The organism is Acinetobacter sp. B51(2017), from assembly GCF_003711395.1.
In the GTDB taxonomy this organism is placed as follows: domain Bacteria; phylum Pseudomonadota; class Gammaproteobacteria; order Pseudomonadales; family Moraxellaceae; genus Acinetobacter.
The window spans coordinates 1-95,631 of record NZ_PJRJ01000010.1 but is presented as its reverse complement, the minus strand read 5'-3'; the positions used below and the strand labels follow the sequence as shown (position 1 = coordinate 95,631).

The 95,631-nt window shown below is 40.1% G+C and carries 90 protein-coding genes, 4 tRNA genes and 2 pseudogenes; 62 read left to right on the top strand and 34 right to left on the bottom strand.

The features are described from left to right. Nucleotides 1-99: pseudogene (locus CYK47_RS15885) on the top strand (IS982 family transposase); the annotation flags it as partial. A gap of 216 nt (nucleotides 100-315) precedes the next feature. Here CYK47_RS15885 and CYK47_RS06905 read toward each other — a convergent pair. The 3 genes from CYK47_RS06905 to CYK47_RS06895 all read right to left on the bottom strand — a co-directional run bounded on the left by CYK47_RS06905 (nucleotide 316) and on the right by CYK47_RS06895 (nucleotide 3,081). Continuing rightward, entirely contained in the window at nucleotides 316-810 is a 495-nt protein-coding gene (locus CYK47_RS06905) for a plasmid replication DNA-binding protein (protein ID WP_122900172.1), read from the bottom strand. 78 nt (nucleotides 811-888) lie between these two features. After that, a complete protein-coding gene (gene repM, locus CYK47_RS06900) occupies nucleotides 889-1,806 on the bottom strand; it encodes a replication initiation protein RepM (RefSeq protein WP_122900170.1) in 918 nt (305 codons plus the stop codon). Between the two features lie 588 nt (nucleotides 1,807-2,394). Further along, nucleotides 2,395-3,081, bottom strand: a complete 687-nt coding sequence (locus CYK47_RS06895) for a hypothetical protein (protein WP_122900168.1) — start codon at nucleotides 3,079-3,081, stop codon at nucleotides 2,395-2,397. A 108-nt stretch (nucleotides 3,082-3,189) separates the two neighbouring features. Here CYK47_RS06895 and CYK47_RS06890 point away from each other — a divergent pair, with 108 nt between their 5' ends. From CYK47_RS06890 to CYK47_RS06870, 5 genes are all read left to right on the top strand, one after another. Next, the gene (locus CYK47_RS06890) at nucleotides 3,190-4,626 is read left to right on the top strand and encodes a MobA/MobL family protein (protein WP_252150257.1); all 1,437 of its coding nucleotides are present in this window, start codon (nucleotides 3,190-3,192) and stop codon (nucleotides 4,624-4,626) included. A gap of 426 nt (nucleotides 4,627-5,052) precedes the next feature. Next, nucleotides 5,053-5,295: a hypothetical protein gene (locus tag CYK47_RS06885; protein WP_122900166.1), complete on the top strand. Its 243-nt coding sequence runs from the start codon at nucleotides 5,053-5,055 to the stop codon at nucleotides 5,293-5,295. 17 nt (nucleotides 5,296-5,312) lie between these two features. Beyond that, nucleotides 5,313-5,921 (top strand): hypothetical protein, encoded by a 609-nt coding sequence (locus CYK47_RS06880; RefSeq protein ID WP_122900164.1) that lies wholly within the window; start codon nucleotides 5,313-5,315, stop codon nucleotides 5,919-5,921. A gap of 7 nt (nucleotides 5,922-5,928) precedes the next feature. Then, complete coding sequence (locus CYK47_RS06875) at nucleotides 5,929-6,531, top strand: hypothetical protein (RefSeq protein ID WP_122900161.1); 603 nt, start codon at nucleotides 5,929-5,931, stop codon at nucleotides 6,529-6,531. Between the two features lie 513 nt (nucleotides 6,532-7,044). Further along, nucleotides 7,045-7,527, top strand: coding sequence for a hypothetical protein (locus tag CYK47_RS06870; RefSeq protein WP_122900160.1), 483 nt, complete (start codon nucleotides 7,045-7,047; stop codon nucleotides 7,525-7,527). A 72-nt stretch (nucleotides 7,528-7,599) separates the two neighbouring features. Here the strand turns inward: CYK47_RS06870 and CYK47_RS06865 are convergent, their stop codons facing one another. Together CYK47_RS06865 and CYK47_RS06860 are read right to left on the bottom strand one after the other, a co-directional pair. Then, the gene (locus tag CYK47_RS06865) at nucleotides 7,600-7,914 is read right to left on the bottom strand and encodes a BrnA antitoxin family protein (RefSeq protein WP_004728120.1); all 315 of its coding nucleotides are present in this window, start codon (nucleotides 7,912-7,914) and stop codon (nucleotides 7,600-7,602) included. Further along, nucleotides 7,901-8,188 (bottom strand): BrnT family toxin, encoded by a 288-nt coding sequence (locus CYK47_RS06860; protein WP_000438825.1) that lies wholly within the window; start codon nucleotides 8,186-8,188, stop codon nucleotides 7,901-7,903. Before CYK47_RS06860 ends, CYK47_RS06865 begins: the two co-directional genes overlap by 14 nt. A gap of 290 nt (nucleotides 8,189-8,478) precedes the next feature. Here CYK47_RS06860 and CYK47_RS06855 point away from each other — a divergent pair, with 290 nt between their 5' ends. The 3 genes from CYK47_RS06855 (at nucleotide 8,479) to CYK47_RS06845 (ending at nucleotide 10,783) form a co-directional block, all read left to right on the top strand. Beyond that, entirely contained in the window at nucleotides 8,479-8,976 is a 498-nt protein-coding gene (locus CYK47_RS06855) for a hypothetical protein (RefSeq protein ID WP_058972188.1), read from the top strand. Beyond that, nucleotides 8,948-9,787: a zinc chelation protein SecC gene (locus CYK47_RS06850; RefSeq protein WP_122900158.1), complete on the top strand. Its 840-nt coding sequence runs from the start codon at nucleotides 8,948-8,950 to the stop codon at nucleotides 9,785-9,787. The genes CYK47_RS06855 and CYK47_RS06850 overlap by 29 nt, the downstream gene beginning before the upstream one ends. 138 nt (nucleotides 9,788-9,925) lie before the next feature. After that, nucleotides 9,926-10,783 carry an IS982 family transposase gene (locus tag CYK47_RS06845; RefSeq protein WP_122900156.1) on the top strand — a complete coding sequence of 286 codons (858 nt, stop codon included), beginning with the start codon at nucleotides 9,926-9,928 and terminating at the stop codon, nucleotides 10,781-10,783. A gap of 217 nt (nucleotides 10,784-11,000) precedes the next feature. Here CYK47_RS06845 and CYK47_RS06840 read toward each other — a convergent pair whose 3' ends face one another. The 4 genes from CYK47_RS06840 to hisB form a co-directional block, all read right to left on the bottom strand. Continuing rightward, complete coding sequence (locus tag CYK47_RS06840; RefSeq protein WP_122900154.1) at nucleotides 11,001-11,759, bottom strand: hypothetical protein; 759 nt, start codon at nucleotides 11,757-11,759, stop codon at nucleotides 11,001-11,003. A 357-nt stretch (nucleotides 11,760-12,116) separates the two neighbouring features. Then, nucleotides 12,117-12,593, bottom strand: coding sequence for a DUF805 domain-containing protein (locus CYK47_RS06835; RefSeq protein WP_122900153.1), 477 nt, complete (start codon nucleotides 12,591-12,593; stop codon nucleotides 12,117-12,119). Nucleotides 12,594-12,717: 124 nt separating this feature from the next. Beyond that, nucleotides 12,718-13,335: an imidazole glycerol phosphate synthase subunit HisH gene (gene hisH, locus CYK47_RS06830; RefSeq protein WP_122900152.1), complete on the bottom strand. Its 618-nt coding sequence runs from the start codon at nucleotides 13,333-13,335 to the stop codon at nucleotides 12,718-12,720. Then, nucleotides 13,335-13,928, bottom strand: a complete 594-nt coding sequence (gene hisB, locus CYK47_RS06825; RefSeq protein ID WP_122900149.1) for an imidazoleglycerol-phosphate dehydratase HisB — start codon at nucleotides 13,926-13,928, stop codon at nucleotides 13,335-13,337. The genes hisH and hisB overlap by 1 nt, the downstream gene beginning before the upstream one ends. Nucleotides 13,929-13,998: 70 nt before the next feature. On the opposite strand from hisB, the gene CYK47_RS06820 reads away from it, so the two are divergent. The 4 genes from CYK47_RS06820 (at nucleotide 13,999) to CYK47_RS06805 (ending at nucleotide 15,600) form a co-directional block, all read left to right on the top strand. Further along, nucleotides 13,999-14,376 (top strand): GNAT family N-acetyltransferase, encoded by a 378-nt coding sequence (locus CYK47_RS06820; RefSeq protein ID WP_122900148.1) that lies wholly within the window; start codon nucleotides 13,999-14,001, stop codon nucleotides 14,374-14,376. A gap of 102 nt (nucleotides 14,377-14,478) precedes the next feature. Beyond that, nucleotides 14,479-14,554 (top strand) — tRNA-Phe (locus CYK47_RS06815). Between the two features lie 131 nt (nucleotides 14,555-14,685). Beyond that, nucleotides 14,686-14,761: transfer RNA gene (locus tag CYK47_RS06810), tRNA-Phe, on the top strand. A 98-nt stretch (nucleotides 14,762-14,859) separates the two neighbouring features. Next, nucleotides 14,860-15,600 (top strand): class I SAM-dependent methyltransferase, encoded by a 741-nt coding sequence (locus CYK47_RS06805; RefSeq protein WP_122900146.1) that lies wholly within the window; start codon nucleotides 14,860-14,862, stop codon nucleotides 15,598-15,600. Between the two features lie 37 nt (nucleotides 15,601-15,637). On the opposite strand, the gene scpC is transcribed toward CYK47_RS06805, so the two are convergent. The 3 genes from scpC to ompR all read right to left on the bottom strand — a co-directional run bounded on the left by scpC (nucleotide 15,638) and on the right by ompR (nucleotide 19,637). Further along, nucleotides 15,638-17,143: a succinyl-CoA:acetate CoA-transferase ScpC gene (gene scpC / locus CYK47_RS06800; RefSeq protein ID WP_122900144.1), complete on the bottom strand. Its 1,506-nt coding sequence runs from the start codon at nucleotides 17,141-17,143 to the stop codon at nucleotides 15,638-15,640. A gap of 205 nt (nucleotides 17,144-17,348) precedes the next feature. Next, nucleotides 17,349-18,809, bottom strand: a complete 1,461-nt coding sequence (locus CYK47_RS06795; protein WP_122900142.1) for an ATP-binding protein — start codon at nucleotides 18,807-18,809, stop codon at nucleotides 17,349-17,351. A gap of 66 nt (nucleotides 18,810-18,875) precedes the next feature. Continuing rightward, on the bottom strand, nucleotides 18,876-19,637 hold the full coding sequence (gene ompR, locus CYK47_RS06790; RefSeq protein WP_122900140.1) for an osmolarity response regulator transcription factor OmpR: 762 nt from the start codon (nucleotides 19,635-19,637) through the stop codon (nucleotides 18,876-18,878). 321 nt (nucleotides 19,638-19,958) lie between these two features. On the opposite strand from ompR, the gene CYK47_RS06785 reads away from it, so the two are divergent. Both CYK47_RS06785 and CYK47_RS06780 read left to right on the top strand, forming a co-directional pair. After that, nucleotides 19,959-22,307, top strand: a complete 2,349-nt coding sequence (locus CYK47_RS06785) for a Tex family protein (RefSeq protein ID WP_122900138.1) — start codon at nucleotides 19,959-19,961, stop codon at nucleotides 22,305-22,307. 274 nt (nucleotides 22,308-22,581) lie between these two features. Continuing rightward, complete coding sequence (locus CYK47_RS06780; protein WP_122900177.1) at nucleotides 22,582-24,759, top strand: SulP family inorganic anion transporter; 2,178 nt, start codon at nucleotides 22,582-22,584, stop codon at nucleotides 24,757-24,759. A gap of 26 nt (nucleotides 24,760-24,785) precedes the next feature. Here CYK47_RS06780 and CYK47_RS06775 read toward each other — a convergent pair whose 3' ends face one another. Both CYK47_RS06775 and CYK47_RS06770 read right to left on the bottom strand, forming a co-directional pair. Next, nucleotides 24,786-25,088: a hypothetical protein gene (locus CYK47_RS06775; RefSeq protein WP_122900136.1), complete on the bottom strand. Its 303-nt coding sequence runs from the start codon at nucleotides 25,086-25,088 to the stop codon at nucleotides 24,786-24,788. A gap of 304 nt (nucleotides 25,089-25,392) precedes the next feature. After that, on the bottom strand, nucleotides 25,393-26,280 hold the full coding sequence (locus tag CYK47_RS06770) for an SDR family NAD(P)-dependent oxidoreductase (RefSeq protein ID WP_122900134.1): 888 nt from the start codon (nucleotides 26,278-26,280) through the stop codon (nucleotides 25,393-25,395). A gap of 219 nt (nucleotides 26,281-26,499) precedes the next feature. On the opposite strand from CYK47_RS06770, the gene CYK47_RS06765 reads away from it, so the two are divergent. Continuing rightward, entirely contained in the window at nucleotides 26,500-27,357 is an 858-nt protein-coding gene (locus tag CYK47_RS06765) for an IS982 family transposase (protein ID WP_122900132.1), read from the top strand. A gap of 178 nt (nucleotides 27,358-27,535) precedes the next feature. Here CYK47_RS06765 and CYK47_RS06760 read toward each other — a convergent pair whose 3' ends face one another. Beyond that, nucleotides 27,536-28,813 carry an O-acetylhomoserine aminocarboxypropyltransferase/cysteine synthase family protein gene (locus CYK47_RS06760; RefSeq protein WP_122900130.1) on the bottom strand — a complete coding sequence of 426 codons (1,278 nt, stop codon included), beginning with the start codon at nucleotides 28,811-28,813 and terminating at the stop codon, nucleotides 27,536-27,538. 315 nt (nucleotides 28,814-29,128) lie between these two features. On the opposite strand from CYK47_RS06760, the gene ettA reads away from it, so the two are divergent. Next, nucleotides 29,129-30,790 (top strand): energy-dependent translational throttle protein EttA, encoded by a 1,662-nt coding sequence (ettA, locus tag CYK47_RS06755; protein WP_122900128.1) that lies wholly within the window; start codon nucleotides 29,129-29,131, stop codon nucleotides 30,788-30,790. Nucleotides 30,791-30,989: 199 nt separating this feature from the next. Then, the gene (locus CYK47_RS06750) at nucleotides 30,990-31,919 is read left to right on the top strand and encodes a cation diffusion facilitator family transporter (protein WP_122900126.1); all 930 of its coding nucleotides are present in this window, start codon (nucleotides 30,990-30,992) and stop codon (nucleotides 31,917-31,919) included. Nucleotides 31,920-31,925: 6 nt separating this feature from the next. Here the strand turns inward: CYK47_RS06750 and CYK47_RS06745 are convergent, their stop codons facing one another. From CYK47_RS06745 to CYK47_RS06725, 5 genes are all read right to left on the bottom strand, one after another. Beyond that, a complete protein-coding gene (locus tag CYK47_RS06745; RefSeq protein ID WP_122900124.1) occupies nucleotides 31,926-32,267 on the bottom strand; it encodes a zinc-ribbon domain-containing protein in 342 nt (113 codons plus the stop codon). 124 nt (nucleotides 32,268-32,391) lie between these two features. Continuing rightward, nucleotides 32,392-32,467: transfer RNA gene (locus CYK47_RS06740), tRNA-Glu, on the bottom strand. Between the two features lie 25 nt (nucleotides 32,468-32,492). Beyond that, nucleotides 32,493-32,568, bottom strand: a tRNA-Ala gene (locus CYK47_RS06735). A gap of 57 nt (nucleotides 32,569-32,625) precedes the next feature. Next, complete coding sequence (gene gltX, locus CYK47_RS06730; RefSeq protein WP_122900122.1) at nucleotides 32,626-34,134, bottom strand: glutamate--tRNA ligase; 1,509 nt, start codon at nucleotides 34,132-34,134, stop codon at nucleotides 32,626-32,628. 126 nt (nucleotides 34,135-34,260) lie between these two features. Further along, a complete protein-coding gene (locus tag CYK47_RS06725) occupies nucleotides 34,261-34,533 on the bottom strand; it encodes a hypothetical protein (protein ID WP_122900120.1) in 273 nt (90 codons plus the stop codon). Between the two features lie 484 nt (nucleotides 34,534-35,017). On the opposite strand from CYK47_RS06725, the gene CYK47_RS06720 reads away from it, so the two are divergent. The 8 genes from CYK47_RS06720 to CYK47_RS06685 all read left to right on the top strand — a co-directional run bounded on the left by CYK47_RS06720 (nucleotide 35,018) and on the right by CYK47_RS06685 (nucleotide 44,180). Continuing rightward, nucleotides 35,018-36,034 (top strand): sulfate ABC transporter substrate-binding protein, encoded by a 1,017-nt coding sequence (locus CYK47_RS06720; RefSeq protein WP_122900118.1) that lies wholly within the window; start codon nucleotides 35,018-35,020, stop codon nucleotides 36,032-36,034. A gap of 154 nt (nucleotides 36,035-36,188) precedes the next feature. Then, on the top strand, nucleotides 36,189-37,112 hold the full coding sequence (gene rsmH, locus CYK47_RS06715) for a 16S rRNA (cytosine(1402)-N(4))-methyltransferase RsmH (RefSeq protein ID WP_122900116.1): 924 nt from the start codon (nucleotides 36,189-36,191) through the stop codon (nucleotides 37,110-37,112). Continuing rightward, nucleotides 37,112-37,450, top strand: a complete 339-nt coding sequence (gene ftsL, locus CYK47_RS06710; RefSeq protein ID WP_122900114.1) for a cell division protein FtsL — start codon at nucleotides 37,112-37,114, stop codon at nucleotides 37,448-37,450. The genes rsmH and ftsL overlap by 1 nt, the downstream gene beginning before the upstream one ends. Before the next feature lie 2 nt (nucleotides 37,451-37,452). Then, on the top strand, nucleotides 37,453-39,279 hold the full coding sequence (gene ftsI, locus CYK47_RS06705; protein ID WP_122900112.1) for a penicillin-binding protein PBP3: 1,827 nt from the start codon (nucleotides 37,453-37,455) through the stop codon (nucleotides 39,277-39,279). Between the two features lie 7 nt (nucleotides 39,280-39,286). Then, a complete protein-coding gene (locus CYK47_RS06700) occupies nucleotides 39,287-40,780 on the top strand; it encodes a UDP-N-acetylmuramoyl-L-alanyl-D-glutamate--2,6-diaminopimelate ligase (protein ID WP_122900110.1) in 1,494 nt (497 codons plus the stop codon). Between the two features lie 9 nt (nucleotides 40,781-40,789). Then, nucleotides 40,790-42,199, top strand: a complete 1,410-nt coding sequence (locus tag CYK47_RS06695) for a UDP-N-acetylmuramoyl-tripeptide--D-alanyl-D-alanine ligase (RefSeq protein ID WP_122900108.1) — start codon at nucleotides 40,790-40,792, stop codon at nucleotides 42,197-42,199. Next, nucleotides 42,200-43,318, top strand: a complete 1,119-nt coding sequence (gene mraY, locus CYK47_RS06690) for a phospho-N-acetylmuramoyl-pentapeptide-transferase (protein ID WP_122900107.1) — start codon at nucleotides 42,200-42,202, stop codon at nucleotides 43,316-43,318. Nucleotides 43,319-43,376: 58 nt separating this feature from the next. Next, a complete protein-coding gene (locus tag CYK47_RS06685) occupies nucleotides 43,377-44,180 on the top strand; it encodes a putative RNA methyltransferase (protein ID WP_122900104.1) in 804 nt (267 codons plus the stop codon). 28 nt (nucleotides 44,181-44,208) lie between these two features. Here CYK47_RS06685 and ponA read toward each other — a convergent pair whose 3' ends face one another. Beyond that, a complete protein-coding gene (gene ponA, locus CYK47_RS06680; protein WP_122900102.1) occupies nucleotides 44,209-46,776 on the bottom strand; it encodes a penicillin-binding protein PBP1a in 2,568 nt (855 codons plus the stop codon). Nucleotides 46,777-46,940: 164 nt separating this feature from the next. On the opposite strand from ponA, the gene CYK47_RS06675 reads away from it, so the two are divergent. The 15 genes from CYK47_RS06675 to CYK47_RS06605 all read left to right on the top strand — a co-directional run bounded on the left by CYK47_RS06675 (nucleotide 46,941) and on the right by CYK47_RS06605 (nucleotide 65,890). Next, nucleotides 46,941-47,999: a pilus assembly protein PilM gene (locus CYK47_RS06675; RefSeq protein ID WP_122900100.1), complete on the top strand. Its 1,059-nt coding sequence runs from the start codon at nucleotides 46,941-46,943 to the stop codon at nucleotides 47,997-47,999. Further along, complete coding sequence (locus tag CYK47_RS06670) at nucleotides 47,999-48,649, top strand: PilN domain-containing protein (protein WP_122900098.1); 651 nt, start codon at nucleotides 47,999-48,001, stop codon at nucleotides 48,647-48,649. The genes CYK47_RS06675 and CYK47_RS06670 overlap by 1 nt, the downstream gene beginning before the upstream one ends. Further along, entirely contained in the window at nucleotides 48,649-49,365 is a 717-nt protein-coding gene (locus CYK47_RS06665; protein ID WP_122900096.1) for a type IV pilus inner membrane component PilO, read from the top strand. The genes CYK47_RS06670 and CYK47_RS06665 overlap by 1 nt, the downstream gene beginning before the upstream one ends. Continuing rightward, on the top strand, nucleotides 49,365-49,895 hold the full coding sequence (locus CYK47_RS06660; RefSeq protein ID WP_122900095.1) for a pilus assembly protein PilP: 531 nt from the start codon (nucleotides 49,365-49,367) through the stop codon (nucleotides 49,893-49,895). The genes CYK47_RS06665 and CYK47_RS06660 overlap by 1 nt, the downstream gene beginning before the upstream one ends. Before the next feature lie 9 nt (nucleotides 49,896-49,904). After that, a complete protein-coding gene (locus CYK47_RS06655) occupies nucleotides 49,905-52,097 on the top strand; it encodes a type IV pilus secretin PilQ (RefSeq protein ID WP_122900093.1) in 2,193 nt (730 codons plus the stop codon). Between the two features lie 37 nt (nucleotides 52,098-52,134). Continuing rightward, nucleotides 52,135-52,686 carry a shikimate kinase AroK gene (aroK, locus tag CYK47_RS06650; RefSeq protein WP_122900091.1) on the top strand — a complete coding sequence of 184 codons (552 nt, stop codon included), beginning with the start codon at nucleotides 52,135-52,137 and terminating at the stop codon, nucleotides 52,684-52,686. A gap of 13 nt (nucleotides 52,687-52,699) precedes the next feature. Further along, on the top strand, nucleotides 52,700-53,779 hold the full coding sequence (aroB, locus tag CYK47_RS06645) for a 3-dehydroquinate synthase (protein ID WP_122900089.1): 1,080 nt from the start codon (nucleotides 52,700-52,702) through the stop codon (nucleotides 53,777-53,779). A gap of 8 nt (nucleotides 53,780-53,787) precedes the next feature. Further along, nucleotides 53,788-54,702 carry a hypothetical protein gene (locus tag CYK47_RS06640; protein ID WP_122900087.1) on the top strand — a complete coding sequence of 305 codons (915 nt, stop codon included), beginning with the start codon at nucleotides 53,788-53,790 and terminating at the stop codon, nucleotides 54,700-54,702. A 392-nt stretch (nucleotides 54,703-55,094) separates the two neighbouring features. Continuing rightward, nucleotides 55,095-59,567, top strand: coding sequence for a glutamate synthase large subunit (gene gltB / locus CYK47_RS06635; RefSeq protein WP_122900176.1), 4,473 nt, complete (start codon nucleotides 55,095-55,097; stop codon nucleotides 59,565-59,567). Nucleotides 59,568-59,638: 71 nt separating this feature from the next. Beyond that, entirely contained in the window at nucleotides 59,639-61,060 is a 1,422-nt protein-coding gene (locus CYK47_RS06630) for a glutamate synthase small subunit GltD family protein (protein ID WP_122900085.1), read from the top strand. 209 nt (nucleotides 61,061-61,269) lie between these two features. Then, nucleotides 61,270-61,860 (top strand): LemA family protein, encoded by a 591-nt coding sequence (locus CYK47_RS06625; protein ID WP_122900083.1) that lies wholly within the window; start codon nucleotides 61,270-61,272, stop codon nucleotides 61,858-61,860. Between the two features lie 25 nt (nucleotides 61,861-61,885). Further along, nucleotides 61,886-62,887, top strand: a complete 1,002-nt coding sequence (locus CYK47_RS06620; protein ID WP_122900081.1) for a TPM domain-containing protein — start codon at nucleotides 61,886-61,888, stop codon at nucleotides 62,885-62,887. Beyond that, nucleotides 62,881-63,441 (top strand): TPM domain-containing protein, encoded by a 561-nt coding sequence (locus tag CYK47_RS06615; RefSeq protein ID WP_122900079.1) that lies wholly within the window; start codon nucleotides 62,881-62,883, stop codon nucleotides 63,439-63,441. Before CYK47_RS06620 ends, CYK47_RS06615 begins: the two co-directional genes overlap by 7 nt. A 210-nt stretch (nucleotides 63,442-63,651) precedes the next feature. After that, nucleotides 63,652-64,125: a pilin gene (locus CYK47_RS06610; RefSeq protein WP_122900077.1), complete on the top strand. Its 474-nt coding sequence runs from the start codon at nucleotides 63,652-63,654 to the stop codon at nucleotides 64,123-64,125. 112 nt (nucleotides 64,126-64,237) lie between these two features. Then, nucleotides 64,238-65,890, top strand: a complete 1,653-nt coding sequence (locus tag CYK47_RS06605; RefSeq protein WP_122900075.1) for a PglL family O-oligosaccharyltransferase — start codon at nucleotides 64,238-64,240, stop codon at nucleotides 65,888-65,890. Nucleotides 65,891-65,926: 36 nt separating this feature from the next. Here the strand turns inward: CYK47_RS06605 and bfr are convergent, their stop codons facing one another. The 6 genes from bfr to gmk all read right to left on the bottom strand — a co-directional run bounded on the left by bfr (nucleotide 65,927) and on the right by gmk (nucleotide 70,724). Then, nucleotides 65,927-66,391, bottom strand: coding sequence for a heteropolymeric bacterioferritin subunit Bfr (gene bfr / locus CYK47_RS06600; RefSeq protein WP_122900073.1), 465 nt, complete (start codon nucleotides 66,389-66,391; stop codon nucleotides 65,927-65,929). A gap of 211 nt (nucleotides 66,392-66,602) precedes the next feature. Continuing rightward, nucleotides 66,603-66,797, bottom strand: a complete 195-nt coding sequence (locus tag CYK47_RS06595; protein WP_122900071.1) for a bacterioferritin-associated ferredoxin — start codon at nucleotides 66,795-66,797, stop codon at nucleotides 66,603-66,605. 153 nt (nucleotides 66,798-66,950) lie between these two features. Further along, a complete protein-coding gene (gene ridA / locus CYK47_RS06590; RefSeq protein WP_122900069.1) occupies nucleotides 66,951-67,334 on the bottom strand; it encodes a deaminase RidA in 384 nt (127 codons plus the stop codon). A gap of 77 nt (nucleotides 67,335-67,411) precedes the next feature. Next, nucleotides 67,412-69,520 carry a RelA/SpoT family protein gene (locus CYK47_RS06585; protein WP_122900067.1) on the bottom strand — a complete coding sequence of 703 codons (2,109 nt, stop codon included), beginning with the start codon at nucleotides 69,518-69,520 and terminating at the stop codon, nucleotides 67,412-67,414. Nucleotides 69,521-69,742: 222 nt separating this feature from the next. Further along, entirely contained in the window at nucleotides 69,743-70,024 is a 282-nt protein-coding gene (gene rpoZ, locus CYK47_RS06580; RefSeq protein WP_067762989.1) for a DNA-directed RNA polymerase subunit omega, read from the bottom strand. 76 nt (nucleotides 70,025-70,100) lie between these two features. Continuing rightward, complete coding sequence (gene gmk, locus CYK47_RS06575; protein ID WP_122900064.1) at nucleotides 70,101-70,724, bottom strand: guanylate kinase; 624 nt, start codon at nucleotides 70,722-70,724, stop codon at nucleotides 70,101-70,103. 134 nt (nucleotides 70,725-70,858) lie between these two features. Here gmk and ispH point away from each other — a divergent pair, with 134 nt between their 5' ends. The 12 genes from ispH to rplS all read left to right on the top strand — a co-directional run bounded on the left by ispH (nucleotide 70,859) and on the right by rplS (nucleotide 82,353). After that, on the top strand, nucleotides 70,859-71,809 hold the full coding sequence (gene ispH, locus CYK47_RS06570; protein ID WP_122900063.1) for a 4-hydroxy-3-methylbut-2-enyl diphosphate reductase: 951 nt from the start codon (nucleotides 70,859-70,861) through the stop codon (nucleotides 71,807-71,809). A gap of 368 nt (nucleotides 71,810-72,177) precedes the next feature. Next, nucleotides 72,178-72,624 carry a prepilin-type N-terminal cleavage/methylation domain-containing protein gene (locus CYK47_RS06565; protein ID WP_122900061.1) on the top strand — a complete coding sequence of 149 codons (447 nt, stop codon included), beginning with the start codon at nucleotides 72,178-72,180 and terminating at the stop codon, nucleotides 72,622-72,624. Next, nucleotides 72,621-73,148 (top strand): type IV pilus modification protein PilV, encoded by a 528-nt coding sequence (pilV, locus tag CYK47_RS06560; protein WP_164709162.1) that lies wholly within the window; start codon nucleotides 72,621-72,623, stop codon nucleotides 73,146-73,148. Before CYK47_RS06565 ends, pilV begins: the two co-directional genes overlap by 4 nt. Beyond that, nucleotides 73,148-74,251: a PilW family protein gene (locus CYK47_RS06555; RefSeq protein ID WP_122900057.1), complete on the top strand. Its 1,104-nt coding sequence runs from the start codon at nucleotides 73,148-73,150 to the stop codon at nucleotides 74,249-74,251. Before pilV ends, CYK47_RS06555 begins: the two co-directional genes overlap by 1 nt. Beyond that, a complete protein-coding gene (locus CYK47_RS06550) occupies nucleotides 74,248-75,024 on the top strand; it encodes a pilus assembly PilX family protein (RefSeq protein WP_122900055.1) in 777 nt (258 codons plus the stop codon). The genes CYK47_RS06555 and CYK47_RS06550 overlap by 4 nt, the downstream gene beginning before the upstream one ends. Before the next feature lie 19 nt (nucleotides 75,025-75,043). Further along, nucleotides 75,044-79,108 carry a pilus assembly protein gene (locus tag CYK47_RS06545; protein ID WP_164709161.1) on the top strand — a complete coding sequence of 1,355 codons (4,065 nt, stop codon included), beginning with the start codon at nucleotides 75,044-75,046 and terminating at the stop codon, nucleotides 79,106-79,108. 8 nt (nucleotides 79,109-79,116) lie between these two features. Next, the gene (locus tag CYK47_RS06540) at nucleotides 79,117-79,656 is read left to right on the top strand and encodes a type IV pilin protein (RefSeq protein WP_122900050.1); all 540 of its coding nucleotides are present in this window, start codon (nucleotides 79,117-79,119) and stop codon (nucleotides 79,654-79,656) included. Then, nucleotides 79,650-80,099, top strand: a complete 450-nt coding sequence (locus CYK47_RS06535) for a type IV pilin protein (protein ID WP_122900048.1) — start codon at nucleotides 79,650-79,652, stop codon at nucleotides 80,097-80,099. The genes CYK47_RS06540 and CYK47_RS06535 overlap by 7 nt, the downstream gene beginning before the upstream one ends. Nucleotides 80,100-80,247: 148 nt before the next feature. Further along, the gene (rpsP, locus tag CYK47_RS06530; protein WP_122900046.1) at nucleotides 80,248-80,505 is read left to right on the top strand and encodes a 30S ribosomal protein S16; all 258 of its coding nucleotides are present in this window, start codon (nucleotides 80,248-80,250) and stop codon (nucleotides 80,503-80,505) included. A 17-nt stretch (nucleotides 80,506-80,522) separates the two neighbouring features. Further along, nucleotides 80,523-81,071 carry a ribosome maturation factor RimM gene (gene rimM, locus CYK47_RS06525; RefSeq protein ID WP_122900174.1) on the top strand — a complete coding sequence of 183 codons (549 nt, stop codon included), beginning with the start codon at nucleotides 80,523-80,525 and terminating at the stop codon, nucleotides 81,069-81,071. A gap of 27 nt (nucleotides 81,072-81,098) precedes the next feature. Beyond that, on the top strand, nucleotides 81,099-81,839 hold the full coding sequence (gene trmD / locus CYK47_RS06520) for a tRNA (guanosine(37)-N1)-methyltransferase TrmD (RefSeq protein ID WP_122900044.1): 741 nt from the start codon (nucleotides 81,099-81,101) through the stop codon (nucleotides 81,837-81,839). Nucleotides 81,840-81,981: 142 nt separating this feature from the next. Further along, a complete protein-coding gene (gene rplS / locus CYK47_RS06515) occupies nucleotides 81,982-82,353 on the top strand; it encodes a 50S ribosomal protein L19 (protein WP_122900042.1) in 372 nt (123 codons plus the stop codon). 54 nt (nucleotides 82,354-82,407) lie between these two features. Here rplS and CYK47_RS06510 read toward each other — a convergent pair whose 3' ends face one another. Both CYK47_RS06510 and CYK47_RS06505 read right to left on the bottom strand, forming a co-directional pair. Further along, entirely contained in the window at nucleotides 82,408-83,376 is a 969-nt protein-coding gene (locus CYK47_RS06510; protein WP_502697051.1) for a lipase family alpha/beta hydrolase, read from the bottom strand. 46 nt (nucleotides 83,377-83,422) lie between these two features. Next, a pseudogene (locus tag CYK47_RS06505) lies at nucleotides 83,423-83,860 on the bottom strand (lipase secretion chaperone); the annotation flags it as partial. 36 nt (nucleotides 83,861-83,896) lie between these two features. Here CYK47_RS06505 and CYK47_RS06500 point away from each other — a divergent pair. Then, nucleotides 83,897-84,202, top strand: coding sequence for an IS630 transposase-related protein (locus tag CYK47_RS06500; protein ID WP_122900035.1), 306 nt, complete (start codon nucleotides 83,897-83,899; stop codon nucleotides 84,200-84,202). 47 nt (nucleotides 84,203-84,249) lie between these two features. Beyond that, a complete protein-coding gene (locus CYK47_RS06495) occupies nucleotides 84,250-84,735 on the top strand; it encodes a transposase (protein ID WP_252150258.1) in 486 nt (161 codons plus the stop codon). Here the strand turns inward: CYK47_RS06495 and CYK47_RS06490 are convergent. Further along, nucleotides 84,701-85,309, bottom strand: a complete 609-nt coding sequence (locus CYK47_RS06490) for a lipase secretion chaperone (protein WP_122900031.1) — start codon at nucleotides 85,307-85,309, stop codon at nucleotides 84,701-84,703. The genes CYK47_RS06495 and CYK47_RS06490 overlap by 35 nt on opposite strands. Nucleotides 85,310-85,419: 110 nt before the next feature. Here CYK47_RS06490 and truB point away from each other — a divergent pair, with 110 nt between their 5' ends. The 3 genes from truB (at nucleotide 85,420) to CYK47_RS06475 (ending at nucleotide 87,657) form a co-directional block, all read left to right on the top strand. Beyond that, nucleotides 85,420-86,328: a tRNA pseudouridine(55) synthase TruB gene (truB, locus tag CYK47_RS06485; protein WP_122900029.1), complete on the top strand. Its 909-nt coding sequence runs from the start codon at nucleotides 85,420-85,422 to the stop codon at nucleotides 86,326-86,328. A gap of 8 nt (nucleotides 86,329-86,336) precedes the next feature. Next, nucleotides 86,337-87,104 carry a sulfite exporter TauE/SafE family protein gene (locus CYK47_RS06480; RefSeq protein WP_122900028.1) on the top strand — a complete coding sequence of 256 codons (768 nt, stop codon included), beginning with the start codon at nucleotides 86,337-86,339 and terminating at the stop codon, nucleotides 87,102-87,104. 94 nt (nucleotides 87,105-87,198) lie between these two features. Beyond that, the gene (locus CYK47_RS06475) at nucleotides 87,199-87,657 is read left to right on the top strand and encodes a hemerythrin domain-containing protein (RefSeq protein ID WP_122900026.1); all 459 of its coding nucleotides are present in this window, start codon (nucleotides 87,199-87,201) and stop codon (nucleotides 87,655-87,657) included. A gap of 30 nt (nucleotides 87,658-87,687) precedes the next feature. Here the strand turns inward: CYK47_RS06475 and CYK47_RS06470 are convergent, their stop codons facing one another. Continuing rightward, a complete protein-coding gene (locus CYK47_RS06470; protein ID WP_122900024.1) occupies nucleotides 87,688-88,545 on the bottom strand; it encodes an EamA family transporter in 858 nt (285 codons plus the stop codon). Between the two features lie 165 nt (nucleotides 88,546-88,710). Here CYK47_RS06470 and CYK47_RS06465 point away from each other — a divergent pair, with 165 nt between their 5' ends. Then, nucleotides 88,711-90,480 (top strand): hypothetical protein, encoded by a 1,770-nt coding sequence (locus CYK47_RS06465; RefSeq protein ID WP_122900022.1) that lies wholly within the window; start codon nucleotides 88,711-88,713, stop codon nucleotides 90,478-90,480. Nucleotides 90,481-90,495: 15 nt separating this feature from the next. On the opposite strand, the gene CYK47_RS06460 is transcribed toward CYK47_RS06465, so the two are convergent. Beyond that, a complete protein-coding gene (locus tag CYK47_RS06460; protein ID WP_122900020.1) occupies nucleotides 90,496-91,398 on the bottom strand; it encodes an EamA family transporter in 903 nt (300 codons plus the stop codon). A 54-nt stretch (nucleotides 91,399-91,452) separates the two neighbouring features. Then, nucleotides 91,453-92,685 carry a phosphoglycerate dehydrogenase gene (gene serA / locus CYK47_RS06455; protein WP_122900018.1) on the bottom strand — a complete coding sequence of 411 codons (1,233 nt, stop codon included), beginning with the start codon at nucleotides 92,683-92,685 and terminating at the stop codon, nucleotides 91,453-91,455. A gap of 339 nt (nucleotides 92,686-93,024) precedes the next feature. Here serA and CYK47_RS06450 point away from each other — a divergent pair, with 339 nt between their 5' ends. The 3 genes from CYK47_RS06450 (at nucleotide 93,025) to CYK47_RS06440 (ending at nucleotide 95,502) form a co-directional block, all read left to right on the top strand. Then, nucleotides 93,025-94,434, top strand: a complete 1,410-nt coding sequence (locus tag CYK47_RS06450) for a D-2-hydroxyglutarate dehydrogenase (protein ID WP_122900016.1) — start codon at nucleotides 93,025-93,027, stop codon at nucleotides 94,432-94,434. Between the two features lie 123 nt (nucleotides 94,435-94,557). Continuing rightward, a complete protein-coding gene (locus CYK47_RS06445) occupies nucleotides 94,558-94,938 on the top strand; it encodes a hypothetical protein (protein WP_122900014.1) in 381 nt (126 codons plus the stop codon). A 75-nt stretch (nucleotides 94,939-95,013) separates the two neighbouring features. After that, nucleotides 95,014-95,502 (top strand): hypothetical protein, encoded by a 489-nt coding sequence (locus CYK47_RS06440; protein ID WP_122900011.1) that lies wholly within the window; start codon nucleotides 95,014-95,016, stop codon nucleotides 95,500-95,502. On the opposite strand, the gene CYK47_RS06435 is transcribed toward CYK47_RS06440, so the two are convergent. Beyond that, on the bottom strand, nucleotides 95,459-95,631 hold a 173-nt coding region (locus CYK47_RS06435; RefSeq protein WP_164709160.1), incomplete at its 5' end, for a transposase family protein. The two genes, CYK47_RS06440 and CYK47_RS06435, sit on opposite strands and share 44 nt — an antisense overlap.

The following is a 95,631-nucleotide window of genomic DNA, read 5'->3' as shown; positions in this document are numbered from 1 at the left end:
CGCCATCGTTCTCTTTCAGGTTATTTCGCTGGAATTTACGCATCCTTATGTGCTTATCAAATCTGTCATCAAAATAAGCCTCAATTTATAACGATGTAAAATCAGGCTTATCCATGATTCGGGTTAAAATTAACATAATACAGGTTATACGAAATCGGTTTTATTAGTTTATATAATTCAATAGCTTAACCAAAAATCAAAAGCCCAATTCTCAGTAGTTGGGCTTTTTACGTGAATGAGACCGTTCCACGATTATTTAATAAGCAATGTTCCACACTTTTGTTCATCAAAATTAAACAATCTTGCTCGAATATACTAGTTAAAAAAACGACTCAAAAAGCTCTTCTTCACAGGTTGCTCTGGAGCGACTATCTCCTTTGGTAATTTTTCTTGAGTAGTCAATCCGTCATATTTTACTTTTACATAGTCCTCATCCCTTGGATTTGCCTCAGTCCTTTCCAAAGGATTAGCTTGATCCTTAGTAACTTTTGGAGCTTCTAAAAGACGTTGCATAGCTTCAATTTGATTTTGATAAAAAGCTTCTCTCTCTTTGGAATCATCAAGCTGATTTTTTAGGATATCTATCTGCTGTCTAAGTAGTAAAACTTCTGCCGAAATTTGATTGTCTACTTTTACAGATTCTTTTACATCTCGTCTTTTTACAGGTTCACCAAAAATGCGTATAGCTTCTGCTAGATCAATCTTATTTTCAGAATTTTTGCTTAAAATTCCTTTATTTATATTATTGTAAATGGTCTGTCTATTTATTTTATATAGCTTGGATAGCTCAAGAACTGTGAGGCTTTTCATCTTGTCAAAATATGCCTAAACTTGTAAAAATCAATTGTCTATTAGACAGCCTAATAGACAATCAATCAATATAGAAACTTATACGCTCTCAAAGCCAACTTGATTTAGATATGGCAAAAATTCTTCAATCTTTTTACTGTCTTTTAGCATTTCAGCTATACGTATAGCAAATTGTTGATAGCTTTCTGTACCTTCTGAATAATGTCCTAATTCAGGTAATTCAGATAGCTTGCTAGCGAAATAATGTCGTTGCTTATCAGTCATAGTCTTAATGATAGTTAATTTCTTAGCATTACTAGATTTTTTGGTTTTATAAGAGAAAGAAAAACCTGAAATTGAACGACCTTCCTTATGCTGTTCCACTTTAACAATGATATCCGTATGTTCATTAATTTGTTTAATGGCGGATTCTAGTACTCGTCTTTTAAACGTATCTATTCGAGGGTAATCATCTGATCCTAAACCTAACTTAGATCGAAAGTCAGATATCTCGAATATGGGAGTTTTTCCAACTTCTCGCCAAGAAATGAGTAGTTCATACAACCTAATCGCATACTTTCCACTTAGCTGAGAAACTTGTTTAAGTTGATAACTAGTGAACTGCTTTTCTAATCTAGTAATCAACGGAATAACATCAACTGTAAAAGTAACCTCTAAAATCGCAGCTTCGTCGATATATGCAATATTCTGTACCCATCTTGATATCACTTTTTTCTGCTTTCCTGTTTTGGAATCAATCGTGTAATAAGTAAATTGTCTGCCAAACAGATTAGTTACAGCTGTTTTTAGTGCTTTATAAGCTGCATGCTTGTTTACATTAAAACGTTCCATATATTCACTAGCATGAATACGCAATCTAGTATTCGCATCGATCTCAGATTGAGTTTTACGTGCCTGTACTATGGCTAAAAGCATGAGTCTTTGCTCAATTGTATCTAGGTTATAGCTGGCATTAATTAAGGCATTATCTTTTACTATTAAGTCATTAGAATACATTTATTACACCAAAATTTTATTTGGTGTAATTACACCATCATTCTTAAATGGTGTAAATAGGTGACTTTTTGGTGTGGTATAGGTGACTTTTTGGTGTGGTATAGGTGACTTTTTGGTGTGGTATAGGTGACTTTTTGGTGTGGTATTAGGTCTGAAACCCTTGCCATATAAGGCTTTTGGCGGACGTAAAAGTATTAAAATATATTAAAAATAATTAAAAAGAGCTTCGCTCCATTTTTTGTTAAAAAAAGAGAAGATTTTTTGTTTTCAGAGTAGCTAAATTTCAGGTCTAAAATCTGTTTGTTTACGACGTTCTTTTGATTTCAATATTCTGAATACATGGTTAATCCCTATGTTGAACAGCCCTTAAAATGCATTCTAAGCCCGTTTAAGCCGTGTTTATCTCAAAAACTATCCTATCTATGTGTTCATTAAAAAAACGTGCTCTAAGCGCTTTATATGGCCTTTTTTGTTCATACAGCTCTGAATGAACATACAGCCTATTTAATTTGCATAGTTTTGGGTAACTAAACGTGTGCTTATCAACTTCAAATGCTGAAATTCAGCTAGGCAATCGGCATACTCTAGTCATTTTTCAATGTATGGGTTTCTTGGATCTTCAAGTATTTCTTTTAAAGCGATCGCTAATTGTTTTTCATCATTATTAACACTTCGGCCAAGGCTATTGAGATAACGTGTTACATCGAAATTATGTCCTCTTAGAGAAATTGCTAAACCTATAACATGAGTTAACTTCTCTAGATCATTCTTTCTAGGGTGCAGACTTGTGACTTCCATCAGCTTACGGAATGAAGCACCTAAGAAGTAATTTTCACGATCACGCTGTTTTCTGGCTTGGATCTGTGGGCTTAGCAATTTCTGATCCATGCGTTGCTTGTCATTGCGCAGCTTATTCTCAGCTTTCTTCTGATCTACGTTTTTTAAGTAGGCTTTCAAGCCATCTAACATCAAGAAGTAAGCATCAATATCCTGACGTGCCGCCAAATCTAAAATCTCACGTTCAAAACGGCTATGTGATGATTGTGCTTTGATCAATGCTAAAGCGGCCATTTGCTTTTGATGTGCGTTCATTTCATAACGACATTTCTTCACCAAGGTCAGATCATCTTCTGACAAATCTGCCATGCTTTTTTTCTTGGCGATCATGTCCAAATAACGTTGTTGAACTTTACGTTTAAAGGGCAATTGACGGGTATATTGTGTTAATGAGTTGATATCTTCGGCAACCAATACCAATGCTTTACGACCGGCCATAGACCCTCTTTTTTTCGAATTTTGAAGAATTGCTACTTATGTTAGTACAGTAAACCATTTTGCGTTATTACAGTAGATTAAACAATTTATTCTGTATTGCAGAATAAATTGTTTATCTCGTTTCCCTGTCTTTTTTTGAAAACGTATCACGCTTGTGATAGTTTTGCAAAAAAGACAGTTCTCCTCGCCCTGCGGGGCAAAAGCGCCCACAATTTGGAAAAAATGGCCATGTACTATTTGAACGTTCGGCACAATACCAAAAAAGACAACAGCTCAAAAAACACCTTCCACTATCTGACCCGAACGGCACATTTTGCTGCACACAAAGATCAAGAAGAATTGGAATTGTGTCTGTCAGGAAACCTACCGGATTGGGCCGACAATGCACCGGAAAAATTTTGGGCGGCAGCCGATCGTTTTGAGATTGAACGAGGCCGAACCTCGGCCGTGATCACTGTGGCGTTACCGAAAGAATTATCTCGCTCTCAGCGAGCTGAATTGGTACACAGCTTGATCCAGGGCTTTACGGCTGAACATCAATTCCCCTATACCGCAGCCGTGCATCAGCATCCAAGTGCCTTAACCGGAGAAGAACAGCCGCATTTACATCTGATGTATTCAGAACGCAGCCTGAGTGACGGCATTGCCCGACCCAAAGAACAATTCTTTAAACAGTACCGTCCTAAGCATCCAGCGGCAGGCGGTGCGCCTAAAATGACCGCGAATGCGCTTGGCCAAGGCAAACATCAGATCCGTGTGTTTAGACAACAGGCCGAGGAGCTGATTAATGAGGCACTAAAACGTTATGCACCGACCAAAACCATCTGCATTGACGATATCAGCTTTGAGGTTGAAAACAGGGTGAGCTGCCTGTCCTATGCAGACTACAACGCCAAGTATGGCACTCAGCTCAAAGAGGTGCCGCAAATCCCACGTTGGAAGTTGCACAACCCTGTGGATGGGGAAATGATCTTAGCAGTACAGCAGCAAATTGCGGAGATCAAACGCATCCGTGAAGACAACAAAAGAGAACTGTATAAACAGGCCTATGAACTGGCAAAACAGCAACAGCTGGCCTGCTCTGCATTGGAGGCCGTGCAAGCGCTCAGCGTGTATGAAGTGGTCAATGAGCGAGAAACGCTGTATGAGCGGCATATTTTAGAATTGGATCGTAAAGCAAGAGAGGTCAAACGCTTGGCTGCGCATCAGGATCATGTCGAGGCCAAACATTACTTGTATATCATGGAGCGAAAACAAGAGCTGCTCATGCAGATGCTGCAGTTAGATCCTAGAAAAAACCTCCTGACGCTGGCCAAGACCATGATCCAAAATGATATCAAGTTGATCGCAGACCTTGAACACCATTGGGAGGTGAATGCATTTGAGCTCAAATGCGTTAAAAACTCGCAGCAATTGAAGCTAAATCGTATTCAAGAAAAATTAGACGTGATCGCATACCGAGAAGCGCAACAAGCTGCGCCTCAGCGAGAGCCCGAAGTGTCTAGCGAACGACGCCAGGATTGGGAGCCACCGGGTTTATTTTAAGCATGAAAAAAGGCCCAACATCCTGTTGGGCCTTTTTTCGTATGGGTTGTGCAAGGTATAACTCCTGTCGTACCTCTCTTCCATGTTGTAGAACTTATCATTTTTGTTTTTTGTTCCGGAACTTCCTGTTCCTTATGTACTCAGAATAGGGAAAGATCGTTTGATCTCATAGAGGCAATAGGCCCCAATGATTGTACGCTGAGGCTTACAGATCCAATTTCATATAAGAGATTTTATGTTAAACAGATATATTCATAATCAAAAATATTGGAAAAAATCTAATGATTATGACTATAAAATATAGGATATACGAATTAAGAAGTCGTGAATTGACATATAAATATCATATTGATATTTATCATAAAAAAAAATTCACTGTTTTTAGTATATGATATAAAATACATTTTTTTATAAATTTGATTTTTTATGCCTAAAGTTAATGAAGCAAAGTCTGAAAAAAAGATATATGAGAAACTGGTGCCTTTATCTTCCGTAGATGCTATACGTGTTGGTCTGAATGACAAAAAGAAGATTGCTATTCTAGAATTTGGTTATTCAAAAAGTTCTAATGTGATTGCTATAGATGTAAGAAAAGAGTTAACAGTTGAAATGGTTGAGAATTTAATTAATAACTTACAATCTTGTTTAGATGATCTTAAAGAACTTTAATATTTTTAGGTGATTTTATGTCATTAAAATATAAAACTTATATTTCTGAAAATATAGATAATTACAGTAGTAATTTTAAAGAAATAAGTAACTTTAATGAATATCATTATGATAATTTTAAAATAGAAGAAATTAAAAGAAGTATAAATGTTTCATTTGTTTTGAATAGCATAAAAAACTATAAAAGTTATAATCATTTCATATTTAATTTTTTTCAAGAAAGTGGTTATGAATCTAACTTATCTGAAGAAATATTAGATAAAAGTTTAGAAAAAAACTCACTTATTAATTTTATAAGATATTTTAATGAGTTGGAATATTTTTTAAGGAAAAGAGATTTTTATGTTGATTTAACTGAACTTGGATTTCTTAATATTAGGTTTATGTCTAGGAATAGAAACTCTGGTTATTTAGAGTTAGTATTTAATAAAAATGGCAAAGTTGATTTTGTTTCACTGGATAAAGAATATGATCCATTAGAGAAAAAAACTTATGTCATGCGAGGTTATATTGAGACATCCGATAGGTTGCAAAAGTCCTATAAAATCAATAGACTAATGTCTATTTTAAGACATCTAGATGTTGAAAACAAAGCTACTGATTGGAACTACTACATAGATAACTGAGTGTATTATGTCTCACAAAATAGAAATTATTAAAAAAACCGATAGTTTTATACAGGAAATAGATAAATTTTCTGACTATAATGATATTAGTTTTGATTTCGACGATAGCTTTGATGATATTGATCCTTTATATCAAATAGAATTTCTTTTTAGAATGGTAGGTTCTGGTAACTATAAAACTTACTATATTTTAAAACCTTATGAGATAGAAAGTAAAAAAATTAGTTTATTTAACTTAAATCAGGATTTCTTAAATAAGAATAACCATTTATGCACGAATGATTGTTTTTTACAATTCATGTTTTTCATAGTAATGAAAGATGTTGAACTGGATTTTGATTACTTAAAGAAACGAAAAATTGCTAATTTAATTACACGTAAAATTACCCAGTTAGCCAATACAGATGATGTTTTTAGAGAAAAAGTTGAATATATCCGTATTAGTATTTTAGAAGAACAGAATTATATAGAGCATGCAGATCATTGGGATTTAAAATATGCAAATGAAAAGTATTGTAAAGATGATTATATTCAACAACTACTTTTTAATTGTACTGTAGTTCATGACGTTAGTGCAGATTTTGAGTATTCAAATATGTTAGTAACTTGAATGATTTTATAAAATTAACCTAATCTGGATTATTCTAAATAATTCAGAAAATAAAAAAGCCCAACATCGTGTTGGGCTTTTTCGTATTGGGTGTTTAGGTATAACTCCTGTCGTACCTCACGTCCTAGTGTTGCACTTAGCATTATTGTTTTATGTGTTGGAACATCCTGTTCTCAATGTCCCCATCATATGAAAAATCGCAGGGATACCATAGACGCAATGCTCCCTAATTCATGTCAGCCTGAGCTTACAACGTTGCTCAAAACTTACCCCAAACTTTATCCGCAGAAATTGCGGACAATTTCAGGAATGGAAGTATTGAATTATCAGGAAAAAACTAAAACTTGAATATTTTTTGATCTGATTTGTTTTGGGAATGATGATGGCTCAGAGAATAGAGAATTAAAGAGACACAACTTGTCGTTTACTTTTTAATCTATTGCTAAATCTAGTGAAAAAAGCAGTAATGTACTCTAATTATTGTTTTTTATTAATTTTAAGAGTTATATCATTATGTCACGACCTGAAATACCGAATTTAATCACTTGGCCCCGAAACTTAAGTACGGCTCAAGGTGGCGGCCTGTCTACTATGCAGGGCGGTGGTATGTCCACAATGCAATATGGTGGTAGATCCACGATGCAATATGGTGGCATGTCCACAATGCAATATGGTGGCATGTCCACGATGCAATATGGTGGCATGTCCACGATGCAATATGGTGGATTGTCCACGATGCAATATGGTGGATTGTCCACGATGCAATATGGTGGATTGTCCACGATGCAGTTTGGTGGTCTATCCACCATGCAAGGTGGTGGATTGTCCAGAATGCAAGGTGGTGGCATGTCTACGTCATCTATAGATGTATATCGCAGTAATATTCCACCTTGGCCTGTATTCTTATTAGAACTTGAAAAAAGAGGTTATCGAGGTCAAGCGGAATTAATTCGTCGCAATATTCCATCGTTTTTATACCCAGAAAACTTCTTTTGATTATTAACAAATTCTAAAATTAACATAATACACGTTATGCGAAGTCAAAAATGGGAGCTTAAGCTCCCATTTTTATTGATGATTTTTTAATTCTTTCAGCATAGCATCCCGTAAAATTTCATTCATTCGTGTTTGATAACCTTTGCCTTGTGCTTTGAACCAAGCAAGTACATCAGCATCTAACCGAATTGAAGTTTGTTGCTTCACTGGGCGGTAAAATTGATTTTGGCGTACAGCACTGCTCCAATCGGTAATTTCAGGAATATCTGATAGATCTAGCTGATCATCCGGAACCGTGCCTTTAGCAAGCAAGCGTTGAATTTCAGCATCTTGCTTCTCACCAAATTTCTCATTCAGCTCTTTGCGTGAGTATCTAACCATGCTCATATTTGTTTCGCTCCGCTTTAGTCACTTGCCTTGCACTAATGATTCGTATGATTTCACAGTCATCTTCATCAAAAATGGTGTGAGCCACCAATAACATTAGTACACCTTTAACTCGTCCAATGGTTTGCCAACGTTCTTCACCATCGGTATGTCTGTCTTGGATTGAGATCCGTAATGGATCTTCAAAAACAAGGCTTGCAGTTTCGAAAGAGATATCATGCTTTTTCTGATTCTTTCGATTCTTAGCCTCATCCCATTCAAAATACTGTTCCATAAAAAACATTCAAATTTGTATATACAATAATGTATCACAAAATTGTATCACTCAACCCAATTAGTGTAATTTTTAGTCAAAATTATTGGCAAAACACTCCAAAACCGCTCATAAAAAAGCCGACTTGTTTCCAAGTCGGCTTTTGAACATCATCGAGCAAATAATTTATATCATAAGTTTTTGATTTTTATATGTTTCAATTTGTGCATTTCGTATAACCTCTATTATGTTAAATAGGATTACATGAAAGTTATCTGTATGATGAAATCTGACTTTTTGGAGGAAAATAAATGATTGTAGAAGAACCACTTAAAATAGAAAAAACAGATTTAGATTTTTCATTTTTTAAAGATGAAAAGCCTTTGATTTTAGATAGGGATGTTAGTGTTCTGATTCTTCCTAGTTTTACTCAGAATGATGCATTTCATAATGGGACAATTGATATTTTTTCCTATCTACAAAAGGAAATAGGAGAAAATAATGTTGAACTATTTGCATCGGATGATGAATATAAAGAGTTAGCGTTACACTCAAAAGCTTATTGGTTAGGTGTTTTTTTAGTAGCACAAGTGGCTGTACCAACATTCACAAATGTTATGAGTGATTATATTTCAAATGAATTGCAAGCTAAGAATGGCGATGAAATAGATTTCAACGTAATTATCGAAAAGAAAAATGATAGTAATATCAAAGTAACCTATCGTGGTGATGCTGAACATATTAATAGTGTTCTAGATAAAGTTAATGAATTGAGTAGAGATAAAGAAATTGATAAATCTACTAAATAACATAGATACTTTATTGCTAAGCAATTCTACAGATGAAAATCACTATAAAGCTGCTTTAGAAGAAATCAGTAAACTGCTAGAAATCAGTCAGAAACAAAGAAATGAAGATGTATCTAATTTGTTATGGAAATTGAAAACCATACTTGAGATTAAAGATGGATATATCAAAACTTTCTTTCTATTGAGAGATAAAAAGCATTATGACGCTTGGGTTTTATTAGAAAGAGTAGAAATAGACATATCTTTTCTAGAAAAGAATGTTGATGAAGATTTTATAAAAAAGTACAAGCTGTATTTTTATAAAGAAATTATTGAGAGTTGGCAATCTTTGTTCCCATATAAAATTTTCTTTAGTATGGGTTTTACAGTAAAGCGATATATATGCTCAATATGTGCTCATGTTATCCGGCCAAGGAGTAGATGTATTCATGAGAAAGGCAAAGTATACAATGGTGAATTGTGCTTTCATATAGGGGATGAAATTGATGATATTAAAGAAATTTCTATAGTAAAAAACCCTATGCAAAAATCATGTATAGCATTGATAGATTATGATTATAGTATTGTTGATTTTGTATCAGAAAGGTTAGAGTCACCTTTTGATTATTGGAAACCATTTAAGACAAAAAAGTTAACTGACAGAGCTGAATTCAATGAGGTTGATGAAAATGATCTTTGCCCATGTCAAGAAAATAGGAAGGTATTCAAAGAATGTTGTTTCAATAAAGAAAAAATTGAATTCCCACATATAGAGATAGCATTTAGAAAACCACCACCTTCTAATTTGGCGACGAACTTGATCAAAATATAAGGGAAAATATGAAGAGCATATTTACTTTCTTTAGTTTTCCTAAAATTAACCCGAATCATGGATAAGAAATTCAGTTGAAAAAAAAGATGACTGAGTTGATAAGTGAGTTACGACACAAACCATTCAACCAGCCATCCTATGTTCGAGTTTACAACTTTATTCTGCACGATTGATGATTTTTTTCAAAAAAATGAAGTGGTCTATTGGCAGTATCTAAAACAAGAAAATCCGAAGATCAGAAAGCGATCAGGTGTTCTATGCTTATCTGAAATCATCTTTATTGCTGTTTGGTACAAGAACTCTCAACTTCATCATTTCAAAGCCTTTTATGGAATGATAAAGCGCTTTTATTCCAAGCTTTTTAAAGCATTACCATCCTATCAACGGATCATTTATTTAATCAACCAACATCAACTCGCACTTCAAGCATTACATATTTCTTTAGCTTCCAATGCTCAAACAACGTGTGCTTGGGTTGACTCTACAACTCTACCTGTATGTAAAAATCAGCGTATTGAGCGCCATAAATCTTTAAAACAAATTGCCACACGAGGTAGAAGCTCAATGGGTTGGTTCTATGGATGCAAATTGCATGTATTGGTGGATGCTCAGGGTCAATTTATTCAGACCCAACTCTCGAATGGCCATACTTCAGATATAAAGCTTCTGCCGAAGCTCGCTCAAGGCTACATGGGTAAGATCTTCGGTGATCGTGGCTACATCAGTGAAACTGTAAAAGATAAACTAGGTGCACAAGATATTGAATTAATTACCTATCATCGCAAGAACATGCGAAGAGTGGAATTATCACCAGAGGATGAAATCATGCTGAGACAACGCAATAAAATAGAGACGATCTTTAGCTTATTGAAGCAACAATACAACCTAGTAAGCAGTCGCCATCGTTCTCTTTCAGGTTATTTCGCTGGAATTTACGCATCCTTATGTGCTTATCAAATCTGTCATCAAAATAAGCCTCAATTTATAACGATGTAAAATCAGGCTTATCCATGATTCGGGTTAATTAATAACTTTAATTCAAATTTTTTTAAAATTTCACTTTATTGGATAAATAGCATACTTGTTTTAAAAATCAACTATTAATTGAAATAATAGCAAAGACTTACTGTTGATTTAAAAATGTAAATAATTTTGACATAAAAAAAGCCTAGAAAAATCTAGGCTTTTTTTGCATTTAATTGAAAGTGAACAATTAAACGAAAGGAAGATTGATGTCTAAATCAAGCGTGTTTAGAGCCTGACCTAAACCATTCACAAGACCAACAGCGCCAGCACCTACTTGTTGAACAACATCACCAAGCTCATTTACAACAGGAACTTGAACATCTAAAGTTGGTGCTGCAGATTCAAGAACACCGTCTACAATATCTGCAACGTCCTTGAGTACGCCACCCACTGTGTCTAATGGGTTGGTTAATACATCTTTAACTAGTTCTAAAGGCTCGATGTCAGCAACATAGTTACCCAAACCATCAACATCGCCCACAACTTGATCTAAAGTTTCTTCAACGCCTTCAAGAATTGGACCAAGTACAGGAGCATCTTGAAGTTTATGTAACACAGGGTCGATTACGTCAGTCGCTAATGTATCCACTGTGTCTGCAACATCATTGACTACTGCGCCAACTGTATCTGTTACGCCATTAAGGAGTGTATCTACACCGTTTACAACTGAACCAGTTGATAGTGCATCAGCAGTTGAATGTAGTGTGTCGCTTAAGTTAGTGGTTAGGTTACCTACTAAATGATCCACAGTTGCAATCGTATCACCAATGATAGGTGCTTTTGCCAAACCATCCAGCACTGGATCTAATAATTGGCCTACTGCTTCAACAACACCATCCACTACTTTTGCAACTACTTCTACGATTTTACCTAAAAATTTAGAAAAACCTTGAGAAATTGCTGTGAATACACCGTTTAAACCTTTTAAACCACCAAAAAGAGCCATGTTCTAATCTCCAAAGTACAATGAGTAAACTGAGCAACTATATAGATGAGCCTCATCCCAAATAATCGACAAAAAACTCGGTCATATAGCCGCTCAATTTTGGATAAAAATAAGTTATGACAGTCTGTATTGTTTGATCTGCCATAGGCAAAAAATATCTAAATGCATTACTTTTTACAAAATATTAATTTTAAACAGCAAGTTAAATAGAATATTTTTTACTACTTATAGCATAAAAAAACTAAAGTTGAGTAAAACTGTCAGAATTTTTTATGTATTTGTTAATATTTCTAATGGATATTTTTAGCACTAAAAAACAAAGCGAAAATAATGTCGATAAATGCTAAGAAAATAGATTTATTTGGTAAATAAAATGAAAATTATTATAAATAACACCAGTATTAAAATACTCAAATAAGTGAGATATTTTTCCCAAATTAATGTGTGACGTACATCACCATAGACATTTTTTTGGTTAATACCAGGTTTAAAAAGTAAGTAAAATGCCAATAACCAATTGGCAAAAGGTATCATGCATAATATGGCCCAATATGGGTTTAGCTCACAGTCATGTAAACGGCGTACTGTAAACACAATATGAAAATAAACTGCCCCGATTTGGGCAATCAGTAACAGCAGCAGCGCAATTATACTGCTGGCATCGATGATGAATATTGCTTGATCAAATAAATGCGGTGCAATTAGCCATGCTGTACCCAGTAGCATCAATAAACCCAAGGCAAGTAACATGTGCCAAGCAAAATAAGAGATACGACCAAAGCGTCCATGCATAGATAGACCTTCGTAGGCAGGATCTTGAGAAGACAAATACATGAGGCTGTCCTTTTTTCTTGTTATGTGCTTACCATAATTTAAAAATATCGCCTGTCCTAGCTTGCTTTTGTAAATAAAAAAAGCCCAACCGAAGTTGAGCTTTTGTATACCATACAGTTAAAACTTAGATGTTCCAATCCACAAAGTTTTTGAGCAACTGTAAGCCAGCAGTGTGGCTTTTTTCTGGATGGAATTGAGTTGCAAATAGGTTGTCTTGATGCAGCGCGGTACAAAAATCGATGCCATAGTTGCAAGTGGCAGCCACAATGCTTTGATCTTGTGGTTCTACATAAAAACTATGCACAAAGTAGAAACGCGCATCTTGTTCAATGTTATTCCACATTGGATGGCTCGGGTCGGCTTGATGTACTTGATTCCAGCCCATATGCGGTACTTTTAAGCCATCTATATCTGGGAAGCGTTTCACTTGTCCTTTGAAAATACTCAATGCATCGGCACCGCCATTTTCTTCAGAATGTTGCATTAAGGCTTGCATTCCCACGCAAATGGCGAGTACAGGTTTGTTAAAGACGGCATTACGTACCACTTCATCAATCCCTGCGTCATGCATACCTTGCATGCAGTCACGCATTGCGCCAACACCTGGGAATACAATTTTATCTGCTTGCGCGATGAGTTTAGAATCATTGGTGACATCTACTGTTGCACCAACGTGTTCTAAGGCTTTAGCAGCAGAGTGTAAATTCCCCATGCCATAGTCAAGAAGGGCAATACGCGTCATTACAACGTTCCTTTAGTTGAAGCGACTGTATTGGCCGCGCGTGGATCAACTTCACATGCCATACGTAGCGCACGCGCAAAGGCTTTAAAGACACTTTCAATTTGATGGTGGCTGTTTTTACCACGTAAGTTGTCAATATGTAAGGTCATTAATGAATGATTTACAAAGCCTTGGAAAAATTCAGAGAATAGATCGACATCAAAGCTACCAATACGGGCACGCGTAAATGGAATGTCCATAAATAAACCTGGACGACCAGAGAGGTCTACGACAACACGGCTTAATGACTCATCGAGTGGCGCATAGAAATGACCGTAGCGTTTTAAGCCTTTTTTATCACCTAAGGCTTGGGCAAAGGCTTGACCTAAAGTAATACCACAATCTTCTACAGTATGATGGTCATCAATCTCTAAATCGCCATCACAATGAATGTCGATATCAAACAGACCATGACGCTTGATTTGGTCGATCATATGATCTAAAAAAGGAACACCGGTATTGAGGGTGCCTTGACCTGTACCATCAAGATTCACACGAACACGGATTTTAGTTTCGTTAGTGTTTCTTACCACTTCACTGATACGCTCTGTCATAGACACATTCCTCAAAACGTTAAAAATTTAAGCGAAACGCAAATACTAGATTGCTTAGGAGGGTTTAGCAATGCCTATTACCGTACATGCCTACACGTCTTTAGAAAATAATGACTTTCGGAGTCAACTTGAACGCTTATACGACTTAAGTCCTGAGTTTTCTAATGGTCAGGATGCCTTAAACCAACTTGAGCAGAGTCTTGCGTTGGATACTTTACTGTATACCGCAGAGTTTAACAGCAAATTAATTGGCGCAATTTGGTGTCGTGAGCAAGATACGCAATGTATTTTAGAATATGTGGTGGTGCATCCTGCCAATCGTGGTCGTGGAGTGGCTGAGCGTTTAGTCAGTGAAGTGTGTCGCATGCAAGAACAGAAAGGAATTCAGACTTTTAAACCCGGTTGTGGCGCGATTCATCGCTGTTTAATGACACTTGATAAGCTTTAAAAGCATTATTTTGTGGATTTTGCTGTAAAAATAAACACTTGAATTAAAAATCAAGACTTAGGGCTTGACGCTTAGAGCTGAAAACGCTTTAATACGTGCATCGGCGTGATAGCTCAGTAGGTAGAGCAACGGATTGAAAATCCGTGTGTCCCCAGTTCGATCCTGGGTCTCGCCACCATATTCAAAAAAGCCTCAAACAAAAGTTTGAGGCTTTTTTTATACTTAAATTTTTTTATTAAATGAATATTTAATAAATTTTAAAGAAATGTGTTGACTAATATTCTAAGATAGGGCTTAATACACCGCATCGGCGTGATAGCTCAGTAGGTAGAGCAACGGATTGAAAATCCGTGTGTCCCCAGTTCGATCCTGGGTCTCGCCACCATATTCAAAAAAGCCTCAAACAAAAGTTTGAGGCTTTTTTTTATACTTAAATTTTTTTGCGTATAATGATTAAAAATAAAAAAAATGAGCGATAGCCAAATGAAAGATTTATTTTCAGAATACAGTGACTGTTATCAAAAAGCGCGTCCGACTTATTCAGAAGAAATTATTGGGCAAATTTTATTATCTGTACCAAAGCGAGAAATGGCTTGGGATGTTGGTGCAGGCTCAGGTCAATTTACACAATTATTAGCACCGCATTTTAATCATGTCTTGGCCACCGATATTAGTGAAAATCAGCTGCACCATGCACCTACGCTTGCCAATGTGCGCTATGAGATCAAAAAAGCCGAGCAAAGCGATTTAATGGCGCATGTGGTGGATTTAGTCACGGTAGCGCAAGCGGTACATTGGTTTGATTTTGAACGCTTTTATAAGGAAGTAAAACGCGTGCTTAAACCAGAAGGGGTATTAGCCATTATTGGTTATGGTTTGATTGAAGTTCATGATACCAAACTCAATGCCAGCATTCAGCATTTGTACCAGCAGGTTTTAAGGGATTATTGGGACACTGAACGACATTATATCGATGAGGGCTATCAAACGATTCCCTTTCCATTTCAGGAAATACCAACACCTGAGCTTGAGCTTAATTATGTATGGACAGCGCAACAGCTGTTTGAATATTTAAGCACTTGGTCAGCGGTACAGCATTATGAACGACAAACGGGGCATTCAGCACTCACTGAAATTGCTGATGATTTAAAGCAATACTGCGGGATGTCAATTAGCGTGACTTTTCCTGTGTTATTACGCTTAGGGCGGCTCGCACAAGTATAAAAAAACGCCCAGATGGGCGTTTTTTTAGAGCATTGGCTTAAGCTTCTTCAGTCACAAGCATTGAGCCTGTTTCTTCGAAGTTTGAGTGCCAAGAAAGCGCTTCAGTTAAGATGTGCGGCGTTTGACCACCTTTAGCACATGCACGATCGAAGTAATCGTTTAGTGCATCTTGGTACATTGGGTGTACACAGTTATCAATAATCGCACGCGCACGTTCGCGTGGCGCTAAACCGCGCAGATCAGCTAAACCTTGTTCTGTCACCAATACGTCAACGTCATGGCAAGCATGGTCGATGTGTGAGGCAAATGGAACAACAGATGAGATTGCACCACCTTTGGCGATTGACTTAGTCACGAAAATTGCAATGTGTGCGTTACGCGCGAAGTCACCTGAACCACCAATACCGTTCATCATCTTAGTACCGCATACGTGAGTTGAGTTCACGTTACCGTAGATATCAAACTCAAGTGCAGTATTGATACCAATAATACCTAAACGACGTACGATTTCAGGGTGGTTTGAAATTTCTTGTGGACGAAGCACAAGTTTGTCCTTGTATGCTTCGATGTTATTAAATACTTTCTCACCAAATTTTTCAGATAAAGTGATTGAAGAACCAGAAGCGAACTTCATTTTGCCTGCATCAATTAATTCGAAAGTACAGTCTTGTAGTACTTCTGAGTACATCACAAGATCTTCAAAGTTAGATTCTTTTAGACCAGTAAGTACCGCATTGGCAATTGAACCAATACCTGCTTGTAATGGACCTAAGTTAGATGGCAGACGCTTTGCTGCAACTTCACGTTCAAAGAATGCGATTAAGTGATCAGCAATGCTTTGAGTTTCGTCATCAGGCTCAGTTACTGTAGATGGAGAGTCATGTAATTCGCTGTTAATCACAATACCCACGATTTTCGCTGGGTCAACTTGGATCGCAGCCGTACCAATACGCTCATCAGATACAGTTAATGGAATCGAACTACGGTTAGGACGCATCTCTGGGATATAGATGTCGTGTAAACCTTCAAATGCTGGGCTTAAGTTGGTGTTGATTTCAACAATCACTTGATCCGCAAATTGTACGAAACTTGCAGAGTTACCTACAGACGTTGTTGGAATGATGCCGCCATCTTCAGTAATCGCTACAGCTTCAATGACAGCGATTTCGTTTTTCTTTAGCTGACCGTTGCGCATTTGCTCAACAGTTTCAGATAAATGTTGGTCGATAAACATCACTTCGCCTTTGTTGATGGCTTTACGTAATGTGTTATCCACTTGGAACGGAAGACGACGTGCCAGCGCACCGACTTCCGTTAATTTTTTGTCAAGGTCGTTACCTAAACTTGCACCCGTAATTAGTGTAATTTTTAATGGGTTAGTTTTGGCACGTTCTACTAAAGCTAAAGGTACAGCTTTTGCTTCGCCTGCGCGAGTAAAGCCACTCATACCTACAGTCATACCATCTTTGATGAATTCAGCAGCTTGAGCAGCGCTGATGACTTTGTCATGAAGTGAAGCTAAACGAATGCGATCTAAAGACATGGTTTACTCTCGTTAAATTTTAAAGCTGACACGGATTGTACCGATCAGAAAAGCCATTGTGCATAGCTGTTAGGCTAAGGTCTAATTTTTTCAAAAAATGTGGGTATAAATTAATATTATAATATATAAACACATGATTTTAAATAAATTAAACTCAGCGGTTTATTATTTAAACAAAGTTGTTTGCTTAAATATTGAACAATAGTTAAAAGCGATCACTCAAACTTTGTTTGAGTTTTTCCAGTGTACTATGTGCTTCAATTTCAGGGATTTGCTTGCTGTGTAAGGGCAAAGAAATAATGGCTTCTAAGCCGCCTTCGGGGCGATTATGAATCAGTAGTTCACCTTGATGAATATCGACAATACGTTTCACAATTGCCAGCCCTAGACCACTGCCTTGCACCGTTCGTGCAGCATTACCCCGCACAAAAGGTTGCATCAGATCATCAATTTGATCTTCAGGAATCCCTTCGCCGTGATCAGCAACACAAATCAAAATGCGTTCATCTATCATTTGTGCAGAAATTTCAATCGGTTCTGCACCATAGCGTTTAGCATTGTTAATTAAATTACCAATTAAACGCTTTAATGATAAACTGCGTGCCTGAATGATAGGTAATTCATGGGGGCTAAAATGAATATTTAAAGGTTTAAATTGTACGACCAGCTCTTGTAATAAGCTATTGATGTCGGTGTCTTGCGGTTCTTCATCGGAACCATCACGCATATAAGAAATAAATTGATTTAAAATCGCATCCATATCTTCGACATCGTAAATCAGACCTTCTTTTAAAAAGTCTTCATCAGGCATCATTTCTGCGCTTAATCGAATGCGTGTCAGCGGTGTGCGTAAATCATGGGAAATCCCCGCCAACATGATACGCCGATCACGCTCAGTCTGATCTAGACTATAAATCATACGGTTAAATGCTTGATTAACTTCGCGAATTTCTTGTGGACCGTGGTTGGTTTCTAAATAGGGTGCAGTGCCATTTTTGGTGTAGCTATTGGCGGCATTTTGCAAACGACGTAGTGGACGATTCAGCTGACGCACTAAAGTTAAAATAATAATGGCAGCAATTAATGGCGTACCTAACAACCAAGCAATGACCAATTCGGGGCTATAATTGGCATAGGTTTTTAGTGGTTCACGCGCCCAATTACCTTGCATTTCAGGGGTTTGAATCCAAATGCGTGGGCTAGGCTTAAACTGAAAATATACCGTGACATTTTCAATGCCCATTTCTTTGGCTAATTTTTTTTCAATTTGATTGGTAAAAAATTCCGCAATGACTTTTTCTCGTACATTGGGAAACTCATCGGGGTCGGTAATATATTCTAGACCCACACGATCTTTGAGCCAAACTTGTGGATTTACCATTTCGCCTTGATGATAAATACGTAGATCAGGGTCGTTTAAAATATCCAGTTCGACGGCTAAGTAGCGTGCATGTTGTTGAATTTCTGGCAGATACAGCGTGCGCCAAAAAAACCACAATGACATAAAAAGGCTAAATAACACGACAAAGAGCACCAAAACAGTGGTGCGCATGGCGGCAGAACGTGGCTTGATTTTATCCAAAAAACGTTCGGTTGGTGTACGTTTTTTTTCTGAATACGCTGCGTAATCTTTAAATTCTTGTGGGTCTAGAGGATCGAGTTTCACCGCTGCTCTCAAATTAAAGCCAAAAAAATAGGGTTTACTGCAACAGTAAACCCAACTTGAATATTATTATTCAGCGCCATCTGGAACAAAAACGTAACCTACACCCCAAACAGTTTGAATATAACGCGCACGGGCAGGGTTTTCTTCAATTAAACGGCGTAAACGTGACACTTGCACGTCAATCGAACGCTCCATCGCACCCCATTCACGACCACGCGCTAAATTCATCAGTTTATCGCGGGTTAAAGGTTCACGCGGATGTTGTACCAGTGCTTTAAGCACGGCAAATTCACCTGTGGTTAAAGTGACGACTTGACCTTCACGGGTTAAGGTGCGAGTAGATAAATCAAGTGACCATGGGCCAAAACTCACCACTTCCATATGTTGGCTTGGTGCGCCAGGCACTTCACGGACTTGACGACGTAATACCGCACGAATACGTGCCAACAACTCATTTGGATTAAATGGTTTAGGTAAGTAGTCATCTGCACCTGCTTCTAAACCTGCAATACGGTCTGAATCGCTCCCGCGTGCAGTGAGCATAATAATTGGTGTATCAATATTAGATTGACGTAGACGACGGCAAATACTTAAGCCATCTTCAACCGGTAACATAAAATCCAGCACGATGAGCGAGAACAGTTCACGCTGTAATAAACGATCCATTTGCGTGGCGTCATGTGCAGTTTTAACTACAAAACCTTTATCTTCTAAAAAGCGTTGTAGCAAAGTACGTAAACGCACATCATCATCTACAACGAGGATGCGTTCGACGCGGTCGGTTTCTTGTACAGCATCTAAATTTTCAGCGGGTACAACTAAACTCATAATGTGCTCCTTATTCTTTATTGTCATCGTCATGTCGGATTTCAGTATACGATATTCAAATGGCTTTACTATGCTCTAAAGCAACAAATATACGAGCTAAAATCAAGACATAGATACCAAACATATACAGGTAAAATGCTGCATAAAAAGGCAAGAATCTTATTCTTTGTCACGCTTTTGCTGTTATTTTGTGCGCTTAAGTAAAACTATACCAAATTGGCAAGAACAACCAAGCATAAATTTACGAAAACAAATGTGGATTTTATAGTCTTGGTCTTTATAATCATGGCATTTAGTACTTATCCTTGTGGGATCAACACGATGACTGACTTAGTTCAGCAGTTGGCAAAAGAAATTGCCGTACGTCCAAATCAAGTCGAAGCTGCCATTAAGCTGATTGACGAAGGGGCCAGCGTTCCATTTATTGCGCGTTACCGTAAAGAAGTAACTCAAGGCTTAGACGATACGCAGTTACGCCAACTCGATACGCGTTTATCGTATTTACGTGATTTGTTCGAGCGCCGCGAAAAAGTAATCGAATCACTCAAAGAACAAAATAAACTATCTGATGATTTATTAGCGCGTGTGAATGCGGCAGAAACTAAAAATGCATTAGAAGAAATTTACGCACCTTACCGTCCAAAACGTACCAGCAAATCGTTTAAAGCCAAAGAAGCAGGTTTGGGTGACATCGCAGCAAAAATTTTAAGCGAAGAAGTTGAGCCAAGCATTGCATTAACAGGCTTTAGCCATGAAAACTACGCGGATTTAGACAGCCAGCTTGATGGCATTCAGCACATCATTATTGATGAATGGGCCCAAAACATTGCCTTAACTGCTGAACTAAAAGCCATGTTTGCCAAAACTGCGCTACTTAAAAGCCAAGTTGTGTCGGACGAGAAAAAAGAAGTGGGTAAGAAATTCCGCGATTACTTCGATTTCTCTGAAAACCTAAATAAAGTGCCATCGCACCGTTTACTCGCGATGTTACGTGGTCGTCAAGAAAACGTATTGGGTCTAAAAGTAGATGGTGAAGATGCTGCGCCAATCGCACGTATTGAAACTGAATACAACTTAGATGCAGTTGCACCAACTGCACGCCAAGAGTTTTTAAAGCAAACTGCTAAACTATTTTGGTTAGGCAAAGTTCGTCCAAGTATCGAACATTCTTTACTGACTGAAAAGCGTTTAGCTGCTGAATCTGAGGCGATGAATGTATTTGCTGAAAACTTACGTCATCTGCTACTTTCTGCACCAGCAGGTGCACGCACGACTTTAGGTGTCGATCCTGGTATCCGTACTGGTGTAAAACTTGCGGTTGTGAATGCTTCAGGTGATGTAGTTGCCCATAGCACTGTGTATCCATTTGCACCAAAAGAAGATAAAGCTGGTGCGATTGCAGAACTTGCGCGTTTATGCCGTGAATTCAATGTTGATTTAATCGCGATTGGTAACGGTACAGCAAGCCGTGAAACAGAAAGCGTTGTGGCTGAAATGATGGCTGCCAACAGCGATCTGAATTTAACTCGCGTTACAGTGTCTGAAGCAGGTGCGTCGGTGTATTCGGCCTCTGAATTAGCAGCACAAGAATTACCAGATTTAGATGTATCGATTCGTGGTGCAGTGTCAATTGCGCGTCGTTTACAAGATCCATTGGCTGAATTGGTAAAAATTGAGCCTAAATCGATTGGTGTTGGTCAATATCAACATGACGTTAACCAAACTGGTTTAGCTAAAACCCTTGATGCTATAGTTGAAGACTGTGTGAACGCTGTGGGTGTAGATGTAAACACTGCATCTTCAGCAATTTTGGGTTATATCGCAGGTTTAAATAAAGCCATTGCTCAGCAAATCGTGGAATACCGTAAAGAACACGGTCGTTTTGAAGCGCGTACTGCACTTAAAAATGTACCGCGTTTAGGCGAGCGTACTTTTGAACAAGCGGCAGGTTTCTTACGTATTCAAGACGGTAGCGAACCACTGGACGCTTCTGCGGTACACCCTGAAAGCTATGCTTTAGTGGCTAAAATTGTGGCGGCCAAAGGTACAACCGTAAAAGACATCATTGGCAATGCTGAAATTATTCGCCAAGTGAATGCAGAAGAGTTTGTCGACGAAAAAGTGGGTCTACCGACGATTCAAGATGTGTTAAGCGAACTTGAAAAACCGGGTCGTGATCCACGTCCTGAATTCCGTACTGCTAAGTTCCGTGATGATATTACTGATGTTAAACAACTGACCGAAGGCCTAACTTTAGAAGGTGTGATTACCAACGTCACTAACTTTGGTGCCTTTGTAGATGTTGGCGTACATCAAGATGGTTTAGTACATATTTCTGAACTTGCTAATGAATTTGTCGCTGATCCACATAAAGTGGTGAAACCAGGTCAAATCGTACAAGTACGTGTACTTAATGTTGATGCTGAACGTAACCGTGTGAATTTATCCATGCGTCCAGAAGGTTCACAGCCAGTAAAAGCACCACGTCCACGTCGTGAGCCAACTGAGCAACGTGCTGAACGTAAGCCACAAGCGAAACGCCCACAGCAACAACGTCCGCAAGGCGAACGTCCACAAGCGAAAAAACCACAAAACCAAAAACCACAAGAGCAAAAAATTGGTGGTTTAGGTGCACTCCTTTTACAAGCAGGGATTAAAGGTTCGAAATAATCTTTTAAGCACTCTAAAAACCTCCCTTCGGGGAGGTTTTTTTATGGTTGAATGAAACTTAAGATTGCAAAATTGCCCAACATAACAAAGTTAGCTGAAGCTAATCTGAAGTGTTGTAAAAAAGCATAAAAATCACACAATTTGACAGCATAAATAGTCTATAAAAATTGAGTAAAAATCAAGCATATTGGCTGCGGGTTTTTTTTGAGGGTAAAAGCCCAGCACGCTTTGAGTCGATGTGTTTTTGAGACTCGATATTTATTATAAATGGTTAATTATTATGTTGAATTTAGCAGAAAAAAGTAAGTTTCATCTTAAAGATTTACTGTCTGGTACAGTGGTTTTTTTAGTGGCACTACCACTTTGTCTAGGCATTGCTTTAGCCTCTGGCGCACCAATTATGGCCGGTATTATCGCGGGTATTGTCGGTGGGATTGTGGTGGGTATGCTTAGTGGCTCACATATTAGTGTTGCAGGGCCAGCTGCAGGCTTAACTGCAGTCATCTTAATGCAGTTAGAACAATTGGGCGGCAATTATGCCGCTTTTTTATTGTCGGTCATTTTTGCGGGTGTACTGCAATTGTTGTTTGGCGTATTTAAGTTAGGTTTCTTTGCTAATTTTGTGCCTAATAACGTGATTTTGGGTTTATTGGCAGCCATTGGTGTCATTCTTATTTTAAGTCAAATTCCGTATTTGTTTGGAATTACTGATTTTAGTTGGGGCAGCATCCATGAAATTTCTATGGCACAGGTTGATACCATAGCTGCCGCAATTGGTATTTTAAGTGTTTTGGTGATGTTGGCTTGGGATGCTAGTCCTTTGAAAAAGCTACTCTTACCTTCAGCACTCATCGCGGTTTTACTGGCGGCAATTTTAAATTTTGTCTTAAGTACCTTAGGGCTGAGTATTCAAAGCCAAAATTTAATTCAGTTACCTAATATTTTAGCCAATCCAAGTGCAGTATTTATTTTTCCAGATTGGAGCTATTTAGCAGAGCCGCTAATTTACACGGGCGCGATTACCTTAGCAGTTGTTGCATCACTAGAAACCCTGCTGAATTTAGAAGCTGCCGATAAACTCGATCCCTATAAACGCTCATCACCACCGAACCGTGAATTGTGGGCGCAGGGCGTAGGTAACATGGCATCTGGCTTGATTGGTGGTATGCCGTTAACTTCGGTGATTGTACGCAGTTCGGTAAATGCCAATGCCGGTTCACGCAGTAAATGTTCAAGCATTACCCATGGTATTTTATTATTATTGGCAGTGGTATTTTTTGTACCGCTAATGAATATGATTCCGTTGTCTGCACTGGCAGCGATCTTGATCATTACTGGTTTTAAACTGACCCATCCTAGACTGTTTAAGCAAATGCTAGCAAAAGGTTGGAAACAGTTTTTACCGTTTATTATTACCTTATTGGCAATTTTATTCACCGATTTATTGATGGGGATTTTGATTGGTCTGGCGGTGAGTGCCGGCTTTATTTTATATGGCAACCTACATAAAGGTGTGCGTATCTATAAAGAAAAGCATTTACATGGTGTGGTAACGCGAATTGAACTGCCTTCACAAGTGACATTTTTAAACCGCTCTAGCTTAATTACTGCATTGTCGCATGTGCATAAACATGAACAATTGATTATTGATGCCACGCATTGTCATAGTATTGATCCTGATATTTACGATGTAATTCAGGACTATCAAAATGAAACCGCTGTACAACGTAAAATTGATTTAAAACTGATTGGCTTTAAACAACATTATCCAGAGATTGATGATGCTGTACTCGATATTGATATTGCCACTGCCGATGTACAGCGCAACCTAAGCCCACAGCAGGTGTTGACGATTTTACAAGAGGGCAATCAACGCTTTGTAGCCAATGAGCGTTTACAACGAGATATTTACCGTCAAATTCGCGTCACTGCTGATGAAGGTCAACATCCGATTGCCGCCGTACTAGGCTGTATGGATTCACGCGCCCCCACTGAGATGATTTTTGATGTAGGTATTGGTGATCTATTTAGTTTACGCATTGCAGGCAATGTAGCAGGGCAGAAGGTGTTAGGTTCACTGGAATTTGCTTGCCAAGCTAAGGGTGCTAAAGTCATTGTAGTATTAGGGCATACCGATTGTGGTGCAGTAAGCAGTGCCTGCCAACTACGTTTAAGCAATCAAAAAATTGAAGATGTTGCGGGGATGCCACATATTCAATATGTATTAGGACCGTTAATGGAATCAGTCAATAGCGTGCATAGTTTAATGCAGCCACGCGATTTAAGCCCTGCTTTTATTGACCAAGTAACGCGTATGAATGTGCTGTATAACATTGGCTATATTCTGGAGCATAGCGCTGTATTAAAACAATTATATGAGCAAGGGCAGATTGCCATTGTAGGCGCAATTTATGATGTAAAAACTGGAAGAGTTCAGTTTTTACATGAGTAAAAAAAAGAGCGCTTAAGCGCTCTTTTTTATAGCATAGGCACGACCCAACCACAGATAATCAGCATAATGCCAAAGTGGCCGACTTTACGGGTCACTTTAACCACACGTTGTACCTTAGGTAGTTGTGGTGCAGTTTTTTCTGTGGGGTGTTTGACCAGCTTTAAAAAATAAGTAGAAGCTGCTAAATCTAAACAAATTAAAATTGCCCCCATATCGGCAACAATTTCCATCAGTTGATAATTTTGTAAATAGATACTGCGAATAATGCCATACCCCAAAAACAGAGCAAATGCCAAAAAAGCATAAACCAAAATAATGTGCCACTTCATAGTTAAAATTCAATCATTTATAGGTAGGAGTTAATCCAATTTATATGCCTAAATACACATAAAAATTGGCTGAAAATCGTCAACATCAAGCAGGAAATACCCAGTCATCCGATATATAAGTTCAATCAATCGCTAAGAAAAATAAGGCTTTTAAGTTGAATTGGCAAGATATGAGTCACAATAGTAGTGCGGCAAGCAGGGCATTTTAAAATTTAAATTCGCGCTCCGTAGTGAAAATTTCTTAATAAAAGCGTCTTATGCAGGGTAAAAAAAATGCCAGTCTAGGACTGGCATTTTGGCAAACTTACCAATGTTCGCCTGGGAAAATGCGTGCATACGCTTTTTGTACCCAATTAAGCTTTTGTGGTTTACCCACCGAAGCGCTAGAACTTGGGAACAGGTTAAAACCAATCGACATTAATTTATTATTTACATCTGGCGCAATGGCATAGGTCATAGACGCTAAATGACCTAAACAGGTTGCCACTTTCTTTGGACGTTTTAAAATGGCATTCGCCACTAAATCGGCTGCTTGTTCAGGTGATAAAGTTGGTACGTAATTATAAATCTTGGTTGGAGCAATCATTGGTGTGCGCACCAATGGCATATAAATGGAGGTAATGGCAATATTGTGTGAATGTACTTCGGCAGATAAGCAGCGACTAAAGGCATCAAGTGCAGCCTTAGAAGCAACATAAGCCGAAAAGCGCGTCGCATTGGCCAATACACCAATCGAGCTAATGTTAATAATATGCCCTTCATGACGCATCATCATTTTTGGCAGTAAATTCATAATTAAACGTACTGAGCCAAAATAATTGAGTTGCATAGTGCGCTCAAAATCATGAAAACGATCAAAGGATTCATGTACAGCGCGACGAATTGAACGTCCAGCGTTGTTGATTAAAATATCAATATGTTCAACGTCGGCTAGAATTTGTGCTGAAACTGCATCAATTTCTTCTAAATTATTTAAATCACATGCATAGGCAGACGCCATGCCACCACGTGCTTCAATGTCTGCTTTGACTGCATCTAACGTTTCTTTGGTACGTGCAAGCAGTAGAACATGTGCTCCTGCATCCGCCAATTTATGTGCTGTGGTTAAACCAATTCCACTTGAGGCACCTGTAATTAGAATAATTTTGCCTTGGATGCTTTTTTTCAACTGTTTCTGTAGTCTAGCTTTCACTTGGGTTATCCCTGATTTGAAATATGTGGTTTAAAATTGTTTTTATATTTTTCACACAGTTTGCTTAAAAACTATGCAAGATCCAGTAGAGATATCATAGCGAATAATTTAAGAAAATTCACTGTTTTAACCCGAATCATGGATAAGAAATTCAGTTGAAAGAAAAGATGACTGAGTTGATAAGAGAGTTACCACACACTTTTATTAATCAGCCATCTTATGTTCGAGTTTACAACTTTATTCTGCACAATTGATGATTTTTTTCAAAAAAATGAAGCGGTCTATTGGCAGTATCTAAAACAAGAAAACCCTAAAGTCAGACAGCGATCAGGTGTTCTATGCTTATCTGAAATTATCTTTATCGCAGTTTGGTATAAAAACTCTCAACTTCATCATTTCAAAGCCTTTTATGGGATGATAAAGCGCTTTTACTCCAAGCTTTTTAAAGCATTACCATCCTATCAACGGATCGTTTATTTGATCAACCAACATCAACTCGCACTTCAAGCATTACATATTTCTTTAGCTTCCAATGCTCAAACAACGTGTGCTTGGGTTGACTCTACAACTCTACCTGTATGTAAAAATCAGCGTATTCAGCGCCATAAATCTTTAAAACAAATTGCCACACGAGGTAGAAGCTCAATGGGTTGGTTCTATGGATGCAAATTGCATGTATTGGTGGATGCTCAGGGTCAATTTATTCACACCCAACTTTCGAATGGCCATACTTCAGATATCAAGCTTCTGCCAAGGCTCGCTCAAGGTTACATTGGTAAGATCTTTGGCGATCGCGGCTATATTAGTGAGATTCTAAGAGATAAGCTAGGAGCGCAAGGTGTTGAATTAATTACGTATCATCGCAAGAACATGCGAAGAGTGCAGCTATCATCAAAGGATGAAATCATGCTGAGACAACGCAATAAAATAGAGACGATCTTTAGCTTATTGAAGCAACAATACAACCTAGTAAGCAGTCGCCATCGTTCCATTTCAGGTTATTTCGCAGGGATTTATGCATCACTCTGTGCTTATCAAATCTGTCATCAAAATAAGCCTCAATTTATAAAGATGTAAAATCAGGCTTATTCATGATTCGGGTTGTTTTAAGTTATTGAAAACAATAAATAAACTAGAGTAATTGCTCTAATTTTCACTTGTTTTATCACAGCAGAAAAAAGTATACCAGCCTTAAATATTGAACTTCTACATCAAAAAAGCCATCTTTACAGATGGCTTTTCTTGCATTAGTAGCTTAAACCGCAGCTAAGGCTTGTTCTAAATCAGCAATCAAATCATCGATATGCTCAATACCAATCGATAGACGAACCATATCTTCACTCACGCCTGCAGATTGAAGCTCTTCAGGGCTGAGTTGGCGATGTGTTGTCGTTGCAGGGTGGCAAGCTAAGCTTTTTGCATCGCCAATATTAACTAAACGTGTAAATAATTGCAGCGCATCAATAAAACGTGTGCCGCCTTCACGACCATCTTGTACACCAAAAGATAAAATTGCAGATGGTTTACCTTTGACATATTTTTGTGCCAAAGCATGCTGAGGGTGGTTCGGTAAACCAGCATAATTGACCCATTTTACTTTCGGGTGTTGCTCAAGGTATTCTGCCACTTTTAATGCATTTTCAGTATGACGTTCCATACGGAGGCTTAAGGTCTCTAAACCTTGCAAAATTAAAAACACATTTTGTGGACTGATCGCCGCACCGGTATTACGTAGAGGAACAACACGAGCACGCGCGATATACGCTGCAGTACCTAATGCTTCGACATAATTGACCCCGTGATAGCTTGGGTCTGGTGTATTCAATACAGGGAAGCGTTCTGGGTATTTGCCCCAAGGGAATTTACCGCTATCGACAATCATGCCACCAATAGATGTCCCGTGACCGCCAATATATTTAGTCAATGAATGCACCACAATATCTGCACCAAAATCGAAAGATTTTTGTAATACAGGTGTTGCCACCGTATTGTCTACGATGACTGGTACACCGTATTCATGGGCAATTTTCGAAATTTCTTCAAGGTCGATGATATTGCCTAGAGGATTACCAATCGATTCTACAAACACTAATTTGGTTTTTTCATCAATCAGATCACGTAAGCTTTCAGGCTTTTGATAATCAAAGAAACGAACTTCAATGCCTTGTTTGGGTAGCGTGTGGGCAAATAAATTATAAGTACCGCCATATAAGGTCGATACTGATGCAATATTATCACCCGCTTCAGCAATGGTTTGAATCGCGTAGGTAATGGCAGCCATACCTGAGGCTAAAGCCAATGCACCGATCCCGCCTTCAAGTGCGGCAACACGTTGTTCTAGCACCGCTGTGGTTGGGTTCATAATACGGGTGTAAATATTACCTTGAACTTTAAGGTCAAAAAGATCTGCACCGTGCTGGGTGTTATCAAATGAATAAGATGTAGTTTGATAGATGGGAACTGCGACAGCTTTGGTAGTGGGTTCTGGGCTATAACCTGCATGAATTGCTAAAGTTTCTGCTTTATATTGCATAATCAGTGATCTTCTTAGAGGTGGAAATTTCTAAAAAGATTAGCATAAAACGATATGACGAAAACTACACTAATATTCAAATGTATATCGACTTGGTTTATATATTGTCTGAAATCTATGACCTGCAGATATTCATAAAGCATTGTTTAAAAAATAAACGTGATTAAACTTGTAACAAGGCATTGAACTTCGTTGGAATGGCTTATGTTTTCTAGACTTTCTGCGTATAATGAGCGATTATTTTTTCTGCTCATTTGAGTATGGGGATTGAGTGCTTTATGTCCCCGATTTGGTTTTACTATTGAGGAGTCCTGCGTGGCCCAATATATTTACACGATGAACCGTGTGTCGAAAATGGTTCCGCCGAAACGCGAAATCTTAAAAGACATCTCTTTATCATTCTTCCCAGGTGCCAAAATTGGTGTGCTTGGTTTAAACGGTGCAGGTAAATCAACCTTGCTTCGTATTATGGCTGGCGTAGATAAAGATTTCTCTGGTGAAGCTCGTGCACAACCAGGCATTAAAATCGGTTATCTAGAGCAAGAACCACCTTTGGACGAAAGCAAAGATGTTCGTGGTAACGTAGAAGATGGTTTACGTGAACCGCTTGATGCTTTAGCGCGCCTTGACGAAGTATTTGCTGAATATGCAGCTGAAGATGCTGACTTTGATGCACTTGCTAAAGAACAAGAGAAGCTAGAAGCGATTATCCATGCTTGGGATGCACATAATATTGTCAACCAAATGGATCAAGCGGCTGCTGCGTTAAACCTTCCAGCTTGGGATGCAGATGTATCTAAGTTATCTGGTGGTGAGCGTCGTCGTGTTGCACTATGCCGTCTATTATTGTCTAAGCCAGATATGTTGCTTCTAGACGAACCAACGAACCATTTAGATGCTTCATCTGTATCTTGGTTAGAACGTTTCTTAAAAGACTTCCCAGGTACCATCGTTGCGATTACGCACGACCGTTACTTCTTAGATAACGTGGCTGAATGGATTCTTGAACTTGACCGTGGCATGGGTATTCCATACCAAGGTAACTACTCTTCTTGGTTAGAGCAGAAAAATGCCCGCCTAGAGCAAGAGAACAAGCAAGAAGAATCTTTTGCTAAAGCATTGAAAAAAGAACTTGAATGGGTTCGTTCAAATGCTAAAGGTCAGCAAAAGAAAAACAAAGCACGTATGGAGCGCTTTGAAGAGCTTAACTCGCGTGAATTCCAACAACGTAACGAAACTTCTGAAATCTACATTCCACCTGGTCCACGTCTAGGTAACAAGGTAGTAGAAGTAGAAGGCATCAGCAAATCGTTTGGTGATCGTACTCTTTATAAAGATTTATCATTCGTTGTACCACCAGCTGCGATTGTGGGTATTGTTGGTGAGAACGGTGCGGGTAAGACCACACTATTCCGTATGATGACTGGCGAACAACAACCAGATACTGGTACGGTAACGCTTGGTGAGTCAGTGAAAGTGGCTTACGTAGGTCAGATTCGTGACACCTTAGATAACAACAAAACCGTTTGGGAAGAAGTTTCTGGCGGTTTAGATATCTTACGTATTGGCGATTACGAAATTGCATCTCGTGCGTACATTGGCCGCTTTAACTTTAAAGGCCAAGATCAGCAAAAACGTGTCGGTCAATTGTCAGGTGGTGAACGTAACCGTTTACAACTTGCCAAGATCCTGCAAATGGGCGCTAACGTAATCTTACTCGATGAACCGTCAAACGACTTAGACATCGAAACTTTACGTGCACTTGAAGATGCAATTTTAGTCTTCCCTGGTACTGTAATGGTGATCTCGCATGACCGTTGGTTCCTCGACCGTATTGCAACGCACATCTTGTCATTTGAAGGTGAAACGCCTGAATTCTTCACAGGTAACTATGCAGAATTTGAAGCATATCGCCAAAAACGTGATGGTGATGATCTTGTGACTAAGCGTCAAAAATATCGCAAAATTGGTAATTAATTTTTAGTTGTTCCAGTTTTAAAATAAAAAAACCAGCCTTTGGGCTGGTTTTTTTATTGCTGAGATCATGCGATTAAAATAGTGTATGAGTTATGCAATTGAGCCCTTTTTCTTTTTCTAATGTAATTTTATTACGTTGCATGTGCTTGTTATGCTGCATATCACAATAAGAATTCTTTAATAAATCAGAAGGTGATGAATGGCTGAACATCATGGACATGATCATTCTCATGCGCTAGTGACAGAAGATAATGCAAAAAAACTCAGTTTTGCGCTATTACTGACCAGCAGTTTTCTAGTTGTTGAAATTATTGCTGGTTTTATCACGCAAAGTTTGGCACTTTTGTCAGATGCTGCACATATGTTTACCGATGCAGCAGCGCTCGCCATTGCCTTATTGGCGATCAAAATTGGCAAATTACCAGCCGATAATAAACGCACCTTTGGCTATCAGCGCTTTGAAATTTTAGCAGCATTATTTAATGCTTTAATGTTATTTGCGGTTGCCATTTATATTGTGTATGAGGCTTATCAGCGTTTTAGTCAACCTGCTGAAATTCAAAGTCTAGCTATGCTCAGTGTGGCAATACTGGGACTGATCATTAACTTAATTTCGATGCGGATTTTATTTGCAAGCTCAAAAGAAAGCTTAAATGTAAAAGGGGCGTATTTAGAAGTATTGAGTGATGCGCTTGGTTCGGTTGGAGTGATTATTGCGGCAATTGTAATTTATTTTACCGGTTGGATGTGGGTAGATACCGTGATTGCCGTGTTAATTGGTTTTTGGGTGTTACCACGTACTTGGCTGTTACTCAAACAAAGTATTCATATTCTATTGGAAGGTGTGCCAGAAGAAATTGATATCGAAAGCTTACGCCGTGATTTGTTGGCACTCAATGGGGTGGAGGAGATTCATCAACTCAAAGTATGGGCAATTAGTTCTAAGAATATTCATTTAGCGGTGCATTTATATGCGCCACATGCAGATCAACAAGTATTGTATCAAGAGGCGCTGCATTTACTGCAACACACTTATGCTATTAATCAAAGTACCTTACAAATTGAGCAATTCAATTGTAATGTGACACATGATCATGCAGCACATGATCATGCTAAACATTCGCATTAAGCTGGCTTAGATTTGCCACTCATGGTTGCACTGACGGCATTTCCATTTCTTTTGTGATTGCATAAAGGCTTGCATAGAGAGTTTAAAGTCAGGTAAGTCTTTATAGAACATAAAGCCGGCAATTAAACACAGTACAAACACCGCAACAGTAATCGCTTGTAAAGTTGAACCTGCACCGTCACCAAAAATCCACATCGCAATGCTAATGATCACAAGCAGTAGTAACACAAACACAGATGGAATTAAAAATACTAAGCTTTTTGGCACAACAGGGCGTGGTGCAGGTGCACCGACTTGGGCAACAGGCATGATTTTTGGGCTTTGGCATTGTGGGCAACGGTATTGCATTGCAACTCCATAATTTTAATCTATAGCGTATTTTAACAGGAAAGCCAAAATAACAGGCAATAAAAAAGCCCAAGTCTTAATGCTTGAGCTTTTTTATAAGATAACGTTTCCGCCATCTTGAATATGGCGTCCCTACGGGGATTCGAACCCCGGTTACCGCCGTGAAAGGGCGATGTCCTAGGCCTCTAGACGATAGGGACAAGTGAGGCAACACAGGTAAGAACTTGGTGGAGTCAAGGAGGATCGAACTCCTGACCTCTACAATGCCATTGTAGCGCTCTACCAACTGAGCTATGACCCCAGTCTGTGTGTGGGCTATATTAGGGATATTGAGCCCACACGTCAACAGTTATTTTAATTAAGCTTCATCAACTGCTTCATTTTTAGGCAATTGCAGGCTTTGATTGAGTTTTTCCCACGCTTTTAGCTCTTTTTTGCTTGGACCACCGACAATTTCTAAAGCATGACGTAAACGAGCGAAGGTTAAATCAGGGCCAATTGTCACCATGGTTTGCATCACAGGGGTAGATGCAGTCGAACCTGCAATGGCAATAAAGAACGCAGGCATAAAGTCACGTAGTTTAATTTCCATTTGTGCGGCTAAATCCATCAAGATTTGGCTCACGGTATCATTGTTCCATGTAAAGCTACTTTCTAAGCGCCAAATCGCAAACTGTAAGCTTTGACGCACTTGTTCTTCAGTCAATTTTTTGCTGACAAATTGCTCTTTAGTTAAGCTTGGGAAATGGTTGAAATAATGCGCCGACCAATTTACCGCTTCAGACAATAAGTTAATACGTGGTTGAATCGCTGCTGCAATGTCTTCTAAGGTTTGACGATCCGCTTTCCAAGCCAATAAAGTATCCAGCAATTGAGCTGGTGTTAAACCTTTAATCCACTGACCGTTTAACCAATTGAGTTTTTCCACATCAAAGATCGGGCCACCTAAAGACACACGTTGGATGTCAAAGTTTTCGATCATTTCAGCCAATGTGAATTTCTCACGCTCGTCAGGCATAGACCAACCCATACGACCTAAGTAGTTGAGTAAGGCTTCTGGTAGTACACCAATGTCTTTGTAATAGTTAATTGATGTTGGGTTTTTACGTTTAGAAAGTTTTGATTTATCTGGGTTGCGCAACAATGGCATATGGCACAGTACAGGCATTTCCCAACCAAAGTATTGGTATAACAATTGATGTTTAGGCGCAGATGGTAACCATTCTTCGCCACGGAATACGTGGGTGATTTCCATTAAATGGTCATCGACTACGTTAGCTAAATGGTAAGTTGGTAAGCCATCAGTTTTAAGTAACACTTGCATGTCGACTTGTGCCCATGGAATTTCGACTTCCCCACGCAGCAAATCGTTAATTTTGCAGGTACCTTCAGCGGGTACTTTCATACGAATGACATGTGGTTCGCCCGCTGCTAAACGACGTTGTACTTCTTCTTCTGCTAATAATAAGCCACGACCATCATAACGCGGTGTTTCGCCACGCGCTTGTTGTTCGATACGCATTTGATCTAACTCTTCCGCTGTTGCGAAACAATAGAATGCATGACCTTTTTCAACCAATTCTAAAGCATATTGCTTATAAATATGCATACGTTCAGATTGACGATAAGGTGCGTGTGGACCGCCGACATCTGGACCTTCAGACCAGTTTAGACCTAACCAACGCAATGAATCTAAAATCATTTTTTCAGATTCAGGTGTTGAGCGTAATTGGTCGGTATCTTCAATACGTAAAATGAATTCCCCACCGTGCTGTTTAGCATAGCAGAGGTTAAACAATGCGATATAAGCAGTACCTACATGGGGAAAACCAGTAGGAGATGGGGCAATACGAGTACGAACGGTCATAACACTCTTTTTCTTTAGAAAAGTAACTAATGGCTATTATAACGAAAAAGCCCAATTACATTGATGTTAATTGGGCTCAAATCAATAAAACGCTTAGAAAGGGATAAAGCGCTTTAGATTATTTTTTCAAGAATTTGAACTAAATAATGACTGCACAAAACGCGAGAAGCTCTGATTTTGAGCTGCTAAAATACTTTGACTTGGTTTGGTTTTAATAGTGGTCATCAGTTTTAAGCTGGTCGCATTTAAATCGGGATTCTCTTGTTTTTGAGTTAATGCTTTTTCAATTAACGAGCTTTTTTCAGCCGATTTCGCTTTAGTTGCGTTATTGACTACACCTGCGGCATGCGCTTGACCCAACAGCCCAGTTAGTAAAAGTACAGGAATAAGTTTTAACATAAACGTCCCCTTTCATGACATAAAGTTTTAGATAAAATTTAAGCTTGAATATTTAAGCATTGAAGTCGTGGCAAATGTACAGCACAACCACAATATTTACTAAAAAAGAACAAGCTTGCTATAAAAATAATTTTTAACAAACAACTATGAAGATAAGGTGAAGATAAGTAACAACTGCTGTTTAGTTAAGCAATTTTTACAAAAATATGCAAGTTAAGGTGCTTGTAAGTATTCTAGTGCTTAAAATGTACGATGCTGTAGCAGGAGATGATTATATTCACTCATACAACTTAATATATGTTTTATGCATATGTTAATCATAAAAAGCTATATACACACTTTCAGCCTAATTTTTTAATAAAAAACATATTTTTAGCTGCAAAAAACACAGCTTAAACGTGGTTTGGATTACATGACTAGAATTGAAGTTTATAAATATATTTCATATATTTAGCATCAATATAGATAATGGATTAACTTTGCCATGAAAATGCAATTGAAGACTTTAATGAGTACAGTATTGTTGCTCGGTGGTATGGCATTTGGCACAGCTGCACAAGCTGCAGACCGTCAGTTTTTAAACGTATCTTATGATGCAACCCGCGAATTTTACGACGAGTTTAATAAATCGTTTGGACAATATTGGAAAAGCAAAACTGGTTTATCAGTAGATTTTAAACAATCCCATGGTGGTTCTGGTAAGCAAGCGCGTTCAGTGGTCGATGGTTTAAAAGGCGATGTGGTAACTTTAGCCTTAGCCAATGATATTGAAGAAATTGTAAAATCAGGTCAAATTCAAAAAAACTGGCAAAAAGAGTTTCCACATAACTCAGCACCTTATACCTCTGCCATTGTATTTATGGTGCGTAAAGGTAATCCAAAAGGCATTAAAGATTGGTCAGACTTAACTAAGTCGGGTGTGCAAATTATTACCCCAAATCCAAAAACTGGTGGTTTACCGCGTTGGGTATATTTATCTGCTTGGGGTTATGCTTTAAAACAACCAGGTGGTAATGAAGCACAAGCCAAAGAGTTTGTTGGTAAAATGTACCATAACGTTAAAGTCATGGATTCAGCAGCGCGCGCTTCAATGACGACCTTTGCTGAACGTGGTATTGGTGATGTGTTGTTGACTTGGGAAAACGAAGCTTTAGTGACCCAAAAAGCGTTGGGCAAAGGCAAGTTTGATATTGTTTATCCATCGATGACGATTTTAACTGAACCTTCTGTGGCGATTGTGGATCGTACTGTTGAGAAAAATGGTAACAAATGGTTAGCACAAGGTTATATCAACTACTTGTATTCACCACTCGGTCAAGACATGGCGGCACGTCATTATTACCGTCCGCGTAATCCAGAAATTTTAGCCAAATATTCGCATCAATTCCCTAAATTAAAGACCTTTACCATTGATGAGGTTTTTGGTGGTTGGGCCAAAGCACAGCAAACTCACTTTGCTAATGGTGCGATCTTCGATCAAATTTATAACACTAAACGTTAATACTTTGATGATAAAAAGCTCCCAATTGGGGGCTTTTTTTAGCTAAAACGGTTTTCTCTATGAAAAATAAAAATTCCCTACAAAAAGTCGTTTGGCACTTGATGAAAAGCAAGTGATAATGTGCAGTTACAATTTTACTTACTTTAAGAGTGCTATGTCCCATATTTCTGTATTACTTCACGAAACCGTTGATGCTTTAGTTGCAGAGCGCAATACAGGGATTTATGTAGATGGCACCTTTGGACGAGGCGGACATACACGCTTATTACTGTCCAAATTAGATGCCAATGCCAAAGTCTATGGTTTTGATAAAGATCCGCAAGCCTTAGAAGTGGCATATCAATTACAACAAGAAGATCCACGTTTTGAGATTATTCACGCTAGCTTTGCAGATTTAAAACAAGAACTTGCAGCGCGTGGTATTTATGAAGTTGATGGCGTGATGGCGGACTTAGGCGTATCTTCACCGCAGCTTGATCAAGCAGAACGTGGTTTTAGCTTTATGCATAGTGGACCATTGGATATGCGTATGGATAACTCCAAAGGTCCAACCGCAGCGGAATGGTTGGTTGAAATTGAAGAAGAAAAATTAGCCAATATTATTTTCCAATATGGCGAAGAGCGTTATAGTCGTCGTATTGCTAAAGCCATTAAAGCTGCAGGTTATATTGCAACTACAGGTGAATTGGCTGAAATTGTAAAAGTTGCCCATCCAAAATGGGAAAAAAATAAACATGCCGCAACACGTACTTTCCAAGCCATTCGTATTGCCATTAACAAAGAATTAGAAGACGTGGAAGTTTTTTTACCTCAAGCCGTGGATGTATTAAAAGCACAGGGTCGTTTGGCTGTAATTAGTTTCCATTCTTTAGAAGACCGTTTAATTAAACAGTTCATTCAAAAAGAATCGACTTTAGCAGAAGACCATAGCTGGGGCATGCCACAACAGCGCCAAGATACGCGTCGTTTAAAGAAAATTGAACGTGTTAAAGCTAGCGAAGCTGAAGTAAAAGCCAATCCACGTTCGCGTAGTGCATGGTTGCGTGTTGCAGAACGTTTAGCTGCTAAAGGCGAATAATGAAAACTGAAGAACAAATTGCCGATCAACCTCAATCAAAATTAGTTTTAAAGCGTAATCTAAGCTATGCGCTGTTGATCGCTTTGGTCTTTATCAGTGCCATGATGGTGGTATTTCAAGTGTTTGAATACCGTCATGATTATCGTCAACTGAGTAGCTTGAATCGTGAAAAAGAAGCGCTCAATGCAGAATGGGGGCGTTTGCTGATTGAGCAACAAACCTTTGGTGCGACCGCGCAAATTGGCACGCGTGCAGTCACCCAATTACGTATGTATTCACCTCCGGCAGCACAAACTGTCGTGATTTCTTTACCGATGAACTCTGAACAGAAACAATAAGTATGGCCGATTCGCAGAAAAAACCTACGCGGAAAAAAAAGCAGTCTATTACTGAAAAAAATACTTTAAGTGTAGATATGTGGCGCTTCTACTTAATGTGGGGCGTGGTGCTAGCTGTGTTTCTAGTGTTGGTAGGACGCGCCTTCTTTGTGCAGATCATCGATAAAGAATTCTTACAAAATAAAGCCAATGCCAATATGGTACGCACCGAAAAAATTAAGCCCATGCGTGGGGTAATTAGCGACCGTCATGGTGTGCCATTGGCGATTAGTACGCCCATTATGAATGTGGTGATCGATCCACAAGATTATTTTGAAAATAAAAAACTCTATGACGAGACCAAAGCCAAACTTGCTGTTGATCCAACCAACAATAAGTTAAAACGTCAATTGCCTGACAAAAACTTAAATTTGGATGAACTTGCTGATGCGGTAGGCATGGATCGAGCCGAGTTACGCAAAAAAGTCTATGCACGTCCAAACTCACGTTATGTCGTGCTCAAAAAAGAAGTGCCACCACCACAAGCGGAAATGATTGTTGGGCGTAATTTTCAAGGGGTTTATACCGAAAAAAATTACAAACGCTACTATCCGCAGCCGCAGCCAAGTGCGCAAATTATTGGTTTAACCAATAGCGAAGGCACGGGGATTGAAGGTTTAGAAATGCAGCTCAATAGCCGTTTATCAGGTGTGGCTGGTGAGCAGCGTATTTTGCGTGACAAAAAAGGCAATCGGGTGAAAGATCCAGACGTGCTGCGTGAAGTGGAGCACGGTGAAAACATTACCCTAAGTATTGATTCGCGCTTGCAATATATTATGTATCGTGAATTAACCGCAGCGGGGATTGCCAATAATGCCCGTTCTGCCACAGCGATTGCGGTAGATGTGAAAACGGGTGAAATTTTGGCGATGGCAAGTTGGCCGTCGTATAACCCTAATGATAAAAAAGGCTTAGAAAACAAAGATGCCATGCGTAACCGTGGCGCGGTAGACTCATTTGAACCGGGTTCGACCATGAAGCCACTGACTGTCGCCATGGCGCTAGAAAGTGGTAAATATAACGTTAATAGCGTAGTGAATACCTCACCGGGTAGCATGCGTGTGGGTAACCATACCATTCGTGATACGCATAACTATGGTGTTTTAACCTTAGGTGGCATCATTCAAAAATCATCTAACGTTGGTGTGGCGAAATTGGCGCTATCTTTACCTTATGAAACCTTACCGACCTTCTATAAGCGTTTAGGCTTTGGTAGCCGTTCTGCGGTGAAATTCCCTGGTGAAAGTGCGGGTTTAATCTTGCCACCAAGCAAATGGAATGTGTCGGAAGTGGCGACCATGTCTTATGGCTATGGTTTAAATGCGACTGTGCTGCAAATGGCAGATGCTTATGCGATGCTTGCCAATAAAGGTAAAAAAATGCCATTAAGTTTGTACAAACTTGAAGGTTTACCACAAGGTGAGCAAATGATTGATGCCAAAATTGCCGATCAAGTATTATTGATGATGGAAACTGCAACCCAACCAGGTGGTACAGCAACCCGCGCCACGATTCCGGGTTATCGTGTTGCAGGGAAAACAGGGACAGCACATAAATTACGTGCCGACCGTAAAGGCTATTCAACCAGTGAATATCGTGCTTTATTTGCAGGGGTTGCACCCGTAAGTGATCCACGTTTAGCCATGGTGGTTGTGGTAGAAAATCCAAAAGGTAGTTACTACGGTGGAACGGTTTCAGCACCGGTCTTCGCGCGTGTCATGCAAGAATCTTTACGTTTACTCAACGTACCTTTAGATAAACCCTTAGAGAGCCAAAAGCCCAATAAATAGGTGAGCAATGTCAATTACATTTCAACAGCTTTATCCGACCGAACAAAGCGCAACTTGGATGACACAATCCTTTCAGGGCTTTCAACTAGATAGTCGTCAAGTACAGCCAGGGCAAATTTTTATTGCCCTGACTAGTTTTTCACAACCTGAAAAAACCCTGCAATTTGCGCAAAGTGCCCTACAAAATGGTGCTTTAGCTGTTATTTCTGAGACAGATTTAGGCTTAGAAAATAGCCTTGTGATTGCAAACGTACGTCATTTAATGGGTAAGTGGCAAAAACAATATTTACAAGCAACGCAGCCTGTCACAGCGGCACGTATTTTGGCAGTCACTGGTACCAATGGTAAAACCACTATTTCGCGTTTAGTAGCCGAGCTTTTAATGTTGCAAGGCAAACAATGTGCGGTGATGGGCACTACAGGTAATGGGATTTTACCCCACCTAGAAGCATCTTCGCATACCACTTTAGATGCCCTACATCTGCAAACTGCTTTGCATCAATATGCGCAGCAAGGTGCTAAATTTGCTGCGATTGAAGCCAGTTCACATGGTTTAGAACAAGGTCGTTTAAATGGCTGTGATATTGAAATTGCCGCTTATAGTAATTTAAGCCGTGATCATTTGGATTATCACGGTACTTTAGAAGCTTATGCAGAAGCGAAAGCCGCGTTATTTGCTTTTGAAAGCTTAAAAGTCGCCATTATCAATATTGATGATGAACACGCGCCAATCATGTTACAAGCGGCAAAAAATAATCCGTCACAACCTAAAATCCTGACTTATTCAACCACCCAAGTGGCGGATTACCAAGTTCAAGATATTGAATACAGCTTAAGTGGCGCGAGCTTCAAACTATTCACTGCACAAGGCGAATTTTTTGTACAAAGCCCATTACTCGGTCACTTTAACGTCGAGAATTTAGTTGCGGTTTTGGTGTCTGCCGAGCAAGCTGGTTTTGCATTAACTGATTTAATTGCAACAGCGCCACAGCTCAAAGGTGCACCAGGGCGTATGCAAGTGATTCGTGATGACGAGCGCTTATTTGTCGTTGATTATGCGCATACTCCAGATGCCCTCATTCAAGTGTTACAAACCTTAAAACGTCATGTATCGCAAGATTTATGGGCGGTATTTGGCTGTGGTGGCGACCGTGATCGTGGTAAACGTCCGCTAATGACCCAAGCGGCATTACAAGGTGCGGATGTCGCCTTGCTCACCTCAGATAACCCGCGTACTGAAGATCCTGCTCAAATTTTTGCCGACATGAAAGCTGGGATTGACTTTAGCAGCCATCGTGTCCATGAAATTCATGACCGTCGTGAGGCGATTAAATTTGCAGTACAACATGCTAAAGCTGGCGATATTGTGGTGATTGCTGGTAAAGGCCATGAAAATTATCAAGAAATTAATGGCGTGCGTCATTGGTTTGACGACGTTGTTGAAGTACAAGCTGCGCTGAATATGCCTCATCAGGTCAATCGTGGCTATCCAGCACAATAGGAAAATAACATGCATACCTCAACCACCAGTACCGTGCCTTTAGAGCCGTGGACAGCCGAGCAACTTGCCGCAGCCACCCAAGGGCATTGGCATAATCACCAAGTGCCTCAAGGCGAGATTAAACGTATTTTAACCGACTCACGCCATGCCGAGGCAGGGGATGCCTTTTTAGCTTTAAAAGGTGAGCGTTTTGATGCGCATGACTTTGTTGCACAAGTGGCGGAAAAAGGCTGTCAAATTGCCATTGTCAGTCATCCTGTAGAGGTTGATATTTGCCAATTGGTGGTGAGTGATACGCGTTTGGCCTTAGGTGCTTTGGGTGCTTATCGTCGTCAGCATAATCCGCAACTTAAAGTGATTGCTTTAACGGGAAGTAGTGGTAAAACCACCACCAAAGAAATGCTCGGTAGTATTTTATCGCGTCTTGCGCCAACGCTGATTACTCGCGGTAATCTAAATAATGATTTAGGCGTACCGATGATGTTGCTTGAGCTACGCCCTGAGCATCAATATGCAGTGATGGAATTGGGCGCTAATCATCAAGGCGAAATTGATTACACCTCAAATTTAGTGCAGCCACATGTGGCAGGCATCTTAAATATTGGGACTGCACATTTAGGTGAATTTGGTGGTCGTGATGGTATTTGTCGCGCAAAATCAGAAATTTATGCGCACATTGCCAAAGACGGTACAGCTATTTTCCCAAGTGATGATGACTTTACTGCGCAAATTAAAACTGCCATACAGAATGAAAAAATCTTAAGTTTTGGTCAAGGTGGCGATATTTTTGCCACTGACATTGAATTGCAGCCACAAGAAACCACATTTACCTTAAACACCCCCCAAGCTACCAGCCGAGTGCAGTTACCTTTCGCGGGTGAGCACAACGTACAAAATGCTTTAGCAGCGGTGGCTTTTGCTTTGGCTTTAGACATTGATTTACAAGATATCGTGCAAGGTTTAGAGCAAGCCCAAGGTGCCAAAGGGCGTCTTAACTTTATTCCACATAAAAATTATTTATTTATTGATGATACTTACAACGCTAACCCAAGCTCAATGCGTGCTGCTGCTGAAGTGCTCGCCAAGCAAGAGGGCATTCGCGTGATGGTGATTGGTGACATTGGTGAATTAGGCGCAGCCGCTGCGATTGAGCACTATAAACTGGGTCGTGATTTAGTCTCAGTCAAAGGCTTAAATTTTGTCGTGGCAGTGGGTGAATTTGCCCCTGCAGCACAAGAAGGGGCGCGCAGCACCCAATATGGTAAAAAAATGCAGGCCTTCTTAACTCAAGAACAAGCCTTACCTCTTTTAATTAGTCTAGTCGAAACACATCAAACGCAATCCATGAGTTTCCTGTTTAAAGGTTCTCGTTATACCCATATGGAAACGTTGATGGCGCAATTGATGGAGAAACTGTAAATGCTACTCTGGTTGTTCGAACACTTAGCGAGTTATCATGACTCGTTTGGTGTAGTACGTTATCTAACGCTACGTGCACTATTAAGTGTCCTCACTGCACTTGGGATTGGCCTTGCGCTCGGCCCTTATATGATCCGTAAGTTACAAGCCTTAAAATATGGTCAGGCAGTGAGTAGCTATGCACCTGAAGGGCATGCCAAAAAAATGGGCACCCCAACCATGGGTGGTTTACTGATCTTATTGTCTATTGGTATTTCAACCTTACTTTGGGCAGATTTAAGCAACCCTTATGTTTGGATTGTACTGGCGGTAATGGTGATCTTTGGTGCTGTGGGCTGGGCGGATGACTGGATTAAAATCCGTTATAAAGACAATGCTGGCTTACCTGCGCGTAAGAAATTCTTTTGGACTTCTGTCGGTTCAATAGGTGCAGGTATTGCATTGTATTACATCGCAACGCTACAACCGACTGCGGCGCAAACAGCGTCTATGTTGGATGTTTTGATTCCATTCTTTAAAGAAATTTCGATTCCATTGTCGATTATCCCACTGGGTATTGGTTTTATTATCTTTACTTATTTGGTGATTAACGGTGCATCTAATGCAGTCAACCTAACTGATGGCTTAGATGGTTTGGCGATTATGCCAATTGTCTTGGTGGCAGCAGGTTTAGGCGTATTTGCTTATCTGGCTGGTGATGTACGTTTTGCCACGTATTTACATATTCCTTATGTGAAATATTCATCTGAATTGGTGGTGATTTGTGCGGCAATGATTGGTGCGGGCCTCGCTTTTCTTTGGTACAACGCGCATCCTGCGCAAGTATTTATGGGGGATGTGGGTGCATTATCTTTAGGTGCGATGCTAGGTACCATTGCAGTCATGGTACGTCAAGAAATCGTCTTTGCGATTATGGGCGGTGTATTTGTAGTAGAAGCCATTTCGGTATTCTTACAAATTGGTTCATTACGTATGCGTAATAAACGTGTGTTCTTAATGGCACCATTGCATCATCACTATGAGAAAAAAGGCTGGCGTGAAACGCAAGTGGTGATTCGTTTCTGGATTATCACAATTATGCTAGTAGTTTTAGGTCTAATGACTTTAAAATTGCGTTAAGCAAATCGTAAAAAAGAAAGTCGGCATTTGCCGGCTTTTTTTGTTTTTGGAGAAAATGATGAACCTACTCATGTGCCCTGTATGTCGGGAAAAACTGAGTCTTACAGAAAAAACATGGCACTGTGTAAATCGTCATAGTTATGACTTGGCTAAACAGGGCTATGTCAATTTACATGTGGTGCAGCATAAACATAGTAAGAATCCAGGTGATACGCCTGAGTCGGTACAAGCACGTCGTGCTTTTTTAAGTGCAGGGCATTACGCTGCGTTACAGCAAGCAGTGGTGCAAAAAATTGCTGAATTACGCATCGAAAATTTACTTGATATTGGTTGTGGTGAAGGTTATTACACCAATGCTATGCAAGCCGAAGTGTTACAGTGCGTGGGTGTTGATATTGCTAAAAATGCAGTACAAGTGGCCGCCAAACTCAATAAAGAGGTCACTTGGGTGGTGGGCACAGGCGCAACTTTACCTGTTTTAGATGCCTCAATTGACGTATGTACCAGTTTATTTAGCCCGATTCCTAAGCAAGAGATTTTACGTGTCTTAAAAGATCAGGGGTATTTAATGGTAGTGACTCCTGCCGCACAGCATTTATATGCCATGCGTGAAGCTTTATTTGAAGAAGTTAAAGCACATGATTCAGCTAAGTTTGTCGAGCAGTTACAAGATGCTTTTGAATTGGTTGAAGACATTGTGATTAATGCACCTATGCAGCTCAAACAAAGTGACTTAAAAAATCTAATTGCGATGACCCCGTATGCCTATAAGGCTAAACCCGAGCGTCGTCAGGCTTTAGAAGCCAATGAAAGTCTTGAATTAAATGCTCAGTTCCAAATTTATTTATTTAAGAAGAAATAACAAAAGCCCGCAATTGCGGGCTTTTTTATTATTCAACTTCGCGAATTAATTTTTCTAAACTATCGCTTGGCGCTTCACGTTTTGGCGCACTCTGCATGGGTGGTGGTGCTTTATGCACAGGTTGCAATGCAGTTTCACCCGGTAAATCTGCAAAGTCGTTTTCGACGCTGCGTTTAGGTGTGACTGGTGGTGGACGATAAATAGGCCGTGCCAGTGGTGGGGCTGCACGGTTGGCTTTTTGATCTTCGACCTGTGTAGGCTCAGTTGAATTACGTGCTTCTGGTGCGTTGGCTTTACTGTCTAAGCTTACCCATGCTGAAGGCGTGTCTTTTAAAGACTTGGCCATAAAGTCACTCCAAATAGGTAAAGCTGCAACGCCACCATACTCACGACGACCTAAGCTGGTAGGTTGGTCAAAACCAACCCAAGTAATCGTCACTAATTTACCATTAAAGCCTGCAAACCATGCATCTTTGGCATCATTGGTGGTACCTGTTTTACCTCCTAGGTCATTACGACCAATTTTTAACGCAGCACGACCTGTACCATGATGAATCACATCACGCAAAATATTCGCCATGTCATAGGCTGAGCTGGATTTTAAAATTCGCTGTGCTTGACGATATTCAGTGGTATCTGTTTTGGCAGCAGGTGCTGTGGCAGTGCTCGCCTCTGATGCAGCAGCTTCTGAAGCTGCTTTGGCTTCTGATGCAGCCTCTAAGAATGCAGCATCGTCGGCTGACAGTTGTTTGACATCAGTTTCAGGAGCTTGCGGTTTTTGGTGAATACATTGGATACAAGCGTATTCAGGATTAGCTTTATAAATCACTTTGCCATAGGCATCTTCAATACGTTCAATAAAATAAGGTTGAACACGGTAGCCGCCATTGGCAAAGGTGGCATAACCCGTTGCCATTTGTACAGGCAATACTTGGGGGGTTCCTAGGGCAATGGTGTAGTTACGCGGAATTTGATCTTCTTGTAAACCAAAGTCCATAAATAACTGGCGCGCCCGCTCAACCCCAACACTTTGTAATAAACGTACCGATACCGTATTGCGTGATAAATACAAAGCACGGCGCAGTGGAATCATGCCTAAGTAGCGCCCATCAGAGTTTTTAGGACTCCACTTACCAATGGTAATTGGTGCATCATTGACTATGCTATGCGGCGTCATACCGCGTTCTAAAGCCAAAGCGTAAACAAAAGGCTTGATGGTAGAACCTGGTTGCCGCCAACCTTGGATGGCACGGTTAAACTTAGAGTGATAAAAGTTATATCCGCCCACCACAGCCTCTAAAGCGCCACTATTCGGATTTAAAGCAATGAGTTGACCCTGAACTTTGGGGATTTGTACTAAAGCCCAAGTGGTTTTTTCGGCATTGGGGCGTAAACGCACAATATCTTTGACTTTAACAATTTGCGAAGCCCGACTCGGCGCAGCACCTACACTATTGGCATTACGATAGGGACGCGCCCATGACATACCTGACCAAGGCACAGTCACAGTTGAACCATCTTGCATCAAGGCGTCAAACGAGCTGCTGCCGACCTTAACCACTTGCGCAGGGTAAGTATTGGCATAAGCCATAAAGTCTTTTAACGGTTTATCGTGTGCTTCAGCACCGCGCCAGCCATGACGACGGTCATAATCTTCTAAGCCATCACGTACTGCTTGTTCGGCATACGCCTGACGTTCACTATTAATAGTCGTATAGACTTTATAACCTGAATCAATGGCTTGCTCGCCAAATTTTTCTACCAATTCGCTACGCACCATTTCCCCTACATAGGGAAATCGGTTGCTAATACTACGATCAGGGCTATCTAAATTTAAGGGTTCAGCAATGGCAGTTTGATATTGCGTTTGGTTAATATAGCCCAGCTGCAACATACGTCCCAGAATCCAGTTACGACGCTCTAAAGCACGTTCAGGATTGGCGATTGGGTTGTATTTAGAAGGAGCTTTGGGTAAACCTGCAATCATTGCCATTTGTGCGACAGATAGCTCATTTAAACTCTTGTTATAATAAATACGTGCAGCCGCCGCGATACCATACGCATTTTTACCCAAGAAAATTTTATTGACGTATAAAGTCATAATTTCTTCTTTAGATAAAGTTTGTTCAATTTTGCGTGCCAAAAACACTTCGGTTAGCTTACGTTTTAAGGTACGCTCTGGACTTAAATAGTAGTTTTTAGCCACCTGCATGGTGATGGTTGAACCGCCTGTTTGCACATCTGAGCCTGTCACACTTTCTGTAACTGCACGACCTAAGCCTTTAAAGCTAATACCGCTATGGTCAAAGAAAGATGAGTCTTCGGCTGCTAAAAAAGCATGGACAAAGGTCTGTGGAATTTGGTTATAAGCAACCGGCACCGAAAGTTTGCCACCATATTCGGCAATCAATTGGTTATCTGAGCTATAAACTTGTAAAGGCTTAAGCAAAGGCGCTTTTTTCAGCGTCGACATATCCGGTAAGGATGGGGCGATATAGAGGTACATGCCATAAAAACCCATCGGTATTGAGACTAAAATTATAATTATGCTCAAAAAAAATGGATGTACACGGCCTGAACAAGATAGCTTTTTCATAACAAGTAAGTTTTAATAAGAGCTAATGGCAAACTAATTGGTCGTCAGTATAGCCTTTACACTTACGGATTGTTAGATGAGTTATTGTATCCGTATAAAATTATAGACCTTGACCGATTAGTGGGTTTTGTTTTTTGGGGATAAAAAAATAATAGGACTGAATTGTGCTCAGGTTATATCGTAAACCAAATAAGGGGTTAATAGGTGTAGATATTAGTTCTACTTCTGTTAAAGTTTTAGAACTCGCTGTAAAAAATGGTAAGTACCATGTCGAGAGCTATGCTCTTGTACCCTTACCAGATGGCAGTGTAGTTGAAAAAAATATTTTAAATGTCGAAGCAGTCGCAGATGCTTTAGAGCGTGCGATCAATTTTGCCGATCCACGTAGTGATCATGCAGCCTTTGCTGTACCTACATCTATGGTGATTTCTAAAGTCATCGAAATGGATGCAGATATGAATGATGACGAACGTGAAGTGCAAATTCGAATGGATGCCGAGCAATATATTCCGTTCCCATTAGATGAAGTTAGTCTTGATTTTGAAGTATTGCCTGATCGTTTAGCCAATCCCCACCGCGTTAAAGTATTATTGGTGGCCACACGTTTGGAAAATATCAGCCTTCGTTCTGAAGTCTTAGAGCTTGCCGGCCTGACCCCCAAAATTGCCGACGTAGAAAGCTTTGCCATTGAAAATGCGTATGAAGTGTTTGCTGATACCTTACCTGTAGGTGTACATACTGTTGCGATTTTAGATATTGGTCATACCATGACCACATTATCTGTAATGCAAAACGGTAAAGTGATTTACACCCGTGAGCAGGTTTTTGGGGGTAAGCAACTCACTCAAGATATTCAAAACCGTTATGGTTTATCTTTTGAAGAAGCCGGTCGCGCTAAAAAAATTCAAAGTTTACCAGATGATTATGAAGCAGAAGTTTTAGAACCTTATTTAGTTGCTGTGGTTCAACAAGCGGCACGTTCTTTGCAATTCTTTTTCTCATCGTCACAATTTAATGAAATCGATCATATTTTGTTAGCAGGGGGTAATGCCAATATTACCGGTCTTGCTAAACTCATTCAGCAAAAGCTCGGTTACCGTGTCACAGTTGCAAATCCATTCTTGCAAATGGGCTTTTCAAGCAAAGTTGATGTACAAAAAATTGAAAAAGATGCGTCTTCACTGATGGTGGCCTGTGGCCTAGCAATGCGGAGTTTTGATTAATGGCAAGAATTAACTTACTCCCTTGGCGTGATGAGCTAAGAGAAAAACGTAAAAAAGAATTTATTGCCGTTTCTATTGGGGTGGCTTTACTTGGGGTACTTGGAGTTGTGGGTACTTGGATGTATTTTGATGGTCGTTTAGAAGATCAAAATCAAGCCAATCAATTGGTGATGAGTACTAACCAAAATCTAGATGTGCAGCTGAAATCATTAGAAGGTCTACAAGAGCAGCGTGATGCGATTGTCGAGCGTATGAAGTTGATTCAAGGTTTACAAGGTCAACGTCCTGTGGCTGTACGTTTGGTGGATGAGTTGGTACGTGTCACACCAGGCAATATGTATATCACCAAGTTTGTGCGTCAAGGCGATAAATTTACCATCGAAGGGCGTGCAGATAGTCCAAATACCGTAGCAGATTTACTACGCGGTCTAGAAGCATCGGCTTGGTATCGTAATGCTTTTATGAACTCTTTCTTGGCCGTTGAAGAAAATAAACAACAACCAGCTAGCTCACTTGTGCCGCGTCGTGAAGACAGCTATGGCTCATTTGTTGTGACTGCCGATCTTGATGAAATCAAAATGGATATTGTGGCAGATCTAGATGAGATAGCCGCAAGTGAAGCCGATCTTAGCGTAACGGGGGCACCATAATGAGTCGTGAAGAATTGGATGAATTAAGTCAAGATGTAGCGCATAACCCCAAAAAGAAAATGACGCTAGAAAAATTCTTTCAGCAATTTAATACTTTAGACACCAATAACTATGGTGGTTGGCCAGTTTCTGTCAAACTTACGTGTTGGTTATTTTTACTGCTGGTGATTGCTGCGATTGGTTATTTCTTGGCGATTAAGCCAAAATTAGATGCCATTGAAGCCGCTCGTGCTCAAGAAGCACAGCTACTGAATGAGTTTCGTGACAAAGATTCTAAACTGCGTAACTTACAGCAATATCAAGCACAACTGATGGATATGCAAGCTAACTTTAACCAACAGTTAGAACAATTACCTAAAGAAACTGAAATTCCTGGTTTAGTAGAAGATATCAACATCACTGGGGTGAATGCTGGACTGAAATTTAAAAATATCCGTCTAGAAAATGAAATTAAGCAAGAGTTCTTTATTGAGCAGCCAATTGCGATTGAAGCGACGGGTGATTACCATGCCTTTGGTTCATTTGTGAGCGGAATTGCGGCATTACCACGGATTGTCACCTTACACGATTTTGAAATTTCAGCATTAGAAAGCAAAGAAAAACGTGCGGAAGTACCTGTAGTGACCTATAAGGTTAACGCGAAAACCTATCGTTATATCGGGGTAAATCCAGACGAGCAGAATGCAGCTGCAACAGCAACAGGGGAGACGCCATAATGCAGATGAGCAAAATTAGCTTAAGCCTCTTGCTGGGATTGGCATTAGTGGGCTGTGATTCACGAATTGACGCAGTCAATCAACAGATGGCGGAAATTCGTAATCAACCGCCATTACCAATTGAACCCGCACCTGTTTTTATGCCTGTTCCGACTTTTGATTATGCTGCGCATCAATTAAAAAGTCCGTTTATGCCTACTTCTTTGGCGGCAGAGCTGAAAATTATGGCAGGTAAACGCGTCTTTCCAAACTTCTCACGCGCACCACAGCCACTCGAAAGTTATGCACTGGAAAGCCTGAACATGAAAGGCAGTATGCTCAATAACTTAGGTAAAATTACCGCGGTCATTCAAACGCCTGATGGTGAATTAGAGCGCGTACAAATTGGCAGTTATATGGGCAACAATCATGGTCGCGTGGTACGCATTACACCAACGCAAATTGATCTGATCGAAATCATTCCTGATGGTCGTGAAGGTTATTTAGAACGTCCACGTAGTCTGGTACTGCTGGGTGCTGCAGCGCCTTAAGGAATAACAATGAACAATAGTGTGAAAGATTTTATTTTTGGGGATGGTAATACCATGAATTTATTGCGTCAGTTTTCGATGGCAACAGTAGCAATGGCAGTCATGCAAGTGGCAAATGCACAAGTCAGCATTACCAATATTGTGCCTATGCAAGTACCCAATCAAGGCACAGAAATTCGTGTCATGTTTAATGGTATTCCCCCAGAGCCACAAGCCTATCAACTAGAAAACCCAGCACGTTTGGTGTTAGATTTTGAAAAAGCCACCCAAAGCTTAAAACAAAATAATATTACTATTGCCACCAAAGAAGCGAGCAATTTAGAAGTAATGTCAGATGCGCAGCGTGCGCGTTTAAACATTAATTTGGCTGATGCAGGTGCGTTTACCACGCGTGTAGAAGGCAACACTTATATTTTAAAAATTAACCCAACTAGCACTAGCAGCAGTACAGCTGCACCTGTTGCCACGGTTAAAGAAGCCCAAGGCATTACCAATATTGGCTTTGAACGTGGTGCAGCAGGCGAAGGTCTGGTGGTGATTGATCTTGCAGGACGCAATACCCCTGTAGATGTACAGCAGCAAGGTAGCAAAATTGTAGTGCGTACTGTGGGCAATAAAGTCCCGACTCACTTAGCACGTCGTTTAAATGTCAATGACTTTGCTACGCCTGCCTCGACCATTGATGCACAAAACAGTGGGGGTAGTGGTGTAGTCACGATTCAGACTTCGGGTAGTTATGAATACATGGCATACCAAGCTGAAAACAAGCTGACCATTTCGGTTAAGCGTCCAGTGGATCGTAGTACTGCAACCGCACAGCAAGCAGTGACACGTACTGTACAGCATTATAATGGTAAGAAAATCTCACTCGATTTCCAAGACATCGAAGTGCGCCGTGTATTGCAATTATTAGCTGACTTTACTGGCATTAACATGGTGGCAGCCGATACAGTACAAGGCAATATTACCTTGCGCTTAAAAGATGTGCCGTGGGATCAAGCTTTAGATATTATTCTAAAAACTAAAAATTTAGATAAACGTCGTAATGGCAACGTGATTTGGATTGCGCCCTTAGCTGAATTAACTAAAGCGGAAGAAGAAGAAGCGAAAGCCATTGCACAAAGCATCAAACTTGCCCCATTACAAACTGAATATATTCAGCTCAACTATGCCAAAGCTGCTGATATTGAAAAATTAATCGTCGAAGGACGCAATGCCAGCAATCGTGGTGGGAGTAGCAGCACAAATACAGCCGATAGCGATTTACTCGGGGATAGCGTCGGTTCTTTACTGAGCCCACGTGGTACAGCCTCGGTTGACCCACGTACCAATACCTTAATTATTAACGATACCTCAGCCAAGATTGATCAAATTCGTAAGATGATTGATCTGCTGGATGTTTCTGTAAAACAAGTGATGGTCGAAGCGCGTATTGTGCGTGCCTCAACTGATTTCACCAAAGAAATGGGCGTGAAATGGGGCTTAGTGTCACAAGGAATTAACAAAAACAATAACTTGCTCGTTGGTGGTAGCGAGCAAACGCTGTGGGATTTACGTGGTGAACCGAATGAAAACGGTGGCTATGATATCCAACGTCCAGATAACTTAAACGTCGACTTAGGCGTAGCAAATGCAGCAGGTCGTGTCGCATTTGGTTTAATTAGCTTATCTGACTTTATGCTTGATCTTGAGCTATCTGCTTTACAATCAGATGGTTATGGTGAAGTAATTTCTACACCAAAAGTTCTAACTGCAGATAAACAACAAGCTAAAGTGGCATCGGGTCAACAGATTCCGTATCAAACTACCACTACCACAGGTGGCGGTACCACAGCAGATACCCAATTTAAAGATGCATTGTTAAGCTTAGAAGTGACTCCAAGCATTACCCCAGATGGCAAAGTACAAATGCAGTTACTGATCAATAGTGACTCACCATCAGGCACAGCACCAAACGGTGAAATCATTTTAAATAAAAATGAAATTAATACCAATGTGTTGGTCAATAACGGCGAAACCGTGGTGCTTGGTGGAATATTCGAACAAGAAACCCAAACTCAACAAACCAAAGTACCTTTCTTAGGTGATTTGCCATATGTGGGTCGTTTATTCCGTAAGGATCTGAAATCTGAAGATAAGCGTGAGCTATTGATTTTTGTTACACCGCGAATTGTTAATGACAGTGTTTCAAGAAATCATTAATATATTTTCAATTTAAGCAAAATTAATAGGTGACTCCTTGCCAAGCAATGAGTTTGACACCCTACCAAATATTTATTTGGTAGGGCCCATGGGGGCGGGTAAGACGACGGTTGGTCGACATTTAGCAGAGCTGTTAGGACGTGAGTTTGTTGACAGTGATCACGAGATTGAACGTAAAACTGGAGCCGCAATTCCATGGATCTTCGAAAAAGAGGGTGAACTTGGCTTTCGTGGCCGCGAGACTGCAGTGATTGATGAACTCACCGCCCGTTCAGAGCTGGTGCTCGCCACTGGTGGTGGGGCAGTGACCCAAGCACCTAATCGTCAGTTCTTAAAACAACGTGGTATTGTTGTTTATCTATATACTCCCGTCGAAATTCAGTTACAGCGTACTTATCGCGATAAAAACCGTCCTTTATTACAAGTTGAAAACCCGGAACAAAAGTTACGTGAATTACTTGAAATACGTGATCCTTTATATCGTGAAGTGGCACATTATATTATCGAAACCAATCAAGGTGCGGCGCGTGATTTAGCACAAAAAATCCTCACCTTAATTGTTCAAGCACCTCAAGCCCAAGTTAAATAAGCGATCTTTAATCATGCAAACTTTACACGTTGAACTCGGTGATCGTCGTTATCCGATCTTTATTGGCAGTGATTTAAATCCACAAGCATTACTCAAGCCCTATATCAAAGGTCGTCAAGTGATGATTGTGAGCAATACCACGGTAGCGCCGTTGTATTTGCAGCATTATGTGACTGCAATTGAAGCTTTGGATAAAACGGTGGCAACGTGTATTTTGCCTGATGGTGAAAAATTTAAAGATATTGAGCATTTAAACTTAATTTTTAACGCATTACTCGAAGCTGGTTTTAACCGTGACTGTACGGTGCTGGCTTTAGGTGGTGGTGTGATTGGCGACATGGCAGGCTTTGCTTCGGCTGCTTTCCAACGTGGTGTGTATTTTATTCAAGTGCCGACCACGCTGCTATCACAAGTGGATTCAAGCGTTGGTGGCAAAACAGGCATTAACCATCCTTTGGGTAAAAACATGATTGGTGCTTTCCAACAGCCACAAGTGGTATTGGCGGATATGTCGCAGTTAAAAACACTGCCGCCACGTGAACTTTCTGCGGGTTTAGCCGAAGTGATTAAATATGCTTTACTCGGTGATATTGAGTTTTTAGCATGGCTTGAAACCCACATGGAACAATTGGTTGCTGGTGATGCGACCTTACTTGCCGAAGCGGTTTATCGTTCATGTGCCCATAAAGCACGTATTGTTGCCAATGATGAAAAAGAGCAAGGCGAACGTGCCTTACTGAATTTAGGCCATACCTTTGGTCATGCCATCGAATCTTATTTAGGTTATGGCGAATGGTTACATGGCGAAGCAGTGGCCACAGGCATGGTCATGGCAGCCGATCTGTCCCAACGTATGGGGTGGATCTCGTTAGATGATTTAGAGCGTACAAAAAAAATCATTTCTCGCGCCAATTTACCGATCGTTTGTCCTAAAATTCCATTAGATGAATTTTTAGCCTTTATGGCGCATGACAAAAAAGTCTTAAATGGTCAATTGCGTTTGGTCTTAATGCAGCAACTGGGTCAAGCGGTTATTACCAAAGAATTTGATGTAGAATTAATGCAACAGGCAATTTTGGCCAATCAAGAATAAGGTTAATCATGGCAGCAATCCGCACATCTAAGCAAAAAATGCACAATACTATCTGGTTAGTATGCGGATTGCTGTGCTTATTTTTCGCCTTAGTGGCATGGGCGATTACCGACAAAGACCAACTTGAGTTGGTTGAAGTGCCTACAGCCATTGATGTTGCAGTACAAATTCAACCTGAAAAAGTAGCAGCAACAACGCATTTAGGTGGCTTGCTCGAGGAAGTACGTCCTTTAGAGATGACCACGCGTGTTGTAGCAACAGGCACACACGAAGCCGAATTTCGTGGCAATAAATTTATCGAAGACAACAAAAAGAAATATGTGATTGAGCTGTTTCGGGTTTCAGAAGAACAAATCATTAATACTTTTTTAAAGAAACAAGAATCACGCAAAGATTATCGCTATATTCGTTTAAGTGGTGAGAACCAAGCTGAACAATATGTATTGTTATATGGAATATATAACAATGAAAGTGAAGCGAAAAATGCTTTAGCTACTCTTAACATAGCTTTACCTAAGTCGGTGCAGCCGCATGTGGTAGCGCTGAACAGCTATAAAGATTTTGTCAATGATATGGGATCTGATGAGTTAGGTCTAAATCACAAGCTGTATGCAGTAAAATTACGTCCTGCTGCGGTACCTGTTGTGGATGAAACGGTATTAGCAGAAGCGAAACGTCGTGCTTTAATCAATCAACAACGTTTAGCTGCACAGGCCAAAAATAATCCAGCACCAACGAATAAACCTGCTTCTACTGCTAAACCAGCAACTCCTAGCAATTCTGCCCCAGCACGTCCAGCCCAAACACAAGAAGCACCTGTAATTAGCCCTGATAAGGCGACGACCTCAACGACTGTAGTCCGTCGTGATCAACATGGTAATGTGGTTGATATCGAACAAAGTCATAGCCAAAGCCAACACTAATATATAACTACGTCACAATTGAGTGCAATTTTTAGCTGAAAATTTGTTCTAAAATGGCGCATAGTCAGTTATAACTATAATTAAGTGCCCATATATGGTGCAAAAAGAACAACACATCCCATCTTGTCGATAAACCTAAAAACAAATAATTCGACAAATAAGCGTATTAACAGTCAAATAAAAATATTGGCATTCTTTTTGCTTAATTGGTGCATGAATTGAGTAAATGTCCCCGTTTTGGCGCGACACACTGCAAAAACTGTGCATTGCACTGCGTTAAAAAAGTGCTTTGATCTTAGCTGTAGTTGTTCGTCAAACAGGACCACACCCAACAAAAAAATGAACTGTTAATTGCCCATTTATGGGCCCTGCAAGAAGGGTACGCTATGCACATGCCATCGCCTCACAATGTAGCTCCCACTCAAGGTTTGTATCAACCCGATGAGTTTAAAGATAACTGTGGTTTCGGCTTAATCGCTCATATGCAGGGTGATGCAAGCCATGACTTAGTCAAAACTGCTATGCATAGTTTAAGTTGTATGACCCACCGTGGTGGTATTGCCGCAGATGGCAAAACAGGTGATGGTTGTGGCTTATTATTGGCTATGCCAAAAGCTTTTTTCCGTGAAGAAGCAAAAAAAATTAGTGATATCACCTTAAGCGAAGTGTTCGCTGTGGGGACTGTATTTTTAAATTTAGACCCAGCATTGGCTTTAGCTGCGAAACAGATTTTAACTAAAGAAATTGAAGCAGAAGGTTGCCGTGTCATTGGTTGGCGTGTCGTGCCGACCAATAACGATGCCTTAGGTTCAATTGCAATGCAGTCTTTACCGGCATTTGAGCAAATCTTTGTGAACTGCCCAATGGGTGTAACGGAAGTTGAATTTAACCGTAAGTTGGTGATGGCGCGTCGTCGTGCTGAACAACAAATCAATGATCCATACTTCTATGTCACCACTTTATGCTCAACTGTAATTAGCTATAAAGGCTTAATGATGCCGGTATACATTGCCGACTTCTATTTAGACCTCGCTGATCCACGTTTAGCTTCGCACATTGTGGTGTTCCACCAACGCTTCTCGACCAACACTTTACCGCGTTGGCCTTTAGCGCAGCCATTCCGCTATTTAGCGCATAATGGTGAAATTAATACCATTACAGCGAACCGTAACTGGGCTGTAGCGCGTACACCAAAATTTGAAAACCCACTGTTACCGGGCATCACCGATTTAAATCCAATTGTAAACCGTACTGGTTCGGATTCTTCAAGCTTAGATAACATGCTGGAATTATTGGTGGGCGGTGGTATGGATTTATTCCGTGCCTTACGCATGCTTGTGCCACCCGCATGGCAAAACGTAGAAACCCTAGATGCTGACTTACGTGCCTTCTACGAGTTTAACTCGAAGCACATGGAAGCATGGGATGGTCCTGCAGGTCTAGTGATTCAAGATGGTCGTCATGCGATTTGTATGCTTGATCGTAACGGTTTACGTCCTGCGCGTTGGGTCATTACTAAAAATGGCTATATCACACTTGCATCTGAAATTGGCGTTTGGGGTTATGAACCTGAAGATGTGATTTCAAAAGGTCGTGTTGGTCCGGGTCAAATCCTGGTGATTGATACCTTAACCGGTAAAATGCTCGACACCAAAGACGTCAATAATCATCTGAAAAACATGCGTCCTTACCGTGAATGGTTACGTGAAAATTCAGTACGTTTACAAGGTAGCCCAGAGCTTGAAGAGCATTTATGTGATCAAGGCTTAAAAGGCGATCAACTCAAAGCATCACAAAAGATGTTTATGGTGACCTTTGAAGAGCGTGACCAATTGCTACGTCCAATTGCAGAAAGCGGTCAAGAAGCAGTAGGCTCAATGGGTGATGATACGCCAATGGCGGTGTTATCGCGTCAAGTGCGTCATGTGTCGGATTATTTCCGTCAGCAATTTGCTCAAGTCACCAATCCACCAATTGACCCATTACGTGAATCCATTGTGATGTCGCTTGAGACCTGTTTTGGTCGTGAGCAAAACGTGTTTGAGCAAAGCCCTGAACATGCCGATCGTTTAATTGTGTCAAGCCCAGTGCTGTCCAATTCAAAAATGCATCAGATTCGCACCATTGGTCGTAAAGGCTATGAAATTGCCGATATTGACCTGAACTATGCAGAAACTGAAGGCTTAGAAGCAGCGATTGCCCGTATTTGTATCGAGGCCGCACAAGCGATTCGTGATGGTAAAACCTTACTTGTACTATCGGACAAAAAAATCCGTGAAGGCTATTTACCTGCCAACGCCATGATGGTGACAGGTGCGGTGCATCACTATTTAATCAATAATGGTTTACGTACTGACGCAAACCTGATTATTGAAACTGGTTTTGCGCGTGATCCGCATCAATTTGCTGTGTTACTTGGTTTTGGTGCAACAGCTATTTATCCATATCTTGCTTATGACGTGATTAACGATTTAATCGCCAAGGGTGAGTTATTGGGTGATCCAGTGTATGCACAAAATAACTTCCGTAAAGGCATCGAAAAGGGCTTATTAAAAGTTCTATCTAAGATGGGTATTTCAACGGTTGCGTCATACCGTGGCGGTCAGTTATTTGAAGCCGTAGGCTTATCCAATGAAGTCGTGAATAAATGCTTTATTGGTGTACCAAGCCGTATTCAAGGGGCGACTTTCGTTGACCTTGAAAATGATCAGAAAAAATTGGCAAGCCTAGCGTGGAAAGCGCGTAAGCCAATTGAACAAGGTGGTTTGCTCAAGTTTGTCTTTGATAAGGAATATCATGCCTTTAACCCAGACGTGATTAATGCCTTACACAAAGCAGTGCGCTCAGGTAATTATGCAGATTTTAAAGAATATGCAGAGTTGGTGAACACACGTCCTGTTGCGACGATTCGTGATTTACTTAAACTTAAAACAGAAAATTCGATTCCTGTAGAACAAGTGGAATCAGTAGAAGAAATTTTACCGCGTTTTGACTCAGCTGGGATGTCGCTTGGTGCATTGTCACCAGAAGCACACGAAGCGATTGCGATTGCCATGAACACCATTGGTGGTCGTTCCAACTCAGGTGAGGGCGGTGAAGACCCAGCGCGTTACGGCACGATTCGTAACTCGAAAATCAAACAAATTGCATCAGGTCGCTTTGGTGTCACACCTGCTTATTTAACCTCAGCAGAAGTGTTACAGATTAAAGTGGCACAAGGTGCAAAACCAGGTGAAGGTGGTCAGCTGCCGGGCGGTAAAGTGAATGGCTTAATTGCGCGTTTACGTTACTCTGTACCAGGCGTTACCCTCATTTCGCCGCCACCGCATCACGACATTTACTCCATTGAAGATTTATCACAGTTGATCTTCGATTTAAAACAAGTTAACCCACAGGCGATGGTGTCGGTGAAACTTGTTTCTGAGCCGGGTGTTGGTACGATTGCGGCAGGTGTGGCGAAAGCCTATGCCGATTTCATTACCATTTCAGGTTATGACGGTGGTACAGCGGCATCTCCACTTTCCTCAATTCACCATGCCGGTTCGCCATGGGAATTAGGACTGTCTGAAGCGCATCAAGCGCTTCGCGTCAACGATCTACGTGGCAAAGTACGCGTACAAACCGATGGCGGTTTAAAAACCGGTCTTGATGTAGTCAAAGCTGCGATTTTGGGTGCAGAAAGCTTTGGTTTTGGCTCCACCCCAATGATTGCACTGGGTTGTAAATACCTACGTATTTGTCACCTAAACAACTGTGCAACCGGTGTGGCAACTCAACAAGACCATTTACGCCAAGAGCATTATATTGGCGAGCCACAAATGCTGATTAATTTCTTCACCTTTATTGCTGAAGAAACCCGTGAATGGTTGGCGGCACTTGGTGTTTCAAGCCTTAAAGACTTGATTGGCCGTACAGATTTACTAGAAATGTTACCGGGTGAAACTGACAAACATGCGCATTTGGATTTAAGTGCGTTACTTGAATCGCATCCTGCAGCAGAAGGCAAAGCGCAGTACTGTGAAGTACAAGGCAATGAACCATTTGATAAAGGCATCTTAGCTGAGCAAATGATTGCTGAAATGTTGCCTGCGATTGAAGCTGGTACAGGTGGTAAATATCGCTTCACGATTGGTAACTGTGACCGTTCAATTGGTGCACGTATTTCAGGTGAAATTGCGCGTCGTTATGGCAACTTAAGCATGGAAGCGCATCCAGTCAAAGTGAACTTAACCGGTACTGCAGGTCAATCACTCGGTGTATGGAACGCAGGCGGCTTACATATTAGCTTAGAAGGCGATGCCAACGATTACGTCGGTAAAGGTATGGCCGGTGGTCGTATCTCAATTTTCCCACCAAAAGGTTCACCATTCCAAAGCCAAGAAACCGCAATTATTGGTAACACCTGTCTATATGGTGCAACAGGCGGTAAATTATTTGCTGCAGGTACCGCAGGCGAGCGTTTTGCAGTACGTAACTCAGGTGCCTTTGCAGTGATTGAAGGTGCAGGCGATCACTGCTGTGAATATATGACCGGTGGTATTGTCACAGTGCTGGGTAAAGTCGGGCATAACTTTGGTGCAGGTATGACAGGTGGTTTTGCCTATGTACTTGATCTCGATAATGACTTTGTCGATCACTATAACCATGAGCTGATTGAGCTGAACCGTATTTCTACAGAAGCCATGGAAGAACATAAAGCCTTCTTACTACGCATCTTAGATGAACATATTCAAGAAACAGGTAGTGCTTGGGCGTACAAGATCCGCCATGAGTTTGATTACTATAGTCGTAAGTTCTGGTTGGTAAAACCAAAAGCTGCTAACTTGCTGACTTTACTAAAAACAACTCAAGCAGATCCACAATAATTCCACGACCAAGACAAAGGCAGATGTCAGCCTCAACCTAAAACAGCTGACATCCACCGACGGAGACAGATATGGCAGAGCGCCTAAATAATGACTTTCAGTTTCTTGATGTAGCACGCCAAGACCCTGAGAAAAAAGATATCGATGTCCGCAAAGCTGAGTTTGTGGAAATTTATAAACCTTTTACTGCGGAAGTGGCAAAAAACCAAACCCACCGCTGTTTAGGTTGTGGTAACCCGTATTGCGAATGGAAATGCCCAGTGCATAACTATATTCCCAACTGGCTCAAACTGATTTCAGAAGGACGCATTTTCCAAGCGGCTGAATTGTGTCATCAAACCAACACCTTACCTGAGGTATGTGGTCGGGTGTGTCCACAAGACCGTTTATGTGAAGGTGCATGTACCTTAAATGATGGTTTTGGTGCAGTGACCATTGGTAATGCGGAAAAATATATCAATGACACCGCTTTTGCTTTGGGCTGGCGTCCAGATATGTCGCATGTGAAATGGACTAATAAAAAAGTAGCCATCATTGGTGCAGGGCCTGCCGGTTTAGGTTGCGCAGATATTTTAGTGCGTGCTGGTGTGCGTCCGGTCGTGTTTGATAAACGTCCTGAAATTGGTGGTCTACTCACATTTGGTATTCCAGAATTTAAAATGGAAAAAGATGTGATGAAACGTCGCCGTGAGATTTTCACCGGCATGGGCGTCGAATTCCGTCTGAATACCGAAATTGGCACTGACATCACCATCGAGCAATTACTGACTGATTACGATGCTGTCTTCATGGGCATGGGCACTTACACGTACATGAAAGGTGGTTTCCCTGGTGAAGATTTAGAAGGCGTACATGACGCTTTAGACTTCTTGATTGCCAACGTAAATCGTACTCAAGGTTGGGAAAAAGACCCTGCTGAATATATTTCAGTTGAAGGCAAGAAAGTTGTGGTGCTTGGCGGCGGTGATACCGCGATGGACTGTAACCGTACTTCAATCCGTCAAGGCGCAGCGTCAGTGACTTGTGCTTATCGTCGTGACGAAGCCAACATGCCGGGTTCACGCCGTGAAGTGAAAAACGCGCGTGAAGAAGGGGTTAACTTTGCCTTTAACCGTCAACCCATCGAAATTGTCGGTGAAAATGGCAAAGTGACTGGAGTAAAAGTAGTCACCACTCAACTCGGTGAACCAGATAGCCGTGGTCGTCGTAGCCCAGAGCCAATTCCGGGTTCAGAAGAAATTCTAGCGGCCGATGCGGTACTCCTAGCTTTTGGTTTCCGTACTTCACCTGCTGACTGGTTTAATGATGTAAAAATTAATCTAGATGGTTCAGGTCGCGTGGTTGCACCAGAACAGCAAGAATTTAAATTCCAAACGTCTAATCCAAAAATCTTTGCCGGTGGTGATATGGTGCGTGGTTCGGATCTTGTCGTGACTGCAATTTGGGAAGGTCGTCAGGCAGCTGAAGGAATTTTAGATTATCTAGATGTCTAAAAACGTTTAAATTCATTCAAGAAAAACCCGCATTCAGCGGGTTTTTTTATGGTGTTCATGAGCTTGAAAAATTTAAATTCAAAGCGCTAATGGCTCAGCTTTAGGCAATTCAAAATGCCAATTAAATAAAAACAACAATTCCTAGAAATGTTTATGTCTACAATGCTTATAATTTCTACAAATACAAAAAAAGCATAGGATACAGCAGCATGAACTTTATGAAAAAATCAGCTTTAGTCATTGCCTTGGCAAGTACCTTAACTTTATCGGGCTGTGGCTATAACACCTTGCAAGTCAAAGATGAAGCAGTCACTGCATCTTGGGCAGAAGTGCAAAACCAATATCAACGCCGTGCCGATTTAGTACCCAACTTGGTCAATGTGGTAAAAGGTTATGCCAAACATGAACAGCAAGTTTTAACTGAAGTCACCCAAGCGCGTGCCAATGTCGCCGGTTTAAAAGTCGATAAAGAAGTCTTAGAAGACCCCGCATTATTTGAAAAATATCAACAAGCTCAAGCACAAATGACCAGCGCTTTATCACGTTTATTGGCTGTGACTGAAAATTATCCTGATTTAAAAGCCAATGAACAATTCCGTGATTTACAAGTGCAATTAGAAGGCACTGAAAACCGCATTGCGGTGGCGCGTAATCGTTATATTAGCAGCGTACAAGACTTTAACAGTTACTCACGTCAATTCCCGCAGGTGATGACGGCAAAAGTGATTGGCATGAAAACCAAAGAAAACTTTAGCGCTGATGCCAATGCACAAAATGCACCACAGGTTTCATTTGACTAATACTTTCAACCTGTAGGAGACCAAGATGCTCATCAAAAGGTTGATTCATTTGATTATACTGCTGTTCATATTGGGCAGCAGTCAAGTTTATAGCAATGAAGCCACAGCAGTCGATTCAGGCGCAGATGCTGTGGTATTGGGTAAAATCATTCAGCCCCAAACAACAGCGCCTGCCTCTGAACAAAATGCGACAGCAAGTGCAAGTCGTACAGTTGAAAACGATTTAAAAGAGGGCGAAACCCGTGGTTTACCTACGTTAAATCAACCGATTATTGATCAGGCCAATCTATTAACTACTGCAGAGAAGCAGCAGATTAGTCAAAGCATTATCCAGTTAAATAATGAAGGTAAAGCACAAATTGGCGTGATTATTGTACCGACAACAGGGCAAGAAGATATTTTTGGCTTTGCTATGCGTGTGGCTGAAGCATGGCAATTGGGTAGTGCTAAACGTGATAATGGTTTGCTGATGGCAATTGCCGTCAATGACCGTCGTATACAAATTTTAACCGGTTATGGTTTAGAGGGTGTCATGCCTGACATCATCACCAGTCGCATTATTAATCAACAGATTACGCCTTACTTTAAGCAGAATCGTTATGCAGAAGGGATTGCCTCAGGCATTGGACAAATTCAAGCGATTTTAAATCAAGACCCAGAAATTGCTGCCCAAGCGGCACAAGAGTTACAAGAGCGTCAGCAACAAGCTTTACATGAGCAACAAGCGCGTGAAAGCACCATGATGACTGCCTTATTTATTTTAGTGGCAGGTGTCATTGCCTCTTATATTGTGGGAAGGCGTTTAAGTGCATCGACTGCAGCTGTGGCAGGATTAGTCGCAGGATTAGTCAATGGTGCAGGTTTACTCACCAGCTTACTGCTTGCTGGTGGTATTTTCGTATTGTTAATTAGTTCAATTGCCCAGTTGGTATTACAGATGTTTTTATCAGGGGGCGGCCGCGGTGGCGGCGGTTATCGTGGCGGTGGCGGCGGCTTTGGTGGGGGAGGAGCTTCAGGATCATGGTAACGACAACAGAAACAACCAATATTATTACACAGCCTAAAACTGAACATTTAGCTCAGCCTAGCTTTAAACGTTGGCTCAAGCATTTTTTATTTATGCCAGCCACTAAACGCTATTTTAATCAGCAAGACCAACAAGCGATTACTAACGCTGTTGAACAAGCTGAACACGGCCATGTGGGTGAAATTCAAGTGGTGATTGAAGGTCATATTCCATGTTCGCAAGCTTATCGCCAAGATGTCAAATTACGTGCCCGAGAATTGTTTGCTGAACTTGGCGTATGGGATACCGAGTTTAATAGTGGCGTTTTACTCTATATTAATTTATGTGAGAAAAGCGTGGAAATCGTGATTGATCGCGGTATTAAACACGGGACACAACAAGTGCTATGGGACAAAATTTGTCAGCAGTTATTAAATCAAATGCGCGAGCAGCAGTATAGAGAAGCTGTTGTTGAGGCGGTTTTAGCCATTGGTGAAGTATTAAACCAATTTTATGATCAAAAAGTTGTAGATTTGGATGATGAACTGGGCAATGCACCGATTTTGTTAGGTTAAAAATAGGTAAACAATTGACAATTTTTGTCAGTTGTTTACCTAAAATATACATAATTAAGTATGATAAAATTTTAGATAAAACAATAAAATCAATTATTTTTAATAATAATCAATTACTTAATATTAATATAAACTAAATATTTAACTTTGGCATAACATTTGCTTATATTACGCAACATAAATAAACATAAAACATTTGTGGAGAATGTTATGAACGCTCAAAAAGGTTTTACCTTAATTGAATTAATGATCGTTGTGGCGATTATCGGTATTTTGGCTGCAATTGCGATTCCTGCTTATCAAGATTACATTGCCCGTTCTCAAGCTACTGAGGCTATTACTCTAGCTGGTGGATTGAAAGGTGCTGTATCTGAGACATTTGCACAAGATGCAACTTGCCCTGATAATTCTAAAGCAGCTACTAATGGAATTAATTTAGCAACAGAAATTACTGGTAAGTATGTAGCGTCTGTTACAACAGGTGGAACTGCAGCAGAAGGTGGCGGTTGTACCATTACAGCTAAAATGTTGGGCACAGGTGTTAGTACTGGTTTAAAGGATGGCGAAATCGTTTTAACATTATCTAATGCAGATAAAGGCTCAAGTGTTTGGGGTTGTACATCAACAAATATTGATCAAAAATATTTACCAAAATCTTGTACTTCTAGTAAAAAAGCTGGCTAATAGCTTCAAGTAAAAAGGCTGCAAATTTGCAGCCTTTTTTATTTGTCTAAAAACAATACATAAAAAACTTAAAATTTCTTATCATAAGCATAAATTTTCCTCATTTTGGCTTATGAAATTCTATCTCCTTTTAATCGCTGCAGTGCTCATGGCATTGGCATGGTTGTTACCTGTGCATTACCGGCCTTGGGTCACTTACACAGGCGAACTATATGCCTTCTTCGCTTTAATTACTGTAAGTGCCATTTATCTTAAGCAAAAGCTGATTATTCCTAAAATTAGCTTTCCTTTATTAGGTCTAAGCTTAGTGCCTTTAATTCAATATGGTTTTGGGCAAGTCTTTTTCTTTGATAAAGCCTTACTATGCAGCATTTTCGTGTTTGGTTTTTGGCTGAGTATCACTTTGGGCTTTAATCTAGCTTCTGAATCTAAACAAGCCCGAGAAACACTATTCACCCATCTTTGTTATTTGCTCACCGCAGTCGGTGCAGCAACGGCATTTATTGCAGTATGCCAATGGGTCAATTTAGATGCCCATTTACCTGGTATGCACAATATTAAAAGCTTTGGTGGACGACCATACGCCAACTTTGCTCAGCCCAATAATATGGCGACTTTTTTACTAATGGCTTTATTGGCCTGTTGGTATTTATACGAAAAACAAAAACTAGATAGTAAAGTGTTAAGCTTTATTGCCGCACTGATTGTCACAGGTGTTGTCCTTGGTCAATCACGTACTTCATGGGTGGCATGTCTATGTATCTTATTCTATGGTGCTTATCAATATTACAAAGGCGTACTTAGCCTAAAATGGTATTACGTCACGGCATGGAGCGCTTTATTTGTGGTTATGCTGATTTGGGCATTACCGCTAAGCGTCACCATTTTATCGCCATTTGCAGATAGCGCAGTAGCCAGTGGTGCAGGGGCAGTTGAATTATCAAAACGTGCTACGGGCGATATGTCGCGACTTGCCATTTGGCAGCAAATGTTGCATGCGATTATGGAGCAGCCGCTATGGGGATATGGCTGGCATCAAACCAGTGTAGCCTACACGTTAATTAGTGATTATTTTCAAGGTCCTGTTTGGATTCGTAGTGCGCATAACTTTGTCTTAGATTTTCTAATTTGGAATGGCTTGGTTATTGGCTTAGCGTATTTGGCTTATTTTGCCTATTGGGGTCTGCAACTACTGCGCCGCGTCAACTCAGTAGAGTCTGTCATTGCCTTGCTGATGGTTACAGTATTTGTTGTGCATGCTATGTTGGAATTTCCGCAAAACTATGCCTATTTCTTGCTACCGATTGGTTTTATTATTGGGATTTTACAAGCACAATCCACGCCGCAAAGTTTCAGTCTTAGTCCGCGTTTTATGCAGGTGACTTTTGTGCTTGGTGTAGCAATTACAGCCTTAATCTATCGAGATTATGCAACGGTGGTGCCTAAGCTTAATCAATCCATGCGTTATGAAAAGACGCCTGAAAAGATCACCAATGATGATCGAGTTTATCTGTTAGAAGAGTTTAATCGCCGTATTGAGTGGATTCGTATGAATCCATATACCCAGCTTGAGCAAAAGCAGATTACTCAAATTAGTGAAATTGTTTTGAATTATCCAACTACGTATGATCTGTTTAAATACGCTAAATTATTGGCATTTAATGGTTATGCAGAAGAAGCTAAACATCAACTATGGCTCTTACGTGAGTTGCGTGATTTAAATATTAGCTATGAAGAGCTGATCGAATTGCAACCGCAGCCTTAACTAAAAAAGCCCGCAACTGCGGGCTTTTTGTTGTGCTTAAAGTTGGCTCTGAATATAGTTTTGTGTACCTACTTGTTCGGCAAGATCTAATTGGGTGGTGGTCCAATCTAAATATTCTTCTTCTTTTTCTAAAATTTCTTGCACTAAATCGCGAGTTACATAGTCCATTGAGCTTTCAGCTAACGCAACGGATTGTTGCAGGGCTTCGATATTTTCTTTCACCTTACGCACGTCGCAATTTAAGACTTCTAAAGTATGTTGACCAATATAAAGTTTGCCCAAATGCTGTAAATTAGGTAAACCTTCTAAAAATAAAATACGTTCAATAATTTTGTCGGCATGTTTCATTTGGCGAATCGATTCTTTATATTCTGCTGAACCGAGTTGCTCAATGCCCCAATCATTAAACATACGCGAATGTAAAAAATATTGGTTAATTGCGGTAAGGTGATGATACAGAACCTGATTTAATTGATGAATAACCTCACGATTGCCTTTCATTACACTTACTCCATTTGCCCTAAGGCTTTAATTTTAAATTAGAATAATGTTAAACAACAAATCAGCCAATGGCGAGTAATTTATAGAACAGCAAATGAAAATCGCAATCAACAACAACAGCTATTGCTATATTTGGCAATAAAAACCCGCTTAGAGTCATAAGCGGGGGAGGAGTTAGTTGCCTGAAGGCATATTATTATGGTTATAGGGCTTAAGCTGCTACGGAAATTTTAGCGGCAATTTGTGCCACTTCTTCACTAATGATTGAACGTGCTTCTGGTGCACAGCGGCCACAGCAAGTACCAAGGTCGAGCAAATCACGAATTTCACGGTAACTTTCTGCACCATTCGCAACAGCGTCTTTAATATCTTGATCGGTAATACCGCGACATAAACACACGTACATCAGTCATCACATAAAATGAAATAAGATAACTAGTATTATTGATAATTATTATCAATTGTCAATTTATTTCATCTTATTATTGGATAATATTTGATTGAGTTTTTGGATTAAAAAACGCCACTCAATCGGTGGCGTTTATATAGATAGATTAAGTTATTGATTAATAATAACCACACCATCCATTTCAACTAAAGCACCTTTTGGAAGGCTAGCAACGCCTAAAGCTGCGCGTGCTGGATAAGGTTGCGCAAAGTATTCGCCCATAATCTGATTCACTAATTGAAAATGTGAAAGGTCTGTGAGGAAAATATTGAGTTTTGCGATATCTGCTAAAGAGCCACCTGCAGCTTCACAAACGGCTTTTAAATTGTCAAATACACGGCGAATTTGCGCTTCAATGCCTTCAACCAACTCCATACTGTATGGATCTAAGCCAATTTGACCTGAAAGATATAATGTATCATTCACTAAAATTGCTTGTGAATAAGTGCCAATCGCAGCAGGTGCATTTTCGGTATGGATTACTTGGCGGGACATCAATTTCTCCTTATATCGTATATAGATACATCATAGTCGATGAATTTGGCTTGCAGAAGCATTATCGTTTAATTTGATTAACTTGCGACTTTGCTCGATTCATTCATAGGAATAGGTTGGAATAAACGACCAATACGCGGAAAACCAAACTGCATACGTAATTCACGAATAATTTTTGCGATATGCTGACGATTATTCACAACAATATTCACATAAGTTTTGCCTTCGTGTGGGCGTACCATTTCTACCCCAGTATGTTCTTTACGGCATTGATAGATTAAATCAGAAATTTGTTCGTCATTAAGACTCATATCAATGGCCAAATAAGCCGTAAAGCTGACTTCTTCCACCACATCATGCTTGTTATTCCAATGTAATGGCATGATATTTTCAGGATGCAAATGTTGTTCATGCAGTAAATTACGGCAACGCGCACGATGTACAATTAAACCACGACGTGATAAATGTCCTTGGATTGGATCGCCAAGCACTGGATTACAGCAGTGCGCGTATTTTACATCTACACCTTCAGTACCTTGAATAAGACGCTGTGAGTCTTTGCTGTGATGATCTTGTGAGAATAAATGGTTAGCCACCAGTTGCGGGAGTAAATCGCCGACTGCAATTTGCTCAAATAAACGATCTTTCGATTCTAAATGCCGCCATTGCAGTAAATCGATCCAATCATCGGCTGTTAAATCTTTAGTAGAGCGATTAAACAGCTTTAAAGCACGATCTAAGGCTTGTTGACCGACTAAGCGCTGCTCTTCAATATCTTGCTCACGTAAAATATTTTGAAGCGCACGACGCGCTTTTTGCGTGTTAATAAAGCTGAGCCAATCTGGATTAGGCGAAGCTAAAACATCGGTAATAATTTCAATTACTTGACCATGAGATAATGCAGTAGAAAGTGATTTGGTTTCACCATCAATTTTAGCACCTACGGCATGGTTACCTAAAAATAAGCTAGCCGAATAGGCAAAGTCGACTACGGTTGCACCTTGTGGCAACTCATGTAAGTGACCTTGTGGCGTATAGACCCAAATTTTTTCTTGGTGTAGATAATCCAGTAAATCGTTAAAGGTGGTTTTGGCGCAATCCCCATCAATCAAAACATTTAAATTTTGCATTGAAGCTTGAATGGCAGAACGACACGCTTGAGGTGCATTTTCTCCCAATACCACGCCAAAGCGTGCTGCTTTACGCATCAGCTCTGTTTGAATGGTCAATGATAGGGTGGTTTTTTCACCTTTTAAGGTCATTAATAGAGATTGGTTGCCACCTGGGAGGGGGCGACGAATATGATCTGCGTATTTTAAAACTTTAAAGTTTTCACGTAATACTTCTGCTAAACGGTCACAATCAGCAATGCTGTTTAAAATAATTTCAAAGGCATGGCTATGGGTGAGTTCTTGTAAGTTTAGATCGTTTTTAACAAAGTGGCGTAACAGTTCAATATTGTTATTTTTCTTTTTAATACGACCAGTTAACTGATGTTGCTCGAGTAAACTGCTTAATTTGCTTTCCCAAATCGCTTGATATTCACAGCGTTTTGGCTTGGTTTGTAACAACACTTCTTGAATGTTGTTATACATATCTAAATCAAGATTTTGATAACACAGATGTTCTAAGTTATCTGCCATCTCATTCATGCCGACAATGCGTGCCATAGGTACAAACACATCAAAGGTTTCTTGCGCAATACGGGCGCGTTTATCTGGGCGCAGCGCATCTAATGTGGTCATATTATGGTAGCGATCCGAGAGTTTAATAATAATAACCCGCGGATCTTGTAAGGTGGCTTGTAAAATTTTACGAAACGATGCGGCTTTATTAAATTCTTTGTCGCTAGAATGACTCAGTTTGGTTACGCCATCGACTAATTCAGCCACTACGCGACCAAATTTTTCGGTGATATCTTCTTTGCTAAATTCGGTATCTTCAATGACATCATGCAGTAATGCTGCCATTAAAGTTTCTGCATCTAAACGCATATGCGCCAAAATACAGCTTACCGCGATGGGATGTAAAACATAAGGTTCACCACTTTTACGGGTGACACCATCATGTGCCATATCGGCATAATCACAAGCGTCTAGCACGCGCTCGACATCACGTTCACTTAAATAAGCTTCGATAATAGTTTTGAGCTGTTGCTTTGCTTGATTGACATCTGCACCTGGCATAGAACACCTTTACGATACACGTTTTGCGATAAGTGAATGGGTTAATCCTCTAATGAAATGTATTCTGCGACTGTTGTCAATTTTTTCAGGCAAAAAATACAAAAAATCTTCATTATCAGTTGAGGGGCTATAGTTGATGTTATAGCGTTTATTCAAGCAATAGAAAAGTAGCTGCAATAAAAAAGCCTAGTATAAAACTAGGCTTTTATTAGAAAGTTAATCTTATTGGAAAGAAAAACCATCTAAATTCAAATTATTTGCAGAAAGTGCAAGATCAAGGCTTGAAGTTTGATAGTCTTGCTCACGTTGTTTCAAAATGTCTTTTGAAACGTGACCCGCAGCAATCTCACGTAATGCAACAACTGTAGGTTTGTCGTTGTCCCATTCTACGGTAGGTTCAATACCTTGACGTGCCAATTGACGCGCGCGTTTGCTTGCCACTAGTACAAGCTCAAAGCGGTTGTCTACATGGTCTAAACAATCTTCAACGGTTACGCGTGCCATAAGAATTCTCGGTTGAATAGTAAATTTAAACAGACTAAGCAGTATAAAAGTCTTTACTTAAATACTCAAGTTTTAATCACTCAGTAACAGGAGTAATCAGCTTTTGAATCAGGTCTTGATGACGTGCTGCTTGTTGATTAAGTACCAAGCGATTAGCCGTAATCACAGATTCAAGATCATGCAATGCTTTGTTAAAGTCATCATTAATAATGACATAATCAAAGTTGGTATATTGCTGCATATCTTCAACCGCACAGCTTAGGCGATGTTCAATCACTTCAACTGAGTCAGTACCGCGGTTTGACAGGCGTTGACGCAAGTCAAATTGGCTTGGTGGTAAGATAAAGATTTGTTTTGATTCAGGAAAAAGTTTACGTACTTGCTCGGCACCCTGCCAATCAATTTCAAGCAAGACGTCATGACCTTTAGCAAGTTGTTCTTTTACAGTTGCTTGCGCTGTACCGTAATAGTTACCAAATACTTCGGCATACTCAATAAAACCGCCTTCTTCAACCAGTTTTAAAAAGTCTTCTTTTTGTGCAAAGTGGTAATGTACACCGTCAAGTTCACCAACGCGTTGACCGCGTGTGGTATGTGAGACAGAAACGTGCAAGTTATTCACACGTTCAAGCAAAGCTTTAACAAGGGACGTTTTGCCCGTTCCTGATGCAGCAGAAACGACAAACAAGAGACCCGACATGATATTTTTCCTGATATGATAAAATATCTTCTCTATTTTAAAGTAGACAGCCACTAAACTAAATAGATGAAGTGAGTTTGTTTACATTTATTTCAAATCATTCATCCGAAACTAAACTGGGTATTGAGGATTCTATGGAAATTGTTTTGGCCAATCCACGTGGTTTTTGTGCAGGTGTAGACCGCGCAATTGCGATTGTAAATCGTGCCTTGGAATGCTTTAACCCACCGATTTATGTACGCCACGAAGTGGTACATAACAAGTTTGTGGTGGATGATTTACGTCAGCGCGGTGCAGTATTTGTTGATGAGTTGGATGAAGTACCAGACGACAATATTGTGATTTTTAGTGCACATGGCGTTTCTAAGGCAGTCCAGCAAGAAGCTGAGCGCCGTGGTCTAAAAGTCTTTGATGCAACCTGTCCTTTAGTCACAAAAGTACATATTGAAGTCACCAAATATGCGCGTGAAGGCATTGAAGCTATTTTAATTGGTCATGCAGGGCATCCAGAAGTAGAAGGTACGATGGGTCAGTATGACAAAAAAAATGGCGGCAATATTTATTTGGTGGAAGATGAACAAGATGTCGCGGCTTTAGTGGTGAATAACCCTGAGCAAGTGGCATTTGTCACCCAAACCACATTATCTATTGATGATACTGCTAAAGTGATTGATGCCTTACGTCAAAAATTTCCACATATTCAAGGGCCACGTAAAGACGATATTTGCTATGCCACACAAAACCGTCAAGATGCAGTACGTGATTTAGCTGCGCAATGTGATGTGGTTTTAGTGGTGGGTTCACCAAACTCATCTAACTCAAATCGTTTACGTGAACTTGCTGAACGTATGGGCAAGCAAGCTTATCTAGTCGACAATGCCGATGAATTACAACGCGCTTGGTTTAGCATAGATGCTAAGGTTGGTGTGACTGCAGGTGCATCAGCACCAGAAATTTTAATTAAGCAAGTGATTCAACGTTTACGTGACTGGGGTGCAACTGTGCCGCAAGAGCTAGCAGGACGTGAAGAAAATATTACTTTTAGTTTACCTAAAGAACTGCGCATTCCTGTGACCCAAGCCTAAGCGTCTACACTTCAGATGAGCCAATGCACCTGCATTGGCTTTTTTATGCCAAATCTGCATTTTTTCTTAAAAAATGCTCAAATATGCTACTCGAAAAAGTCTAAATTCAGTTACAATAAAACTAAAAAGTAGACCAAATTACTTGGTTTTTTATTGATTTTATAAGTTTTGCTAAATGGCAGGAAAATATGGGGCGTTGTGATGCTCGACGTCACAATGAAAATTTTAATTTCAAAGTGTTACTAAGCTTTGCTGTAGATGACCTTATCCGAATTTTCCCGCCATTTATCTGTGACAGGTTTGTATTTTTTTGTACCTTATTTGATAATTATCACAAGCTAAGGTGCTGAATTTTATGGGGTGAGGGTATGCATAAATTACAAGGATTTACCTTAGTCGAGTTGGTAATTACCATTTTGGTGTTAGCGATTTTAGCCACACTCGCAGTACCTTCCTTTGCCAACATGCTGCGTAAATATAATTTAGAAAGTAGTGCCATGGAACTGAATATGCTGTTGAGTGAAGCACGCACGACCGCAGTCAGCACCCGCAAAGACGTGACGGTGCATTTAAATCAAGCCGCCCCCAACACCGCACAAAAAAAATATTGGATGCCTAAAGGCAAGGTGAGCTATCAAAACCATGATGTACAGGAAGTGACTTTTAAAGCCTCTGGTCAAGTGCAGCAACTGAGTGGTGATCTCAGTCTACAACTCTGCGACCAAGCAAAGAGTTCAGCGAGCTTGTCGATGACCTTGCACTTGTCGCGTTTTGGTACCGTACAACACATTGAAAAGGGGACATGCGCATCATGAATGTCCAAGCACAACGCGGTGTAGGCTTAATGGAAGTGATGGTTGCTGCTTTAATTTTAGCAGTCGCAGTATTAGGTTTTATTGCGCTGCAATATCGCTCTTTAGAGGCAGCCAATGAAGCTTATTATCGTACTCAAGCCATGAGTGTAGCACGCGACTTAGCAGAACGAATTCGTGCTAATCAATTTGCTCAGGCAAGCTATGTCTCTGAATTAACTTATTCTAAAAGCACAACAGCAACAGATTCTAGTCGTAGTGCGACTACTCATGAATGCTTAGGTTCGACGAAAAATTGTACGCAAAGCCAATTTGCCCTTGCTGATGCGCGTGAAATTAAGGCCAAAGCGCAAGCTGCAGGCATGCAAGTTGCCATGGAAAAATGTAGTGGTGTCGCCCGTTATTGTATTTATATTGCTTGGGAAGATACCCAACCTAAAGAAGGCACAGCAGCAGATAAAAGCTGTACCAATAGCGGTACTTATATTGATGGATCGCGTTGTATTGTGATGGAGGCGTATCAATAATGCAAAAACGCTATCAACAAGGGATTAGTTTACTAGAGCTCATGATTGCATTGGCATTGGGCTTAGTTTTGGTGGCTGTAGCAGTCCAAATGTTTATTTCATCACAAGCCAATTTATCCTTACAACGTGGTTTAGGTGACTTACAAGATAATGGGCTATTTGGTATTGATTTTATTGCCAAAGATTTACGTAAAACCAACTTGGGTGCTTCGCTGCCTATTTTAGATTCAAATATTGCGCAAGGTGGTATCATTTTATCTCAATACAATATTATTGGCGGGGATGCTCAAGCAAATAATCAAATCAATGTGCTGGGATTGGGAGCCAATGAAATGTCTGGTACGGCTTTATTACCAGGCACATCTAATTTTACGGGTCAAAAAAGCGATCAGCTCACCATTCAATATAAAACAGTACAAAATATATATGACGATGCGACCTTTTTAAAAAAAATAAACAATGGTTTAACCGCTGACGAAAAAACACTGGTAGTGGGCTATGACTGTGAAGGGGGAAAAATTGTTTTAGAAGATGTAGCCAATCAAGTCTATATCGTACAGCGTTATTTGGTTAAACCCATTGGTAATGCTACGAGTAACAGCAATAATCCGAACTTAGCTTTATATTGTGATGCAGGCCGTTATCAGTTAACAGATGTAGAAAGTGCCTATGCAGCCACAGACCCAGCAAAGCGTACTGTTAATATCACAGGTTTAAATCATAACAATCAAATCGTATTACGCCGTGTTGATCATTTTCGTGTGCTCTTAGGTGTAGCCAGCGGTGAATATGGCCAAAGTGAAAACTTTCGTTATATGACCTTAAGTGATTATCAGCAACTTACAGGCAATAATTTACCCAAGATTCGCAGTGTACAGTTAGGTTTGGTGATTCGTTCACAAGATCGTATTCCTGCTGCAACCAATAATCAGCAGACGACTTTTAATATTTTAGATTTGACTGCCGTATCATTAATGGGTGGCAAGGACAATTATATGCGTCAGGTTTTAACCCAAACGATCGCATTGCGTAATGCACTGGGTGAGGATTTGCGTGTCAAAGCCGAACAAACCACAGTCACCTCTGAGGGAGAAACGCCATGATCCATTCTCATCTGCGGCAACAAGGTGCAACTTTAATTGTGGTGTTAATCATGTTGGTGATTATTACCATTATTGGTGTAGTGGGGGTAAAACATAGTATGACGTCGCTCAATATTGCCACCAATAGTCAAATTAATGAATTGCTGCGCCAAAGTTCCGACTCCGCTATGCTTGCTTTAGAAGAGGTCAGTGATTTAGAACAACTCTCGACTGCAAGTGGGATTTTGGGTTTTATTAGCCAACCTGAAAATGCGAATAAAGAGCTGGTATTTTGTTTTAAAAAATCCCAAGGGCTTGCTTTTGATATTAGTCAAGCCAGTATGGTGGAATTTACTGGCTCAGCGGTGCGTAATAGTACTTTGGGTCAGCGTGGGTTTTGTGATCCAAGAAGTGCTAATTTTTATACCAGTCAGCGTAATGCGGTTTTAACGCAAATTGCGGTTAAGCGTTCAACTGCGGGTGTATTAGAGCCTGCTTTTTCTAACTATGTGACTGGCACAGATTTCGTTTCGGCAAAAACTCAAAATAACGAGCGTTTTACGATTTATGCAACATCGGTTTTACCCTCTATTGGTGGTGCAACAAAAGCGCAAGTTTATGCATGTTTATCCCAGCATATGAATAGCAATGTACAAAGTTTAAGTTTAGATATTTCAAGTAAGGCGGCAATAACAGTATCTAAATGTTTAGAAAATTTAGGCGTGCCATACATTACACAAGTGGCCGATTATAGTTATATGGTGGGGTTTAACCAGTTGTCAGCAAGTAACTGATAGCATGGGAGTATTAGCGATGAAAAAGACAATGATCAGTAGCGCTATTGCTACAGTGTTAGCGGCAACAGGCTTGATTGCCAACTCAGCATGGGCAAGTGACCGTGAGATTTATCAACGTGGTGGTGAAGGGTCTGCTGCAGTAATGATCTCACTTGATGTTAGTCGCACCATGCGTGAGAAATTTGGTACCTTAGATGATGGTAATGGTGATTATTACGGTTGTGTGCGATCTACTAAAGAAGAAGAAATTACCATTGGTACAAAGAAACATAAATTTGAAGCTCATTATTGTACTTATACCGATGATACAATCAAAATTAATAAATTCTTTTTAAGAAAAAAATTTCCTTCTTACGAAGAATATATTAAGAAAACCTGCGATTTTGTACCGCGTAATATGAGTATAAGCGGACGAGAAAATAATATTTATCAATGCTATGACCGTTTAACTCGTGCAAAAATTGCGATGGTTGGTTTACTTGAAGGTGATGTTGATCGTGGCATTAGTAAGCTCAGTGATGATAAGGTAATTGGCTTAAGTGTATTTCCAGCATACTTAGTGAGTACCAAAAAAAATGATGATCATGCTGACAAAGCAGCAGCAGTCGTCGTACCTGCCCATCGCTTAGACGCGACAGTTAAATACAAAAATAAAAATATGACTCAACGAGAGGCACTAGTACAAGGAATTTTAGATGCCACAGATATTAAAAAAAGCTTATGGGATAAACTGACTGAAAACGATAACGTACCGATTGGCAGTGCTTTAGCAGAATCAGCGGCTTATTTAATGGGAACGACCACCAATGCCGGCTTTAGAGAAATACAAAAAGCTTGGATTAAATGGGATGATCGTAAGTTACAGGAAACATTCAAACGCTCTGGAAGATTACTCACTAATTGTGGTGGTAAAATTTTCAACAAAGAAGGAAAGTGGGATGATTTTGGACAGTGTGATTATTGGGCAGATGTTGATGCGGGGGATCTAGAACCTTATGATGATATGTATACACGCAATGAACGTAATAGCTCGGATTTGACCATAGATCGTGCACGTTTTTTAGTTAATGATGATAGTAAATATTTAAAAACCAGTGGTCAGCGCTATGCCGTAGCAGAAGCCCTACAGACAGGTTCAATCAACTATAAGGCACCTGAGATCATTTCTAAACAGGTTAGTGATCCATCATTAAAATCTTGTCATGCACAAGGTGTTTATGTGGTTACTGGTGGTTTGTCACATATTGGTGATGCTTCACAAGGTGAAGGTACGATTGATTTTTATATGAAACGTATGATGAGTCGTTCATTAGAAAATACAAACTATCGTACTAATATGTGTAAAAATGGTGCACTAAAGGACTATACCAACGTATTTGGAAATGAGAGTAATTATATTGATAACTCAAGTTGGTCATGTATTTCGGCTTATGCTGAAAAACTAAAAACAGGTGCCAATCCAGTTGGTTTAAGTATCAAAACGGCAGTTGTGGGTGTAGGTAAACAGTTTGAAGAGCTACCTAGCTCTAATATGTCAATGAGCACAGCACAAAATGAGGCAGAGCTAACGACAGCGATCGAAAAATTAGAGGCTTTTGAAGATGCAAACTCTCTTCTTTATAAGAATCGTACCAAGCATAATTTAAAAAATACAGCGCTTCTTGGTTTATATGGTGGTGGCGGTTGGTACTCAGCGATGTCTCCACAAGATATTGCTGAAAGTTTTAATAGTTTTGTGAATGTCATTTCTAAAGACATTCCATCTGCGTCAGTCAATAAATCTGTCATTCCAGTTGACGTATTAAATCCTTATGAATTGCAGCCTTATGCTTACTTAACAATGTACGAACCTAGTGTACAAGGGGCAGTATCTGTATGGGCAGGTAACTTAAAACGCTACAATATTGGTAACAAAGGTTGGGTGGTCGACTCAAGTGGCAATAATGCTTTTGCGGCAAATGGACTTATTAAAGATAGCGTTAAAGACTTATGGGAAAACTCAACATTAACTGATAGCGAAAAACTAAAAGCACGGATATTCCAAGGCGGTGCTTTAAACCAATTGCCATTAGGTAAAAACGAGAATAAGGACTTTAAACGTACAATTTATACTACGCGTGACTGTAAAGAACAGGCTGATAAAAGCGTATCTGATTGCGATTCATCAGCAAACTTAGAACTTAAAAAAGTAAATACAAATTACTTTGATAAAAATGCTAGTAGCTCCAAAGACCCGTTACGTGGCTATTTACTGGCACTACTTGGTTATGATGTTCCTAATCCTGACAATATTAATGATGAACAAATTTTAAATATTGGACAGCAGCGACCTGAATTACGCCAAATGGGTGCGATTTTACACTCTGACCCAATTTTATTAACCCAACAAGGTCAAGTAGTACGTGATGGTGAAAGCATCGTAACTAAAGATCGTCATGATTATGTTTTATTTGGTACAACTCAAGGTTTATTGCATGTTTTAGATGCAAAAACAGGTAAAGAAAAATTTGCTTTTGTACCTAATGAAATGGTGGAAAAAAACCATAAGGCTTTTGTAAATCCAGATGCAGCTAGTGCTTCAGGCCAATTCTTGTATGGTATAGATGGCCCTTGGACTGTACATACAGAATATGTAGCTGCTAATAAGGACGATCAAACCTTAACTGTGGGACAAGGTACGAATAAGGATGTTATTGGTAAACAATGGGTATATGGCGGTTTACGTATGGGAGGCCATAGTTACTATGCCTTAGATTTAACTGATCTAGACAGTCCTAAGGTTAAATTCCATATTGACCCAACCTCTGGCAATGTATATAGCCAAAAGGGTACTAAAAACTATAATGCATTACGTTCTATGGGACAAAGTTGGTCTAAACCTGTAATTACCCGTGTCAATTGGCAAGGCACTGATAAGCTCGTCATGATTGTTGGTGGTGGCTACGACAATTCAGGGCAAAACCAAGGTTATGAAGAGCCTAAGTATCCACAAAATACTGAAGAGCGTTTAGGCGCTGGTGTATATATGTTTGATGCGGATAATGGCGATCTACTATGGTGGGCAAGTAGTAACGTAGCCAAAGCTTCAGAAGGGATTAAAGCAGATAGCCAAGGTACCATTGCTCATTATGTCAAAGATATGGGTTACAGCGTCGTCAGTACCATTAAAACGGTAGATCGCGACGGTGATAAACTAACTGATCATCTATACTTTGGTGATTTAGGTGGACAAGTTTGGCGAGTAGATTTCAATAATTTCCGTAATGCCGAACAACCATTTGCAACGCATATTGTTCGTTTATTGAACGAGATAAGTTCGGAAGCGGGTAAGCAACCACGTTTTTATGTCCAACCAACCTTTAGTATTTATCGTACACCAGGTTCAGGTCGGGTGATGGCTGCGATTAGTATTGGCTCTGGTAATGCAAGTTCTCCTTTGCATGATTCAAATAATGAGGCGAACTGGAAGCCAAATGCGGTCTATACCTTATTTGATAAAGATGTGACACGTAGTAATTTATATTCTTTAACTACGAGCCAGTTAAAACAGGATCTTGTACCTCAAGCGCTTACTGCTACGCAACGTAATGGTGTGGCGACCAATACTATAGATGCGAGTCAAGATGGGTGGAAATATGTATTTTCAGAGAATTCTTTTTATCTAGACTCAAATCAAACAACGGGTCAAAAATTCTATAGTACGCCAATGGGTGCTAAAGTCATTACTGATCCAGTTTTAATGAATAATCAATTATTTGTTAGCGTATTTGATGGTGCAAAAAGTGGTACCGTGCAAGGCTGTGATGCGGGTATTAAAGGCGAAAGTGTGATTGAGCGTTTTTGTATGCCTTTTGGGGCTTGTGGCAGCAATAGTGGGATACACAATAGCTTATATGCAGGCGTAGGTATTGCACCCATTAATCTTAGCTCAGCAGGTCAAGGCGCTGCTAACTCGCGCACGATTATTAATAGTCAGTGTGAAGGCGATCATTGCGCGGTCGGGAATATAGGGAGTGATGTACATTCAGATAACCAACTCAATCGTAAATTACGTCCAATGCGTTGGTTTGAGCGCGAGTGAGGCCAGTTATGAAAAAATCTCAAGGCTTTACTTTAATTGAGTTGATGGTGGTGGTGGTGATTATCACCATCCTCGCCTTGATTGCGATTCCGAGTTATCAAAACTATATCCGCCGTGCCGATTTAAGTCTGGCACAGCAGGAAATGCAAAAAATTGCCGATCAATTAGAGCGCTATAAAGGGCGCAATTTTAGTTATAACGGTTTTAACTTAAGTGCTGCCTTTGATTCTTCAGCAGAAAGCTCTATTAATGAAAGCACAGGCATGCTGTATTTGCCGTTAGGGAGTACGGCAGGAGATGCCAAATACACTTTAACTTTACGTGATGCCGATAGTAAAAATGCGTTATCCAGTGCGGCTAAAGCCAGTGCGGGTGATACAGGCTTGGCAGATAATTTAGGGCATCATTGGGAAATGAATGCTTTAAGCACTCATCCGGCCAATTATAGCTTGGTGATGAATAGCCAAGGTTTACAATGCAAAACCATAGATCGTACTCAAGCGGAAAAATATCAGTGTGCTGAGCAAGGGGGCGGTGAAAAATGGTAAAACAACATGGCTTTACTTTAGTTGAAATCATGATTGCAGTAGCGGTGGTGGCTATTTTAGCAGCGATTGCGATCCCAAGTTATGAGCGTTATCAAATTAAAGTCAATCGTGTTGCAGCACAATCTGAAATGATTGAAATGGGGAGTGTATTACAACAATACTTAATTACCCATCGTACTTATGCCAAAAGCGCTACCAGCTTTGTTAGCTTGGCAGATTTAAATCTGACCACACAATTGCCACGCCATGAAACACCCAAATTATATAATGTTGACTTAACTGCAACAGCGTCCACTTGGCAGCTCACAGCCACACCGATTGAAAAAACTCGTCAAGAAAATAATGGCATTTTAATTTTAAATTCCAAAGGTTATCGTTGTTGGGATGAAGACAATAGCGGTGGTTGTGATGCCAATGCCGCAAGCAACTGGGATGGCCGTTGATCAGATGAAATTCAAAGGTGTGGATAAATCATTTTTTAATCTTTCATTCCCCTAAAAGATCGCGTAAAATACTGCCCTCTATGAAAGGGGTTTGAAATGTATCGATGGTCGGTACAGGGATAATCCGTAAAAACTATAAGGTTCTATCATGGTTGTTATTCGTCTTGCACGCGGTGGTGCTAAAAAACGTCCTTTCTATCAAGTTATCGTAACTGATAGCCGTAATGCACGTGACGGTCGTTTCATCGAACGTATTGGTTTCTTCAACCCTACAGCTCAAGGTAAAGCAGAAAAACTTCGTTTAGATACAGAACGTTTTGCTCACTGGATCGCTCAAGGTGCTCAACCTTCTGAACGTGTTGCTTCTTTAGCTGCTCAAGCTAAGAAAGCTGCTGCTACTGCTTAATGTCAGTAGGTATGCCCATGACACCAGCACAGAATGTTCCAGAAGATCGTATTCAGATTGGACAGCTACGTTCAGCATATGGGTTGAATGGGTGGCTCTGGGTCTATTCCAATACAGAACCCATGAGCAACATCTTTGACTACCTGCCTTGGTATATTGAGACCAAAGCAGGTTGGCAAATGGTCGATGTAAAACGTTGGAAACCACATGGCAAAGGCTTAGTTGTCAGCTTAAAAGGTGTGAGTGATCGCACAGCAGCAGATGGCTTAGTTGGCGCAAATATTTGGATTTCAAAAGCGCAGCTTCCGGCGGCAGGCATGGATGAGTTTTACTGGTCAGATTTAAAAGGCTTAACTGTGTTAGGTCTTGATGAAAATGAACAAGAAGTAAATCTTGGTAAAATCTATGAAATGTTCGAGACAGGTGCCAACGATGTAATGGTGGTACATGCCACACCAGACAGCGTTGATGCTGAAGAGCGTATGATTCCATGGCATAAAGATGTGGTACAACGCGTTGATCTAGAAGCTGGTCGTATCTACGTAAATTGGGGCGTAGACTACTAAGTCTGATAGGAAATAGAGGAATCTGCGATGTTTTTTGCAGTGATTACGCTTTTTCCTGAGATGTTTGAAGCGATTACAGCCTACGGTATTAGCGGGCGTGCAGCAAAACGTGATTTAATGCAAATGCATTGTATTAATCCACGAGATTTTGCAGCGGGTAACTACAAACGAGTGGATGAACGTCCATTTGGTGGTGGCCCGGGCATGGTGATGATGGCGGAGCCTCTGGCTCAGGCAATCCAACATGCCAAACAACTTGCACAACAAGCAGGTAAAACCAATGTGCCAGTGGTGTATATGTCACCACAGGGCCAAACTCTGCATGAAACTGCAGTACAACAATTTGTTGAATACGACGGATTAATTGTACTTTGCGGGCGTTATGAAGGGGTCGATGAACGTTTAATCCAAAAATATGTTGATCAAGAATGGTCCATAGGGGATTACGTATTATCGGGTGGTGAACTGCCGGCGATGGTGTTATTAGACAGCATTATTCGGAGACTTCCGGGTGCCATGTCTGATGAGCAATCCCATGTGCAGGACTCTTTTGTGGATGGTCTTTTAGATTGCCCACAATATACAAAGCCTGATCATTTTGAAGGTTTGGATGTGCCTGAGGTACTTAAATCGGGTCATCATGCAAATATTGAAAAATGGCGCTTTTTGCAACGCTATCAACGCACGCTTGAACGTCGACCTGAATTGGTTGAACAAGTCGAGTTGACTAAGCAGCAAAAAAAATGGCTAAAAGATTCAGGTATTTAAAATTTTTTAAATACCTTTAATAGGTTCTTTATATCTTGAAGTGGTCAAGTATAAAGAGAAATATAATCGGGTTTATGCGCCTTAGCCTCTAAATCCAGCGAAGATCAGACCGCTTCTGACTCGCACATATTGGAGATACCCCATGAGCGGTAAGCATCCTTTAGTTCAAGTTATTGAAAATGCACAATTAAAAACTGACATCCCTGCGTTTGCACCAGGTGATACAGTTGTTGTTCAAGTTAAAGTAAAAGAAGGCGAGCGTGAACGTCTTCAGGCTTTCGAAGGCGTTGTAATCGCTAAGAAAAACCGTGGCTTAAACTCTGCTTTCACAGTACGTAAAATCTCTAGCGGTTTTGGTGTTGAGCGTGTTTTCCAAACTCACTCTCCAATCGTTGCTGGTATCGAAGTGAAACGTCGTGGTGATGTACGTCGCGCTAAACTTTACTACCTACGCGAATTGTCTGGTAAAGCTGCACGTATCCGTGAAAAATTACCAGCTCGTAAAGCAAAATAATCTGCTTTATACGCTTGAAAAAAATGCGCCTTGTGGCGCATTTTTTTACGTCTGCTATAAACCTTGTAGTTTTAAGCGGTTGGCATGTTGGCGATAAATAGAGACAGGATCTGGTGCAAAGACATGCGTTAAACCAAAAAATTGGTTAATAATGTCTAAGTGATTCCAGTTGTAGTTATCACGAATAGTTTTACCAAATTTAGCACTACAACGACCGACTAGACCATCATTATCACCTTTAGGATCAGTAATTTTTGCTGTGACAGCTAAAAGAGCATCAGGATCAAGTGCATTGGTGACCGTGCCGGTACCAGTAAAGGAATAAAAATAAATGCCTTGTTGTTGAGCAGGGCCATCACTACAGGCTGTCGTCGGCATGCCTAAAGGATATTTGACTTGAAAAGCGCTTGAGCCTGCTAAAGATAAGCTTTTACCTGCTTGCAATGCATCATGTGGAAAGCGATTGGATTCAATGCCTTGAGCCCAGATCAGCATCTTAGATACAAAATTAACCACGTCTACCACAGGTGCTTGTAGCTGTGAGCCTTCAACTTGCATAATAAAATCAGCAGTTTGAGAGCCTTTTAAGGGACTGGCAATTGCAGTGGCTGACGCGACTTTGCTTGGTGCCACATTGGTCACATAGGCAATACTATGCCCACCGTGGCTATGTCCGAGTAAATTGACTTTAGGCTTGCCGGTAATTGCGATAATTTCATCGACCTGTTGTAGCAATTGCTCACCACGTACTTCAGATGAATTAAACGGTGAAACGCGTGTTGCCCAAACATTTGCGCCATTGCGAGCTAAGTCCGGCAAAATTTGATACCAATAATCTACACCCAATTCATCTGTACCAGCGCGAATAAAGCCACCCATACCATGGGCAAACACCAGCGGATATTGTGTTTGAGTATACGATGAAATCACAAAGTTGCTTTTAATTTGACTGCTATTAGCGGCATAGCTATGACAAGCCATTGCCAGCAACACAGTCGATAAACAGATTTTTAACATAGACATCATCCTCGAAAGATCAACCTGTTGAAGTCCTTAACAGGCATAGATATTATTCTGCAAAAGGTAAGACACCTCCTTGATCATGAATCATTTCAAAGGTCTCTAAACGTAATTGTTGTTGTTTTTCAGGGAAATACTGTTGTCGTAATTGCAAAATATTTTGTCGTTTGGCTTGATCACTCAACGTACTTTGTAAGACTTGATCACGTTCAGCTAAATACTGCTGTACATTATTTTTCCATGTTTGCCGCTCTTGATCGAGTTGTTCAAGACGAACGGTGGCGTCAGGGCCTACTAGGTTTAAGCGTAGTTGTTTAAGCTCAGCAGCACGACCACCACGCGCTTTTAACTCTTGCGTTAAGCGGCGTAAATCTTCGAGTTGCGATAGGGCTTTTAAATTGTCTTGCCAATCTGTGGGTAAATTTTGAAATAGTTCACTTAAGCGTGCTGCCTTTTCTTGTGCAGACAAGCTGTTATCTTCAAGAATATAGCCAAATCCTAAAAACTATAGAACAATAGAGATATGGGATATTCAAAAGATTTTAAAGATAAAGTCATAGAAATTATGATTCGAGATGAAATGTCTGTGCGAAAAGCAGCACAGCATTTTAACATCTGTATACAGACGATTCAGAACTGGAAAAAGTCCACTACAAACAAACCTATTCCTGGCCGTCCAGCTAAAATTAGCAGAGAGCAAATATTGAAGGATGTTAAACAATATCCTGATGATTATCAGTATGAGCGAGCTGAACGTTTAGGGGTAAGCACTCATGCGGTATTTAATGCGTTACATGCCGCAGGAATATCGCGTAAAAAAAGACGTTAAAGCATCCTAAAGCAGATCAAAATCAACGTCAGCAATTTCAAAATCTCATAGAGTGTTTAGAAGGGAAATTGCCTCTGATTTACATAGATGAAAGTGGTTTTCAAAGTGAAAGTACCAGAACTCATAGTTATAGCCTTCAAGGAACACGTGCTGAAGGTGAATTTAACTGGCAGTTGAAGAATTGCAGTAATGCGATCGGTGCAATCATTGAAAATAGATTGTTGACAGTTGGTGTGTTTAATTGTTCTGTGAATACAGAAGTATTTGAATGTTGGATTGAACAGGATTTATTACCTAAGTTGAAAGAAAGCAGTGTTTTGATTATGGACAATGCGACCTTTCACAAAGGGAAAAGACTTCAGGAGTTGATACGTTGTGCAGGCCATTACATTGTGTGGCTTCCTAAATATAGTCCAGATTTAAATCCAATAGAAAATATGTGGTCACGAGTCAAGGCGATTCGAATTAAGTTTAGAGTTAAAGATATTGATAAATTATTTAAAGATTACTGTAATGATTTATTTGGTATTTAGCTATAGTTAAACGAGACAAAGTGTAATTTTGATAAATATCTTCTTGCCCAAATAAGCCATTTATTTCTAAAGCATTAAAAAAGCGTTGTCTTAAATTTTGGGTAGCATTAAAAATGGCCCTAAAATAAGCTGCATTTTCTTCACCTTTGGGTTTTGCAATACTCGCTAAAGCTTGACGATATTGCACATAACGATGCCATAAATTTAAAATTTGCTCACGGCTGGGGCTATGATAAGCCGCTTGAACATAAGCACTAAAATTGCGGTCAATGTCTACTAGATTGGTTTCGCCATACTGACTAATAAAATATTCAAAGCACTGTTTGGTTTGTTCATTGACGATCAGTTGTGCTGCAGCATCTAAGCGTAATTGACAATTAATTTGCGTATCTTGTTGACTTGGACTTTGTAGATGAGTGGCTCGCGGTTCGTGTAAGGGCACGGACTCAGCAGGTTGCAACGGTGCTGAACGAGATATGTGCTGTGGCGGATGTTCTAAACTTGGACGCAACCACAACAATAAGGTGCTCATTATGGCAAGCAGCAACAGCAATATCCAAATCCACTTTGGCATAAGTGCATCCTTTTTATTGTTCAGTGTAATGTAAAACCAGCCACTTTGAATAGCTATACAGCTCACAATCTGCTTGTTACCATGAGCCAATTTTTTCGGCTTTCACTGTTATGAAATCTTCTGCAAACAAAATTCAACGCCGTCATTTAAGTGGTGTTTTTTTACTCAATAAACCTTTAGGAATTAGCTCTAATGCTGCCTTACAAAAAGTACGTTGGTTGTACCGTGCGCAAAAAGGCGGGCATACAGGCGCACTTGATCCTTTGGCTTCTGGTCTATTGCCAATTTGTTTAGGTGAAGCAACCAAGTTTTCACACTATTTGTTGGATTCAACCAAGCGCTATCAAACTACGGTATTTTTAGGTCATAGCACCACTACAGGCGATGTGGAGGGTGATGTACTGCTAGAAAAAGCGCCACCTGAATTAACCCAAGATAAAATTCAAGCCGTATTGCAACAGTTTACCGGGGATATTCAGCAAGTACCACCAATGTACTCAGCCTTAAAAAAAGAAGGTCGTCCACTATATGAGTTGGCACGTAAAGGCATTGAAATTGAGCGTGAATCACGTCCAATTAGCATCTATGCCATTGAGCTAACCTCATTTAATGAAAACAGCATTACTTTGGATGTAACTTGCTCTAAAGGAACTTACATTCGTGTATTAGGTGAAGATATTGCCAAAGCCTTGGGCACATATGGTCATTTAACTTATTTACATCGTATTCAAACTGGGCACTTTAATTTAATTCCAAGTTATACTATTGAATATCTTGAAAGCCTTACTGAACAACAACGCGATGCATTGTTGTTACCTGTTTTTGCCCCTGTACAACATTTTCCGCATATTCAAGTGCCTGCAGGTCGCGCAGAATATTTCTGTCGTGGTATGGAAAGTAATATTGATCATGCAGCTGAAGAACAGGTCTTGGTTTTTGATGGTGAAAAATGCTTGGGACTGGCACAAATTAACGATAAAAAACGCTTAATCCCCAAACGAGTTTTAAATCTCGACTAGGAATTCTTATGGAATTAGACATTATCATTAGCCTGATTGTTTTTGCATTTTTTGCTGGTGCAATTGATGCAGCAGTTGGGGGTGGTGGTCTAATTCAAATTCCAGCCTTGATGGGTGCTATGCCACAGCTGGCACCTGCCACGGTATTTGGCACCAATAAACTCGCTTCTATTTGTGGCACAGCTTCGGCTGCATGGTCATATTTACGCAAAGTCACTTTGCCATGGCAGCTTTTATTGGTGATTGGAAGTTGTGCTTTTATCACTTCATTTGCAGGTGCGGCCTGTGTCACCTTAATTCCAACCGAGATTTTGCGTCCGTTGGTGTTAATCATGTTGATTGTGATTGCAGTTTATACATTGCTTAAAAAGCAATTTGGGCAGCAGCATATACAGTTTGCAATCACGAAAAAGTTTTTGCTGTTAGCTGCAATTGGCAGTTTACTAATTGGTTTTTATGACGGGATTTTTGGCCCCGGTACGGGCAGTTTCTTTATTTTTTATTTTATTCGTTATTTAAAAGTCGACTTTTTACATGCTTCGGCATTATCTAAAGTGGCTAACCTCACCACCAACTTAGCCGCGCTTAGTTTCTTTGCGCCAACTGGGCATGTACTGTTGGGTATGGGGTTGATGATGGCGCTATCCAATGTGGCAGGCTCAATGCTTGGCGTTAAAATGGCACTCAAATATGGTAGTGGCTTTATTCGTATCTTATTTTTAATTTTAGTCAGTGTGTTAATTTTGCGCTTAAGCTATCAAATTTTTGTAGGCTAATGTGCTTAAGTTACAGCTTTACTATAGTCAAGCTGTAGGACTTTTAAGTATAAAAAATATTCAATCGATCAGCAGCTATCGCCAAGGATCATTTATGAATATTTTTGAAGCATTAAGACAAAGTCATCAAAAACAACGTGAATTAGGGGAAGCCTTATTGCAGACCTCAGGAGACAGTCCTGAACGTCAGGCATTATTTGAGCGTTATAAAAATGAACTCTTCGCACATGCGGTAGGGGAAGACCGTTATTTTTATATTCCATTAATGATGAGTGATTCAGGTTTGAATATTACCCGCCATGCGCTAGCTGAACATCATAAAATGGATGAATTACTCGAAGAAATGACTGAATTGGACATGAGTCATCCAGGCTGGCTCAATAAAGCCAAAAAACTAGTTGAAACTGTGCTGCATCATTTAGACGAAGAAGAGCATGGCTTTTTTCAACAAGCAGGTAAAATTTTAGCTGAACAACAGAAAACCAGTTTAGCCAAACAGTATTTAGCTGAATATCAAAAATATAAAAAGTCTGATAAAGATGCCTTAGTTTAAGCAAGTGATTTAGCGCAATGTGACAAGCATTTAGCTGGATTTACTCCGCATGGTCACTCCAATTGAAGCTAACATCACGCAGCCAAGAGCGATCCATTGCCAAAAGGCGATGGTTTCGCCCAGTAAAATAAAGCCAGTGAGTGCCGCCAGTGCAGGTGATAAGCTAGATAAAGTACCGTAACTTAATTTACTTAAACGTTTTAATGCCTGTAAATCTAAGGCATAAGGAATAGCGGTAGCGAGTACGGCAATGGCTAAGGCTTGCGGCCAATATTGCACATTCAATAAAGCTTGAGCATTTTGATATAAACCAATTGGTAATAAACTTATTGCAGAGAGGCTAATCGCAATAGTTAAGGCATGCATACCAATATTTTGCTGCACCACTTTTTGTCCAAAATAGATATAAAAAGCCCAACATAGTCCAGCTGTTAAGGCACAAACCGCACCAAAGATAGAGAAATTACCCTGTAATGCCTGAGGCCATGGCACCATTAAAGCAATACCTAAAATCGCTAGTCCTACCCAAATATAGTCACTGCGTTTTTGAATAGAAAGTAAGGCTAAGCCTAAAGGACCAATAAACTCTAAACCTACGGCAATCCCTTGGGGGAGTTCGCCAAGTGAGAGATAAAACAGCACGTTCATCAAACATAATGCTGCACTATAACAGAGTAAATCCCGCCATTTTAAAAAGCTCAAACGTTTTAAAATATGCCAAGAGCGAAACATCAAAAAGATAATAACTGAGGCAAAACATAGTCTTAAAATGGTGACACTTAAAGGGTCTAAATGCAAAAACAGCTGTTTAGCAAAAGAGGCGCTAATTTGATACGAGATCATGGACAGCACCATAAACAGTACAGCAAGTAATTGCGGACGCGCCATAAGAGAAGATTCTAAGTCAAGAAAACTGTCATTATAGCCCTAAATCAGGCTGCTAAAAATGTAATCAAATGCTTATATTTGATTGAAAAATAAACAATACAGTAGCAAACTATAGTTGAATCATTTTTAAACAAAACTATATAACCATTATAAGGAAAAAAATACATGCAGCCTACATGGAAGCAAGTGCTATTAGCGAGTATGCTTGGCCTGAGTTTAGTTGGTTGTGGTGGATCGAGTTCAAATGATCCAGTAACACCACCTACACAAAGCACAATTCAAAAACAAGTTTCAGCTTTAATTTTAACTGCAACTGGCAACACAATAAACAATGCCAAAATTAAAATTGCGGGGCAAACTTTTAGCACTGATGTACTAGGTCAAGCTAGTTTTAGTGTAAATATTCCACAAAATGCCCAATATGTTGTTGTGCAGATTGAGAAAGCGGGTTTTGTCAGTCAAGCACTACGAATTAAAGCCTCAGAGCTTGCAAATATTAGTGCAAGTTTATTAATGGTAAAAAACCTTATTGAAGTTGCCGCAATTGAACAAGCACAAATCATTGAAAGCTCAGAACTAAATGCCAGTATCAGCATTCCTGCGAACGCATTTGTACGTCCGAATGGTCAACTTGCCACAGGTAAAGTCGTCGTCGAATTTACCCCTTGGGACATTCAAAGCAATGATTTAAATGCGATGCCTGCCAACGGTGTGGCGCAAAATAATCAAAACCATATTGTGGATTTAATTAGTGCGGGGATGATATCGGCAACTTTTAAAAATCAACAAGGGGAAATCTTACAGTTGGCTCGCGGTAAAAGCGCAGATTTGATGATGGATTTACTCATTGAGAATATTGCCAATCAAGAGATGACAGTTGGTACAGAAATTCCAATGTGGTATTTCGATGAAGCTAAAGGTTTATGGCTAGAAGAAGGGACGGGTCATGTGGTGGAATCTGTACAATCCTCTACAGGTTTGGCAGTGCATGCCTCTGTATCTCATTTTTCGACATGGAACTGGGATTTAGAGTTTGAAAATGATGGCAGTTTGTTGGTGCAATGTATGACTGAAGGGCAAGCTTTACCTTGTCATGCAGTGGCTGAGATTCGTTTAAATGATGGCTCTCGAGTCACTAAATACTCACATATTCCAGTCAGTGGCCTAGAAGTGGTCAACATACCCACTCAAGCAAGTATTGCTTGGAAAGCCTACGGAGTGAAAAATGGTTTAATTGGTCAAGCGCAAAGTTCAACTGACGCACCCGTCATTATTGAGCTACAAGTCCCGACGACCAAAAATAATGTAAGCTGTGAATTAGCAGATGGAACAGCGACTTCTTGTCAAGGTCTATTAAATAACCAAATTCCTTTTACAATTGGTGTTCCGAGTACTCAGGTGGTAAGCACCTTAGTCAATCATCAAAATTTACAATGGCAGGCGAAGACCCCTTTAATGTGGAAAAATAATCAATGGGTACGTTACCGTGGTACGCAGGTTTCCGATGCGTCGGAAAATGTGGTCATCAAACTGACAGAGCTAGAAACTTTAGCTGATACATTGGGACTTGATTTTTACGCAGAATGTAAAGCCTATGCCGTAGGTGAGGATTTAACAGGTCAGCCATGTGAGTTAACGGTAGAAATAGAGAACACCGATCGAGAATGGAACAGATTGGTTTATCAAATTCCATTTGGTGTACGTACTAAAATTGAATTACCAGAACCTTATACAGGTTTTGAGGTCTATGATCAGGGGCCTATCCACTCCATCAACTTATTTGCTTCTATGTTAAATGGTCGTTATTGTGACACCATGTTTGGTTCATATGGATTTGAACGTCATTCTGGGATGTCTTTTATTATGGAGTTAGCCCCATCTAGAATTGATGAAGGTATAGATGCTGATGAGGGATGTATCACCACACCAACTTAATCCAATAAAACCACGCTAAGGCGTGGTTTTTTCTTGTTTTAATTGCGCTTTAATTTTTTGTTTAGCTTGCTGCGTGGTAAACGTACAGCCAATAGAGGCTAAAATAATCACGCTTAACGCTAACCATTGCGTCCATAACAGTTGTTCACTTAAAAAAATAAAACCCGACAAGGCAGCGACTGCTGGTTCTAAACTGGTGAGGGTACCAAAAGCCAATGGGGTCATATTGCGTAGTGCATACATCTCTAAACTAAAAGGTAGAGCACTGGCTAAAATGGCCAAAGTTGCGAAAATCATTAAATGATTGGGCTGCCACACAGCACTTGGCATACCCATAAATAAAGCAATAGGCATTAAACACAGCATGCCCACAAACATGCCCAAACACACCGTATGATTGCCTGAAACACCTGATGGTTTTTGCCCAGCCACAATATACAGTGCCCAACATGTGCCCGCAGTTAAAGCAAAGAAAATCCCCAGCGGATCAAGTGAAGTTGTACTATTAAACGGAAATAAAAGTACAAGGCCAAGAATAGCTAAACCAACCCAGATAAAATCAAACTTTTGCCGAGCATGATATAGCGCTACACTCAAAGGGCCAATAAACTCAAAAGAAACAGCAATCCCAAGCGGCAAACGGGCAATCGCCAAATAAAACAACACATTCATACCTGCTAAAGCGATGCCATAGCTGATGATGGCCGAATAATGAATGTGTTTAAAATTGACCTGCCAAATCCGAAAAATGAGCGCTAAAATAAGCGCTCCCAAAAATAAGCGCATAGCGGAAACGCTTAAAATCGGGAAATCTTGGAATAATAGCTTGGCCAGTGAGCCACTACTTTGCATCGAGATCATGGCAATGATCAAGACCAAAATGGCTTGGATATGCGGCAGGCGCCAAAGGGTAGACATAGTGACAATAAAAAAACCACAGCCTTAAAAGACTGTGGTTTTTTTAAAATTGAATTAGAACAATACGCGAACGCGGATTGTGCCTTCAACTTCATGTAATGTATCGAGTGCTTCTTTAGAAGCAGTTGCATCTACGTCCATCACTAAATAACCTACATCACCTTTAGTCATTAAAGACTGACCAGAAATGTTGATGCCGTGTTCAGCAAACAAGTTGTTAATCTTAGACAATACACCCGGTACGTTTTTATGAATGTGAAGTAAACGGTGTTTACCTTCAGTCAATGGTAACGCGATTTCTGGGAAGTTCACCGCAGATAAAGTCATCCCTTTATCTGAATAAGCGACAAACTTCTCGCCTACTTCTAAACCAATATTGGCTTGTGCTTCGATGGTTGAACCACCTACGTGCGGTGTTAAAATTACGTTTGGAATATTACGTAATGGCGATACGAACTCTTCACCGTTGGCTTTAGGCTCTTTCGGGAATACGTCAACCGCAGCACCAGCAAGGTGACCTGATTTAAGCGCATCAGCTAAATCTTCAATCACAACACATGTACCGCGTGCTGCGTTGATGAAGATCGAACCTTCTTTCATTTGCGCAAATTGTTCTTTGGTCATGAAGTTACGTGTAGACGGAACATCAGGAACATGTAAAGACACCACATCAGCATTGGCAAGCAGCTCGCCTAAAGAGCCAACTTGACGTGCATTACCAAGTGGTAATTTAGTCACTGTATCAAAGTAAATCACTTTCATACCCATGCTTTCAGCAAGCACAGACAATTGTGAACCGATTGAGCCGTAACCCACGATACCTAAAGTCTTACCACGAGTTTCGTATGAACCTACCGCAGACTTGTTCCAACCACCAGCATGTGTATCTGTCGATTTTTCAGGTACACGGCGCAGAAGAAGAATTGCTTCAGCAAGTACCAGTTCAGCGACTGAACGCGTATTTGAGTATGGTGCGTTAAATACTGGAATACCACGGCGCATTGCTGCGTCTAAGTTCACTTGGTTAGTACCAATACAGAAACAACCTACCGCGATAAGTTTGTTCGCAGCTTCAAAGACTTCTTCAGTTAACTGTGTACGTGAACGAATACCAATGAAGTGCGCATCTTTAATCGCTTCTTTCAGTGCTTCACCCTCAAGCGCTGTTTTACGATAGTCGATGTTGGTATATCCCGCTGCATTTAATGTGTCGATTGCGTTTTGATGTACGCCTTCTAACAATAAGAAACGGATTTTATCTTTAGGTAGAGAAAGATGTTGGCTCATTACGGCTCCGCTACAAAGGCCAAATTTAGTGGCAATATGATAGCATAGGAAAATACACTATAAACATTTGCTTTATGACCCATGGATTTTCTTGCATGTTGAAAATATCGCCTAATTTAACAAATTCGGTCTAACTAAGCCTGTAATTTGTAAGCGACATTATCAAAAACCGCATTTTCTGCGAGTCTTGGCTAAAAATGATTTATAATAGTGTCCCGCAAAAACCACCTCCAAAAAATGGAACGATTTTTGTGCATGATGAGATGAAAAATATTCATTTTAAATGTTTATTTTTTACTCATATTCTTGTGAATAAACTTCTTGCTAGGTCTGCAAACGATGAATGCTCCAGTCGCTTTAACACCTGAGTTATTGGCTCAATTAACAGCTATCGTCGGTGAAAACCGTATTAAAACTGATGCTGACAGCCTCGAAAATTGGGGACGTGACCACACCAAACACTTCGACCCAAATCCATCGGTCATCGTTTTTCCTTCCAGCACAGAGCAAGTCCAACAGATTGTTAAACTTGCCAACCAATTTAATGTTGCAGTGACGCCTTCAGGTGGTCGTACTGGTTTATCAGCGGGTGCTGTAGCTGCCAACGGTGAAATCGTGGTCAGCATGGACAAGATGAACCAAATCTTGGAATTCTTCCCAGCCGACCGCATGGTACGTGTGCAAGCGGGTGTGGTGACTGAACAACTGCAAAACTATGCTGAAGAACAGGGTATGTACTATCCAGTCGACTTCGCTTCTGCAGGCTCAAGTCAAATTGGCGGTAACATTGGTACCAACGCTGGTGGTATTAAAGTCATCAAATACGGCATGACACGTAATTGGGTGTTGGGTCTAACTGTGGTGACAGGTAAAGGTGATGTACTGCGTTTAAACAAAGGCATGATTAAAAATGCCACAGGTTATGCGCTACAACACTTATTTATTGGCGGTGAAGGCACTTTAGGTTTAGTGACCGAAGCGGAAATTAAGTTAGAGCGTCAACCACAAGATTTACAAGTGATGGTACTGGGTGTACCTGACTTTGAAGCGGTGATGCCTGTACTACATGCATTCCAAGCGAAAATTGATTTAACAGCATTTGAGTTCTTTGGTGAACTTGCGATGCAAAAAGTACTTGATCATGGTCATGTACAGCGTCCATTTGCAACCGAATGTCCATTCTATGTATTGCTTGAATTTGAAGCGCCATTTGAGCCAATTATGGACAAAGCAATGGAAATCTTTGAGCACTGCATGGAACAAGGTTGGGTATGGGATGGCGTGTTAAGCCAAAGCCTAGACCAAGTGGAGAGTTTATGGCGTTTACGTGAAGATATTTCTGAATCTATCGCGCCATTTACCCCATACAAAAATGATATTTCGGTGTTAATTACCCACGTTCCTGCATTTATTAAAGAAATTGATGCAATTGTGTCTGAAAACTACCCAGATTTTGAAATCTGCTGGTTTGGTCATATTGGTGACGGTAACTTACACTTAAATATTTTAAAACCTGCTGATTTAAGCAAAGACGAATTCTTTGCGAAATGTCAGGTGGTAAATAAATATGTATTTGATACTGTGAAGAAATATGATGGTTCAATTTCTGCCGAACACGGTGTAGGTATGACGAAGAAACCATATCTTGAATACAGCCGTTCAGCAGAAGAAATCGAATATATGAAAGCGTTAAAGCAAGTATTCGATCCAAACGGTATTATGAACCCAGGTAAATTATTTGATCTTTAAGTTGATTAAATAAGTGAAAAAGCCTCAACAGATGTTGGGGCTTTTTTTATACAGTCTTGCCATAGAATTTTTTGTTTAGGCGCGGCATGATCAAATTTTATAAACACAATTAAGGATAATTAGATGTTACGTGTTTTTGCTTTAACTGCGTTATTGGCATCCCTTACGGCGTGTGCCACCACGGAAAATTTATTTAATAAAGCCAAAGGGGTGGTGCATTCGTCTTATACGCCACTTGAACAGGTGTTAAAGGTGCAGCCAAATTTAGAATCAGAGTTAAATACGGTTGAGATTCGTCAGGTATTTAACCGTGTGGAAGCGCCAACTGCCGCGCAAGTGACGGTTTTAGAATCAGGTTTATTGGATGATTCTGTGAGTGCGATTCGTACCACGTATCAATTTAAGTTGGTGGATGAGCAATGGAATTTAGTGGATAAGAAAGCGGCTTATAAATGTAGTCGTGGTAGCAATACTAAGACTTTCCAAACGGCTGTTTGCCCTTAAATTTAAGTTGCTTTTTTAAGCCATTCTTCTATGTTAAGCGTATCAATTGATACGCTTTTTTATTGGGGGTAATGTTTGAGAACTAAGCTTGAGGATTTTGTTGAAAATCTGAAAAACGAAATCAATATTTTATTGAAAAGCGAAAGTGAAGGTGAGAAATATAGATTTAGAGCGTTAATAGAATTACAAAATACGCTCAAAAATATTAAAATTTCTCAAGATTATTTTAATGCTAAAAATAAGTATTTATATGATTTTAAACATTATATATCTGTATATAATGCTGGGAATGGCACATCATCGATTTTGAGTGAGATTAATGAAAGAGCTGAGAAAATTAATACATATTTGATCAATGAAACTGAACAAGAAACACCCATCAAGCAAAGTTCTGAACTTCAGACAGAAGATATATATGGTGCAGTAGAAAAATTATTATATTTACAAAAAGAACAAGAAGAATTAGAGAAACAAAATAAAATCTTTTTTAAAAAATATAATAGACCTCTTGCGAAAGTGGTTATTGCAAGTTTATTCGGTTTACCAGTGCAGCAATTAAGTTAATACGTAAACCGAATCTTTTCCGTCTATTTCGATAGCGTTCACTTAATATTCTAAATGTTTTCAATTGACTATTGATGTGTTCGATAACAACTCGTATTTTTCCAATCAGTTTATTGTACTTTTTCTCAA

Bases quoted from the DNA above. Each gene is read 5' to 3' on its own strand.
- CYK47_RS06630 (WP_122900085.1), top strand. From the start codon at position 59,639: ATGGCAGAGCGCCTAAATAATGACTTTCAGTTTCTTGATGTAGCACGC.
- pilV (WP_164709162.1), top strand. From the start codon at position 72,621: ATGAATGTCCAAGCACAACGCGGTGTAGGCTTAATGGAAGTGATGGTT.
- CYK47_RS06725 (WP_122900120.1), bottom strand. From the start codon at position 34,533: ATGTTAAAACTTATTCCTGTACTTTTACTAACTGGGCTGTTGGGTCAA.
- CYK47_RS06660 (WP_122900095.1), top strand. From the start codon at position 49,365: ATGCAGATGAGCAAAATTAGCTTAAGCCTCTTGCTGGGATTGGCATTA.
- CYK47_RS06665 (WP_122900096.1), top strand. From the start codon at position 48,649: ATGAGTCGTGAAGAATTGGATGAATTAAGTCAAGATGTAGCGCATAAC.
- gltX (WP_122900122.1), bottom strand. From the start codon at position 34,134: ATGACCGTTCGTACTCGTATTGCCCCATCTCCTACTGGTTTTCCCCAT.
- CYK47_RS06605 (WP_122900075.1), top strand. From the start codon at position 64,238: ATGAAATTCTATCTCCTTTTAATCGCTGCAGTGCTCATGGCATTGGCA.
- CYK47_RS06695 (WP_122900108.1), top strand. From the start codon at position 40,790: ATGCATACCTCAACCACCAGTACCGTGCCTTTAGAGCCGTGGACAGCC.
- CYK47_RS06720 (WP_122900118.1), top strand. From the start codon at position 35,018: ATGAAAATGCAATTGAAGACTTTAATGAGTACAGTATTGTTGCTCGGT.
- CYK47_RS06820 (WP_122900148.1), top strand. From the start codon at position 13,999: ATGCCTATTACCGTACATGCCTACACGTCTTTAGAAAATAATGACTTT.
- ftsI (WP_122900112.1), top strand. From the start codon at position 37,453: ATGGCCGATTCGCAGAAAAAACCTACGCGGAAAAAAAAGCAGTCTATT.
- CYK47_RS06610 (WP_122900077.1), top strand. From the start codon at position 63,652: ATGAACGCTCAAAAAGGTTTTACCTTAATTGAATTAATGATCGTTGTG.
- CYK47_RS06765 (WP_122900132.1), top strand. From the start codon at position 26,500: ATGTTCGAGTTTACAACTTTATTCTGCACAATTGATGATTTTTTTCAA.
- ispH (WP_122900063.1), top strand. From the start codon at position 70,859: ATGGAAATTGTTTTGGCCAATCCACGTGGTTTTTGTGCAGGTGTAGAC.
- CYK47_RS06470 (WP_122900024.1), bottom strand. From the start codon at position 88,545: ATGGCGCGTCCGCAATTACTTGCTGTACTGTTTATGGTGCTGTCCATG.
- rpsP (WP_122900046.1), top strand. From the start codon at position 80,248: ATGGTTGTTATTCGTCTTGCACGCGGTGGTGCTAAAAAACGTCCTTTC.
- rplS (WP_122900042.1), top strand. From the start codon at position 81,982: ATGAGCGGTAAGCATCCTTTAGTTCAAGTTATTGAAAATGCACAATTA.
- hisH (WP_122900152.1), bottom strand. From the start codon at position 13,335: ATGACGCGTATTGCCCTTCTTGACTATGGCATGGGGAATTTACACTCT.
- CYK47_RS06545 (WP_164709161.1), top strand. From the start codon at position 75,044: ATGAAAAAGACAATGATCAGTAGCGCTATTGCTACAGTGTTAGCGGCA.
- ftsL (WP_122900114.1), top strand. From the start codon at position 37,112: ATGAAAACTGAAGAACAAATTGCCGATCAACCTCAATCAAAATTAGTT.
- CYK47_RS06840 (WP_122900154.1), bottom strand. From the start codon at position 11,759: ATGGCTCTTTTTGGTGGTTTAAAAGGTTTAAACGGTGTATTCACAGCA.
- aroB (WP_122900089.1), top strand. From the start codon at position 52,700: ATGCAAACTTTACACGTTGAACTCGGTGATCGTCGTTATCCGATCTTT.
- CYK47_RS06585 (WP_122900067.1), bottom strand. From the start codon at position 69,520: ATGCCAGGTGCAGATGTCAATCAAGCAAAGCAACAGCTCAAAACTATT.
- CYK47_RS06685 (WP_122900104.1), top strand. From the start codon at position 43,377: ATGAACCTACTCATGTGCCCTGTATGTCGGGAAAAACTGAGTCTTACA.
- CYK47_RS06450 (WP_122900016.1), top strand. From the start codon at position 93,025: ATGAATGCTCCAGTCGCTTTAACACCTGAGTTATTGGCTCAATTAACA.
- CYK47_RS06655 (WP_122900093.1), top strand. From the start codon at position 49,905: ATGAACAATAGTGTGAAAGATTTTATTTTTGGGGATGGTAATACCATG.
- CYK47_RS06535 (WP_122900048.1), top strand. From the start codon at position 79,650: ATGGTAAAACAACATGGCTTTACTTTAGTTGAAATCATGATTGCAGTA.
- CYK47_RS06490 (WP_122900031.1), bottom strand. From the start codon at position 85,309: ATGCCAAAGTGGATTTGGATATTGCTGTTGCTGCTTGCCATAATGAGC.
- CYK47_RS06880 (WP_122900164.1), top strand. From the start codon at position 5,313: ATGTCATTAAAATATAAAACTTATATTTCTGAAAATATAGATAATTAC.
- CYK47_RS06845 (WP_122900156.1), top strand. From the start codon at position 9,926: ATGTTCGAGTTTACAACTTTATTCTGCACGATTGATGATTTTTTTCAA.
- CYK47_RS06480 (WP_122900028.1), top strand. From the start codon at position 86,337: ATGGAATTAGACATTATCATTAGCCTGATTGTTTTTGCATTTTTTGCT.
- CYK47_RS06540 (WP_122900050.1), top strand. From the start codon at position 79,117: ATGAAAAAATCTCAAGGCTTTACTTTAATTGAGTTGATGGTGGTGGTG.
- CYK47_RS06905 (WP_122900172.1), bottom strand. From the start codon at position 810: ATGAAAAGCCTCACAGTTCTTGAGCTATCCAAGCTATATAAAATAAAT.
- ompR (WP_122900140.1), bottom strand. From the start codon at position 19,637: ATGAGTTTAGTTGTACCCGCTGAAAATTTAGATGCTGTACAAGAAACC.
- CYK47_RS06895 (WP_122900168.1), bottom strand. From the start codon at position 3,081: ATGGCCGGTCGTAAAGCATTGGTATTGGTTGCCGAAGATATCAACTCA.
- hisB (WP_122900149.1), bottom strand. From the start codon at position 13,928: ATGACAGAGCGTATCAGTGAAGTGGTAAGAAACACTAACGAAACTAAA.
- CYK47_RS06445 (WP_122900014.1), top strand. From the start codon at position 94,558: ATGTTACGTGTTTTTGCTTTAACTGCGTTATTGGCATCCCTTACGGCG.
- CYK47_RS06805 (WP_122900146.1), top strand. From the start codon at position 14,860: ATGAAAGATTTATTTTCAGAATACAGTGACTGTTATCAAAAAGCGCGT.
- rimM (WP_122900174.1), top strand. From the start codon at position 80,523: ATGACACCAGCACAGAATGTTCCAGAAGATCGTATTCAGATTGGACAG.
- CYK47_RS06860 (WP_000438825.1), bottom strand. From the start codon at position 8,188: ATGGAACAGTATTTTGAATGGGATGAGGCTAAGAATCGAAAGAATCAG.
- CYK47_RS06500 (WP_122900035.1), top strand. From the start codon at position 83,897: ATGGGATATTCAAAAGATTTTAAAGATAAAGTCATAGAAATTATGATT.
- truB (WP_122900029.1), top strand. From the start codon at position 85,420: ATGAAATCTTCTGCAAACAAAATTCAACGCCGTCATTTAAGTGGTGTT.
- trmD (WP_122900044.1), top strand. From the start codon at position 81,099: ATGTTTTTTGCAGTGATTACGCTTTTTCCTGAGATGTTTGAAGCGATT.
- CYK47_RS06885 (WP_122900166.1), top strand. From the start codon at position 5,053: ATGCCTAAAGTTAATGAAGCAAAGTCTGAAAAAAAGATATATGAGAAA.
- CYK47_RS06595 (WP_122900071.1), bottom strand. From the start codon at position 66,797: ATGTACGTGTGTTTATGTCGCGGTATTACCGATCAAGATATTAAAGAC.
- CYK47_RS06745 (WP_122900124.1), bottom strand. From the start codon at position 32,267: ATGCAATACCGTTGCCCACAATGCCAAAGCCCAAAAATCATGCCTGTT.
- CYK47_RS06620 (WP_122900081.1), top strand. From the start codon at position 61,886: ATGCTCATCAAAAGGTTGATTCATTTGATTATACTGCTGTTCATATTG.
- CYK47_RS06855 (WP_058972188.1), top strand. From the start codon at position 8,479: ATGATTGTAGAAGAACCACTTAAAATAGAAAAAACAGATTTAGATTTT.
- serA (WP_122900018.1), bottom strand. From the start codon at position 92,685: ATGAGCCAACATCTTTCTCTACCTAAAGATAAAATCCGTTTCTTATTG.
- CYK47_RS06835 (WP_122900153.1), bottom strand. From the start codon at position 12,593: ATGTATTTGTCTTCTCAAGATCCTGCCTACGAAGGTCTATCTATGCAT.
- CYK47_RS06785 (WP_122900138.1), top strand. From the start codon at position 19,959: ATGACTGACTTAGTTCAGCAGTTGGCAAAAGAAATTGCCGTACGTCCA.
- CYK47_RS06760 (WP_122900130.1), bottom strand. From the start codon at position 28,813: ATGCAATATAAAGCAGAAACTTTAGCAATTCATGCAGGTTATAGCCCA.
- CYK47_RS06625 (WP_122900083.1), top strand. From the start codon at position 61,270: ATGAACTTTATGAAAAAATCAGCTTTAGTCATTGCCTTGGCAAGTACC.
- CYK47_RS06670 (WP_122900098.1), top strand. From the start codon at position 47,999: ATGGCAAGAATTAACTTACTCCCTTGGCGTGATGAGCTAAGAGAAAAA.
- ponA (WP_122900102.1), bottom strand. From the start codon at position 46,776: ATGAAAAAGCTATCTTGTTCAGGCCGTGTACATCCATTTTTTTTGAGC.
- CYK47_RS06775 (WP_122900136.1), bottom strand. From the start codon at position 25,088: ATGAAGTGGCACATTATTTTGGTTTATGCTTTTTTGGCATTTGCTCTG.
- CYK47_RS06615 (WP_122900079.1), top strand. From the start codon at position 62,881: ATGGTAACGACAACAGAAACAACCAATATTATTACACAGCCTAAAACT.
- CYK47_RS06875 (WP_122900161.1), top strand. From the start codon at position 5,929: ATGTCTCACAAAATAGAAATTATTAAAAAAACCGATAGTTTTATACAG.
- repM (WP_122900170.1), bottom strand. From the start codon at position 1,806: ATGTATTCTAATGACTTAATAGTAAAAGATAATGCCTTAATTAATGCC.
- gmk (WP_122900064.1), bottom strand. From the start codon at position 70,724: ATGTCGGGTCTCTTGTTTGTCGTTTCTGCTGCATCAGGAACGGGCAAA.
- CYK47_RS06565 (WP_122900061.1), top strand. From the start codon at position 72,178: ATGCATAAATTACAAGGATTTACCTTAGTCGAGTTGGTAATTACCATT.
- CYK47_RS06510 (WP_502697051.1), bottom strand. From the start codon at position 83,376: ATGTCTATGTTAAAAATCTGTTTATCGACTGTGTTGCTGGCAATGGCT.
- CYK47_RS06465 (WP_122900022.1), top strand. From the start codon at position 88,711: ATGCAGCCTACATGGAAGCAAGTGCTATTAGCGAGTATGCTTGGCCTG.
- CYK47_RS06475 (WP_122900026.1), top strand. From the start codon at position 87,199: ATGAATATTTTTGAAGCATTAAGACAAAGTCATCAAAAACAACGTGAA.
- CYK47_RS06870 (WP_122900160.1), top strand. From the start codon at position 7,045: ATGTCACGACCTGAAATACCGAATTTAATCACTTGGCCCCGAAACTTA.
- rsmH (WP_122900116.1), top strand. From the start codon at position 36,189: ATGTCCCATATTTCTGTATTACTTCACGAAACCGTTGATGCTTTAGTT.
- gltB (WP_122900176.1), top strand. From the start codon at position 55,095: ATGCCATCGCCTCACAATGTAGCTCCCACTCAAGGTTTGTATCAACCC.
- mraY (WP_122900107.1), top strand. From the start codon at position 42,200: ATGCTACTCTGGTTGTTCGAACACTTAGCGAGTTATCATGACTCGTTT.
- CYK47_RS06555 (WP_122900057.1), top strand. From the start codon at position 73,148: ATGCAAAAACGCTATCAACAAGGGATTAGTTTACTAGAGCTCATGATT.
- bfr (WP_122900073.1), bottom strand. From the start codon at position 66,391: ATGAAAGGCAATCGTGAGGTTATTCATCAATTAAATCAGGTTCTGTAT.
- CYK47_RS06865 (WP_004728120.1), bottom strand. From the start codon at position 7,914: ATGAGCATGGTTAGATACTCACGCAAAGAGCTGAATGAGAAATTTGGT.
- CYK47_RS06750 (WP_122900126.1), top strand. From the start codon at position 30,990: ATGGCTGAACATCATGGACATGATCATTCTCATGCGCTAGTGACAGAA.
- CYK47_RS06550 (WP_122900055.1), top strand. From the start codon at position 74,248: ATGATCCATTCTCATCTGCGGCAACAAGGTGCAACTTTAATTGTGGTG.
- ridA (WP_122900069.1), bottom strand. From the start codon at position 67,334: ATGTCCCGCCAAGTAATCCATACCGAAAATGCACCTGCTGCGATTGGC.
- CYK47_RS06640 (WP_122900087.1), top strand. From the start codon at position 53,788: ATGGCAGCAATCCGCACATCTAAGCAAAAAATGCACAATACTATCTGG.
- rpoZ (WP_067762989.1), bottom strand. From the start codon at position 70,024: ATGGCACGCGTAACCGTTGAAGATTGTTTAGACCATGTAGACAACCGC.
- CYK47_RS06460 (WP_122900020.1), bottom strand. From the start codon at position 91,398: ATGTCTACCCTTTGGCGCCTGCCGCATATCCAAGCCATTTTGGTCTTG.
- CYK47_RS06700 (WP_122900110.1), top strand. From the start codon at position 39,287: ATGTCAATTACATTTCAACAGCTTTATCCGACCGAACAAAGCGCAACT.
- scpC (WP_122900144.1), bottom strand. From the start codon at position 17,143: ATGTCTTTAGATCGCATTCGTTTAGCTTCACTTCATGACAAAGTCATC.